112 protein-coding genes, 2 tRNA genes, 1 CRISPR repeat array and 1 riboswitch (2 of these 116 cut by a window edge) are annotated in these 115343 nt (G+C 29.3%); of the genes, 78 read left to right on the forward strand and 36 right to left on the reverse strand.

All coding sequences use genetic code 11. The features are described 5' to 3' along the window. Positions 1-753: the 5' portion of a phosphate ABC transporter substrate-binding protein PstS family protein gene (locus XO11_RS02175; protein WP_175418097.1), read on the reverse strand. The gene continues 78 nt to the left of window position 1, outside the view; 753 of the gene's 831 nt are visible here — the first part of the coding sequence; the start codon lies at positions 751-753; the stop codon falls past the left edge of the window. A gap of 221 nt (positions 754-974) precedes the next feature. Between XO11_RS02175 and XO11_RS02180 the strand changes: the two genes are divergently transcribed. The 4 genes from XO11_RS02180 to XO11_RS02195 all read left to right on the forward strand — a co-directional run bounded on the left by XO11_RS02180 (position 975) and on the right by XO11_RS02195 (position 11199). Continuing rightward, positions 975-3146, forward strand: coding sequence for a sodium-translocating pyrophosphatase (locus XO11_RS02180; RefSeq protein ID WP_014295916.1), 2172 nt, complete (start codon positions 975-977; stop codon positions 3144-3146). 749 nt (positions 3147-3895) lie between these two features. Next, on the forward strand, positions 3896-5359 hold the full coding sequence (locus tag XO11_RS02185; RefSeq protein ID WP_175418098.1) for a DUF2828 family protein: 1464 nt from the start codon (positions 3896-3898) through the stop codon (positions 5357-5359). 478 nt (positions 5360-5837) lie between these two features. Then, a CRISPR array of direct repeats spans positions 5838-9948; the repeat unit is 36 nt; unit sequence ATCCGAATATAACTACTCTCTGAAAGAGATAGAAAC. Positions 9949-10092: 144 nt separating this feature from the next. After that, on the forward strand, positions 10093-10323 hold the full coding sequence (locus XO11_RS02190; protein ID WP_254873289.1) for an AAA family ATPase: 231 nt from the start codon (positions 10093-10095) through the stop codon (positions 10321-10323). Between the two features lie 204 nt (positions 10324-10527). Further along, positions 10528-11199 carry a Crp/Fnr family transcriptional regulator gene (locus tag XO11_RS02195; RefSeq protein ID WP_175418099.1) on the forward strand — a complete coding sequence of 224 codons (672 nt, stop codon included), beginning with the start codon at positions 10528-10530 and terminating at the stop codon, positions 11197-11199. On the opposite strand, the gene XO11_RS02200 is transcribed toward XO11_RS02195, so the two are convergent. Both XO11_RS02200 and XO11_RS02205 read right to left on the reverse strand, forming a co-directional pair. Beyond that, positions 11196-12194, reverse strand: coding sequence for a LacI family DNA-binding transcriptional regulator (locus XO11_RS02200; protein ID WP_075780278.1), 999 nt, complete (start codon positions 12192-12194; stop codon positions 11196-11198). The two genes, XO11_RS02195 and XO11_RS02200, sit on opposite strands and share 4 nt — an antisense overlap. Before the next feature lie 171 nt (positions 12195-12365). After that, positions 12366-13496, reverse strand: coding sequence for a metallophosphoesterase (locus XO11_RS02205; RefSeq protein ID WP_175418100.1), 1131 nt, complete (start codon positions 13494-13496; stop codon positions 12366-12368). A 56-nt stretch (positions 13497-13552) separates the two neighbouring features. Here XO11_RS02205 and XO11_RS02210 point away from each other — a divergent pair, with 56 nt between their 5' ends. The 11 genes from XO11_RS02210 to XO11_RS02260 all read left to right on the forward strand — a co-directional run bounded on the left by XO11_RS02210 (position 13553) and on the right by XO11_RS02260 (position 26417). Further along, positions 13553-15094, forward strand: a complete 1542-nt coding sequence (locus XO11_RS02210) for an iron ABC transporter permease (protein WP_175418101.1) — start codon at positions 13553-13555, stop codon at positions 15092-15094. 68 nt (positions 15095-15162) lie between these two features. Beyond that, entirely contained in the window at positions 15163-16227 is a 1065-nt protein-coding gene (gene prfA / locus XO11_RS02215) for a peptide chain release factor 1 (RefSeq protein WP_175418169.1), read from the forward strand. Positions 16228-16240: 13 nt separating this feature from the next. Beyond that, on the forward strand, positions 16241-17041 hold the full coding sequence (locus tag XO11_RS10400) for a RidA family protein (protein WP_198029627.1): 801 nt from the start codon (positions 16241-16243) through the stop codon (positions 17039-17041). A 36-nt stretch (positions 17042-17077) separates the two neighbouring features. Then, the gene (gene thrS / locus XO11_RS02225) at positions 17078-19000 is read left to right on the forward strand and encodes a threonine--tRNA ligase (protein ID WP_041638749.1); all 1923 of its coding nucleotides are present in this window, start codon (positions 17078-17080) and stop codon (positions 18998-19000) included. A gap of 135 nt (positions 19001-19135) precedes the next feature. Next, positions 19136-20416 (forward strand): Crp/Fnr family transcriptional regulator, encoded by a 1281-nt coding sequence (locus tag XO11_RS02230; RefSeq protein WP_014295946.1) that lies wholly within the window; start codon positions 19136-19138, stop codon positions 20414-20416. 20 nt (positions 20417-20436) lie between these two features. Next, entirely contained in the window at positions 20437-21723 is a 1287-nt protein-coding gene (locus XO11_RS02235) for a cyclic nucleotide-binding domain-containing protein (protein WP_014295947.1), read from the forward strand. 12 nt (positions 21724-21735) lie between these two features. Then, a complete protein-coding gene (locus XO11_RS02240) occupies positions 21736-22761 on the forward strand; it encodes a lysylphosphatidylglycerol synthase transmembrane domain-containing protein (RefSeq protein ID WP_175418102.1) in 1026 nt (341 codons plus the stop codon). A gap of 13 nt (positions 22762-22774) precedes the next feature. Further along, a complete protein-coding gene (locus XO11_RS02245; protein ID WP_175418103.1) occupies positions 22775-23761 on the forward strand; it encodes a glycosyltransferase in 987 nt (328 codons plus the stop codon). A gap of 24 nt (positions 23762-23785) precedes the next feature. Further along, entirely contained in the window at positions 23786-24937 is a 1152-nt protein-coding gene (locus tag XO11_RS02250; protein WP_175418104.1) for a glycosyltransferase, read from the forward strand. Positions 24938-24976: 39 nt separating this feature from the next. Further along, positions 24977-25051: transfer RNA gene (locus tag XO11_RS02255), tRNA-Val, on the forward strand. 196 nt (positions 25052-25247) lie between these two features. Beyond that, complete coding sequence (locus XO11_RS02260) at positions 25248-26417, forward strand: ATP-binding protein (RefSeq protein ID WP_175418105.1); 1170 nt, start codon at positions 25248-25250, stop codon at positions 26415-26417. A gap of 38 nt (positions 26418-26455) precedes the next feature. Here XO11_RS02260 and XO11_RS02265 read toward each other — a convergent pair whose 3' ends face one another. The 8 genes from XO11_RS02265 to rpsF all read right to left on the reverse strand — a co-directional run bounded on the left by XO11_RS02265 (position 26456) and on the right by rpsF (position 30940). Further along, positions 26456-26971, reverse strand: a complete 516-nt coding sequence (locus XO11_RS02265; protein WP_014295952.1) for a hypothetical protein — start codon at positions 26969-26971, stop codon at positions 26456-26458. 18 nt (positions 26972-26989) lie between these two features. Beyond that, positions 26990-27916, reverse strand: a complete 927-nt coding sequence (locus XO11_RS02270) for an SPFH domain-containing protein (RefSeq protein ID WP_014295953.1) — start codon at positions 27914-27916, stop codon at positions 26990-26992. Between the two features lie 16 nt (positions 27917-27932). Further along, the gene (locus XO11_RS02275) at positions 27933-28358 is read right to left on the reverse strand and encodes an NfeD family protein (protein WP_175418106.1); all 426 of its coding nucleotides are present in this window, start codon (positions 28356-28358) and stop codon (positions 27933-27935) included. 27 nt (positions 28359-28385) lie between these two features. Continuing rightward, the gene (locus tag XO11_RS02280) at positions 28386-29216 is read right to left on the reverse strand and encodes an MBL fold metallo-hydrolase (protein ID WP_014295955.1); all 831 of its coding nucleotides are present in this window, start codon (positions 29214-29216) and stop codon (positions 28386-28388) included. Between the two features lie 16 nt (positions 29217-29232). Further along, on the reverse strand, positions 29233-29685 hold the full coding sequence (gene rplI / locus XO11_RS02285) for a 50S ribosomal protein L9 (RefSeq protein ID WP_014295956.1): 453 nt from the start codon (positions 29683-29685) through the stop codon (positions 29233-29235). Between the two features lie 107 nt (positions 29686-29792). Then, the gene (gene rpsR / locus XO11_RS02290; RefSeq protein WP_014295957.1) at positions 29793-30017 is read right to left on the reverse strand and encodes a 30S ribosomal protein S18; all 225 of its coding nucleotides are present in this window, start codon (positions 30015-30017) and stop codon (positions 29793-29795) included. Between the two features lie 12 nt (positions 30018-30029). Further along, positions 30030-30536 (reverse strand): single-stranded DNA-binding protein, encoded by a 507-nt coding sequence (locus tag XO11_RS02295; RefSeq protein WP_014295958.1) that lies wholly within the window; start codon positions 30534-30536, stop codon positions 30030-30032. Between the two features lie 11 nt (positions 30537-30547). Beyond that, a complete protein-coding gene (gene rpsF, locus XO11_RS02300) occupies positions 30548-30940 on the reverse strand; it encodes a 30S ribosomal protein S6 (protein WP_041638447.1) in 393 nt (130 codons plus the stop codon). 182 nt (positions 30941-31122) lie between these two features. Here rpsF and XO11_RS02305 point away from each other — a divergent pair, with 182 nt between their 5' ends. From XO11_RS02305 to XO11_RS02330, 6 genes are all read left to right on the forward strand, one after another. Next, positions 31123-31689, forward strand: a complete 567-nt coding sequence (locus tag XO11_RS02305; protein ID WP_014295960.1) for a PolC-type DNA polymerase III — start codon at positions 31123-31125, stop codon at positions 31687-31689. Positions 31690-31691: 2 nt separating this feature from the next. Then, complete coding sequence (locus XO11_RS02310; protein ID WP_175418107.1) at positions 31692-32975, forward strand: PhoH family protein; 1284 nt, start codon at positions 31692-31694, stop codon at positions 32973-32975. Between the two features lie 69 nt (positions 32976-33044). Further along, complete coding sequence (locus tag XO11_RS02315; RefSeq protein ID WP_041638449.1) at positions 33045-33293, forward strand: DUF4911 domain-containing protein; 249 nt, start codon at positions 33045-33047, stop codon at positions 33291-33293. Continuing rightward, entirely contained in the window at positions 33268-34338 is a 1071-nt protein-coding gene (locus XO11_RS02320; RefSeq protein WP_014295963.1) for a YqeG family HAD IIIA-type phosphatase, read from the forward strand. Before XO11_RS02315 ends, XO11_RS02320 begins: the two co-directional genes overlap by 26 nt. 10 nt (positions 34339-34348) lie before the next feature. After that, complete coding sequence (locus XO11_RS02325; RefSeq protein WP_014295964.1) at positions 34349-34801, forward strand: secondary thiamine-phosphate synthase enzyme YjbQ; 453 nt, start codon at positions 34349-34351, stop codon at positions 34799-34801. Between the two features lie 21 nt (positions 34802-34822). Further along, positions 34823-35950: a family 1 glycosylhydrolase gene (locus XO11_RS02330; RefSeq protein WP_075780285.1), complete on the forward strand. Its 1128-nt coding sequence runs from the start codon at positions 34823-34825 to the stop codon at positions 35948-35950. Between the two features lie 444 nt (positions 35951-36394). Here the strand turns inward: XO11_RS02330 and XO11_RS02335 are convergent, their stop codons facing one another. From XO11_RS02335 to XO11_RS02360, 6 genes are all read right to left on the reverse strand, one after another. Next, positions 36395-36706 carry a helix-turn-helix transcriptional regulator gene (locus XO11_RS02335; protein WP_014295967.1) on the reverse strand — a complete coding sequence of 104 codons (312 nt, stop codon included), beginning with the start codon at positions 36704-36706 and terminating at the stop codon, positions 36395-36397. A gap of 73 nt (positions 36707-36779) precedes the next feature. Further along, complete coding sequence (locus XO11_RS02340; RefSeq protein WP_014295968.1) at positions 36780-38057, reverse strand: NAD(P)/FAD-dependent oxidoreductase; 1278 nt, start codon at positions 38055-38057, stop codon at positions 36780-36782. A 73-nt stretch (positions 38058-38130) separates the two neighbouring features. After that, on the reverse strand, positions 38131-38310 hold the full coding sequence (locus XO11_RS02345; protein ID WP_014295969.1) for an HTH domain-containing protein: 180 nt from the start codon (positions 38308-38310) through the stop codon (positions 38131-38133). A gap of 31 nt (positions 38311-38341) precedes the next feature. After that, positions 38342-39364, reverse strand: a complete 1023-nt coding sequence (locus tag XO11_RS02350) for an Rpn family recombination-promoting nuclease/putative transposase (RefSeq protein WP_175418108.1) — start codon at positions 39362-39364, stop codon at positions 38342-38344. 72 nt (positions 39365-39436) lie between these two features. After that, positions 39437-40396 (reverse strand): SufD family Fe-S cluster assembly protein, encoded by a 960-nt coding sequence (locus XO11_RS02355; RefSeq protein ID WP_014295971.1) that lies wholly within the window; start codon positions 40394-40396, stop codon positions 39437-39439. Continuing rightward, positions 40393-41136, reverse strand: a complete 744-nt coding sequence (locus XO11_RS02360; RefSeq protein WP_175418109.1) for an ATP-binding cassette domain-containing protein — start codon at positions 41134-41136, stop codon at positions 40393-40395. The genes XO11_RS02355 and XO11_RS02360 overlap by 4 nt, the downstream gene beginning before the upstream one ends. Before the next feature lie 153 nt (positions 41137-41289). Here XO11_RS02360 and XO11_RS02365 point away from each other — a divergent pair, with 153 nt between their 5' ends. Together XO11_RS02365 and XO11_RS02370 are read left to right on the forward strand one after the other, a co-directional pair. Next, positions 41290-42003, forward strand: coding sequence for a SprT family zinc-dependent metalloprotease (locus XO11_RS02365; RefSeq protein ID WP_175418110.1), 714 nt, complete (start codon positions 41290-41292; stop codon positions 42001-42003). A gap of 26 nt (positions 42004-42029) precedes the next feature. Then, on the forward strand, positions 42030-43136 hold the full coding sequence (locus XO11_RS02370) for an alanyl-tRNA editing protein (RefSeq protein ID WP_075780287.1): 1107 nt from the start codon (positions 42030-42032) through the stop codon (positions 43134-43136). 30 nt (positions 43137-43166) lie between these two features. On the opposite strand, the gene dnaK is transcribed toward XO11_RS02370, so the two are convergent. After that, positions 43167-44987, reverse strand: a complete 1821-nt coding sequence (dnaK, locus tag XO11_RS02375; protein ID WP_014295975.1) for a molecular chaperone DnaK — start codon at positions 44985-44987, stop codon at positions 43167-43169. Positions 44988-45297: 310 nt separating this feature from the next. Between dnaK and argS the strand changes: the two genes are divergently transcribed. Genes argS through XO11_RS02395 form a run of 4 tightly spaced genes read left to right on the forward strand, consistent with a single transcriptional unit; the run spans position 45298 to position 49375 of the window. Continuing rightward, entirely contained in the window at positions 45298-47004 is a 1707-nt protein-coding gene (gene argS, locus XO11_RS02380) for an arginine--tRNA ligase (protein ID WP_014295976.1), read from the forward strand. Between the two features lie 15 nt (positions 47005-47019). Then, on the forward strand, positions 47020-47466 hold the full coding sequence (locus XO11_RS02385) for a hypothetical protein (RefSeq protein ID WP_014295977.1): 447 nt from the start codon (positions 47020-47022) through the stop codon (positions 47464-47466). Next, positions 47463-48644, forward strand: a complete 1182-nt coding sequence (locus tag XO11_RS02390; protein ID WP_014295978.1) for a TIGR04013 family B12-binding domain/radical SAM domain-containing protein — start codon at positions 47463-47465, stop codon at positions 48642-48644. The genes XO11_RS02385 and XO11_RS02390 overlap by 4 nt, the downstream gene beginning before the upstream one ends. Beyond that, complete coding sequence (locus XO11_RS02395) at positions 48644-49375, forward strand: hypothetical protein (RefSeq protein WP_175418111.1); 732 nt, start codon at positions 48644-48646, stop codon at positions 49373-49375. Before XO11_RS02390 ends, XO11_RS02395 begins: the two co-directional genes overlap by 1 nt. Positions 49376-49430: 55 nt before the next feature. Here XO11_RS02395 and XO11_RS02400 read toward each other — a convergent pair whose 3' ends face one another. Then, positions 49431-50666, reverse strand: a complete 1236-nt coding sequence (locus XO11_RS02400; RefSeq protein ID WP_014295980.1) for an iron-containing alcohol dehydrogenase — start codon at positions 50664-50666, stop codon at positions 49431-49433. 282 nt (positions 50667-50948) lie between these two features. On the opposite strand from XO11_RS02400, the gene XO11_RS02405 reads away from it, so the two are divergent. After that, positions 50949-51722 carry a TIGR00266 family protein gene (locus tag XO11_RS02405; RefSeq protein ID WP_014295981.1) on the forward strand — a complete coding sequence of 258 codons (774 nt, stop codon included), beginning with the start codon at positions 50949-50951 and terminating at the stop codon, positions 51720-51722. A gap of 14 nt (positions 51723-51736) precedes the next feature. After that, positions 51737-52501, forward strand: coding sequence for an exodeoxyribonuclease III (locus tag XO11_RS02410; protein WP_014295982.1), 765 nt, complete (start codon positions 51737-51739; stop codon positions 52499-52501). Positions 52502-52533: 32 nt separating this feature from the next. On the opposite strand, the gene XO11_RS02415 is transcribed toward XO11_RS02410, so the two are convergent. The 5 genes from XO11_RS02415 to XO11_RS02435 are packed head-to-tail and all read right to left on the reverse strand — an operon-like array spanning position 52534 to position 57457. Further along, positions 52534-53409: a DMT family transporter gene (locus XO11_RS02415; RefSeq protein WP_014295983.1), complete on the reverse strand. Its 876-nt coding sequence runs from the start codon at positions 53407-53409 to the stop codon at positions 52534-52536. 18 nt (positions 53410-53427) lie between these two features. Then, the gene (gene queA / locus XO11_RS02420) at positions 53428-54462 is read right to left on the reverse strand and encodes a tRNA preQ1(34) S-adenosylmethionine ribosyltransferase-isomerase QueA (protein WP_014295984.1); all 1035 of its coding nucleotides are present in this window, start codon (positions 54460-54462) and stop codon (positions 53428-53430) included. Positions 54463-54480: 18 nt separating this feature from the next. Further along, positions 54481-55560 carry a redox-regulated ATPase YchF gene (gene ychF, locus XO11_RS02425; protein WP_175418112.1) on the reverse strand — a complete coding sequence of 360 codons (1080 nt, stop codon included), beginning with the start codon at positions 55558-55560 and terminating at the stop codon, positions 54481-54483. After that, positions 55557-55946 carry a tRNA (adenosine(37)-N6)-threonylcarbamoyltransferase complex ATPase subunit type 1 TsaE gene (gene tsaE, locus XO11_RS02430; protein ID WP_050899148.1) on the reverse strand — a complete coding sequence of 130 codons (390 nt, stop codon included), beginning with the start codon at positions 55944-55946 and terminating at the stop codon, positions 55557-55559. The genes ychF and tsaE overlap by 4 nt, the downstream gene beginning before the upstream one ends. A gap of 38 nt (positions 55947-55984) precedes the next feature. Then, on the reverse strand, positions 55985-57457 hold the full coding sequence (locus XO11_RS02435) for a glycerol kinase GlpK (protein ID WP_014295987.1): 1473 nt from the start codon (positions 57455-57457) through the stop codon (positions 55985-55987). A 304-nt stretch (positions 57458-57761) separates the two neighbouring features. Here XO11_RS02435 and XO11_RS02440 point away from each other — a divergent pair, with 304 nt between their 5' ends. From XO11_RS02440 to XO11_RS02500, 13 genes are read left to right on the forward strand one after another with little or no spacing between them, the layout of a single operon-like run. Next, a complete protein-coding gene (locus tag XO11_RS02440) occupies positions 57762-58415 on the forward strand; it encodes a CoA transferase subunit A (RefSeq protein ID WP_014295988.1) in 654 nt (217 codons plus the stop codon). Continuing rightward, positions 58415-59065 carry a 3-oxoacid CoA-transferase subunit B gene (locus tag XO11_RS02445; RefSeq protein ID WP_014295989.1) on the forward strand — a complete coding sequence of 217 codons (651 nt, stop codon included), beginning with the start codon at positions 58415-58417 and terminating at the stop codon, positions 59063-59065. Before XO11_RS02440 ends, XO11_RS02445 begins: the two co-directional genes overlap by 1 nt. Positions 59066-59068: 3 nt before the next feature. Then, positions 59069-59470, forward strand: a complete 402-nt coding sequence (locus XO11_RS02450) for a hotdog domain-containing protein (RefSeq protein ID WP_014295990.1) — start codon at positions 59069-59071, stop codon at positions 59468-59470. Next, on the forward strand, positions 59463-60281 hold the full coding sequence (locus tag XO11_RS02455) for a 3-keto-5-aminohexanoate cleavage protein (protein WP_014295991.1): 819 nt from the start codon (positions 59463-59465) through the stop codon (positions 60279-60281). The genes XO11_RS02450 and XO11_RS02455 overlap by 8 nt, the downstream gene beginning before the upstream one ends. Positions 60282-60294: 13 nt before the next feature. Next, positions 60295-61329 carry a zinc-binding dehydrogenase gene (locus tag XO11_RS02460; protein ID WP_014295992.1) on the forward strand — a complete coding sequence of 345 codons (1035 nt, stop codon included), beginning with the start codon at positions 60295-60297 and terminating at the stop codon, positions 61327-61329. Positions 61330-61364: 35 nt separating this feature from the next. After that, the gene (gene ablA / locus XO11_RS02465; protein WP_014295993.1) at positions 61365-62654 is read left to right on the forward strand and encodes a lysine 2,3-aminomutase; all 1290 of its coding nucleotides are present in this window, start codon (positions 61365-61367) and stop codon (positions 62652-62654) included. Then, positions 62651-63058 (forward strand): MaoC family dehydratase, encoded by a 408-nt coding sequence (locus XO11_RS02470; protein WP_014295994.1) that lies wholly within the window; start codon positions 62651-62653, stop codon positions 63056-63058. The genes ablA and XO11_RS02470 overlap by 4 nt, the downstream gene beginning before the upstream one ends. A gap of 17 nt (positions 63059-63075) precedes the next feature. Beyond that, complete coding sequence (locus XO11_RS02475; RefSeq protein WP_075780301.1) at positions 63076-64053, forward strand: hypothetical protein; 978 nt, start codon at positions 63076-63078, stop codon at positions 64051-64053. After that, the gene (locus XO11_RS02480; protein ID WP_075780302.1) at positions 64041-65393 is read left to right on the forward strand and encodes a DNA mismatch repair protein MutS; all 1353 of its coding nucleotides are present in this window, start codon (positions 64041-64043) and stop codon (positions 65391-65393) included. The genes XO11_RS02475 and XO11_RS02480 overlap by 13 nt, the downstream gene beginning before the upstream one ends. Then, complete coding sequence (locus tag XO11_RS02485; protein ID WP_014295997.1) at positions 65386-66942, forward strand: lysine 5,6-aminomutase subunit alpha; 1557 nt, start codon at positions 65386-65388, stop codon at positions 66940-66942. The genes XO11_RS02480 and XO11_RS02485 overlap by 8 nt, the downstream gene beginning before the upstream one ends. Continuing rightward, complete coding sequence (locus tag XO11_RS02490; RefSeq protein ID WP_075780304.1) at positions 66939-67739, forward strand: OAM dimerization domain-containing protein; 801 nt, start codon at positions 66939-66941, stop codon at positions 67737-67739. Before XO11_RS02485 ends, XO11_RS02490 begins: the two co-directional genes overlap by 4 nt. Before the next feature lie 26 nt (positions 67740-67765). After that, positions 67766-68503 carry a 3-oxoacyl-[acyl-carrier-protein] reductase gene (gene fabG / locus XO11_RS02495; protein ID WP_014295999.1) on the forward strand — a complete coding sequence of 246 codons (738 nt, stop codon included), beginning with the start codon at positions 67766-67768 and terminating at the stop codon, positions 68501-68503. Positions 68504-68538: 35 nt separating this feature from the next. Beyond that, positions 68539-69744, forward strand: coding sequence for an acetyl-CoA C-acetyltransferase (locus XO11_RS02500; protein ID WP_014296000.1), 1206 nt, complete (start codon positions 68539-68541; stop codon positions 69742-69744). 62 nt (positions 69745-69806) lie between these two features. Here the strand turns inward: XO11_RS02500 and XO11_RS02505 are convergent, their stop codons facing one another. Genes XO11_RS02505 through XO11_RS02525 form a run of 5 tightly spaced genes read right to left on the reverse strand, consistent with a single transcriptional unit; the run spans position 69807 to position 74192 of the window. Then, complete coding sequence (locus tag XO11_RS02505; protein ID WP_075780306.1) at positions 69807-70856, reverse strand: ABC transporter permease; 1050 nt, start codon at positions 70854-70856, stop codon at positions 69807-69809. Further along, on the reverse strand, positions 70849-71994 hold the full coding sequence (locus tag XO11_RS02510; protein ID WP_175418113.1) for an ABC transporter permease: 1146 nt from the start codon (positions 71992-71994) through the stop codon (positions 70849-70851). The genes XO11_RS02505 and XO11_RS02510 overlap by 8 nt, the downstream gene beginning before the upstream one ends. Before the next feature lie 11 nt (positions 71995-72005). Continuing rightward, positions 72006-72908: an ABC transporter ATP-binding protein gene (locus XO11_RS02515; protein ID WP_175418114.1), complete on the reverse strand. Its 903-nt coding sequence runs from the start codon at positions 72906-72908 to the stop codon at positions 72006-72008. A gap of 22 nt (positions 72909-72930) precedes the next feature. Then, positions 72931-73782, reverse strand: coding sequence for a hypothetical protein (locus XO11_RS02520; RefSeq protein ID WP_175418115.1), 852 nt, complete (start codon positions 73780-73782; stop codon positions 72931-72933). Then, the gene (locus XO11_RS02525; RefSeq protein WP_014296006.1) at positions 73779-74192 is read right to left on the reverse strand and encodes a PspC domain-containing protein; all 414 of its coding nucleotides are present in this window, start codon (positions 74190-74192) and stop codon (positions 73779-73781) included. The genes XO11_RS02520 and XO11_RS02525 overlap by 4 nt, the downstream gene beginning before the upstream one ends. A gap of 158 nt (positions 74193-74350) precedes the next feature. Between XO11_RS02525 and XO11_RS02530 the strand changes: the two genes are divergently transcribed. From XO11_RS02530 to XO11_RS02655, 26 genes are all read left to right on the forward strand, one after another. Continuing rightward, positions 74351-74887 (forward strand): hypothetical protein, encoded by a 537-nt coding sequence (locus XO11_RS02530; RefSeq protein ID WP_041638453.1) that lies wholly within the window; start codon positions 74351-74353, stop codon positions 74885-74887. Further along, positions 74842-75666, forward strand: a complete 825-nt coding sequence (locus XO11_RS02535; RefSeq protein ID WP_075780309.1) for a hypothetical protein — start codon at positions 74842-74844, stop codon at positions 75664-75666. Before XO11_RS02530 ends, XO11_RS02535 begins: the two co-directional genes overlap by 46 nt. Next, positions 75667-76626, forward strand: a complete 960-nt coding sequence (locus tag XO11_RS02540) for a calcium/sodium antiporter (protein WP_014296008.1) — start codon at positions 75667-75669, stop codon at positions 76624-76626. A gap of 12 nt (positions 76627-76638) precedes the next feature. Beyond that, positions 76639-77322, forward strand: coding sequence for a metal-dependent hydrolase (locus XO11_RS02545; RefSeq protein WP_014296009.1), 684 nt, complete (start codon positions 76639-76641; stop codon positions 77320-77322). A gap of 94 nt (positions 77323-77416) precedes the next feature. Continuing rightward, positions 77417-77692 carry a thioredoxin family protein gene (locus XO11_RS02550; protein WP_014296010.1) on the forward strand — a complete coding sequence of 92 codons (276 nt, stop codon included), beginning with the start codon at positions 77417-77419 and terminating at the stop codon, positions 77690-77692. A gap of 139 nt (positions 77693-77831) precedes the next feature. Continuing rightward, a complete protein-coding gene (locus tag XO11_RS02555) occupies positions 77832-78359 on the forward strand; it encodes a cob(I)yrinic acid a,c-diamide adenosyltransferase (RefSeq protein ID WP_014296011.1) in 528 nt (175 codons plus the stop codon). Positions 78360-78361: 2 nt separating this feature from the next. Continuing rightward, positions 78362-78640, forward strand: a complete 279-nt coding sequence (locus tag XO11_RS02560; RefSeq protein WP_041638455.1) for a DUF503 domain-containing protein — start codon at positions 78362-78364, stop codon at positions 78638-78640. Between the two features lie 9 nt (positions 78641-78649). Then, positions 78650-79225: a bis(5'-nucleosyl)-tetraphosphatase (symmetrical) YqeK gene (yqeK, locus tag XO11_RS02565; RefSeq protein WP_175418116.1), complete on the forward strand. Its 576-nt coding sequence runs from the start codon at positions 78650-78652 to the stop codon at positions 79223-79225. After that, on the forward strand, positions 79226-79951 hold the full coding sequence (locus tag XO11_RS02570; protein ID WP_075780311.1) for a hypothetical protein: 726 nt from the start codon (positions 79226-79228) through the stop codon (positions 79949-79951). Between the two features lie 4 nt (positions 79952-79955). Next, positions 79956-81140 (forward strand): LCP family protein, encoded by a 1185-nt coding sequence (locus tag XO11_RS02575; RefSeq protein WP_014296015.1) that lies wholly within the window; start codon positions 79956-79958, stop codon positions 81138-81140. Then, positions 81137-82210, forward strand: coding sequence for an ABC transporter permease (locus XO11_RS02580; protein WP_014296016.1), 1074 nt, complete (start codon positions 81137-81139; stop codon positions 82208-82210). The genes XO11_RS02575 and XO11_RS02580 overlap by 4 nt, the downstream gene beginning before the upstream one ends. Further along, positions 82200-82835 (forward strand): ABC transporter ATP-binding protein, encoded by a 636-nt coding sequence (locus XO11_RS02585; RefSeq protein WP_014296017.1) that lies wholly within the window; start codon positions 82200-82202, stop codon positions 82833-82835. Before XO11_RS02580 ends, XO11_RS02585 begins: the two co-directional genes overlap by 11 nt. Positions 82836-82837: 2 nt before the next feature. After that, a complete protein-coding gene (gene ndk, locus XO11_RS02590) occupies positions 82838-83284 on the forward strand; it encodes a nucleoside-diphosphate kinase (protein WP_014296018.1) in 447 nt (148 codons plus the stop codon). Continuing rightward, complete coding sequence (locus XO11_RS02595; RefSeq protein WP_014296019.1) at positions 83281-84447, forward strand: class I SAM-dependent rRNA methyltransferase; 1167 nt, start codon at positions 83281-83283, stop codon at positions 84445-84447. The genes ndk and XO11_RS02595 overlap by 4 nt, the downstream gene beginning before the upstream one ends. Before the next feature lie 4 nt (positions 84448-84451). After that, on the forward strand, positions 84452-85099 hold the full coding sequence (locus XO11_RS02600) for a hypothetical protein (RefSeq protein ID WP_014296020.1): 648 nt from the start codon (positions 84452-84454) through the stop codon (positions 85097-85099). A 4-nt stretch (positions 85100-85103) separates the two neighbouring features. Continuing rightward, complete coding sequence (gene glgD, locus XO11_RS02605) at positions 85104-86216, forward strand: glucose-1-phosphate adenylyltransferase subunit GlgD (protein WP_175418118.1); 1113 nt, start codon at positions 85104-85106, stop codon at positions 86214-86216. Positions 86217-86232: 16 nt separating this feature from the next. Then, positions 86233-87477 (forward strand): glucose-1-phosphate adenylyltransferase, encoded by a 1245-nt coding sequence (locus XO11_RS02610; RefSeq protein WP_014296022.1) that lies wholly within the window; start codon positions 86233-86235, stop codon positions 87475-87477. Positions 87478-87488: 11 nt separating this feature from the next. Continuing rightward, positions 87489-88517, forward strand: a complete 1029-nt coding sequence (locus XO11_RS02615; protein WP_014296023.1) for a DUF4899 domain-containing protein — start codon at positions 87489-87491, stop codon at positions 88515-88517. Next, positions 88517-88780, forward strand: coding sequence for a hypothetical protein (locus tag XO11_RS02620; protein WP_175418119.1), 264 nt, complete (start codon positions 88517-88519; stop codon positions 88778-88780). The genes XO11_RS02615 and XO11_RS02620 overlap by 1 nt, the downstream gene beginning before the upstream one ends. 1 nt (position 88781) lies before the next feature. After that, positions 88782-89669 carry a radical SAM protein gene (locus tag XO11_RS02625; RefSeq protein ID WP_075780314.1) on the forward strand — a complete coding sequence of 296 codons (888 nt, stop codon included), beginning with the start codon at positions 88782-88784 and terminating at the stop codon, positions 89667-89669. Between the two features lie 13 nt (positions 89670-89682). Beyond that, entirely contained in the window at positions 89683-91011 is a 1329-nt protein-coding gene (gene rsxC, locus XO11_RS02630) for an electron transport complex subunit RsxC (RefSeq protein ID WP_014296026.1), read from the forward strand. Beyond that, positions 91008-91991, forward strand: coding sequence for an RnfABCDGE type electron transport complex subunit D (locus tag XO11_RS02635; RefSeq protein ID WP_014296027.1), 984 nt, complete (start codon positions 91008-91010; stop codon positions 91989-91991). Before rsxC ends, XO11_RS02635 begins: the two co-directional genes overlap by 4 nt. Further along, positions 91988-92695: an RnfABCDGE type electron transport complex subunit G gene (locus XO11_RS02640; RefSeq protein WP_014296028.1), complete on the forward strand. Its 708-nt coding sequence runs from the start codon at positions 91988-91990 to the stop codon at positions 92693-92695. Before XO11_RS02635 ends, XO11_RS02640 begins: the two co-directional genes overlap by 4 nt. Next, positions 92695-93312, forward strand: coding sequence for an electron transport complex subunit RsxE (rsxE, locus tag XO11_RS02645; RefSeq protein ID WP_014296029.1), 618 nt, complete (start codon positions 92695-92697; stop codon positions 93310-93312). Before XO11_RS02640 ends, rsxE begins: the two co-directional genes overlap by 1 nt. Continuing rightward, a complete protein-coding gene (rsxA, locus tag XO11_RS02650; RefSeq protein ID WP_014296030.1) occupies positions 93309-93884 on the forward strand; it encodes an electron transport complex subunit RsxA in 576 nt (191 codons plus the stop codon). The genes rsxE and rsxA overlap by 4 nt, the downstream gene beginning before the upstream one ends. Before the next feature lie 13 nt (positions 93885-93897). Further along, the gene (locus XO11_RS02655; RefSeq protein WP_014296031.1) at positions 93898-94245 is read left to right on the forward strand and encodes a (Fe-S)-binding protein; all 348 of its coding nucleotides are present in this window, start codon (positions 93898-93900) and stop codon (positions 94243-94245) included. 44 nt (positions 94246-94289) lie between these two features. Here XO11_RS02655 and XO11_RS02660 read toward each other — a convergent pair whose 3' ends face one another. From XO11_RS02660 to XO11_RS02685, 6 genes are all read right to left on the reverse strand, one after another. Beyond that, a complete protein-coding gene (locus tag XO11_RS02660) occupies positions 94290-96020 on the reverse strand; it encodes a HAMP domain-containing histidine kinase (protein ID WP_175418120.1) in 1731 nt (576 codons plus the stop codon). A gap of 218 nt (positions 96021-96238) precedes the next feature. Continuing rightward, on the reverse strand, positions 96239-98602 hold the full coding sequence (locus tag XO11_RS02665) for an RND family transporter (RefSeq protein WP_175418121.1): 2364 nt from the start codon (positions 98600-98602) through the stop codon (positions 96239-96241). 5 nt (positions 98603-98607) lie between these two features. Beyond that, the gene (locus tag XO11_RS02670; protein ID WP_014296034.1) at positions 98608-99033 is read right to left on the reverse strand and encodes a hypothetical protein; all 426 of its coding nucleotides are present in this window, start codon (positions 99031-99033) and stop codon (positions 98608-98610) included. After that, positions 99033-99728, reverse strand: coding sequence for a hypothetical protein (locus XO11_RS02675; RefSeq protein ID WP_014296035.1), 696 nt, complete (start codon positions 99726-99728; stop codon positions 99033-99035). Before XO11_RS02675 ends, XO11_RS02670 begins: the two co-directional genes overlap by 1 nt. Before the next feature lies 1 nt (position 99729). Continuing rightward, complete coding sequence (locus XO11_RS02680; protein ID WP_175418122.1) at positions 99730-100980, reverse strand: S41 family peptidase; 1251 nt, start codon at positions 100978-100980, stop codon at positions 99730-99732. A 36-nt stretch (positions 100981-101016) separates the two neighbouring features. After that, positions 101017-102672 carry a nucleoside kinase gene (locus XO11_RS02685; RefSeq protein WP_014296037.1) on the reverse strand — a complete coding sequence of 552 codons (1656 nt, stop codon included), beginning with the start codon at positions 102670-102672 and terminating at the stop codon, positions 101017-101019. 106 nt (positions 102673-102778) lie between these two features. Between XO11_RS02685 and XO11_RS02690 the strand changes: the two genes are divergently transcribed. Both XO11_RS02690 and XO11_RS02695 read left to right on the forward strand, forming a co-directional pair. After that, positions 102779-102853: transfer RNA gene (locus XO11_RS02690), tRNA-Gln, on the forward strand. A 99-nt stretch (positions 102854-102952) separates the two neighbouring features. Beyond that, positions 102953-103828, forward strand: coding sequence for a LysR family transcriptional regulator (locus XO11_RS02695; RefSeq protein WP_175418123.1), 876 nt, complete (start codon positions 102953-102955; stop codon positions 103826-103828). Positions 103829-103849: 21 nt separating this feature from the next. On the opposite strand, the gene XO11_RS02700 is transcribed toward XO11_RS02695, so the two are convergent. Beyond that, positions 103850-104746, reverse strand: coding sequence for a 3-hydroxyacyl-CoA dehydrogenase (locus XO11_RS02700; protein ID WP_014296039.1), 897 nt, complete (start codon positions 104744-104746; stop codon positions 103850-103852). Positions 104747-104997: 251 nt separating this feature from the next. On the opposite strand from XO11_RS02700, the gene XO11_RS02705 reads away from it, so the two are divergent. The 8 genes from XO11_RS02705 to guaA form a co-directional block, all read left to right on the forward strand. Continuing rightward, positions 104998-105981, forward strand: a complete 984-nt coding sequence (locus XO11_RS02705) for an ABC transporter substrate-binding protein (protein ID WP_075780318.1) — start codon at positions 104998-105000, stop codon at positions 105979-105981. Between the two features lie 46 nt (positions 105982-106027). Next, positions 106028-107719, forward strand: a complete 1692-nt coding sequence (locus XO11_RS02710; RefSeq protein WP_175418124.1) for an iron ABC transporter permease — start codon at positions 106028-106030, stop codon at positions 107717-107719. A gap of 15 nt (positions 107720-107734) precedes the next feature. Further along, positions 107735-108811 carry an ABC transporter ATP-binding protein gene (locus XO11_RS02715; RefSeq protein WP_014296042.1) on the forward strand — a complete coding sequence of 359 codons (1077 nt, stop codon included), beginning with the start codon at positions 107735-107737 and terminating at the stop codon, positions 108809-108811. A 26-nt stretch (positions 108812-108837) separates the two neighbouring features. Then, positions 108838-109827, forward strand: coding sequence for an ABC transporter substrate-binding protein (locus tag XO11_RS02720; protein WP_175418125.1), 990 nt, complete (start codon positions 108838-108840; stop codon positions 109825-109827). A 63-nt stretch (positions 109828-109890) separates the two neighbouring features. Further along, the gene (locus XO11_RS02725) at positions 109891-112095 is read left to right on the forward strand and encodes an iron ABC transporter permease (protein ID WP_175418126.1); all 2205 of its coding nucleotides are present in this window, start codon (positions 109891-109893) and stop codon (positions 112093-112095) included. A 5-nt stretch (positions 112096-112100) separates the two neighbouring features. Beyond that, the gene (locus XO11_RS02730; protein WP_175418127.1) at positions 112101-113192 is read left to right on the forward strand and encodes an ABC transporter ATP-binding protein; all 1092 of its coding nucleotides are present in this window, start codon (positions 112101-112103) and stop codon (positions 113190-113192) included. 82 nt (positions 113193-113274) lie between these two features. Then, positions 113275-114033 (forward strand): TlyA family RNA methyltransferase, encoded by a 759-nt coding sequence (locus XO11_RS02735; protein WP_175418128.1) that lies wholly within the window; start codon positions 113275-113277, stop codon positions 114031-114033. 66 nt (positions 114034-114099) lie between these two features. Continuing rightward, positions 114100-114201, forward strand: a riboswitch (purine riboswitch). A gap of 64 nt (positions 114202-114265) precedes the next feature. Further along, a protein-coding gene (gene guaA, locus XO11_RS02740; protein WP_014296047.1) for a glutamine-hydrolyzing GMP synthase crosses the window boundary here: on the forward strand, positions 114266-115343 show its 5' portion. Its footprint extends 437 nt past the window's final position; 1078 of the gene's 1515 nt are visible here — the first part of the coding sequence; it begins with the start codon at positions 114266-114268; its stop codon lies beyond the right edge, outside the window.

The raw sequence follows: 115343 nt of genomic DNA on the forward strand, positions 1-115343 counted from the left end.
TTCCTTAACAGGTCCAGATTCAGGCCATCCATTTGTTACATCTATAAACATATATAAAGGTCTTGAAATCGGATATTTAGCAGTTAAAATATTTAATTTTGTTGGTTTTACGCCTTCAACAGTTAACACTTTAACCTTTTCAGAAACATATCCAACTCCAACATATGCAATTGCATATGGATTTCTCGCAACCTGGTCAATTTCAAACTGAGTTGATTCAACCATCTTCACAGTAGGAAACATCTTTTCTCCATCTAAAACCTTCTTTTCAAACGTCTCAAATGTTCCAGATGCAGTATTTCTCGAATAAATAACAATCCTTTTTTTAGGTAAATTTGGATCAACCTGATTCCACATTCTAAGTTTTCCAGTATAAATCCCCTTTAAAGTTTTTAAAGTGATATTATTAATCTTCAATCTTGGATTTACAATTATTGCAATTCCGTCATATCCCACAACTATTGGCGCAAAATATAATCCTTCTCTATTCATCTTATCTATCTCTTTCTTCTTTAAAAATCTACTTGCATTTGCAATATCCGTAGTCCCATTAAACAAAGCTGCTATTCCTGTTGATGATCCTGCACCTTCAAGTGTAATTTCAATTTCCGGGTTATTCTTTTTTAATTCCTCAATCCATAATTGAGCAATTGGAAACACCGTATTTGATCCTTTAATAATCAATCTTTCAGCAAAACCTTTACCTAATATAGCTAATACTAAAACAAGAAATAACCCTATACTTTTTTTCATCTTCATTCCCTCCTATTTTTTATTTTTACATCTGTAGTATAGATTAAATTTTTTTAGCATTTTTTTGCTTATATTAAGAAATGTTAAGATGAAAAATCTAAATAACATATTACTTTTATCTATCAAAAAGTGGTATAATTAAAATAGAGAAATTTTATTTAAATAGAATTAGTGCAAAATTTCATTAAGTAATCACAAATTCTATAAAGTGGGGTGGGACAATGTTGCTGTATTTATTAATAACAGTACCTCTTTTAGCCTTATTATTCGCAATGTATAATTATCGTTCTGTATTAAAATTGGATGAAGGTACAGAAAGAATGAGTGAAATAGCCTTAGCAATACGAGAAGGCACCAGAACATTTATTAATCACGAGTACACAACAGTTGGAATATACATTGTATTTATTTCTATTATCCTGGCTATAGTAACAGATATAAATACCGGCATTGCATTTGTTATAGGAGCTATAATGAGTGGTAGTGCTGGTTATGTCGGAATGAAAATGGCCACATATGCAAATGTTCGTGTATCCAACAGCGCAAGAACAACCAAAAATATTGGAAAAACACTAAAAGTTGCTTTTCAAGGCGGAAGCGTAATGGGATTATCAGTAGCAGGATTTGCATTATTGGGACTAATTATAATATATATAATATTTGGAAAATGGCAGGGATTACTCAACATCGAAAATATAAAAGTAATAAGAAATTGGCTGGGGATAAGCTATATTCCATTTGCAATGGTCATCTCTGGTTATGCTTTAGGTTGTTCTGTAATTGCAATGTTTGATAGAGTCGGTGGTGGAATATATACAAAAGCCGCTGATATGGGAGCTGATCTTGTTGGAAAAACAGAATTGGCCTTACCAGAAGATGATCCAAGAAATCCTGCAACAATAGCAGACAATGTCGGAGATAATGTTGGTGACGTTGCCGGATTAGGAGCAGATTTGCTTGAAAGTTATATAGGTGCAATTATCTCTTCAGTAATATTAATACTATATGCCAGCTTTATTCTATCAAAAAACAATTCCATCATATCTTATGAAACCACATATAAATTAATAGTTTATCCTGTTATCTTTGCAATCATGGGATTAATAGGCGCAATGTTGGGAATATTCTATGTAATAAAAAAGAAAAGCACAGACAACCCTCACAAAGAACTAAACACTTCACTTCTATTCTCTGCAACCTTTACAGGAATATTTACTTTAATAGCTGGATATTATTACCTCAAAGACCTTCCTCAAAATGAATTAAAGCTACTTGGATTTAAATATGGCATATTTTCACCATGGCTATCAGCTATGTTAGGAATTATTTCTGGTATTATAATAGGATTATTAGCTGAATATTACACAAGCGACAAATACAAACCTACACAAGAATTAGCCACATTTGCAAAAGGCGGTCCTGCAATAATCATTTCAAAAGGTATGGCTTTAGGAATGAAAAGTGTACTGTATCCTGTCTTCATGCTAATGTTTGGAATTCTTCTTGCAAATTATTTTTCAGGATTATACGGTGTTGCAATGGCTGCAATGGGAATGCTTTCATTTGTAGCCGCAACTGTCTCCGTTGATTCATATGGCCCAATTGCTGACAATGCCGGAGGTATTAGTGAAATGGCAGAACTGGACCCAGAAGTAAGAAAAATCACTGATATGCTTGATTCCGTTGGAAATACAACTGCAGCTATAGGAAAAGGATTTGCAATTGGTTCTGCTGCATTTGCTGCCTTATCCTTATTTGCATCATATGTCTATTCACAAATTAATCCGGATATGGCAGTTGATTTAAAAACACTTTTAAATATCAATTTAATAAGTCCAAGAACAATTGCAGGGGCATTATTTGGAGCAGCATTACCTTTTTATTTTAGTGCATATTTAATTGATGCTGTTGTAAATGCAGCCGAAAAAATGGTGGAAGAAATAAGGAGACAATTTAGAGAAATCCCTGGACTAATGGAAGGAAAAAACAAGCCTGATTATAATAAATGTATAAAAATAAGTAGTGAAGGAGCTTTAAAAGAAATGAAAACACCTGCTTTAATTGCTGTATTAACTCCTATAATTTCAGGATTCATTTTTGGTACTGAATTTGTAGGAGGACTCCTTGCAGGAACTACCTTTAGTGGTGTAATGCTTGCAATTTATACAGCAAATGCAGGTGGTGCATGGGATAATGCAAAAAAATACATTGAAAACAATAATCTTGAAGGTGAAGGAAAAGGAACAGAAGCTCATAAAGCCTCAGTTGTTGGAGATACAGTAGGTGACCCATTGAAAGACACTGTTGGTCCTTCATTGGATATATTAATAAAAATCATGGCTGTAACTTCCTTAATTACAGTTTCAGTATTCAAAATATATCATCTATTTTGATTTAAACCATAACAAAGACTCTCCCGGACATTTTATTATGTTCCGGGAGAGTTGTTATTTAAGTATATAGGTGGCTATTTTTAATTTTTTATTTTAAAAGCTATAAATAGGATTTTGAGATTGCTATAAAATATTTATTTATAACTAACATTCTACATAAATAGTCACAATTTTTCTGACAATTTATTATAATAAATATATTTTTACAAAACAGAAAAGTATTGATAATATAAACGCAATAATCATTGATTATAATATCAATGTAATTTGGAAGGCTCAAAATCCTGAAGAAAGGAGAGTCTTGTTGTAGCATAAGTGTATTATGTTGCGACAAGACTCTTTTTTTTATTATATACAACAAAACCGAAAGGAGATGATATTTTAGAAAATATTATTAAATAAAAAATTTAAATCCGGATTTTAAAGGCTCTAACAGCAAAAGATAGCTTTTTATTTTTTCATCTACAATTTTATGAACGAGCCTTGTTATATTCCCTCCTCCACAAAGGGAATGGAATTCAAAGAGAAAAATCATTAAAATCCAAAGACTTATACTGCAACAAAATATTCTTGAGCTTATTTTTTTCAACATTTCAAATGAATTTTAAAAAAGTCTTGTTTTCAAAAAAACTCAAATATTTTCAAGTCTCGAGCGTTGAGAAGAGACTTTCAACAGCAAATAAAACTACAATGTATTTTTAAATCCGGAAAATTAGCTTAATACTAAAAATTGTGGAGGAGGGAATAGTATGAATAAAAATTTCATGGAAGCATTAAAAGAAGAAGGAAACGTATATTACACAGGAAATGGAGCATTGAGTTTAAAAAATAGCGGAAATAGTTTAGTTGATTTCTTTTACAGATGTGGGATTTTAATGAACCAGCCAAAAAGATTTGAAGAATTATTCCTTAATGCATTTGCAGAAGATAAAGAAAAAGCTATAAAAATATTATTTTACTCAAGGGATGTAAGAGGCGGTCAGGGAGTAAGAAGAACATTTAGACATATATTAAAAAAGTTAGGAAATCTATACCCTGAAATAGCAGTGCAGATAATAAAATATGTACCAGAATATGGCAGATGGGACGATTTATATGCCTTTGTTGGAACAAAGGTAGAAACAGAAGCATTTGAATTTATGTATAAACAAATAATAGAAGATGTAAAAAACTATAAGGATAACAAGCCAATAAGTCTATTGGCAAAATGGTTAAAGTCCGAAAACACAAGTTCTAAACACTCTGTAAAACTTGCCAAAATAACCAGAAAATATTTTAAAATGGACTCAAAAACATATAGAAAAATGTTGTCCGAATTAAGAAAGTATATAAAAATAGTAGAAAGAGATATGAGCGAAAACAAATGGGATAACATTGAATATGAAATAGTCCCATCCCGGGCAATGAAAAAATACCATGGAGCATTTTATAAACATGATGCTGAAAGATATGAAAAATATCTTGAAGAAGTAAAAAATAACAAAAAGAAAATAAACGCAGGGACATTATATCCCCATGACATAGTAAAAATGGTATTAAATAAAGAAAATGAAACTGCAGAAATGCTATGGAAAAATCTACCTGACTATGGACTTGAAGAAGATGCCATAGCAGTAGTGGATACATCGGGATCAATGTACGGATGTGGCGAAAGTTTGATCCCAATAACAGTAGCAGTTTCATTGGGAATATACTTTGCTGAAAGAAATAAAGGGAAATTTAAAAATTACTTTATAACCTTCTCCGAAAAACCTGAATTACAGGAAATAAAAGGAGAAACATTATACGAAAAAGTCCAGACATTATCTCAGGCATATTGGGATGCGAATACAGATATAATAAAAGTATTTGAATTAATATTAGAAACTGCCAAAAAAGGCGGATATACTATAGAAGATATACCTGAAAAAATATACATAATATCCGATATGCAGTTTGATATGGCTGTATCAGACAATAGTAAAATAAACTTTGAAGCAATAAAAGAAATGTACGAAAAAGCAGGATACCCAATGCCACAACTAATATTCTGGAATGTAAGTAGTTACGGAAATGACGTTCCTGTTAAATTTGACGAAAATGGAACTGCATTAATATCAGGATATAATCCAGTAATATTAAAATACATATTGACTGGAAAAGACATAAATCCATTCGAAATAATGGAAAATGTAATAAACTCTGAAAGATATAAAAATATACATATAAACTAAAATTTCCAGCCATCTACTCTTTGTGATGGCTGGTTTTTTATATATAAAATAACTGATTTTTTGATATAAGTTGCAATTACATTTAATAAAAGATTTATAAAAAAACTAAATATAAAAGAAAAACAAAAGAAAGATATTCGCAAAATAGTCAAAATTATAAAATACGCATAAATAAACCAAAACATATCTACGAGGTTCGCAGAGGTTTATGATTTTGTAACACTTTTCAAAAACTACTTGACAAAAGGATTTTAGAATGTTATAATAAAAATAGTTCGTATACGGACCTAAATCCAAAAACACAAAATCTCTGAAAGCAGCTTAAACAAAAAAAAACTGAAAAACAGGTACGAATATAGATGAAAAGTGGATTACAGAGATTTTATTCGAAAAAATGCTGAAAATTTCAAAATTAAAAAACAGGTTCGAAAAATCACCTTCTAAAAAACGCTAATAATAACCACTCTAGAAACCAGCTATCCGAATATAACTACTCTCTGAAAGAGATAGAAACAGGAATAGTATTCCAACCATTCCTCCATTGAGTTAAACCCATCCGAATATAACTACTCTCTGAAAGAGATAGAAACTTCAGCATTTGTTGCATACCTGCACTAAGGTACCAGAGGTCATCCGAATATAACTACTCTCTGAAAGAGATAGAAACGCGTTAAACCCTCTTTTTTCTATTATTGTAAATCACTTTGTATCCGAATATAACTACTCTCTGAAAGAGATAGAAACCAATTTAATTTTTCATATTTTTTCATTAAGGCTTCATCATATCCGAATATAACTACTCTCTGAAAGAGATAGAAACAATGTACTCCGATTAATTCGCTTTCTACAAATCCATAGTTATCCGAATATAACTACTCTCTGAAAGAGATAGAAACAGCTACCTTTATTTACACTTACTTCAATACTTTCATACAATATCCGAATATAACTACTCTCTGAAAGAGATAGAAACCTCTCTGAATTTCCAATTGAGACTTTCCATCCCAGCTTCTTATCCGAATATAACTACTCTCTGAAAGAGATAGAAACAATTCTGGGATTGTTTTAAACTCATTAATATCTTCAATCCTATCCGAATATAACTACTCTCTGAAAGAGATAGAAACTACATCTATTTTTGACATTTTTATCATCCTCCTCTTTCCTCATCCGAATATAACTACTCTCTGAAAGAGATAGAAACAACCTCAGCTTGAGGAAAGCTGAGGTTTGAGAACGCCCTTATCCGAATATAACTACTCTCTGAAAGAGATAGAAACTTCTAAAGCAAATGTCAATTCTTTCCAACTCTTAAAATATACTGTATCCGAATATAACTACTCTCTGAAAGAGATAGAAACTGTATTCCACCGTTAGGATAAGCTACTTTAAATTGTTCTAATCCGAATATAACTGCTCTCTGAAAGAGATAGAAACACTAAGAGCATATATCATCTTTCCATACTCAAATCCTGTATCATCCGAATATAACTGCTCTCTGAAAGAGATAGAAACATTATATAACTTAATTATAGAAAATAAACTATTTAAAAATCCGAATATAACTGCTCTCTGAAAGAGATAGAAACCTTCATGGTGCTGAATAATTTCAGCACCAACTAAAAACTCATCCGAATATAACTGCTCTCTGAAAGAGATAGAAACTATAGATTATAAGTGGTGGTAATAAAAACCTCCACACACTATCCGAATATAACTGCTCTCTGAAAGAGATAGAAACAGCTGCATCTATAAATAGATTAATTAATACATCAAATGGAATATCCGAATATAACTGCTCTCTGAAAGAGATAGAAACTGTTTTTCTCTATTTCTATGAATAATATCATAATCAGGTTTATCCGAATATAACTGCTCTCTGAAAGAGATAGAAACATAAATGCGGTTGTTTTTACATATATAAACTACTTCATAATATCCGAATATAACTGCTCTCTGAAAGAGATAGAAACTTTTATACTATATTTTACTTCTAAAGTTTAATAAGTCTATCATCCGAATATAACTGCTCTCTGAAAGAGATAGAAACTTCAAAAATTGAATGCCCCTCTTTCTGATAATTTTTTCAAATCCGAATATAACTGCTCTCTGAAAGAGATAGAAACTTTTCTAAAATTCTTTTTCACTGTGCTTTCTTTTAATTCTATCCGAATATAACTGCTCTCTGAAAGAGATAGAAACATTTTTGCATAAACACCTATCTCAAATAAGAGTTCAAGCATATCCGAATATAACTGCTCTCTGAAAGAGATAGAAACTTCTTTCTCTTTTGTATTCGTAAGTTACTTGAATACAATCATCCGAATATAACTGCTCTCTGAAAGAGATAGAAACATATTCATTAAAGCATAATCCACAACATCCATTCTCTTTATATCCGAATATAACTACTCTCTGAAAGAGATAGAAACTGTAATACACCCCTATTAATTTGGATTCTGGAAGCCCGTTATCCGAATATAACTACTCTCTGAAAGAGATAGAAACTGATTTACTTATCTCGTCTATTGTTTCATATTCACTATCAATCCGAATATAACTACTCTCTGAAAGAGATAGAAACAATTCACCTGAGACATATCCCTCTTTTAAACTTACAATTTCATCCGAATATAACTACTCTCTGAAAGAGATAGAAACAAAAGAAAGATAAATTAGCTAAATTTTATTGATTTATTAAAATATCCGAATATAACTACTCTCTGAAAGAGATAGAAACTCTCTTGCTCCATTCACATTAATTCTAATCTTTCTTTCTAATCCGAATATAACTACTCTCTGAAAGAGATAGAAACTACGCACTGTTTGGCGAGCCGACCTCACACTGGAGACAGAAATCCGAATATAACTACTCTCTGAAAGAGATAGAAACTACGCACTGTTTGGCGAGCCGACCTCACACTGGAGACAGAAATCCGAATATAACTACTCTCTGAAAGAGATAGAAACCGATATTCTTGTTTAATACCTTTTCTAAACATCTTTTTAACATCCGAATATAACTACTCTCTGAAAGAGATAGAAACAAGAATTACTTGAAGCACCTTCTAATAAATCCATCCAAAATATCCGAATATAACTACTCTCTGAAAGAGATAGAAACTATTAATTTCATTCAATATTTCATTTATTATATCGAATGCATCCGAATATAACTACTCTCTGAAAGAGATAGAAACTCACATGAATTATAAAATCGTCGTTATAAAGGTTAATTCTATCCGAATATAACTACTCTCTGAAAGAGATAGAAACATTCCTCTTCTACTACATATTTAAATTTTTTGATTTCTTTATCCGAATATAACTACTCTCTGAAAGAGATAGAAACAGACCGTTGAAAAGGTCTAAGATTTCCTTCCTCACAGGAAGATCCGAATATAACTACTCTCTGAAAGAGATAGAAACTAATCATCCTCCTTAAGTAATTTTTAATTTTTTTTATTTATATCCGAATATAACTACTCTCTGAAAGAGATAGAAACAATACTACAAACATTTAATTCTCCAATATTGTTTATTATAAAATCCGAATATAACTACTCTCTGAAAGAGATAGAAACTATCAACAACCCATTCTGGAAGTATACATCCAGCGGTTTCATCCGAATATAACTACTCTCTGAAAGAGATAGAAACTAGACACCACCTTTCTAAAATTCTTTCTAACAGTACTTTCTATCCGAATATAACTGCTCTCTGAAAGAGATAGAAACAAATTTTTATTTACTTGTTTCATAATATCCTTGTAAAGCATAATCCGAATATAACTGCTCTCTGAAAGAGATAGAAACATAATCCTCTATTGATTTAAACCCTTCTTTTTTCCATTCTTATCCGAATATAACTGCTCTCTGAAAGAGATAGAAACAATTTTTGTTGCTGTATCAAACAAAAAAGAAAGCTCTTCTGATCCGAATATAACTGCTCTCTGAAAGAGATAGAAACCTTTTAACATTTTGTGTGAAAATGCTGATAGTAATTTCATATCCGAATATAACTGCTCTCTGAAAGAGATAGAAACGTGGAATTTATCTTTATCCACGATGGATACATAAATATAATCATCCGAATATAACTGCTCTCTGAAAGAGATAGAAACTCGTCGAGACAATAACTTGTCTCGACTTCATTGTGAGGTATATCCGAATATAACTGCTCTCTGAAAGAGATAGAAACTTTATTTATACTCGGTTATCCGCCCATTCCGAGTGCTATATATCCGAATATAACTGCTCTCTGAAAGAGATAGAAACAGTTTTAATGTAAAGTTCACCTTCTTTTACTTTAGCTATCGATCCGAATATAACTGCTCTCTGAAAGAGATAGAAACCTTTTTCTGAGTCGAACTCTTTTTCCATTACTACTAATCCTTTTAAATCCGAATATAACTGCTCTCTGAAAGAGATAGAAACCTTTTCATCAAAAGAACCATCATAGAGGCTATCGATTGCTTCATCCGAATATAACTGCTCTCTGAAAGAGATAGAAACCAACCAGAATATTGTGTAACTCTTCTGGTATTTGTATTTATCCGAATATAACTGCTCTCTGAAAGAGATAGAAACGAAACTATGATTGTTTGAAAACATAGTGTTTAAACTTTTCATCATCTAATTTACAACCACTCTCTAAAAGAGACAAAAAACTCCTGCATTGAATAATGCAGGAGTTTTTGTATATGGTATAATAACGCCGTTGGGTTGAAAAAAATGAAGGAATTAAAAAATCTTCCTCTGGGAGAAAGCAACTTTAAAACCATAATAGAAAACAATATGTTTTTCATAAATAAAAGTATGCTTATAAAAGATATTTCGGAAGGTGGAGATGTAATATTAATTACAAGACCAAGAAGATTTGAAAAAACATTAAATATAAGCATGTTAGAACATTTCTTTCCAATGAAAGAAAACAGTGAGAATTTATTTAAAAATCTGGAATGAAAAGGAAATATTAGAAAAGTATTTAAATAAATATCCTGTTATATTTATTAGTTTTCAGGGATCAGGTCGAAATTTGCAATTATCCTCCTAAAATTCGTAAAACTAATTATTTATATTATATTAAATTATCAGTGTCGAGAATAAATTTTATTATGATATAATTCAATTGATAATCTAGAGCGTCTGAAATAAAGGTGGGAAATTATGCAACAAATTTTTGAGCAAATATCGAAAACTCCTATTTTTAAATCATTAAAAATAACTGAAATAGAAGAGTTAATTTCTTCAGAAAAGATGATTATAAAATCTTATAAAAAGGATGAAATTATTAGATTTCGTGGAGAAAAGGTTAATGAAGTAATGATTTTGTTATCAGGACAGGTTAAGGCTGAAATGTCTGATACTCAGGGAAAGATCATAGAAATAGAAGAAATAAAGGCTCCAAACCTTCTTGCTGTTGGAGCCACATTTTCTAAAAATTCTATAATTCCTGTTGATATAATTGCAATTGAGAAATCTACAGTAGCATTTATAAATAAAGATGAAGTTTTAAATTTATGTATGCATAATAAAGACTTTCTGCAGGAATTGATCGAATATCTGGGTACAAAATTTGTTTTTATTTCACAAAGATTATGGTTTATCACTCTTAACAATATTAAAGATAAAATCTTATTTCATATAAAAGGAAAATTAAAAGATTCTTCTGATGATTATGTAATACTCGAATATTCTGTTGAGCAATTATCTCATTTATTTGGCGTTACAAGACCATCTCTTTCAAGAGCGTTTTCTAAACTCGAAGAGGAAGGTATTATAAAAAAGGAAGGAAATAAAATTTATATTTTGAATAAAAATATCTTTAAAGATATTTAATCTCTTTTTTTAGTTGAATTCCTTATTATTAATTCAGTTTTCAGAACTATGCCTTTGAATACCGGTCCATCTGAATTAATTATTTGAATAATAAGATTAGCTGCTGTATATCCCATTTTATATATTGGCTGTCTTACTGTAGTTAAAGAAGGTTTATAATGTCTGCTAAATGGAATGTCATTAAATCCTGTAATGCTAACATCATCAGGTATTTTCACACCTCTTTCATCAAGCGCATCCATTAAACCATAGGCTATAAGATCATTACCACCCATTATAACATCTGGAAGTTTTTTTAAATCTATTTCTTTTCCATACTGATACCCTGCATCATATGAAAAACAGGAATATATATGTTTATATGATTTAATATTATTTTTCTCCATAAATTCAGCAAAAGCTTCGTAACGCACCTGAGCACTAAATGTATTTTCATTGCCATTTACAAAGTGAAAACTTCTATGATTTGTATCGTATAAATATTGGAGCAAATCATGCATTCCCTGTTTATTATCACTTACTACATAAGAAACATCTATCCCTTTTAATATTCTGTCGAGATATACAACTTTTATCCCACGTTCTTTTAAATGCTTTAAATAAGGATTGGTAAGACCACTACCTATAAAAATAACTCCATCTATATGATTTGATTCAAATGTTTCTATGATTTTTGTTTCTTGTTCTAAATCCTGACCGGAATTACTTAATAGCAATGTATAATCTTCTTTTTTTAAATAATCTTCTATGCCTTTAACTATATGCGGAAAATAAGGGTCTGTAATATCTGGAATAACAAGTCCTATTGTTTTCGCTTTCCCTTTTCTAAGACTTCTTGCAACTATACTGGGTTTATATTCTAATTTTTTTATTGCCTCTTCTACTTTTTTTCTCAATTCTTCTTTTACAGGAGCACTTTTGTTTATTACTCTTGAAACTGTTGAGATCGAGACTCCAGCTTCCTTTGCTACATCTTTGATATTTATTCTTTTCATATTGAATCCCTTCCCATTGTTTTATTTGTAGTTTCGAAAACGTTTTCGTAATTATAGGATATCACAAATTTAAAATAAAGTGAAATTCAATATTTCATAATGTTTATAGGATATAATTAAATATGAGCAAAAATTTCTTTTAAGCTATTGTATGCATAATATTAATACTGTTTATTTATCAATTTCAAAAAAATCTAAAACCATATCTAAAGATTTTACATTATTCATCTTATAATTATCCGATTTTCCAACTGCTTTTGTTATGACTGTGATTTTACCAGATTTTACTTTTAAAAGAACATATTCAAGATATCCATAATGTAGTTTTTTAGTATAAGGATTTAAAATTTTTTTATGCCCTGGATCAAACGGTGCGCCGCCGCCACCAGTGGTGATATATGTAATACCATTTAATTCAAATCGTTCATATGCATGAACATGTCCATTAAAAACAAGTTTAACGTTATATTTTTCAAATATTGGACGCCATTTTTTTTCAAGTATTTTATTATCTCTTCTCCATGCATAAATTGAATTGTTCCAAAACGGATAATGGAAAATTACTATATTTATATAGTTCTTATTGTTTTTCAAAGTTTGTTCAAGCCATATTGTTTCCTGTTTAAATAGTTCTGAATTATTGATAATAATTGAGTCAAGAAGAATAAAATTTAAATTCCCATATTTAAATGAATACCATTGTTTGTTTTGAAATCCTCCGCCTTTTGGTAATATAAACGCATCATAATAATAATTTGAATTTTTTTCGTGATTACCAGGAATAGGGAAATATGGAATGTTTAGTCCTTTTATTGTATTGAAAAAATTGGTCCAATAATTGATATTTTCTCCGTTTTCAACCATATCTCCAACATTAATTACAAAATCTGGTTTTTCTTCTATTATTTTATCTACTATCATTCTATGAAGTTTATCATAATATCTGGTGTCTCCATATACAACAAATGTAAAATCCTTTTTTAACGGATTAAATTCGTTGAATGTATTTTTGTATATAACTTTTGAATTTTGTTTTATAATATATTCAAAATTTTCATTAACATAATCAATATTTATTGGCATATGATAAAGTTCATTTTCCTGTAATTTAATAGAATATACTTCGTTTAGATTTTTATCTATAATATGAATGGAAAGTCCTTTAATTATTCCATTTGTTTTGAAATTTAAAAATAAATCTTTACCATTATATGTAATGTATGGTGGCCATAAAAATAGTGATTTTGAAAAGAGATATAAAGCTGAAAATAATAATATGAATAATAGAATATATTTTTTCATTCTTTCACCTCAAATATACAATTATTTGGTTTATAACTTTTTTTCAGGAGGACATTATGAGAAAAATACATTTATATATAATAATATTTGCTATATTGTGGGTTTTTCCAGTATCCATCTTAATGATTAACTACTTTGATTTTCATACTTTTTTAAATGTATTTTTTAGAGCAAGAACATTAAGGATACTAAAAAACACTGTTTATCAAGCCTCATTATCAACTGTATTTTCATTTATTATCTCGATATTACCTGCAATATATGTTGCTAATAATAAAAATACATTAAGTAAAATCCTTGAAAATTCATTTTTTATTCCATTTTTCTTTCCACCAATCTCAACGATAATTTCATTTTCGATTTTATATGGAAATAATGGAATTATAAATAAAATTTTTGGTTTGAATATATTATACACCTTAACAGCTATTATAATAGCTCATTCGTTTTATAATTCTCCAATATTTGTAAAATACATTTCAGACGCATTAAGGAATATACCTAAAAATTATATTGAAAATGCAATAATAGACGGTGCTTCCAAAAAGGATATAATAAGATTTATAAAGGTTCCGCTTATTATCCCTTCTGTTTTAAAAGGTGGATTTCTTGTTTTTATGTATTCATTTGTTAGTTTTGCAATTGTTCTTTCACTTGGTGGAATAAAATATTCCACATTTGAGGTTGCGATTTTCACTACTTTAAGAAGTTCTTTGAATTTTTCAAAAGCTTTGTCTTACGCATTGATTCAATTTTTAATTCTAATTATTCTTAATTTTATAATTTCACTTCCAAAGATCCATGAAATTCCATCAGAAGAGCTATATGTTTCTAAAACTTCTATGATAACCTTTTTTATTTCTATATTTTATGTATTATTTGAATATAGTATTGTATTTGTGGGAATTTTTTCAGGATTTTATGATTTTATAAATAATAGATTTACAATAAAAGGATTATATAATCTGTTTTCTAAAAGTTTGAACAAATATTATCCTGTCATAAAAAGTATTTATAATACAACACTTATCGCGTTAATAGTAGGAATAATTTCTATTTTTTTATCTTATATCATTTTAAGGAATATTAAGAATCATAAAGATATGAGATTTGCAAATATTTTTATTATCTCTTCTCTGGGAGTGTCTTCAACATTTATTGCTATGAGTTTGCTTATTCTAAATATTGAATTTTCAATTCCTTATGCTATTTTATTGATTATTGGATATCTTGTAATTTCAATACCTCTTGGATACACATTTTTACAACAAAGAGTTTTATCCTTTGATAACTCAATTATTGAAGCTGCTAAAATTGACGGAGCAAATAAATTCCAAACATTTCTTTTTATTGAAATGCCTATACTAAAAAATTCCCTGATAAGTTCTTTTTTACAGATATTTGCCATAGTTTTTGGTGAATTTACAATTTCTTATACAATGCAAGTTTCAAATTATTTCCCCATAGTATCCAATATTAATTACACTCTATCAAACGCACGATATTATCTGGAAAGTCAGGCGATGTCCTCAATAACTGTAATAATAATATTTTTAATATTCTATATTTCCACATCTTTATTAAAAGAAGAAGTTTAAAGGTATTCAAGAATATATAAAAATATGATATAATAGCAAAAAAGGGTATAAGGAGTGTGCATATGGAAATATTATCTTTTAAAGAAAAGGTTTTAGAAAAATTAAAAGAGGTTGAAGAGAAACTCGCAGATCCTGAGGTAACCTCTAACCTCGATTTATTACAATCTCTTGGAAAAGAGCATAACAGACTTTCAACATTAAAGGAATTATTTGAAAAATATGAAAGTGTTAATGAGGATATAAAAGCGCTTGAAGAATTAAAACACGCTGAAGAGATAGATGAAGAAGAATATAATTCCATGGTTGAAGAAGCTGAAAAAAACCTCAAAAACTATTATCTTGAAATTTTAAGCCTTTTAATACCTGGAAATGAAATAAATGAAAGAAATATAATTATGGAAATCCGTGCTGGTACAGGCGGAGAAGAAGCTGCATTATTTGCTTCCGATTTAATGAGAATGTATTTAAGATATGCGGAAAATAAGGGTTGGAAACATGAAATAATGGAATTAAGCGATACAGGTATTGGCGGAACAAAAAACGCAGTTATAAAAATAAAAGGTAAAGGTGTTTTTGGTAGATTGAAATATGAAAGTGGTGTTCATAGGGTTCAAAGAGTTCCTGTTACAGAATCAGGAGGAAGAATACATACTTCAACAGCAACTGTTGCAGTATTGCCTGAAGCAACAGATGTTGATGTTAAAATAGAGGATAAAGATTTAAGGATTGATACCTATAGAGCGGGAGGTGCTGGTGGACAACACGTCAATAAAACAGAGTCTGCCGTGAGAATTGTCCACTTACCGACAGGGATTGTTGTTACATGTCAAAATGAAAGATCACAACATCAAAATAAAGAAGCTGCTATGAGTATTTTAAGGGCAAAGTTGTATGAAGAAGCATTAAGAAAACAACATGAAGAATTAACCTCTCAAAGAAGATCGCAAATTGGAACCGGGGAAAGAAGTGAAAAAATTAGAACATATAATTTCCCTCAGAATAGAGTTACAGATCATAGAATAGGTTATACATCATATAGATTAGGATTTATACTCGACGGGGATTTAGATGAAATAATCGATAAATTAATGGAATGGGATTTAACAGAAAAATTGGAAAATCTGGAAATCTAAGGGGGATGAGAGTATGAAGTTTTATATTGATGTCGCTTATAAACTGTCCTGGATTTTGACATTTATAATTGGATTCTCTGGTGTTAGCACATCATCTGGGGTTACAGGATTTTTCTTATTCTTTTTTACTTTAACTACTTTAATATTATTGACAGGAACATATTTATTTTCAAGAACAAAAGATGGATTACATACAATAATACATTATTTTAGTATGATAGTAATTGCTTCTGCGTATATGATTTCTATGTCATTAATAAAATTAAATGTATATACTTTTACTGTATATTATATGCTCTATAATGTTTTATACGCATTTATATTAAATAATTACTTTAAGTATTTTGAGGAAAAAGACCATTTGAAGGATTTATTAAAAACTCTAAATTTAAGCTATTTCGATTATTTTGATGGTCATCAAATGAGATTAAAACTCTTTAATAATAAAAAGAGTGTAACACCAAAGAATTTTTCTGCTGTTGGTCCATACTCTCATGCAATATTAAAAGATGATGAGTTATTTATATCAGGTCAATTGCCTATTAATTATGAAACAAATGAAATGCCTGAAAGTTTTGTTGAACAGACAAAACAAGTTATGGAGAATATTAAAACTATCTTGAAATCTTCCGGTTTTTCATTAAAAGATGTTGTTCAGGTGCAGGTTTTTCTTACTGATATGTCTAAGTTTAATGAATTTAATGTTGTATATGAAAATTACTTTAAAAAAATTTATCCTGCAAGATTTGTTATAGAAGTTTCTAAATTACCAAAAGATGCAATGGTTGAAATTGCATGTATTGCTAAAAAGTAATAAATAATAATAAAGAAGGGGTGATTATATATGGAAATGATAAAGATTGTATTGCCTGATGGTTCAGAAAAGGAATATAAAAAAGGAATTACTGCAGCAGAAATTGCAAAAGGAATTTCTGAAGGATTATACAGACAATCAGTAGGTGCATTGGTAAACGGAGAATTATATGATTTAACAAGACCTATTGAAGTTGATGCAACAGTAAAATTAATTACAGATAAAGATCCTGAAGCACCTGTAATTTTCAGACATACAATGGCTCATATTATGGCACAGGCAGTAATGAGAATATATGGAAAAGATGTAAAACTTGCAATTGGTCCTGTAATAGAAAATGGATTTTATTATGATTTTGATATGGAAGAAAAGATTTCCGAAGAAGACCTCGAAAAAATAGAAGCAGAGATGAAGAAAATAATAAAAGAAGATTTAAAAATCGAAAGATTTGAAATTTCAAAAGAAGAAGCAAAGAAAATGTTTGAAGAAATGAATCAACCATATAAGGTTGAATTGCTTGAAGATATAGAAGATGATACAGTTACATACTATAAACAAGGAGAATTTATTGATCTTTGTAGAGGGCCTCATCTTCCTTCAACAGGGAAAATTAAACAATTTAAATTATTATCTGTATCAGGAGCATATTGGAGAGGCGATGAAAGAAATAAAATGCTTCAAAGAATCTATGGTACAGCATTTGCTAAAAAGGCACAATTAGATGAATATTTAAAAATGCTTGAAGAAGCAAAGAAAAGGGATCATAGAAAATTAGGTCCAAAACTCGAATTATTTATGTTTGATAGCGAATTGGCACCTGCAATGCCTTTCTTCTTACCAAGAGGAGCTAAAGTTATTAATCAGCTTATAGAATTCTCAAGAGAATTACATAAAAAATATGGATATGAAGAAATACTCACACCATTAATGATGAATGTAAAGCTCTGGCATCAGTCAGGTCACTGGGATCATTATAAAGAAAATATGTATTTCACAGAAAAAGATGAGATGGAATATGCAATTAAACCTATGAACTGTCCTGGACATATTTTAATCTATAAATCAAAGGTTGTAAGTTATAGAGACCTTCCAATAAGATATTCTGAATTTGGTAAGGTTCATAGATATGAAAGAAGCGGTGTTGTTCATGGGTTGTTCAGGGTAAGAGCATTCACTCAGGATGATGCACATATTTTCTGTACAAAAGATCAAATTGAAGAAGAAGTAATCAAGGTTATGGACTTTACAAATGAATTATACAACGCTTTTGGTTTTGAATATGAAGCAAATTTAAGTACAATGCCTGAAGACCATATGGGTGATGAAAAAACCTGGGAAATCGCTACAAATGCATTAAAGGCTGCACTTGAAAAATCAGGAATAAATTATAATATTAACGAGGGTGATGGTGCATTTTATGGTCCAAAGATCGACTTCCAAATTAAGGATTCATTAGGAAGAAAATGGCAATGTGCTACAATTCAGCTTGATTTCCAGATGCCAGAAAGATTTGATATTCACTATGTAGACCACAATAATGAACTTCAAAGACCTGTTATGATACACAGGGCAATATATGGTTCTATTGAAAGGTTCTTTGGAATTTTAATTGAAAACTTTGCAGGTGCATTCCCAACATGGCTTGCACCAGAACAGGTTGCAGTAATTCCTGTTTCTGATAAATATGTTGAATTCAGTAAAGAAATTGCAGCAAAATTAGACAAAGAAGGAATAAGAGTAAAACTTGATGATTCAAATGCAACAGTAGGATACAAAATTAGAAATGCACAATTATTAAAGATTCCATATATGATTGTTATTGGTGAAAAAGAGGTTGAATCAAATAAATTTAATGTAAGAACAAGAGAAGGTAATACTGTAGAAGATATTTCTCTTGAAGATATTATTAAAACTATACATGAAGAAGTGAAAAATAGAAGCTTAAAGTTAAGCTATTAAAATTAATTAAGTACAGTTGCGGTTTAAAAAATAAACCGCAACTGTATTTTTATTTTCAAAAAATGGAAATTCCCTTATTTGATTTTTAAATCTATAAAGAGTATAATTATAATGGAGAGTATTGGGGGAATATTTATGATAAAAAAATATAAAAATGACGAAATATTACAATTAGAAAACGAGGACCCAATAGCTTTGGTTGTTTTAAAAAACGGCCATTTGTTAAGTGAATCAAAATTTTGTAATTATAAAAAAGTCTTTATTAAAAAGGGGATTTTTTCTGAAGAATTCCTTTTTAACATAAAGACCATTGAATCGCTGAGAAATGTTAGAAATTCGGAAGTCGAACTAATTACAGATAAAAAAGAAGCGGAAGAATTTTTAAAAAATAATAAAGAATTATTAAGTCTGGCTATAAAAAAGAGAATAAAAATGCTTGTTAATATGAATGATAAAATAGCTACTGATTTTTTTACCAAAAAAAATCAACGAAGACTTGCTGAAGATTTCAAAACTGAAATTGAGGTTGAAGAAGTTAAAAAGATTTTTAAAAAAATATATAAATATAACTGGCATTATTTTTCTGATGATTTTATACAAAAATATATATCAGCAAGAGAATTAATATTATCTGAAGAATATGAAGAAGCTTATGAAAACTTAAAAAATATAGATTTATCAAATATAGAAGATAAATACTTTAAAGCCGAAATAGAAATCTGGAAAATATATTGCCTTTATTTTATGCAAAATAATAACTATGAAAAAATGCTTGAAACGCTTCATTATAAATATGATTTTTTAAATGAACTTATATCTTTCTTTATTTTAAATAAAAGCATAAAGGATAAAAAAATTGACAGCAACTTAAAAACTTATTTTAAAAAAGGGTATTTAATTCCCGCCAAGACCGTTTTGTTCTTCGAAGGAGAAGAAGGTGACTGGTCCTTTTTAAACGTTAGCGGGAGTGTATATATTTCAAAATTTTTAGACAATAAAGAAATATTATTAAATATTCTTACTGAAGGAGAAATTGTAGGGGAAATTGCTGTAATTGAAAATGTTCAAAGAACAGCTACCGTCTTTACAAAAACTCCTTTACAGTTTATTTATATAACATCAGATAATCTGGAAAGTTTGATAAATGAAAGTTATTTATTGGGTAGAAATATTTTAAAAGCCCTTATTAAAAGAGTTGATTTTCAAAAAAAACTAATAGCTAATACAGATTTAATCGATAAGACAAAAGTATTGATTAATAAATACAGCCGTCAAAGATTAAATAAATTTAAGCTAACCCCCCAACAGTTTTTAAATCTATCAGGTTTAACAATGGATATTTCTGAATTTATAACAATATTATCCAAAAATAAAATATCCACAATTAGACCTGATGGAACTCTTTATTTTAAATAATATTTTTGGGATGTGATTATATGAAAGAAAGGTTATATGCTCCGGAAACTATTTTGGTAAATGAGGGAAACGAAGTTGAAAACTTGATAATTTTAAAAGAAGGGATGTTAGAAACAACATCTTCTTTTTGTGCTCATCATTCATATGAAACTAAAGGAATATTTGGTGCTGAATTGCTTATTCCAGGGATAAAATCTTTTGAATCAATAAGGGTTATTGAAAATAGTAGGGTTCTTTTATTGGAAAAAGAACTCGTAGAAAAATTTTTGTTATCAAATTCCAGTCTGGTTATATATCTTATAAAAAAGTATATAGAAAAAATTATTAGTTTAAATAAAAAAATATTCGGAGATATAAAGAAGGAAAATGAGAATAAGAAAAATTCGGAGCATCTTATTGATAAAAACTTAGATGTTGTTGATATTTCGAAAAAATACCTTAAAAGACATAGAAGAAGGGAATATACAAGTATAAAAGATCATAACATACAATTATATGAAAACGGTAGAAAACTTTTTAATGCAGGAAAAATAAAGGAAGCTTTAAATGAATTTAAAAAGATTCAATTTAATAAATTCGATATGTATTTTCAGGCAGAAGTTGAAATCTGGAAAGATTTGTGCATGATATTAATCTCTCCAGATAAAAAATATTATCTTGAAAAAACTCTAAGAGAAAAATATCCGTTTATAAAAGAGTTATTTTCATTTATGGTTTTTGAGTCGGTTATTACAAATAAACCTTTAATAAAACCACTTGTCACTTACTTAAAAAGTGGATATTTGCTTCCATCTCATACTGTATTATTTCATGAGGGGGAAGAAGGAGATTGGGCATTTATGATTCTCTCGGGAAATGTTAGAGTATCAAAATTTTCACCTCACGGTGAAAAATTGTTAGCAATTTTATCAAATGAAGAAATAGTAGGTGAAATTGCTTGTTTTAAAGATGTTGAAAGAACTGCAACTGTATTTACTTCAACACCTTTACAAATGATAAAAATTGAAAAAAATAATTTAGATTCATTGGTTACCAATGATCCTGGTTTTGGATTAAAAATAGTAAAGAAGCTTATTATGAGACTAGAATTCGAAAGATATTGGGCTTCTCCAATGAATTTTGACGAAAAATTAACATATATGATTAAAAAATATGGTAAAAATACATTGAATAAATCTCATTTAAAAATTGAAGAAATATTGAGTTTGTTTAGAATTACTGATAAAAAACCAAATGAAGTTATCGATTACCTTTTTAAATCAAATATTGCGAGATTGAGAACAGATGGGACGTTGAAGTTTATATAGGGAGGTATCTAATTGACAGAAAACAAGATATTTAATAAGAAAATGATCATAAAAAATATTTTATTAGCTATTTTTATTGGATTGGCTGTAAATATTGTATTTATTTTTTATTCTGATTTTGAAAAGATAAAAGAAACTATTTTATATACAAAATTAAGTGATTTTTTTATTCCATTTATTATTTTTATTGCAGTTTATATTATTGAAGCCATAAGATTAGATATAGTTTTAAGATCTTTAGGTCATAAAATTACTTTTAAAGATGCTTTTACTAATTCCGTTATTAATTATCTTTTTACATACATTACACCTCTTGCAATGGGGGGACAACCATTTCAAATATATCATTTAAAAATGTTAGGAATAAAAGCTCGTGAGTCAACAGCCATGATAAGTTCTAAATTTATTGAATATCAATATACTGTTATCTTTTTAATTGTGGTATTTATTTCAAAAATCAAGTTTATTGTTAATCAAGAAGTTTTAAGTTACAAAGTATTATTAGGTGGTTTTACTGTTACAATAATATTTTCAATATTTTTTACTGCTTTATTAGTAGAACCTTTATTAGTAATTAAAATATTAAAAAAATTTCCAAAACTTAAGAAGAAAAGAATATTAAAATTAGAAAGTTGGACTATGGAGTTAAGAGAAAATATAGCCTTCTTATGGAAAAAAAATTTTTTTGTTATGGTTATTGATATAATATTGGGAATTTTAAGTTTAATGATACAGAGTTACACATTGTATGTTGTTTTTAGTTATAAAATTCAAAATTTTAATCTCGATTTTTTCACCTTTTTCCCTTTGTATTTATTAGTATATTTATTGGTTTTTTATTTTCCAACTCCTGGATCAAGCGGTGGATTAGAAGCTGTATATGTTCTAATTTATTCTTCAATTTTCAAAAATTCATCAAATGTATTAATCTCTATATTAATTTGGAGAATAGCAACTTATTATTTTCAAATAGTGTTTGGACTAATAATGTTATTTTTAAATAAGAATCTATTTTTTAATCAAATAAGCGAAAATTAAACCGGAGGGCATTATGAAAAAAGAAAAAGTAGCTGGATTAATTCTCACACATAATAGGAAAGAATTATTAAAAAAAGGAATAAACGCGCTTTTAAATCAAACATATGAACTTGAAAAAATATTAATAGTTAATAATAATTCTACCGATGGTACAAAAGAATACTTAGAAAGTTTAAACAATGACAAAATTGAAGTTTTAAATATCAATGAAAATATCGGTAGTGGTGGAGGATATCATGAAGGTATAAAATACCTGGAAAAAGAGGAAAAATATGATTGGATATGGTTAATGGATGATGATGCTCTACCTGAGAAAAAAGCTTTAGAAAAAATGATAAATGCATATTTATCTTTACCTGAAAACAAAAGAAATAATACAGCTGTTTTACAAAATGATGTAATAACCATAGAAGAAGATTTCTTTAAAAAAACAAATGATAATAATACCAATATCTGGCTAAAAAAAAGAGAATTTACTGTATTTGTTGGATTTATGATAAAAACTTCTGTGGTAAAAGAAGTTGGATATCCTAAAAAAGAGTATTTTGTGGGTTTTGAGGATGTTGAATATGGATTTCGAATAAGAAGACGAGGATATTATATGTATACTGTAAAGGGTGCATATATTTTTCATAAAGCATGGAATTTTGCCGAATCATGGGAAGATACTATTTTATACGATGAAACAAAAAATATAGAACCTGAAAGAATTAAAAAAAGATTTATTTTTAAAAAAGTAAATGTAGATGGATGGAGATTATATTATCATTTTAGAAATGCGTATAATGCTTTTGAAGAAGAACCAAATATTTTTTTAAGATCTTTGGGAAAATTATGGTTATACTATGATAGATTTGTATGGAGTATTGTCGAAAAAGATAAATTGAAGTTTGTTGATTTGGGTTTGGAACATGGTAAAAAAAATATAATGGGAATAACCATGCTTCCTTCAAAATCAAAAGAGCCTATTTTGGTAGACAAAATTAAGCAATATAAATAAAAGTTTTAATATGAGGTGAAAAATATGAATATAGGCATATTTTCAGATGTATATTTCCCACAAAAGAATGGTGTATCTACTGCTGTAAAATTATATAAACAGGAAATGGAAAAATTAGGACATAATGTATATTTATTTGTACCAAGATATTCTCATAATTATAAAAGAAATGAAAAAAACGTTTTTGAATTTCCTGCAATTAAATTCTTATTTGAAAAAGAACAAAGAATTGCCATTCCAATTTCAGGAGATATTTTTAAAATAAAGGATTTAGAATTAGACATAATTCATTCGCAAGATCCTTTTTCAATGGGAATTCTTGCAGAATTTTTAGCAAAATTATTAAAAATAAAACATGTTGGAACCCATCATACAATGTATGAATATTATAGAAAATATTTACCTTTAATTATTAGACCAACTTTAAAACAAACTCAAAAAATGATACGAAATTGGTGTTTGAAATTAGACAAGGTAATTTCACCTACAGAAAATATAAAAGAAGTATTAGTTGATTATGGTGTTCCTGAAGACCATATAGTGGTTATTCCTACTGGAATAGAAACAGAAATTTTTAATAAAGAAATAACCTGGAATCTTAGAGAAGAGTATAATATAATGCCTGATGAAAGAATTTTATTATTTGTAGGAAGGCTTGGGCCAGAAAAAAATATAGATTTCTTAATTAATGTATTTTCAAAAGTTGTAAATAATGAAAAGAATACTAAATTTGTCATTATAGGTGATGGTGTAGAAAGAGAAAAACTAGAGGAAATGGTTGTAAATCTCGGCTTGCAGGAAAAGGTTATTTTTACAGGTGGCCAACCACGTGAAAAGGTATTAGAAGCATATAAACAGGCTGATATTTTTGTATTTGCTTCATATACAGAAACTCAAGGTCTTGTGGTTTTAGAATCTATGGCAGCAGGAACACCTGTTGTAGCACTTGGAAAAATGGGAGTTTACGATCTTTTAAATCACGAAAATGCTGGTGGAATTATGATCAAAGAATTAAATGAAGATGATTTTGTTCACGAAATTTTAAGAGTATTAAAAGACCATGAATTGCATAAACAATTGTCAGAAAATGGAATTAAATTTGTAAAAGAAAATTATTCAATAGAAGTATCGGTTAAAAGAATTATAGAGGTATATAAAGATGTTTTAAATTCTTGACAAAATAATCTCTTTATGGTAGAATTTATACGGTAATTAGGGTGCTTAGCTCAGTGGGAGAGCGCTTCCTTGACGCGGAAGAGGCCGCAGGTTCGATCCCTGCAGCACCCACCAAAAGCCCTTTAAGGGCTTTTTATTTTTATTATATATACTCTTTAAACAGTTCTGGGACAGAACCGTTTTATGCATATTTAGTTCTGAGGCAGAACCAATATATTCTTAAATTATGTATTTTTATGGTATAATATATTTATATAGAACTATTTTATGCATATTTAGTTCTGATTCAGGACTTAAAGAGGTGGTAAGGATGAACAAAGATCTAATAATTGAAAAATTAGAAATTTTTCAGGAAAAACTGCTTTATATTTTACCTGAAAAATTCCGACCTTTTTTTGATACTATTAACAAAGATACAAAAAATTTAATGTTAGTTGGTTCTCGTGGAACTGGAAAAACAACCTTTTTATTAAAAAATTTAAAAGAAAAAAATGCTCTATATATATCAGCAGATAACCCTATTGTTTCAACAATACCATTATTTGATCTTGTAGAAGCCGCATTTTTAAAAGGCTATGAAAGTGTTTTTATTGATGAAGTTCATTTTGCAAATGATTGGAGTATTCATTTAAAAGGAATTTATGATGTCTTTCCTGATAAGAATATATGGGTAAGTGATAGTAGCAGTATAATTTTACAAAAAGGAGTTTCTGATCTTTCAAGACGCTTTCCAATTATCGAAATTCCTTTGCTTTCACTTCGCGAATTTATTTATCTTGTTACTGGAAAACTTTATCCTATAATCGATCCTTTTGATTATGATCCTAAAATCATTAAGAAAATAATTTCCGAAATTAACGTACTCTCATTATATAGAGACTATATAGACCATGGATTTAGACCTATTTTCCTTGAAGATTTACATATGTATGATAATAAACTTTTAAAAATTGTAGAAAAGTCCATACAATCAGATATTCTTTTTTTACTTCCACAATTACGCGAAAATTATTTAAGAATAATAAATGCAATCATTGGATATCTGGCATTAGCCAAAATACCACGACTTATAATAAATTCACTGTGTAAAGAATTTTCAATTGGAAAAGAAAAGCTTTATCAACTTCTAAATGCTCTTGAAGCTATAAAAGTAATAAGAATTATAAGACATGAAAAAGATTATAAACTCAATTCTGTAGGTTCAAAAATATTTTTATATGATCCTGGAATATATAAAATTTTTAATGGTGATTCTGGAAACTTAAGAGAAGCATATGTTGCTGCACTCTTTTCAGAAGCAGGAATGAAGGTATATTCATCTAAAAAGGAAGAATATGGTGACTTTGTAATTGATGGAAAACTTATTGAAGTTGGTGGGAAAAATAAAAAAATTAAAAAGGCTGATTTTGTTTTAAAAGATGACATTGAAATTCCAGTTAAAAATTCCATTCCTCTCTGGCTTATAGGCTTTTTATATTAATCAAAAAAGCTTCCTGAAAATCAGGAAGCTTTTTTGATTTATGTTCTTGAAATTTTTCCATAGTTAGATGATTTAATAAGTCCAGCACCAAATAAAAATAACACAACATACATAAATTCATCAAAATTATTTGAAAAGTTATACCAGAATGGAATTTTATTAATCATTAATATCGCCGCTATTGAAAAGAAAAAGCCTTCAAGTCCTCTAATCAAGATTCTTTTCATAAGAAAACGATAGAAATATGATTCCCTTGTGTATCCAAATGAAAGTATCATTGATCTAAATCTGCTATCAAATTTATCCTTAGCTGTCATAAATGATCTTGTATAAAATAGAATAAGCGAAATAAACAATAATAGATTACTTAACTTATAATATTCCACATTTAGCATTTTTAGAAGCACAACACTTCCTAAAAAGTTATACATGTTAAAGAATTCAATTATAAAGAAAGGTCTTTTGTTTGAAATTATAAAATACTGTGCAAGGAAGAATGCCAGAAATGATGCTACAAAACATTCAAAAATCAAATATATGTAATAAAACGTCATTAAAAAACTCCTTTCTTTTTATTCAGAAGTTTCCTTTTTTTCTTCTTTTTTCTCCTGTGGCAATTTTGATTCAACCATTGCTGCAACAGATCCTAAAACGCCCATTATATCATAAGGTATAAATAATTTTGAAGCCTGACCATTTGCCATTTCCTGTAAAGTTTCTAAGTATTTTACCTTTAATAAATCTTCTGTTGGCTGACCTTCATGTATTGCTTTGAATACGTTAATAATAGCTTTTGCCTGACCTTCTGCTTCAACTTCGTATTTGTATTTCTTAGCTTCAGCAACTCTTTTTACAGATTCAGCTTCACCTTCGGCTTTTAATATAGCAGAACGTTTATCTCCTTCAGCTCTTAAGATAGCTGCCTGTTTATAACCTTCAGCTTCTAATATTGCAGCCCTTTTCATCCTTTCAGCCTTCATTTGTTTACTCATTGCTTCCATTATATCATCTGGTGGATCAATCTTTTTAATTTCTACCCTTGTTACTTTAACACCCCATTTATCCGTGGCGTCATCAAGCACTTCTCTTAATCTGGTATTGATCATTTCCCTTGAGGTTAATGTCTGGTCAAGTTCGAGTTCACCTATTACATTTCTTAAATTTGTCTGTGCAAGTTTTATAGCTGCAAGCTGGAAATTATTTACATTATAGATAACTCTAAATGCTTCTGTTATTTCATAATAGATTACAGCATCAACGGTTACAATAACATTATCTTTTGTAATAACCTCTTGTGGTGGAACATCAATTACACGTTCCCTCATATCAACCTTTATCATTCTATCAAGAAAAGGAATAATAAACTGTAATCCTGGTTGAGCCTCTCTATGAAACTTCCCAAGACGTTCAATTAAACCTTTTTCATATGGCCTTATAATTTTTAAACTTGTAGCTGCTATTAAAATGACAAATACAGCTATAATAGTTAATAAATACATCCTTAATCATCCCCCTTCAAGAAAGTTTTTTTACAACTAATGTATTACCTTCTCTTTTTAAAACTACAATTTTATCCCCTGATTTTATTTCTTCATCCGACATTGCTTTCCATTCTTCACCGAAAATTTTTACTATTCCAGATTTGTTTTTCCCAATATCTGAAATTGCAATTCCTGTTGCATTTTCTAATTCATCAAGACTGAATTTTCTATTTTCAGAACTTTTAAGCCATGGCTTTACAATTTTTCTTGAAAAAATCACAAGTATAAAGGATAGTATTATAAAAAATGTGGTTGTAATTATTTTGTTTGTTGTAAATATTCCTAATATGGCAGTAATAAAACTACTAATTCCAAACCATAAAAAGAAAAATGTTGGCGTAATAATTTCAAGAATAACAAAAATAATCCCCAATATTATCCAGAATTGCCATTCCAGCATTTTAACTCCCCCTTTCCATATGTTTCGCTATATTATGGAAATTTCTTCTGGATGTACAATATGAAACTCTATATCCTTAAATTCACTGGATAATTCTTCTTTTGTTTTTTTAATTAACCTTGTATATCGGCTTGAAATATGATAAAGAATAACCTTTTTTGGCTTAATTTGTGTTAATAATTTTTTTATTTCGTCTAATGATGTATGATTGCGCAATTTTCTATCTTTTTCTCTTATAAAAGTACATTCATGTACCAATATATCACTATCTTCTATAATATCCGGTGATACAGGTAACGAATCTCCGCTAATAGTAACTAATTTTTTTGTATATTTTTCCAATATATTTTCTTTACCCATTTTACTTATTAATTCCTTTATTTCATTTCCAGATAGATTTTGATATTCACTTTTTAAACGTTTTCTGTTTTCAAGAATCTGGAAACCAACAGATTTTTCGCCTGGAGTATGCCTTGTTTTGAAAATCTTTAAATATCTGTTATTTTTTAAAGGGATAATATCACCATGTTCAACGGTAATAAATTCAAGTTTGAATCTTAAATATTTATTCATTCTCTGGATAAAGTTTAGATATTCTTCTATATTTTTAGAACCTTTAGGATAATAAATTGTTAACCCCTTTTCTCGACTTCCCATTGCATTGTTTCTGGTATTTATAAATCCCCACAAACCTGCAATATGATCAACGTGAGAATGTGAAATAAATATCTTTTCTATACTGTATATCTTGTTTCCTAACGCAGCGCTTATTCCTTCGCCTACATCAAATAAAAGCCTATCAGGTTTATAATAAACCCATGTAGTATATAATGCCTTTGAACGAATTATAAATTCCAAAATTTTTCACCATCCATTATTCTTCTAACGGTTCTATTTTAACCTTAATATCTCCTTTTACACCTTCTGGAAGTTTTATTGTTAGTGTATATAACCCTACTTCTTTAATATTAACCTTTTCTGTAAACCATCTTTTATCAAAATCGATATTTGTACTATCTTTTATATGTTTTGCAATATCATTTGCTGTAATTGCTCCAAATAATTTTCCATTTTTTCCACATTTTATTTTTAATTTATAAACTTTTTCCTGGAGTTGTTTAAGTAATTTTTCCATTTTTTCTTTTCTTTTTTGTTTTACTTCTTTTTTTACTTCCTGTATTTTTTGAACGTGTTTTATTTCTCCTTCTTTCGCTTCAATTGCAAGTCCTCTTGGTATTAAATAGTTTCTTCCGTAACCGTCAGAAACTTTTACTATTTCCCCTTTTTTACCAACTTTTGCTACATCTTTCAATAACATTACTTTCATATAACCCCTCCTTGTTTCTTTCTTTATTAAGTATATCACAATTTAGTTAAATTTAATGTGAAAATGGAATAACAAAAATTAAAGGAGGCCTCAGCCTCCTTATATTATTAGTCACTAATGAATGGTAATAATGCCATGTGTCTTGCTCTTTTAATCGCCTTTTTAACCATTCTCTGGTGTTTTGAACAATTTCCGTTTAATCTTTTTGGAATTATTTTACCTTTTTCGTTAATGAAATCTTTTAATAAATCAACGTTTTTATAATCAATATATTCTATTTTTTGAGAACATAATTTACATTTTTTTACTCTTCTTGGTCTTCTAAATGCCATGTTGTTCACCTCCTAAAAATTTGGTGGGGTATCATCCTCGGTTCCCGCATCATCAATTGGGAAAAATTGAGGAAATTCATCATTTGAAAAGTCATCAAAATCATCATTTACTTCGTCGATAGTCGGTTCAATAACTTCTATATTTGAATTATCTTCAAAATTATTTGTTATATATGCATCTCTGCTTGCTTTTGACTCCATAAATTGTATTGTGGAAGCTGAAACCTCTGCTCTTTCCCTATAATTATTGTTTTGATCTCTCCAGGTATTTATTCTTAAAGCACCTTCAACAAGAATCAAAACACCTTTTTTGAGGTAATTTTCAGCAAATTCTGCTTTTTTTCCAAAAACAACAACCCTTATGAAGTCAGTTTTTTGACCGTTGAAATCATTATTCCAATTTGGTCTATCTACAGCAAGTGTAAAATTTGCGACTTTATCTCCTGAAGTTGTCATTCTTACTTCTGGATCTCTTGTAAGTCTTCCAACAAGTATAACCCTGTTGAATGAATAGCTCATAATATCATCCCTTATTCTTCGTCAGCAGCTACTGGTTCTTCAACAATAACTTCCTGTGTTTCTTCAGCTTTTTTTGCTTTGTTTTTTTCAGCTTTTTCTAAGTCTTCTCTTCTGAATACCTGCCATCTGAATGTGTTCTGGCTGTTAATTCTGAAAAGACCGTCTAATTCGTTTACCTTATCTGGTTCTGCTTTGAAAATTCCCCAAGCATAGTCACCTTCTGTATAACCTTGATGGGTTCTGTAAGCTAATTTTCTCATACCCCATCTTTCCCAGTGTTCAATTTCTCCACCAACTTTTTCTTCGATCCATGATTTAACTTTTTCTACTTCTGCGTTTCTTGCTTCTTCAGATAATTCTGGAGAAACAATAAACATAACTTCATAAATCCTTTTCACTACCATACACCTCCTCGGACATTTTTGGCCCTTATTTAAAAGAGCGGAATTTTTGCCATATTATTATATCAAAAAAAGTCTCAAATAAAAAGCTTTTAACATAAAATTATCAAAAAAAATAAATTATAGAAACTCTTCATTGTTTTGCATATCAAATTTGTGTTATACTTATATTAGGAGGTATTCTAATGGAAAGAATAGATACACAGGTTTTTGTTGCTTTTGATCTTGAAACTACCGGGTTAAAACCCTATTTAGGAGATAGAATTATTGAGGTAGCTGCTATTCCTATATTTAATGGGAGAATAAAAAGAAAATATGAATTTCATACATTGGTAAATCCAAATATTAGAATTCCTGGTGAAGTTTCACAGTTCCATAAGCTTAATAATACTGATATAGAAAATGCACCAACTATTTTAGAGGTTTTTCCAAGGTTCAAAGAATATGTCTCAGGTACAATTTTGGTTTCCCATAATGCAAGAATGGATATGAAATTTCTTGATGTTGCTGCAAAAGAAAGCGGTATTTTACCTTTAAACAATTATTATATCGATACTCTGGAATTGTCAAAAGCTTTATTGGAAACAGGCCCATATTCATTGGAACATTTATCAAAACGCTTCAAAATATATGAGGGAAAATCTCATAGAGCATATGACGATGCTTTGATGACTGCAAAATTATTTTTAATTTTTATAAAACGTTTTGGCTTAAAGAGTCTATCTGATTTCATAAAAAGATGGAGGGGATAGTTATGGTAAAAAACTTTGTGCTCGACACAAATGTATTAATTCATGATCCAAAAGCTATTTTTAATTTCCAGGACAACAATGTTATTATTCCATTTCCTGTTTTAGAAGAAATTGACAATTTAAAAACACGCGGTGAAAGAACAGGTGCCGCTGCTAGAGAAGTAAATAGAGTATTAGACGGATTAAGAAAAGACGGTAATTTAAGAAAAGGCGTAAAACTCGAAAATGGAGGTTGTTTAAGAATATTAACCCTTGAAGAAAATGGCTTTAAGATTCCTAAATATTTAGGGAGAAAGATGGATGATTTTATTTTAATGTATGCAATGTATTTAAAGGAACACGATAAAAAACATGAAACTTATCTTGTTTCTAAGGATATTAATATTAGAATAAAAGCAGAAGCCGTTGGAATAGTGGCTCAAGACTACCTTACAGATCGTATTGAATATGAAGATTATTTTGAAGGATTTATGGAGTTAAATATTGAAGAAAAACTTATTGAAAAGGATAAGATAAATATAAACCTCATTGAAAATCACGAAAACATTTCACCTAACACATATTTTGATCTTAATAATGGCAATTATTATAGATATTCTGAAAAAGAAAAAGCCTTGGTTAAACTTGATGTTTCATTATTTACAGAAGTTTTTGGGATTAATCCGAGAAACAGAGAACAGATTTTTGCATTTGATGCTTTACTAAATGATGAAATTCCACTTGTAACTCTTGTTGGAAGCGCTGGAACCGGAAAGACGTTATTGGCATTAGCAGTGGGACTTTTCAAGGTTTTAGATGAGAAAAAATATAAAAAATTACTTGTTTCAAAACCTGTAATTCCTGTTGGAAAAGATATAGGTTTTTTACCTGGTTCAATTCAAGAAAAGATGAAACCATGGTTGCAGCCTATATACGATAATCTTGATTATTTATTCCAGGGAAAAGGGAAAAAACCCGATGAATACCTTGAAAAAAGAGAAATATTAGAAATAGAGGTTCTTTCATATATTAGAGGAAGATCTATTCCGGAACAATATATGATTATTGATGAAGCTCAAAATTTGACTCCTCATGAAATAAAAACTATAATTACAAGAGTAGGAGAAAATACAAAGATAGTATTAACCGGTGATCCATTCCAGATTGATAATCCATATTTAGGTTTTTCATCAAATGGTCTTACATATGTCTCTTCAAAATTTAGAGAATCTCCTTTAGCTGCTCATGTGTATCTTTTGAAAGGAGAAAGGTCTGAACTTGCATCTAAAGCAGCAGAAATTCTGTGATTTGTAAAATATATTTAAGAATAATTCGGTAAAATATAGAAAATCTAAATATGAGAAAGGATGAGAAAAATGAATAATTCTGATGTTTTAGAATATGATGTATACGTTAAAGTAAAAAAAGAGGATATACATCTTGTCACTTATTTACTTGAGTCTGTTGATAATTTAATGAATGTAAGAAATGTTGTTGAAAACAACATGATGAAAATCATATGTCCAAAAGATACTCTTGATGAATCTTTAAAATTAATAAATTCTTTAAAAGAAATGACTGATCTGGAGGTTGTAAAGATTGAACCCAACAACGGGGAAGTCTAATTCCAGAAAAAAAGGGATATATAGAATTATCCCTATACCTTATGAAAATTATCCAAGTATTTTTGAAATTGATTATAACAGATTAAAAAAACTCGGTTTTAAAACTTTACTATTTGATTATGATTTTACTCTTGCTCCTTGGAAACAACAGATTGATGATAAAACTATTGTTTTATTTGAAAAATTATCTAATCTTGGATTTAAGATTGCAATTGTATCAAATGCCCCAGAAAAACGAATAAAACATGTAAAAGAAAAAGCTGGAGAACATATCCATATATATTGGCGTATGCATAAACCGTTATCTATAAAAATTAAAAAAATCTTTGAAGATTTAAAAACAACACCTGCTGAAACTGTGATAATTGGAGATTTATTTTTTACAGATATTTTATTAGGAAACAGATTGGGATTATATACTATTCTGGTTAATCCATATACATACGAAATTGATTCTTTTTTTAAAAAAATTGCCGCTTTTCTTTCTAAAATTTTATATTATACATTTTTTTATACATTGGGGTGGTTGTTTAGAATGCTTGATCATACTATACCAAACGAATTTGTTAACGATGTTTTTGAAATAGACTATAAAAAATTAAAAGATAAAGGTTTTAAACTTTTGATTTTTGATTTTGATAACACATTAACTACCTGGAGAAATGAAAAATTGCCAGATGAGATATTAAATTTATTTGATAATTTATCAAAAGATTTTAAAATTCTAATTGCATCTAATGGCAAAGAGCATAGATTTCATAATATTAGAGAAGAATTAAAAAGATATAATATCGATGTAATGGGATATTCTCTAAAACCTTTTCCTTTTAAGATTAGAAAAAAAATTAAGGAATATAATATTCCTCCATCTCAATGTGTTTTAATTGGTGATCAATTATTTACTGATATAATTGCAGGTAATAAAAATAATTTTTATACAATAAAAGTTAAACCAATTTCAAAGCATGAAAGAGTATTTACCAAAATACTAAGATTTTTCGAAAAGATTGCCATGAAATCAATGAGAGAAAAACCTAAAGTTTAGGAGGGGGAAGATGGCGTTTGATAAAGAAGTCTACGGAAATTCTGTAAAAAGCGTTACTAAATATTTATGGTTCAATACTGAAAAACCCATAGAAATAATTCATATAACAGATGAAGTCAGAGATTTTGTAAAAGAAAGCGGTATTATTGATGGATATGTAATGGTTTCCGCTATGCATCTTACAGCATCAGTTTATATTAATGATTATGAGTCCGGATTAATTGAAGATATTAAAGAATGGTTAGAAAAATTAGCTCCTCAAAATTATCCATATAAACATCATTGGACAGGTGAGGTCAACGGTCATGCTCATTTAAAGAATCTAATTATGCACCATCAAATAATAGTTCCTATAACAGATGGTGATCTTGATTTGGGACCATGGCAGGAGATTTTTTATGCTGAATTTGACGGACAAAGAAGAAAAAGGGTTATATTAAAAGCTTTTGGAATCTCAAAATAAATGAAATAAATGGGGGATTTTATGGAAAAAGTTTATTTTTATGACGGATTTTTATGGGGTGGAGTATTTGATTCTTATCAAATAGAAAAAATGAATGATCGTACAAACTGGGATGAATGGCAGAAAAAAGGAAAAATAAAAGACGGTACTACATTAAAAATCATAGAAAAGTTTCAGAAGAATTTATTTTCTGAAACTTTTGAAATTTCTAAAAATATAGGATTAAATTCCTTAATGTTTTCAATAGAATGGGCAAAAATATATCCTGAAATGGGATATATCAATCGTGCAAAATTAGAAAGTTATAAAAACTTTATCCTATCTCTGAAAAAAGAAGGAATTGAAATATTTTTAATTTTAAACCATTTTACTTTTCCAATCTGGTTTGAAGAAAAAGGTGGTTTTCAGAATGATGAAAATCTTAAATTTTTAATTTCATACACTGAAGAAATAGTAAATGAATTTAAAGATATAGTTGATTACTATATTCCTTTTTATGAACCTTTAAAATATATTGATTATGCGTATAAAAAAGGTTTATATCCTCCGGGGATTAGCGATGAAAAAATTTCTGAAATAGTTAAAGAAAACATAATAAAAGTTTATAAGGAATTATATCTTTTAATACACAAAAATAATATTTATTCCAAGGTCGGAATTATCAAAAATACAAATTATGATAATACTTTTTTTAATGTTTTAAAAAATTATATGGATTTTCTGGGAATTACATTTTACGATGATAAAACATCAGGTTTACCCCGTACAGTTCAAAAAGATGATATTGGAAATAATATTTATCCAGAAAAATTGAATATTGAGATACCAGAATTAAAGAAATATGATAAACCTATTGTAATTTCTTCTATCGGCATTGCTGATGAAAGCGATATTTATCGATCTCAATTTTTGATAAAAACAATTTCCTATATTCATGAGTTATTAAACAATAATATTAAGATTATGGGGTATTTTCACAAAAATATCTTTGATTTATTTGAATGGGAAGAAGGGTTTAGTGCCGAATACGGATTATTTGAATTTGATTCTATAAATAATCGCATAAATCCTCGACATAGCGCTAAAGTTTTTTCCAATATAGTTCAATCGAATAAAATACCACCACATTTAATCAAATATACTCAATAATTGTATTTTGAAAGGTCAGGCTTAACGCCTGACTTTTTTATTTATAATATATACTTTAATTTTTTTAAAGTCACTTATAAAAAAATTGAATTTTCTATAAAAAATTTTATGATATTTTAATATTTGCTATTGACAAATAAAAATTTTTTTGTTATAATAGAGTTGAACTTATAAAAATTAAAGTATATATAAATAAAATTAAAATAACCACGTCTATTAAGATGGAGAGAAATTAAATAATAATATTTTTTAAAAAGGGGGTTTTAATATGTTGAAAAGAAAAAAACATTTTTTAAAAGAAAAAAAGACAAGATCATACTACGAAGGATTTGATTCAATGACTGAATTAAAAGATGTATTATTAGAAATGAAAAGATATCAATTGTAACTTTTATTGCTACTCCTTCCTAAAAAAAGAAGCTCCGAAATTTTCGGAGCTTCTTTTTATTCATTATTTATAATACTATGTGCACTTTTAAGTTCTGAATGAATAATATTTTTTGCATCATCAAAGAGTTCAAAAATATGCGGATATTTTAATTCACAATATACAATATTCCCAACCTTTTCTTTTTTAATTAAACCAACATCTTCAAGAATTTTTATATGTTGAGATATGCTTGACTGCGTAAGCCCTAGCTTTTCAGAAATCTCAAGAATATTACATTCTTTATTATTTAATATTTTTAAAATTCTCAATCTTGTAGGATGAGATAAAGCTTTAAATATATCTGCTAATAAATCACAATTATCCATATTCAACACTCCATCTTTTAGTATTTCTAAGTAAAGTATAAAGTTTTAGTTTTACGATATATTCAAGGAAAAATTAATTTTCTGCTATTTTTCGCGCTTCAAGAATACCGTGTGCTGTAGCATGAACTATACTTCTTGTATGTCCAGAACAATCACCTATAAATTTAAGATTTTCAAATAAATCGTTATTTAATTTTTTACCATAAAATTTTACTTCTACTCCATATAATAAATTTTCTTCATCTGCAATTCCAGGAATTATTTTATCTAAATTATCTATAAATTCTATTAATGATGTAGAGGTCTTACTTGGAAAAACTAAATTAAGATCACCAAGAACATATTCATCATTATTTAAAGTTGGAAATACCTTCCATAATTTTTTTGTTCTTTTTCCTTTTTTAAAATCACCATATGTTTGAAGTATTATTTTATCTCCGCCTGCTAAAATATTGGATAATTTTGCTATATATGAACCATATCCATTTGGATCATTAAAAGGTTTTGTAAACGAATGAGTTACCAAAATTGCAAAATTAGTATTTGTCGATTTTTGATCATGTATTGCGTGACCATTTACAGTAATAAAATCAGAGTATTTTTCTGTAACAACATATCCCGAAGGATTATTACAAAATGTTCTTACCAATTGACCATTTGAAGACTTAAATTTCACTTTAAATTCATATAATGCCTCATTAAGCTCTTTAACAACTATATCCGGCAATTCAAATCTTACTCCTAAATCCACCTTTGTATTCGATAATATTATATCCGGATATTTCTCTGTTAAGGTATCTATTAGCTTAAATCCACTCCTTCCAACTGCAATATACACTTTATCAAACTCTTCCTTTTTTTCTTCACGACTTTTTCTATCGATATATTTAATTAATATTTTTTCATTAACTTCAATATCTTTAACAAAGGAATTAAATTTAAATTCTATTCCTTTTTTAGAAAATTCCTCATGTGCATTTTTTAGAAAAATCTTCAATTTATCTGTTCCAATATGAAAAAATTCTGATTCTACAAGTTTAAAGCCGTTAATAAAAAATTTCTTTTGTAGTTCTTCAAGATTCTCTCTAGATCCAATTTCAGGTTCTGTCTCTGCAAGCTTACAATAATAATCCACAATTTCTTTTTGCAATGTTTTATTATATAAAATTTCCTCTAAATCTCCTCCCATTTCTGAAGAGACAAAGAGCTTCCCATCAGCTCTAATTCCACTAATAGAGGATGAATAAATATCTGCATTCATTTCAAAAACTGTAATTTCATGTTTAGATGTGTCTATTTCCTTCAAAAATCCAACAGCTGCTGCACCAAATCCTATAACTGCTATTTTCATTAAAACCTCTCCTTTCAAATGTATATTTCCCTTACAAAAAAATAGACTGAAACCTTAAAGGTTTCAGTCTAGATTACTTTTTTATAGTATAGTAGCATCTCTTTGGAGATTCAATTTTCTCCTCTTTCTTTAATTTCTTTATTGCCTTATCCACTTCTTTTTTATCAATTCCCGCTTTTTCTGCTATTTCCGCAGATTTTAAAGGTTCTTTTGATTCAGATAATACCTTAACAACTAATTCTATATTATCCATTATATCTTCCTCCTAATAAATCTTTATGTTATTAATTCATTCTTTTATTTAAGTATTTTTTCAATTCATCAAATGAAATTTCGAAAATATTATCTATAATATAATCTAAATCATCTATATCCAGATTTTCAATTTTATTTCTTAATTTTTCTATATCTTTTTCTTTAAATTTTCTTTTTAATAATTTTATCACATCTTCAACTTTTGCGCTATGTAATCCTTGCTGTAATCCCTGCTCTAAACCTTCTTTTCTTCCTTCAATCATTGCTTTTTCTTTACTTTCTTTTATCGCTTCTTCAACTGTTCTTATAAAGTTTTCAAACATTCCCTCCACCTCCTCATTTTCATATATCTCGAGTTCTTTTTTATCGATTCCAGTTTTATTCGTTAATACATTAATTACTATACCTACATATTCTTTAAATTTCGCTTTTTCAGTTTCCGGAAGAGTTTCTAATTCTTTCTTTATCTCTTTTAACGTTTCTATTATCCTTTCTGTTTCCGACTTATTTAAGGTTAATAATAGTCCCAATGCATTTTTTATTCTTAATAACCTTTCTTCCTCTAATTGACTTAGATCTATTATTTCATATTTAAATGATGGTACATATTCTGAAAACATTTCCCAATTTTCTACTTTTTTCATAAACCAATTCTCGGCTGTCCATTTTCTTTTCCCTGTATAGAATACTATGGGGATTATAGGTATAAGCTTGAAACCTTTTGTTCTTGATTCTTTTTTAAAACTTTTTATATATTCTCTCCATATTCTAATCATATATTCTAATATTCTAAATTGCATCAAATAATCAACACTTGACTGATGTTCAATTAACAAAAATAAATACATTTCTCTTTCATCATACTTTATTTTAAACAATAAATCACTTTCCTTATCTCCATAGGCTAAATCAGTGAAACGTGTATTCTCTATTTTTATATTTTCTGGTTTTATGTTATAGGATCTCAATTTTGGTAAAAATATATTTATAAATTCAACAAGCATTTCCTTATCAGATAATATATTTTTAAATAGTTGATCTTCCATCCCCATTTAGATCCCCCCTTAAAAATATATTTATCATGAAATATTATAAAAAAATTTATTTCTTATGTCAAGAATACATTATTTTAAAATTCCTTTTATAATCAATTCCGTGGCTTCATCTTCTGTAAGTCCTTTAGCCATCAACGTTTCTAATTGCTGTGGATTAACTCTTCCAACGGATGCTTCATGAGTCAATTCTGCTAAATCGTTATTAACTCTCAATATTGGAATTGTACTTACATGAACATTTGAACCTTTACTGATTTCTGTACATTCAATGTGCCCCTTTGAATATGGTGCATTACCATAAGCTTCATTTATTACTTCTGCATTTGTTGAATCCTGAGCAAAAACATATGTTTTGGCAATACCTGAAGCCTTTTCGCCATTTAAATTCACTACTTCTTTTATATTAATCTTATCATCTTTTTTACCCCAGACTTTGGATTCAAGCAATGCTTTAGAAGATTCGTCAAGATCCACTGTCATTTCAATTTTTAACTCACCAGCTCTTGATTTCGTTAATCTAAATCTGCTATCAAATACAGAATTTTTTGCAACCTTTGTATAATAATATGTTTCTAAAAATATTCCATCTTTTTCATTATGAAAGTGCTCGTCTTCCATAAATACAATAGAGTTTTCACCAATATACATTTCTGAATCCATTTTATGGTGAATCTTTCCAAACGGGAACGAACAATGAGAAAGGAATTTTACATCACAATTATTTCCTATTGTATATTTAACCTTTATGTATTGTTCTCCTTGATTCCTTAAAAAGCCAACACATAAATGAATAGGTTTATCCATTTTAACTCCATCATCTATAATCATTTCATAATCAACAACACCATCTTCTGCTTTATGAATTATTATATTTATTCCTTCTACAGTATTCTTACCAAGTATTTTATCTCCACTGATAATAATAGAAACTATATCTTTACTTAATAAGTTACTTATATCACCACCAGCCTGTTCATAGGCTTTTTCTATCATTTCAAATTCTTTAGCATAATTTTTTTCTATGTTCATAATTTCACCTCATTACCCATATCTTCAACAGGTACATTTATATGTGCACAATTATCGCATGTGCTTTTATATACTTCAGAAACAATTTTTGGATCTCCCTGTGATTTAATTCTTCCTGAACAGATTAAAAATGCTTCATCGGCTATTTCTGCAATTTCCTCCCTATGAGTAATACTTAAAACACTTCCGCCATTTGAGGTTATCATTTTGAATATTCTTTCAATCATTATATTTGACATCATATCTATTCCGGAATCCGGTTCATCAAAAATAGCAAATTTTGGTTTTAATATAATTAATGATGCTAATTCTATTCTCTTTCTTTCACCACCCGAAAGTGTCTTATCAACCTTTCTATGAAGATAAAAAGGATTAAGACCCACAAGGTTTAATATCTCTATTAATTCCGCATCACTTAAATTTATCCTCTTTCCCAATGTAAGATATTCCTTTACTCCAAGTCCTTCATATCTCACTGGTTCCTGCCATGCCATTGTAATTCCCAATTTAGCTCTTTCAGTTATCGAATAATCTGTAATATCTTCACCATTAAATATTATTCTTCCACCATGATTTCCTTTATATCCGTCAAGTCCCATTATTATTCTTGCCAAGGTCGACTTTCCAACACCATTATTCCCTAAAACGGCATATATTTTCTTTTCTTCAAATTTAAAGGATATATCTTCTATAATCTTTCTTGGTCCTACATTAAAACTTATGTTTTGTAATTCTAACATTATACTTCCTCCCTGATCTTTTAGGATTACTATTATAATTCTATCAAATTATTGTAAAAATTCCTGACATAAAATATCGAAAATATAATAGTTTGTAAAAAGTGTATTAATATGTTATAATTCACACTGAATAAATATTAGAGGTGTGTTACGGTGAAGAAACAGAATATCTTGAAAACGGAATATTTTGATATTGAATATAATATAATAAAATCACCAAAAAGAAAAACAATGTCTATAATAATCTCCGAAGACGGTGAAGTAATTGTTAGAATTCCAAATTGGATTTCAGATTACGAAGCAAAGAAATTTGTATTTAACAAAAGAGAATGGATTGTTTCGAAACTAATGATATTTAAAAAACAAAAAATTCCTGAAAGAAAATATGTTTCAGGAGAGAAGTTTTTGTATCTTGGAAAACCATATACCTTAATGATTATGGAAGGGAATTATGGCGTTGGAATTTTAGATGATTTTTTATACATATCCTTAAAAAAAGACTTTTTCGATAATTATGATTTAAAAAGGAATATGGTTATAAAATGGTATAAAACTCAGGCAAAAAAGATAATAAACGAAAGATTGGAATACTATTCAAAAATAATGAAATTACAATACGGCAAAGTTTTCATCAGAGATCAAAAAACACGTTGGGGCAGTTGTTCAGGCAAAAACAATCTCAGTTTTAACTATAAAATAATCATGGCTCCAAAAAGAAAATTGGATTATATTATTATACATGAATTAGCTCATATTATATATAAACACCATCAAAAAAGTTTCTGGAATTATGTAGAAAAATACTGTGAGGATTATCAGGAAAGCAGAAAATGGTTTAGAGAAAATGGACGATATTTGATATTATAATCTATTATAATCTCAGGAGGTGCAATATGATAAAGATTGAAGAAGTTATAAAAGAAAAAAAGAAAATATATGCAATCTCTTTAGAATCACCATTTTATCCAGACGGAAAAGGCGGACAACTTGGAGATAGAGGAAAAATAGGAGAAGCAACAGTGCTTTTTGTGGAATATAAAAATAACAAATATTATCATCAAATCGATAAAGAAATAGAACCCGGAGAATATGATTATGAAATCGATTTAAAAAGACGTAAGGATATTTCACAACAACACACAGCTCAACATATTTTATCAGCTGCTTTTGAACAAATTGCTGATCTTGATACCGTTGGTTTTAGAATGGCTGAAGAATATACTACAATAGATTTAAACACCGCAAAATTAGATGAAAAAATAGAAAAAGAAGCTGAAAGATTATCCAATGAAATAATACAAAAGTGTTTACCTGTTGAAGAAATTATTACTTCAAAAGAAGAAATAAAAAAATATAATCTCAGAAAAGAGTTAAGCGATAAGGTTCAAGGAGATGTAAGATTAATAAAGATTGGTGATTTTGATATAAATCCATGTGGTGGATTTCATGTAAAAAATACAGGCGAAATTGGATTGGTAAAAATCATTTCAAAGGAAAAGGTAAAAGGGAATCTAACGAGATTATATTTTGTAGCTGGAAACAGGGCCATTGAGGATTATGAAAAAAGAATTAATATTACAAAAGATATTTCACATATTTTAACTGCTAAAATAGAAGAAACACCTATAAGAGTTGAAGAAACATTGAAAAAAATGAAAGAATATAAAAGCGCATACGAAAAATTAAGCGAAAAATATGCTGAAATAATGGCTAAAAAATTCTTAGAAAATGCTAAAACAATAAATAATATAAAATTTATCTATATTGATTCAAACGAAGATTATATAAATTATCTTCCCAAATTCCTTCCGATGAATGAAATTTTATTTGTTACAAAAAAAGAAAACAGATACGAAATATCTTCAGGAATCATTGATTGTAAGGAATTAATAAACAATATTAGAAAAGATTATCCTGAACTTAAAGGTGGCGGTGGTAAAAATAGGGGAAGTATTATAGGAAATATTGACATAGAAGTTATTAAAAATTATATAAAATAAAAAGCCGGATTTTGAAATCCGGCTTTTTTATTAGTTATTTGGATTTTGTGTGTCTTCAGGATTTGGTCCTGCTGCGCCTGCGTCAGCATTAGCTGTTTGCTGTGCCTGTTGATAAATCAACTGACCAAGTTTCATTGATTCGTTCTTTAAGTCTTCCATTACTATCTTTAATTTTGCAATATCATTGTTATTTATAGCATCTCTTACATCGTTAATTAATGTTTCTAATCTTGCTTTCTGATCTTCTGGTACTTTATCTTTATTTTCATTGATTAACTTTTCTACCTGATATGCAAGGTCGTCAGCCTGGTTTTTGAGTTCGATTTCTTCTCTCTTTCTCTTATCCTGCTCTTCATATTCCTGAGCTTCTCGTATCATTCTTTCAATATCTTCTGAAGAAAGTTTATTTCTACCTGTTACAACCATTGACTGCTGTTTTCCTGTTCCTAAATCTTTTGCTGAAACATTTACTATACCGTTAGCATCTATATCAAATGAAACTTCTATTTGTGGCACTCCCCTTGGTGCTGGTGGTATTCCTGTTAATTTAAAGCTTCCAAGGAAGAAGTTATCCTTAGCAATTGGCCTTTCACCCTGGAATACTCCGATTTCAACTTCTGTCTGGAAGTCAGCAGCTGTTGTGAATACCTTACTCTTTCTAATAGGTATCTTACTGTTCTTAGGAATAATAATTTCCATTAATCCACCTTTTACTTCAACACCAAGTGAAAGTGGTGTAACGTCTACAAGTACTAAGTCCTGATCTGTATTTCCTGTCATAATTGCAGCCTGAACAGCAGCACCTATTGCAACAGCTTCGTCAGGGTTAACACCTTTACTTGGTTCTTTGTGGAATATTGATTTTACCAATTCCTGAACTGCTGGAATTCTTGTTGAACCACCAACTAATAATACATCATCAATTTCTTCTGGTGAAAGTCCAGCATCTTTTAATGCTGTTTCAATTGGACCTCTTGTTGATTCAATTAAATCTCTTACCAATTCTTCGAATTTCTTTCTTGTTAATGTTTTCTGTAAGTGTACTGGCTGACCATTAACAACTGTTAAGAATGGTAAGTTAATTTCTGTTTCGAGTTTTGTTGATAATTCAATCTTTGCAGTTTCTGCAGCTTCCTTTAACCTCTGCATTGCCTGTCTGTCATTTGAAATATCTGAACCATGTTCTTTCTTGAATTCTTCAACTAACCAATCGATAATTCTCTGGTCAAAGTCATCTCCACCTAAGTGGTTGTTTCCTGATGTTGATACAACTTCGATTACACCTTCTCCAACATCAAGTATTGATACATCAAATGTACCTCCACCAAGGTCATATACTACTATTTTCTTATCTTCATGTGTTTTGTTTAAACCAAATGCAATTGAAGCTGCTGTTGGTTCGTTGATAATTCTCAACACTTCTAAACCAGCAATTTCACCAGCTTCTTTTGTTGCCTGTCTTTGTGCATCATTAAAGTATGCTGGAACTGTAATAACTGCCTTCTTAATTTTTCCACCAAGATATGCTTCTGCATCTCTTACTAATTTCTGTAATACAAAAGCACTTATCTGTTGTGGTGTAAAGCTTTTACTATCGATACTTACTTTATAATCAGAACCCATTTTTCTTTTTATTGATCTGATTGTTCTATCTGGATGTAATATTACCTGTCTTTTTGCAGGTTCACCTACAATTACAGTTCCATCTTTTGAAAAATGTACTATAGAAGGAGTTGTTCTTTTTCCTTCTGCATTAGGAATAACTTCTACATTTCCATCTGGTTTCATCCATGCTATAGCTGAGTTAGTTGTACCAAGGTCGATACCAACTACGTATTCTTTTTCAGCCATATTATCACCCTCCTTATTTTCATCGTTTTTTGATTTCCGTATATATTATACTTCAAAATCAGCAAAATTGTTCAATTGAAATATTTTTTTAATAATATTTCGTAATAATTATTATTACTATATTTTATTCGTTATAATTTTAATGTTACTAAATTTTATAGCATTCTTAACTTTTATTTGCTTATTAAATACGGTTTTTAATGGTTAAAATTTTGATTATATGCAAAAAATACATCTATGATTTATTATTTTTTTAACAAGTTATGATATAATATGATTATAAAAAATAAAGAAAGAGGAGTGTGATATTATGAAATTAATTGAAAAAATGCTCGAAGAGTTGTTAATGGATTCTATCAAGAATTTATATAATGTTGAATTAAAAGAACCTGTAGTACAAAGAACTGCTAATGATAACTTTGGTGATTTTCAAACAAATTTTGCTATGATAAATGCCAAGGTTTTAAAAAAAGCTCCAAGAATGATAGCACAAGAAATCATTGATAATTTCCCCGAAAATGATATTATAGAAAAAATCGAAATAGCAGGACCAGGATTTATAAATTTCTATGTAAAAGATGTATTTTTAACTGAATACTTGCCAAAAATCGAAAAAGAAAATCCTGATTTTTCATTTATTGATAGAGAAGGCGATGTTATTATCGATTATTCTTCACCAAATATTGCAAAACCTATGCATATTGGTCATTTAAGAAGTACTGTTATTGGGGATGCTATAAAAAGAATTTATAGATATCTTGGTTATAATGTAATTGGAGATAATCACCTTGGTGACTGGGGAACACAATTTGGAAAATTAATTGTAGGTTATAGATTATGGCTTGATAAGGAAAATTATGAAAAAGATCCTATTGGTGAAATGGAAAGAATTTATGTGAAATTCGAAAAAGAATCTGAAAATAATCCTGATCTTTTAGAAGAAGCAAGACAGGAACTCAAAAAATTACAGGATGGAGATCCAGAAAATAGAAAATTATGGCAGGAATTTATTGATTTATCATTAAAAGAATATAATAAAATATATAAAAGAATGGATATAGAATTTGATACATATTATGGAGAATCACATTATCACAATATTATGCCTGAGATTGTAAAAATGCTTCTTGATAAAGGCATTGCAACATATAGTGAAGGTGCTGTTGTTGTATTTTTTGACGAAGAAGAAAATCTACCTCCAGCAATTATTCAGAAAAAGGACGGAGCTTTCTTATATGCAACATCAGACCTTGCATGTATAAAATTTAGAAGAGAAACATATAATCCTAATAGAATATTATATGTAACTGATGAAAGACAACAAACACATTTCAAACAGGTATTTAATATTGCAAGAAAGTTAGGCTGGGATGATAATTATCAGCATATATGGTTTGGATTAATGAGATTTGCTGATGGTGTTTTCTCTACAAGAAAAGGTAATGTGATAAAATTAGAAGAATTACTTGATAAAGCTGTTGAAAAAGCAAAGGAAATCATTGAAGAGAAGAATCCAGGATTGTCTCCAGAAGAAAAAGAAGAAATTGCAGAAGCAATTGGAATCGGTGCTGTAAAATATGCTGACCTCAGTCAAAACAGAATAAGCCATATTATATTTGACTGGGATAAAATGCTCGCCTTTGATGGAAATACAGCTCCTTACTTACTTTATACATATGCAAGGATACAATCATTAAAAAGAAAAGCTGAAGAAAAAGGCTATACATTTGAAAATGCAAATCTAAAAATAACAGAAAAACTCGAAAGAAAATTGGGATTGTTATTAACCCAGTTACCAATTGTTGCAATTAGAGCTGCTGAAGATTATAAACCTAATTTAATTGCTGATTATCTCTTTGAATTAGCACAAACATATAATTCATTCTACAATAATCTTCCTGTATTAAAGGAAGAGGAAGAAACATTAAAATCAAGGTTATTATTATCTCATTTAGCTGGAGAAGTATTAAAAAGAGGTCTTGACTTGCTTGGTATAAGAGTAGTAGATAAAATGTAATGTGAGGTGTGTTAAGTGATTTACTCTATAGTTTTTTCAATTATTTTCCCAGTCTTAGCTGTTGTCTTATTTAAAAGTCCTGTATTGTATATTGTATTGATGAGTATATTTGCATTGACCACAGCGTTTTTTTCATTTCTTTCAAAAAAATACGATAAATTGACTATAGTATTTTTATTCATAGGATTGTTATTAGCTGGTTTTGGATATATAAGAGGCTATGCTATTGATTTATTCATGGTAATTACACTGATTTCTACAACATTTTCATCTCTTTTTTCATTTAAAAACAAAAAACTATATATTGTATTAGCCTGGTTATTTAATGCCATGGCAATTGGAACGTATGTATATTTGAATGTTTCTTTAAGCAGAGCGATCTTAATAGCTGTTCTCGTATTCTTAGCTGGATATAGGGACATTATGCCTCAAAAAAGTACAGAGGAGGAAGAAAATTCTTGAAAAGAATTGTTTTCAGACTTTTAAAATCAAATAGGTATTCTATCACAGCTCTTATTGCAGCAATGGAAAAAGAAAATATAGAAATAGAAACTATACTTGAAAAAAATTTTGAAAAAATACTGGAATATAATCCTGAAGATACATTAATAGCTTATTCATTTATGAGTTTTGATATTTTTCAGGTTGAAAAAGAAATTCCACTATTAAAAGAAAAAGGGTTTAAGGTTATTGCCGGTGGTCCACATCCAAGCGCAATGCCTGAAAAAACAGAAAAAATAGGATTTGACCATATTTTTATTGGTGAAGGTGAAAAAACCTTCACCGATTTTTTAAAGGGCAAAATATCAGAAAAATTCATAGCATCAAAAGAATTTGTTGATTTAAATTATTACCCGCCATTTGCAATTAAAAACAAACATTTTATGCCAATAGAAATTACAAGGGGTTGTCCTTTCGGATGTGGATACTGTCAAACTCCTTATCTCTTTGGTAGAATTGTTCGTCATAGAGAACCGGGAATTATTCATGAATATGCAAAATTAGGCGTTAAACATAACAGAAAAATTGCGAGGTTTATTACACCAAATTCTTTTGGTTATGGCTCAAAAAATGGTGTTACACCTAATATAGAAAAACTCGAAGAATTGCTATCTGGTTTGAGAAAAGTTGGTATAGAAGAAATTTACCTTGGTTCATTTCCTTCAGATGTAAGACCGGAATCTGTAACTGAAGAAGTTTTAAAACTTATAAAAAAATATGTTGATAACAAGATGATAATCATAGGAGCGCAAAGCGGTAGCAATGAAATTCTAAAAAAAATAAATAGAGGACATTCTTTAGAAGAAATAGAAAGGGCTTTATCCCTTGTTTCTGCTCATGGATTTATACCGTATGTAGATTTTATTTTTGGATTCCCTTTTGAAACAGATGAAGATATTAAAAAGACTTTTGACTTTATGGACAAAATTACAGAAAAATATAATGCTGTAATACATTCACATACCTTTATGCCATTGCCAGGAACACCTTTATTTGATGTTGGACCTGGTAAATTAAATAAGAAATATTATAAAAAACTTGGAGATTTATCAAGGAATGAAAAACTTGCCGGATATTGGCATAAACAGGAACAATTGTCTCAAAAAATATTTAATTATTTTCACGGAGGTGAAATTTAATGAAAAAAAGCTTTTTTATAATTTTTCTGATTATTACCAGCATTTTGGTTTTTTCCGATGATTATCAGGTAGTTTATAAAACAAAAATTAATCTTGATTCAGACAAATCACTTGAACATGTAACTTTAAAAGGCAAAAAGGTTAGTGAAATTTATTGGGGAAGCTTTTTATTAACAATTGAAGACGCCGGAACAACTTTTGATATAATGACTGGTATAGATGGATATAACCCTAAAATAGAATATTTTGATTTTAATGGTGATGGAATTAAAGATATTTTATTAACAACAAGAAGTGGTGGAAGTGGAAATTATATAAATTATACTTTATACTTATACACAGGTAAAGATTTAACAGAATATAATATAAAACCCTTTATCAAAGATATTAAAGGATTTTTCATGGATCAATACAAAGTAGTTATTAGCTATAAAGATGCCTTTACATACATTGACCTTTCAGACAGAAAAAAATTATATCAGGAAATTAAAGCCTATGATCAATATGGAAGATTTATAAAAAACTACAATGAACTTATGATAGGTGGTTTTTCTGAATTAGAACCTTTTGATTTTGGAAATGATGGAACATATGAATTAAAAGGGAGCATAGCAATTTCCGGATTATATCATGCTGATAGTATAGGATATCTTCACTTTATTTATTCTGTAAAAAAAGACAAATTATTATGGCTTGAAGTTTCAAAAACTATATATGTTAATGTTCAATAAAAATAGCAGGTGCTGAGCACCTGCATTTTTTATTTTATCCCATCCCCCGCTATTATTATTTATTTAAAGGATATAATGAATCCATATAAATCTGTTTTACAATTTCTTTTGTAGCTTTAACAGGTGCTAAGCTCAATAATAAATCAAGTGAAGGTGTATTAAATGCCAATTCTACTAATTTGTCTATATCGCTTTCTTTAAATCCTTCATCTGTTAATTTTTGTGTAACTCCAATATTAAATAACCATTTTTCAATTCCTTTTGCTGCTTCTTCTGCTTCACCCGGTACTCCTTTTAAACCTGGAACAATTGGACTATATATTTCTGCAAGCACTTCTGCCTGTGCAGGATAAATTGCTTTTACTACTGCTGGTAATAACATTGCTAATCCTAAACCATGTGGTAAATCTGGTCTGATTCCACTTAGTGGATGTTCTAAAGCATGTGTGAAATGTAACAATCCATTATCAAATGAAATACCAGCTATTGTTGAAGCATATAATAAGAAATATCTTGCTGTTAAATCTCCTGGTTTTGCCTGAGCTTGAGGAAGATATTTTGAAACTAATCTTATTGTTTCTTTAGCTAATAAAATTGAATATGGGGATGCTGCTAATGTTGTTGCTGCTTCTGTAACATGGTTTATTGCATCAATAGCTGTGTATGTTGTTTGTGACCATGGTAATGATTTTGTAATTTCTGGATCATCAATAGCAAATATTGGATATATACTATCATAAGCTAAGGCTGGTTTATAACCTTTTTCCTCAATTGTTGCAACTGCAAATCTATCAACTTCAGTACCTGTACCATGAGTTGTATTTATTGCAATTATTGGCAATGCTTCTTCTGGCACAAATTTTAATTCATATAAGTCAGAACCTGTATAATTCTTATATTTTTCATGTAATAATACTGCAACACTCTTTGCTGTGTCAATATGACTTCCGCCACCAATTCCTATAACAGCTTTTGCTCCAAAATCTAATCCCATTTTCTTTGCTTCATCAATCATTTTTACATTTGGATTTGGTTTAATTCCATAATATACAATATATTCAATACCAGCTTCACCTAAAAACTTTTCAACTTTTTCTTTTATTCCTGTCACGTTATATACAACTTCGTCGGTTAAAATTAAAACCTTTTTCATATCCTTTTTGTTTAAAAATTCACAAATATCCTTGAACTTTTCTATAGCACCTACTCCAAAATAAGCTGTTGTTTTACATCTTAACTCAAAAACGTTGTAAATATCTACTTTACTCTCCCATGCACCATTTAATAACATAATTTCACCTCCAAAAAATATAAAATCCCTCTCCCAATAACTAGTGCTTTTTTTCACATTAATTTTAATTAAATTTCTTTTTTTCAAATATAATTATACATATGAAATATTAAATTGCAATCATCAATGTTTCAATGTTATTTTTTTCACGTTAAAAAAATCACATTATAAGAAGTCATCTTTATAACTCTATTCATATGCTTATTATAGAGTTATAATTACTTTTTACAAAATTTATATATTAATGGTATAATTATTATTAGAATTATTGGAGGTGAAATTATGGCTGATGTTATTGATTATAAAATTTATGGTGATGATATGCAGATTGTTGAAATTGAATTGGATCCGGGGGAAGGAGTTCGAGCTGAAGCAGGTGCAATGATGTATATGGAACCTGGTATAGAAATGCAGACAAAGGCAACAGGAGGAATTTTCGGCGGATTAAAAAGAATGTTAGTTGGTGAAAGCTTTTTTATAACCAATTTTTTAAATACCGGACATTCAAAATCTCACGTTGCTTTTGGAGCGCCTTATCCAGGAAAGGTTATTCCTATTGATTTGACAAAATTTGGAGGAGAATTTATATGTCAAAAGGATAGTTATCTTTGTTCTGCAGCAGGAATAGATATTGAAATTACATTTACTAAAAAAATTGGTGCAGGTCTTTTTGGGGGTGAAGGTTTTATTCTCGAAAGGCTTGTAGGCGATGGCCTTGCTTTTGTACATGCTGGTGGAACTATTATAGAAAGGCAATTAATGCCTGGTGAAACCTTAAGAGTTGATACTGGTTGTATTGTTGGATTTTCCAATACTGTAGATTATGATATTCAATTTGTTGGTGGATTTGTCAATGCTTTATTTGGCGGAGAAGGTATTTTCTTAACTCATTTAACTGGACCTGGAACCGTTTATTTACAGAGTTTACCATTCTCGCGATTGGCTGATAGGATTTACTCTGCAGCTAATTTTTCAAATAGAGGCGAAACAAAAGGTATTGATGGAATAGGCGGTAACCTCTTAGGAGGATTATTTGGGGGAGACACCAGATTTTAAAGGAGAGACTAAAGATGAAGATATTATCCTGGAATGTTAATGGAATTAGAGCAGCTATAAAAAAGGGATTTTTAGATTTTCTTGATAAGGAAAATCCTGATATTTTATGCGTTCAGGAAACTAAAGCGCGAGAAGAGCAATTAACAAAAAAGTTTTTAACTTACGGTGATTGGAAAAAATATTTTGTTTCTGCTGAAAAGAAGGGATATAGTGGTGTTGCAACATTTACAAAAATTAAACCTAAAAATGTTTTAAAAGGTTTAGGTAATGAAATGTTTGATTCTGAAGGTAGAACATTAATTACTGAATATGATAATTTTTCCTTATTTAATATCTATTTTCCAAATGGAAAAGCTCGTGAAGAAAGGCTACAATATAAAATGGATTTTTATTATTATCTTTTAGAATTTCTTGAAGATTATAAAAAGAAACAACCAAATATAATTATTTGTGGAGATGTTAATACTGCACATAAAGAAATAGACCTTGCAAGACCAAAAGAAAATGAAAATACTTCGGGATTCTTACCAATTGAAAGAGAATGGATTGATAAACTGCTTGAAAGTGGATTTGTTGATACCTTTAGAATGTTCAATAAAGAACCTGGAAATTACACCTGGTGGGATTATAAAACAAGGGCAAGGGAAAGAAATGTAGGCTGGAGAATAGATTATTTTTTTGTTAGTACTTCTTTAAAAGAAAAGGTTAAAGATGCTTTTATATTATCAGAAATTATGGGTTCTGACCATTGTCCAATAGGTATTGAAATTGATATATAATAATGTTAAATGGTGCAGATTTTCTGCACCATTTAATCTTTTATTTCTGCTATATAATTTCCTGCTAATACAAGAGATGCACCTATTAATGTATAAAAATTTGGATAATTTTTTAATAATACTGCATCGGCAATAACAGTAACTATTGGTATAAAAAATATTCCATTTGTTGTTGTTTTAGCTCCGGCAAGCCTAATGGCTTTATTCCACCATATATATCCAAGGGCTGTACAGAATATACCGAGATACAAGAATGCTGTTATTACTACTGGATCTAACCATAATTCAAATGCTGGACATGTGCCTGCACTTTTTAATTCATAAAGAGAAAATGGTATAAAAAATAACATTCCGTAATAATTCAAATCTCTTGTAATTGCCAGATTATCGTGATGATGCAATTTTTCTATAAATACAGTGTATAAAATCCAGCTAAATGCTGCACCAAACATTAATAAATCTCCAAGTGGATTTAATTTTAAAACAAATCTTCCGTTAAGCACAATTAATGCAACACCAAAAAATGCCAGTAATGTTCCAAAATATCGAATTTTATGTGAAAAGCTTTTTCTTAGTATATCTGAAAATAATAGATATATTACCGGTGTAGCCGAAATAATGAGAGAACCATTTGTTGCTGTGGTATATTGCAAAGCTGAATTTTCAAATAAGAAATATGCTGTAACTCCAAAAAAACCTGATAAAAGCATATAAACATATTCTTTTTTTTCATATTTTATTTTAGTTTTTATAAATAATACAAGTATTAAACTTGAAAGAAAAAATCTCAAAAATGCTGCTGTTATCGGTGGAACGGTATTAACTATTATTTTCGTTGCTACAAAAGAAATCCCCCAGAATATTACAGTGATCCACATATAAATTAAACCCCTGGTTTTATTTTTCAATTTATCACCCTCTGAATATCAATATATGAACATTGAATCACCAAATGAAAAGAATCTATATTTTTCTTCAACAGCCTTTTTATATGCTTCCATTATAAAATCATATCCTCCAAATGCTGCAACAAGCATTAAAAGTGTGGATTTTGGTAAATGAAAATTGGTTATCAATGCATCTATTAATTTAAATTCATATGGCGGATATATAAATATATCCGTAGTCCCCATATAGGATTCCTGTTCTGGAAGTTGTGCTATTGTTTCAAGTGTTCTAACCACAGTAGTTCCTACACTGATTATTCTTCCTTTATTTTGTCTATATTCACGTATTTTTTTCATTGTTTCTGCTGGAACTTCATAATACTCCTCATGCATTTCATGTTCTTCTATATTATCCACTTTTACAGGCCTAAATGTACCAAGACCAACATGAAGAGTTACTTCAGCAAATTCAATTCCTTTTTCTTTTATCTTATTTAATAATTCCTTTGTAAAATGCAACCCTGCTGTTGGTGCCGCAACAGCTCCCTGAATTTTCGCATATTCTGTTTGATACCTTTCACCTGGAACATCAGTGCTTTTTATATATGGTGGCAAAGGCATATTTCCAACTCTTTCAATTTCTTCCCATACATCTTTATCAGATGTAAAATGAATAATTCTTGAACCATCGCTATTATGTTCTATTATTTTAGCATATAGATGGTCAGAAAATTTTATTTCTGCACCTTTTTTTAATTTTGAACCGGGTTTAACAAGTGCTTTCCATGTATTTTCTTCGTGTGTTTTCTCGAGCAATAATACTTCAACCTTTGCACCTGTTGTTTTCCGACCATATAATCTTGCTGGAATTACTTTTGTATTGTTTAATACCATTAAATCTCCAGGTTTTAAGTAATCAATTATATTTCTAAAAATTTTATGTTCTATAGTTCTGATATTTCTATTTAATACCATTAACCTTGAAGAATCTCTTGGTTCTGCTGGTTTTTGAGCTATATATTCCTCAGGCAAATGATAATCAAAATCTTCTACTTTGTATAATGGTTTTCTCATTTCTCCCTCCATAAACACTTAAGCATTTGCTCTTATGGTTAATATTTCTCCATCTTCTACAATTTCTTCTTTACCAGCTAATCTCCATAATCCTGCTTTTTTCACTTCATCTTCGCTTCCTAGTCTTATTAAATCATCGTAGTGCATTACTTCTGCTTTTACAAAACCTTTTTCAAGATCTGAATGTATTTTACCTGCTGCTCTTTTCATTGTAGTTCCTTTATTAATTGTCCATGCTCTTACTTCATCTTCACCAACTGTAAAGAATGTGATTAAACCTAAATGATCATATACTGTTTTAGACAACCTATCGATTCCTGGTCTTTCAATTCCCAATTCTTCCATAAATTCTTTTCTTTCTTCTTCGTCTAATTCTATGAGGTCTGCTTCGGTTTTACCACATATTTCAATATATGCAAAATTTTCTTCCTTACATGTTTTCATTAATTCTTCTTTTCCTGGATAATTCTTTTCCATCAATTGATTTTCATCAACATTTACAACTACGATTATTGGTTTTAATGTAAATAATGCAAGAGAGCTTATTAATTTTTTATCTTCATCTGATAATTCAACCTTTGATGCAAATTTTCCATCTTCAAGTACAGGTTTAATCTCTTCCAATATTTTTACCTGTCTCTCTTCCTCTTTGGTAGGTTTCTTCTTTTTATTTTGTTCTATTAATCTTGACAATCTATTTTCAACTACTTCAAGATCTCTAATTATCATTTCTGTCTTTAATGTATCAAGTTGATCTAAAGGTGTTTCTGAACCTTCTGGAAATGGAACCGCATCATTTTCAAATGCTCTAATAACAAGTATAATAGCATCAACAGTTTGTATCATCTGTAAGATTCTATTTTTTTCTTTTCTGTCGGCTGATGGATTATAACTTGGAATATCTATAAAGTTCAATGTTGCATATACTGTTTTTTTAGGATTATACATTTCTGTAAGTTTTTCAATCCTTTCGTCTCTAACATTAGCAATTCTTTCTTCTGCATCTTGCTTATATGTTCCGTCATATGGTTTATTTGTCAATAACGAGAATATTGTTGTTTTTCCTGTCATAGGTAACCCTAAAATTCCTATCTTCATTGTAATTCCTCCTTTATTTTTTCAAATGTTTTTTCGTATTTTTCTCCAACATATGATATTTCTATATCTCTATATTCTATATTTTCATTGTAATATAATTGTATTTTTAGATATTCGTCAGGCATATAATATTCTAATCTTTCAGGCCATTCTATTAAATATATTCCGTCAGAATCATCGAATAAACCTACATAAGGTATTTCCTCTGGATCAGATAACCTGTATAAATCCGCATGATATATTTTTACAGAATTTTCATATATTCTAACTAACGCAAAAGTGGGTGATGTAACGTTTATCTCTTCATCACCTAAATAACTTCTGATAAATCCTTTGGTAAAAGTAGTTTTTCCTGTACCTAAATCTCCATATAAAAGGATATTCATTCCAGGAAATGTATATTCTGCTATTACTCTTGCTATTTCTAAAAGTTTATGTTCGTTGATTTTATCCAGCCTTTTGATCTTAATACTGCCTCCTTCCAGATATAATAATCCCTTTCTAATTTTTCATTCTCTTCTGGCATTATCTTTATACCTGAAAATTGCAAATTTTTTATTTCATTAATAGAAAGATTTTCTGAACCAATTGCTGCCATAAATGCTGCACCTAATGCTGTTATCTCCTGAAATTCTGGAACAAATATCTCTGCATTTAACAAATCACTTTGTATTTTCATCAATAATTTATTTTTTGTAGCTCCACCATCAACATTCATTTTTTTAATCTTTGTCCATACTGCTTCCTGCATTGAGTCTATAACATCTCTAACACTAAAAGCTACTGATTCCAAAGCAGCCCTGATTATATTTTCTTTTTTAGTACCTCTGGTTAACCCTATTATTAAACCTCTTGCATCTGCATCCCAATATGGTGTTCCAAGACCACTTAATGCTGGAACAATATAAACTCCTCCGTTGTCATTATCAAGAGAATATTTTTCAAGATCAGGATAATCATCTATAATCTCTATATCTTTTAACCATTTAAAGAATGCACCAACGGTAAATATACTTCCTTCAAGAGAATAAATAGTTTCATCTTTAATTTTCCAACCAATTGAAGTTAATAATCCTGGATGTGGTTTGGGTGGGGTATTACCTGAATTCATTAATACAAAAGCACCTGTTCCATAAGTACATTTTGAATCACCAATTTCAAATGCTCTTTGTCCAAATAATGCAGATTGCTGGTCACCAATCATTCCATAAATTTTTGGGCCAAATTTCGTTTCAATTCCACCTTCAATAGCTGTATTAACCAACTGAGGCAGAATATCTTTTTTAATACCAAATGTGTTTAATATTTCATCATCCCAATCTAATGTATGTATATTTAACAATTGCGTTCTGGAAGCATTTGAAAGATCACTAATATGTTTTCCAGAAAGTTTAAATGCCAACCAGGATTCTATTGTTCCCACTTTTAAATTTCCATTTTCATATGCTTCTTTAACTGCTGGAACATTTTCTATCATCCACACTATTTTTGAACCTGAAAAATATGGATCCTTTACCAATCCTGTTTTCCTCTTTACTTCATTCCAGAATGATGCAGAATATCTATTAATTAATTCATCTGTCCTCCTACATTGCCATACTATTGCTCGAGTTAAAGCTTTTCCTGTGTTTTTATCCCAGGCTACAACAGTTTCCCTTTGATTTGTAATTCCAATCCCAATTATTTCATTCCAGGATATATTGTTCTTTTCTAAAACTTCTAACATTGTTTCTTCAGTTTTTTGATACAATTCTTCAGCATCCTGCTCTACCCATCCAGGTTTTGGATAATACATATTTATTTCTTTTTGAGAAAAGTCTATAAGGTTAAATTTTTCATCAAACAATAACGTTCTTGTACTGCTTGTTCCTTCATCAATTGCAAGATAGTAAGCCATTTTTCTCCCCCCTAAAAAATTATGATTTTTATAATTTAATTATAACACAATCTCTTCATATTTTATTTACTTTATGAAAACTCTGCTTCTTTTTTCACAATGTTCTAAAAAAATTTTTTATTTAGCTATAGTTCTATGTAACAATTTGTGAAAGTGAGAAAAGATTCATTTCACATAATTAAGAATGATTTAAGACTATTAATAATGATTATTTAGTTGAAACTATATTTTTATCTGTTTGTAAAAACTGATATAATATGAATGAAATATTTTTCATCGAAATTTAAAAAAAGAGGTGATTCAGTTGAAAGTTGTTAAGGCGGAAGAGGCCATTAAAGTTATTAATGATGGCGATTCAATTATGATTGGAGGATTCTTAACAATTGGAACTCCAGAAACGCTTATAGACGAAATTATTAAGCAAAAGAAAAAAGATTTAACAATTATCTGTAATGACACATCCTTTGAAACAAAAGGAATCGGAAGACTTATATACAACAAACTTGCTAAAAAGGTTGTAACTTCACACATTGGAACAAATAAAGAAACACAGAGACAGATGATTGAAAAAGAACTTGAAGTTGAACTTGTTCCTCAGGGAACATTAATAGAACAGATAAGAGCAGGTGGAGTTGGTCTTGGCGGCATTCTTACCCCTACAGGTATTGGAACTATTGTTGAAGAAGGAAAGCAAATAATAGAAATTGATGGAAAAAAATATATTCTTGAAAAGGCAATAAGAGCAAAGGTTGCACTTGTTAAAGCCAAAAAAGCTGATCATCTTGGAAACCTTACATTTTCATTTACTGCAAGTAATTTTAACCCTATAATTGCAATGGCAGCAGATACTGTAATTGTTGAAGTAGATGAATTGGTTCCAGTAGGTACAATTACACCTGAAGAAGTGCAATTCCCTGGAGCACTTGTTGATTATGTTGTAATAAGGGGGAGAGAATAATGAATGCAAAAGAAAGAATTGCTAAAAGAGTAGCAAAAGAATTTAAACCAGGAAATATAGTAAATCTTGGAATTGGATTACCAACATTAGTTGCTAATTACGTTCCAAAAGATATGAATATATTCTTTCATGGAGAAAACGGTGTATTAGGAATTGGATCTGAAGTACCAGAAGAAATTGCAAATCCTGATTTGACAAATGCTGGCGCAAAATATATTGATACCTTACCAGGTGCAATGGTGTTTGATACAGCATTTTCATTTGCCTTAATTAGAGGAGGTCATCTCGATTTCACTGTTTTAGGAGGGTTACAGGTTGATGAAGAAGGTCATTTAGCAAACTGGATGGTTCCAGGAAAATTAATTCCAGGTATGGGTGGAGCGATGGATCTTGTTACTGGAGCTAAAAAGGTTATAGTAGCTATGACTCATACAGCAAAAGGAAAACCTAAAATAGTAAAAAAATGCGATCTCCCTCTTACTTCAGTTAGAAGAGTAAATTTAATAGTTACTGAATATGCTGTAATAGAGCCTGTTGATAATGGTTTATTATTAAAAGAAATTGCTCCAGATATTACATTAGAAGAATTAAAAGAAATAACTGATGCTGAACTTATAATTCCAGAAGATTTAAAAACGATGGAGGTTTAAAATATGGGTGAAAAAGTAATGATAAGAGTAAGAATGAGTTTACATGATGCACATTATGGTGGAAATCTTGTTGATGGCGCGAGAATTTTACAACTCTTTGGAGATGTGGCAACAGAACTTTTAATAAGACACGATGGAGATGAAGGATTATTTAAAGCATATGACAATATAGAATTTATAGCTCCTGTATATGCAGGTGATTATATAGAAGCAGTTGGAGAAATAGTAAAGGTTGGAAATACATCAAGAAAAATGGTGTTTGAAGCAAGAAAGGTAATTGCTCCAAGACCAGATATCTCTGATTCAGCTGCAGATTATCTTGAAGAGCCTATAGTTGTTTGTAGAGCAAGTGGTACATGTGTAGTACCAAAAGACAAACAAAGGAAGGGAAAAGAAAATGGATAAATTGATAATCACAGTTGCTTTAACAGGTGCAGAGGTTACAAAAGAACAACAGCCAAATCTCCCTGTTACACCTAATGAAATTGCAGAAGCTGCTTATGAATGTTATCTTGCAGGAGCATCAATTGCCCACGTTCATGCAAGAGATGAAGATGGAAAACCCACACAATCCTATGAAGTATATAAAGAAATAAAAGAAAAAATAGAAGCAAAATGCAATATGATTTTTCAACCATCTACTGGGGGAGCGGTATATCATACTTTCGAACAAAGAAAACAACCACTTGAATTAAATCCAGAAATGGCAACCCTTTCTGCTGGAACAACAAATTTTGGTGAAGATGTATTTATGAATACGCAGGAATACATGGAAAAATTTGCAGCAGAAATGAAGGAAAGAGGAATAAAACCGGAAATAGAAGTGTTCGAAAGAGGTCATATTGCAAATGCGTTGAGATTGGTAAAAAAGGGTCTGCTAGATATGCCTATCCATTTTGATTTTGTTATGGGGGTTCCTGGAGCTATACCTGGAGATATTGAGGATTTGGTATATCTTGTTAGCCGAATCCCGCAGGGAAGCACATGGACAGTTGCTGGAATAGGGAGATACGAACTTCCACTTGCTGTTCATGCAATATTAATGGGGGGACATGTAAGAGTTGGATTTGAAGATAATATCTACTATAAAAAAGGAGAATTGGCAAAATCCAATGCTCAATTAGTAGAAAGAATTGTAAGATTGGCAAAAGAATTGGGGAGAGAAGTAGCAACACCAGATGAAGCAAGAGAAATTTTAAATATAAAAAGAAAATAATGGAGGGAAAATAATGAAAAAAGGTTGTCCATTTGGTACACACAGAGTTATAGAACCAAAAGGATTATTACCACAAGCAGCTAAAAAAATTGATAACACAATGGAAATTTATTCTAATGAAATATTGATTGATGTAATTACATTAAATATCGATTCAGCAAGCTTTACTCAAATCAAAGAAGCATGTGATCATGATGTAGAAAAAATGGAAAAGATGATTCTTGACATAGTAAATGAAAGAGGAAAAATGCAAAATCCAGTTACAGGTTCTGGTGGAATGTTAATTGGTATAGTTAAAGAAATTGGACCTGATTTTCCAGACAAAAAATTAAAGGTTGGAGACAAAATCGCTACACTTGTATCTTTATCCTTAACACCATTAAAGATTGAAAAAATCAAAAAGATTAACATAGAAAATGACCAGGTTGATATTGAAGGACAGGCAATATTATTTGAAACTGGATTATATGCAGTATTGCCAGAAGATATACCAGAAAAATTAGCTCTTGCAGCATTAGATGTTGCTGGAGCACCAGCACAGGTAAACAAGCTCGTAAATGAAGGAGATACTGTTTGTATTATCGGTGGTGGAGGAAAATCAGGGGTATTGTGTTCATATCAGGCTATGAAAAATGCTGGTAATACTGGAAAAGTTATAGTTGTAGAATATTCAGAAGAGAATGCCAAAAGAATTAAAGATATGAACCTTGCACATGAAGTAATTGTTGCAGATGCTACAAAACCTGTAGACATATATGAAAAAGTATTAGATGTAACAGGAGGAAAATATTGTGATATCACAATAAATAACGTAAATGTACCAAATACCGAAATGTCATCAATATTAATAACAAAAGATGAAGGTACAGTTTATTTCTTCTCTATGGCAACATCATTTACAAAAGCCGCACTTGGTGCTGAAGGTGTTGGAAAAGATATAACAATGATTATAGGAAACGGATATACAAAAGGACATGCTGAATTAACCCTTGATATTTTAAGGGAATCAAAGGAAATTAGAGAACTGTTTGAAAAATTATATATTTAAATATCAAAAAAGAAGAAAAGAAAGGAGACGTTAAAATGGCTAAAAGGCGACATTATACAGAAATACCATTATGGAAAGATGTAACGGAAGAGGAATGGAATGATTGGCACTGGCAAATGAGAAACAGAATAACAGACGTTGATACATTAAAACAGGTAATAAACCTAACTCCCGATGAAGAAGAAGGAATAAGAAATGCATTAAAAACATTAAGAATGGCAATTACACCATATTATGCGTCATTAATGGACCCAGATGATCCAAAATGTCCAATAAGAAGACAGGCAGTACCAACATCTAAAGAATTGGTAAAAAGCATGTGGGATATGGTTGATCCTCTTCATGAAGATGAAGATTCACCTGCACCTGGATTGACACATAGATATCCTGATAGAGTACTTTTCTTAATTACAGATATGTGTTCAATGTATTGTAGACACTGTACAAGAAGAAGATTTGCTGGACAAACAGATGCACATAAAAGTATGGATGATATTAACGCAGCAATTGAATATATAAGAAATACACCACAGGTAAGAGATGTATTATTATCTGGTGGAGATGCTTTAATGGTTGGGGTACCAATGCTTGAATACATCATTAGTGAACTTAGAAAGATACCTCATGTCGAAATTATAAGAATTGGGTCAAGAACACCTGTTGTATTCCCACAGATAATTACAGATGAATTGGTAAATATGTTAAAGAAATACCATCCAATATGGTTAAACACACATTTCAATCATCCAAAAGAAATTACACCAGAATCAACTGAAGCAGTTAGAAAACTTGTAGATGCAGGTATTCCTGTTGGAAATCAGACAGTATTATTAAGAGGTGTAAACGATAGCAGATATATCATGATGGCATTAATGCATGAATTGGTAAAAATAAGAGTAAGACCTTACTACATCTATCAATGTGACCTTTCACAGGGAATAGAACACTTCAGAACATCTGTTGCCAAAGGTCTTGAAATAATGGAATCATTAATAGGACATACTTCTGGATTCGCAGTTCCATCATTTGTTGTTGACGCACCAGGTGGCGGAGGTAAGATTAGATTAATGCCAAACTATCTTATTTCTCAAACAGATCATACAGTTATCCTGAGAAATTATGAAGGCGTAATTACAACATATCATGAACCAGAAGATACTTCAACAGATGTAGATGATTCAGAATATAGAGAAAAATATAAATGGTACGGTGTAGCGGGATTATTTGATAATAAAGAAAGAATCAGTCTTGAACCAAGCCATCTTGAAAGACATGAAAGAGCTAAATTGAGGGAAAAATATGAACATTTGGGTGATAAAAAATGAAGTATGATGAAATAAAATTAGGTCAGATATATGAAGTAAAAAGGAAAATAACAGCACATATGGTTGAAACCTTTGCCGAGATCACAGGGGATAAAAACCCTGTGCATCTCGATGAAGAATATGCAAGCAAAACAATATTTAAAAAGAGAATCGCACATGGAATTTTAAGTGTAGGTTTAATTTCAGCTGTTTTGGGAATGGAATTTCCAGGCCCTGGAACAATATATATGAAGCAGGATACAAAATTTTTAAAACCTATATATATCGATGAAGAAATCACAATAAAAATAACAGTAAAAGAAAAAATAGAAGCAAAATCAAGGCTATTGCTTACAACTCAAATTTTCAATGAAAATGGTGATATTGCTGTAGATGGAGAAGCACTTGTATTATTTAAAAATTAATAAGGGAGATTTGCAAATTGGAATATAAAAGCGTCTCTGTAGTTGGTCTCGAAAAAAATACGGGAAAGACCGAAACATTAAATTACATTATAAAACATATAAATAAAAAACTCGGATTAACCTCAATAGGTATAGATGGTGAATCCATAGATCAGGTAACCTCTACACCTAAACCAGAAATTGAAATAATAGAAGGAACAATATTTGCTACTGCCGAGAAATTCTACAGACAAAAAAGATTCCTTGCTGAAATATTAAGCATTGAAGATATACGTACATCTATTGGAAGAATAGTAATTGCAAAAGCTAAAGAAAGAGGAAAGATTATATTAGCAGGTCCTCAAAACACAAAAAATATAAAGAAAGTGATTAATAAAATGCTTGAGCTTGGGGCTGAACAGGTTTTGGTAGATGGGGCGCTATCAAGGCTCAGCCCCGCTTCTCCCACTATAACTGACGCAATGATTCTTGCAACAGGAGCAGCATTAACAATAAATATAAACGAATTAGTAAAAAAAACAAAGCATGTGGTAGAAATGATACAACTTGAAAAATATAACGGTAAAATTCCAGAAGTAGAAGATGGAGTATATGTTATAGATAATAATAAAATAACAAAATTGCCCATAAAATCATTACTATCCTTTAAATCGCTCGACAAACATATATTGGAATATGGTAAAAAGATATATATAACAGGTGCATTAACCGATAAATTCCTTGATTATCTTACAAAACAAAAGGGATTAAACGAAACTGAAATAATAGTAAATGATTTCACAAAGATATTCATAACCCCTGAAACATACAGAAGATTTATAAAAAAAGGGGGAAAGATATCGGTATTGCAAAAAACAAATTTAATTGCAATAACAATAAACCCATATTCACCACGAGGCTATATGCTTGATTCAAAAGTAATAAAAGAAAGATTAAAAGAGCATATAAACCTTCCAATAATAAATGTAAGGGAAGATAAATTATGGTTGAATTAGAATATCTTTTTAAAAAACTGGAAATAATAACCCCTCTGGGACAAAAATTTTTAAGAAATATAGAATTTCTTAAATCAAAAGATGAAATAAACAATGAAATTATCAAGCTTGAAAAAGCTATAAAAGCTTATGAGAATAAAAAAGATACAATAGAAAATATAAAACTAAAATTAATGAATATAAAGGATATCTCTGGAACAACTGAAAGATTAAAATCCGGTTATATACTTGACGATATTGAATTATTTGAATTAAAATCATTTGCTCTTACATATGAAGAAATTAAAAAAATAAATCCTTTGGATTTTCTTTCATTTCCAACTCTAAATGAAGTAATAAATATCCTCGATCCAGATGGAAATAGATTATCAACATTCTATATCTATGATTCATACTCACATGAATTATCAGAAATAAGAAAAAAAAGAAAAAAGACTGATAATGAAGAAGAACGAGAACAACTATATGAATTAGAAATGCAAATTGAAGATGAGATAAGAGAAGAACTTTCTAAGAAATTAAGAACGTATGCTTCTGATATAGAACAGGGATTGAGAGATATAGCGGAATTGGATTTTACAATTGCTAAAGCTTATTTTACCAAAAAGTTTAATCTTACAAAACCGGAAATATCAGAAACATATGAAATAAAAGGGATGTTTAATCCTGTTATAAAAGAAAAACTGGAAGAAGAACATAAAGAGTATCAGCCCGTTGATATAACCTTAAAACCCGGAGTTACATTAATTACCGGAGCCAATATGACAGGAAAAACAGTAATATTAAAAACCATAGCTTTATTGCAAAATTTGTTTCAATATGGATTTTATATACCAGCAAAAAGCGCAAAGCTATATCCTGTCAATAAAATCTTTCTTATTTCCGGTGATTATCAATCATTATTCTCAGGTCTTTCATCATATGCAGCAGAAATGCTAAAAATTAACGAAATACTAAAATATATCAAAACTGATGAAAATGCTCTTATACTCCTTGATGAACTTGCAAGAAACACGAATCCACATGAAGGCAAATTAATAGTAAAGGGCGTCATAGAAATATTAAACAATAAAAAATCCATATCTCTTATCACTACACACTTTAATAACGTTGCAGATAAAGGGATTAGAAAACTAAGAATAAAAGGAATAAAAAAGGAAAAACTAACAGAAAATATAAATCCTGAAAATATAACCGAAATAATCGATTATTCATTAATCGAGGAAAACGAAGAAATAGTTCCTGAAGAAGCAATAACAATAGCCAGACTTTTGAATATTGACAAAGAGTTACTCGATACTATTGAAAGAATAAAAAAGGAGGAAACATTCCATGAGTAAATTAGGACTTGATTTTAAAAAGGTTGAATATGCAAGAAGTCTTGCAAGGAAAATAGCTGAAGATGTTCAAAATTTCGTAGATAAACGTTCCACAGTTTCAGTAGAAAGAACTGTATGTAGATTATTGGGAATAGATGGAGTAGATGAAAATGAAGTTCCATTACCAAACGTAGTTGTAGACCATATAAAAGAAAAAGGATTATTAAAAGAAGGTGCTGCTTATTTAATTGGAAATGCAATAATAGAAACAGGCTATACACCACAGGAAATAGCTGAAAAAATAGCAAAGGAAGAACTTGACCTTTCAAAATTAAAAATAAATTCTGATGACAAAATTAGAGAAGCTATTGAACCTTATGTGAACTCAATGATAGAACTTATACAAAATAATAGAAAAAAGAGAAATGAATATATAGAAAAACTCGGAGAAGGTCCTCAGCCATATTTATATGTAATTGTTGCAACAGGAAATATATATGAAGATGTTGTTCAGGCCCAGGCTGCAGCAAGACAGGGTGCAGATATAATTGCTGTTATTAGAACTACTGGTCAGAGTTTGCTTGATTTTGTTCCATATGGCCCTACTACAGAAGGATTTGGTGGAACAATGGCAACACAGGAAAACTTCAGAATAATGAGAAAAGCTCTTGATGAAGTTGGAGAAGAGGTTGGAAGATATATAAGACTCGTTAATTATGCATCAGGATTATGTATGCCAGAAATTTCAGCTATGGGAGCTATTGAAAGATTAGACGTAATGCTTAATGATGCATTATATGGAATATTATTTAGAGATATAAATATGCAAAGAACAATAATTGACCAATACTTCTCAAGGGTAATAAATGGTTTTTCCGGCATTATAATAAATACTGGCGAAGATAATTATCTTACAACAGCTGATGCCTATGAAGAAGCACATACTGTATTAACTTCAGATTTAATAAATGAGCAACTCGCTTTAATGGCAGGAATACCGGAAGAACAAATGGGATTAGGACATGCATTTGAAATGAATCCTGACCTTACAAATGGATTTTTATACGAATTGGCACAGGCACAGATGCTAAGAGAAATATTCCCTAAAGCACCTTTAAAATATATGCCACCAACAAAATATATGACAGGAAATATTTTCAGAGGTCATGTTCAGGATGCATTATTCAATGTTATATCAATCTGGACACATCAGGGAATTCAATTGCTTGGTATGTTAACAGAAGCAATACACACACCATTTATGTCAGACAGATATCTTTCAATTGAAAATGCAAGATATATCTTCAATAACCTAAAAAATATCGGTGATGAAATAGAATTCAAAAAAGATGGAATTATCCAGAAAAGAGCACAAAAAGTACTCGATGAATCAATAGAATTACTTGAAAAAATGGTAAAAGATGGATTGTTTGTTTCTCTTTCAAAAGGCACATTTGCAAATATCAAGAGACCTATAGACGGCGGTAAAGGTTTAGACGGTGTATTTGAAAAAGGAACACATTACTTTAATCCATTTATCAAAAAGATGTTGGAGGCGGAAAGACCATGAGTGGAGGATTATATTCAACAGAAAAAAAGAATTTTGATAAAACATTAAACTTAAAGGCAATAAAACCATATGGAGATACTATGAACGATGGTAAAGTACAATTGAGCTTTACTTTGCCAGTTCCAGATGGTGATGAAGCTGTAGAAGCTGCAAAACAGCTTATGAAAAAAATGGGGCTCGAAGATCCAATGGTTGTATATCATAAAGAACTTACAAAAGACTTTACATTTATAATTGCTTACGGAAGCTGTACGCATACAGTAGATTACACAGCAATCCATGTTCCAAAGGTTGAATCAACAACATGGTCAATGGAAGAAACAGATGAATTTATAAGAAAAAATATCGGAAGAAAAATAAGAGTAATTGGTGCAAGTACTGGAACAGATGCACATACAGTTGGAATAGATGCAATTATGAACATGAAAGGATATGCAGGGCATTATGGCCTTGAAAGATATGAAATGTTTGAAGCTTTAAATCTCGGCAGTCAGGTTCCAAATGAAGAATTTGTTGCAAAGGCTATAGAGTTCAATGCAGATGCATTACTTGTATCCCAGACAGTAACACAAAAGGATATTCATATAAAGAATCTTACAGAACTTGTGGAAATATTGGAAGCTGAAGGAATAAGGGATAAAGTAATTCTTATAGCCGGTGGTCCAAGAATTACACATGAACTTGTAAAGGAAATAGGTTATGACGCAGGATTTGGTCCAAATACATATGCTGATGATGTTGCTTCATATATTGCACAGGAATTATACAGAAGAATACAGGAAGGAAAAAATAAATAATTCAACATAAATGGGAGGTTGAAAAAATGAGAATGGAAGGAAAAGTATGTATAGTAACAGGTGGAGCAAGAGGTCTCGGAAAAGCAATGGTTGAAAAATTTGCAAAAGAAGGCGCAAAAGTAGTATATGCTTGTGATTTAAATGAAGAAGCATTAAAAGATTTAGAAAAAGAATATTCAAATGTAAAGGGTTATGTATTAAATGTAACCGATAGAAAAGCAATAGAGGAGTTTAAAAATAAAGTAATGGAAGAAGAAGGACATGTTGACGTACTTGTAAATAATGCTGGTATAACAAGAGATGCATTAATTCAAAAAATGTCAGAAGAAGATTGGGATATTGTAATTGATGTAAACTTAAAAGGTGTGTTCAATATGACACAATTCTTTGCACCTGAAATGATGAAAGCCGGAAAAGGCGCTATTGTAAATATTTCTTCCGTAGTTGGTATTTATGGAAATGTTGGTCAAACAAATTACGCAGCAACAAAAGGTGGTGTAATTGCAATGACAAAAACATGGGCAAAAGAATTTGCAAGAAAGGGTGCTCAGGTAAGGGTTAACGCAGTTGCACCAGGATTTATAAAAACTCCTATGACAGAAGTGGTACCTCAAAAGGTTATAGACTATGTTGTAAGCAAAACACCTCTTGGAAAAATGGGGGATCCTGAAGATATAGCAAATGCCGTATGTTTCCTTGCAAGTGATGAAGCTAAATTTATAACAGGTCAAGTACTTGGTGTAGATGGAGGACTTATACTTTAAAAATAAATAAAAGTAAAAAAAGGGGGAAATAAATAATGAGTAAAGTATATATTGTAGGTGCAAAAAGAACAGCAATTGGAAGTTTTCTTGGAACATTAAAAGACAAAAAAGCAGCTGAATTAGGTGCTGTCGCAATAAAAGGTGCTTTAGAGCAGGCTGGATTAAAACCTGAAGATGTTGATCAAACAATAGTTGGTAATGTATTAATGGCCGGTCAGGGTATGGGACCAGGAAGACAGGCTGCAATATACGCAGGAATTCCTGTAGACAGACCTGCATATACAGTTCATATGGTATGTGGAAGCGGTATGAAAGCAATTATGCTTGGCGCAAATGAAATAAAACTAGGTAATTCAGATATTGTTGTAACAGCTGGTATGGAAAGTATGTCAAATGCTCCAATGTTATTACCAGCAAAAGCAAGAGCCGGATTAAAATTTGGAAACATTGAAATGATTGACCATATGGTATACGACGGATTAACAGATGTATTTAATCAATATCATATGGGAATTACAGCAGAAAACCTTGTTGAAAAATACAATCTTACAAGAGAAGAACAGGATGAATTTGCTGCAACAAGTCAGCAAAGAGCTGAAAAAGCAATCAAGGAAGGAAAATTCAAAGATGAAATTGTTCCTGTAGAAGTAAAAACAAGAAAAGAAACAATAATATTTGATACTGACGAATATCCGAGATTTGGAACTACAAAGGAAACACTTGCAAAACTTAGGCCAGCATTTAAAAAAGATGGTTCAGTAACAGCAGGTAATTCTTCAGGAATCAACGATGGTGCAAGTGCAATAATCCTTGCTTCAGAAGAAGCCGTAAAGAAATACGGTTTAACTCCATTAGCAGAAATAGTTGCATATGAGCAAGGTGGCGTTGATCCAAGTATAATGGGAATTGGTCCTGTTGCAGCTATAACAAACCTTGTTGAAAAGAAAGGCATAAAGTTAGAAGCAATGGAATTATTGGAATTAAATGAAGCATTTGCAGCACAATCATTAGCAGTAATAAAAGAACTCGGAGAAAAATATGGCCTTTCAAAAGACTGGTTTATGGAAAGAACAAATGTAAATGGTGGAGCTATTGCTTTAGGACATCCAATAGGAGCCTCTGGAAACAGAATCACCGTTACATTGCTTTATGAAATGAAAAAGAGAAATCTCGAATATGGTCTTGCTTCATTATGTATAGGCGGCGGAATGGGAACTGCTATGGTAATTAAGAATTTATAATAAACATAAAAAAGAGAGGGGAGATAATTCCCTCTCTTTTTATTTTTTTTGCTATTTTTATCTCACTTTTCCGGCATTAAGAATTTTTTTGATGCAATTATGAGAAGAAAAATTCCTGTTATTAACAAGACGATATTTAAAAAAACAAGATATTGAATTTTCATATTGTCAATTCCAAATGTATAACGAATTCCATCTATAACATATTTTGTTGGAAGTATATAGGATAATGGTTGAAAATATTTGGGTAAAAATTCTATAGGGAAATATACTCCGGAAAAGAACATCATTAATGTAAAGAATGCAGAAGCAGCATTCTGTGCTGTCTCAGTATTTTTAAAAAAGAATAAAAACAATAAGCCAAGCCCCATCATTCCAAATGTAGCATTTAAAGCTAATATAATATACGCATTCCAATTAACTGTTATTGTAGAAGAAAATATTATTTTTCCGGCATATATAAGTATTATTGAGGAAATAAATGTCATAAAAATTCTTGATATTGAAAATCCAATCACAAATTCAATTGGATTCATTGGAATTAGTATAAAACGTTTTAATATATTCTGTTTTTTATATTTCCCAAACAATGTAATAACAGAAAACATTCCATTTGAAAGTAAGGAAATCCCAATTAAACCAGCTAAAAGAAAGTCTATATATTCATGCTCTTTTTCAGTTGTTAATACTTTATTTTCTCTGACAACTATATAATCATTTTTAATATTAGAACGATTTTTTATAAGTAATTTTTTTAAGGTTAACTCGAGAAAATTTATATCCTGAGAATTTTTTATATCTGAAGAATTATAGAAAATAATTGCATTATATTCCGAAATATATATTCCAATATTTGCTTTTCCTTTTTTTACTGAATCTTTTACATCGTTTTCAGACTTTTCCGGAATTACATTGTATATTTTATCTAATTCATTTTTATAATAGTTACTATCAGCATATAATGCAACAATAGACTTAGAATTTTGCTGTTCAAAAACAAAACCAAAAATAATAAGTAATATTACAGGAAAAAATATAACAAAGAACATATCCCCTTTATTTTTTATTATATCTCTGGTGATGTATTTGCTTAAAATATAAATCTTATTCATATCCCATCACCTTCCTATATTTTATTGAAAACGCCATAAAAGACATAATAATCCATAGCATCGGAACTATTATTAGCCAGGCATTTGAAATAGGAGATATATTCATTCCTATTGTTCTTCTCATACCTTCTACAAGATATGTAATAGGGTTTATATATACTATCCATTTTATTGCCCAGGGAATATTAAATACAGGAAAATATAATCCCCCTAAAAACATAAATATTTGAAAAAGAATATTTAAAATTGACATAGTTGAACTAATATTTTTCGAAAATGCTGTTATTAACAATCCAAAAGAAAAAATAGTAATTATAGAAAAAAGGTATAAGAGAAAAAATCTTACAGAGAAAAATTCTGAAGAAACATGCATTATAATTCCAGCTAAAAATAAAAATATGCTAGATAACATTACTATAATTAAATCACTTAAAAGTATACTCAAGAAATATGTAAAACCATTTACCGGTGTGGTTAGCATTTTCTTGTTAATGTCAGAATCCCTCGAAAATAATATGTCATATGGAATTGAAAAGAATCCTATAGACATTATGGACATAATCAATATTCCCGGAAATAAAAAATCCCTATATCTAAAAACATCTTTTGAATCTATAGCAATTTTTTTTATTTCAGGCTCTTTTATTTTTTTTACATTTTTTATTATCTCTATATTTGAGTATTCAAAAAAGATTTTTGATATTTCCTTTAATATTTCTGAGTTATTTCTGCCTTCTACATAATATATATCCACATTTGCTTCTTTTTGTTTTATTCCAAACAATGAAGAATTAAGATTTAAAGAAAAATCATCTGGAAAGTAAATTATAATATCCAATTTTTTATTTTTCAATTCATTTAATGCTTCATCTAAAGTATTTATATTTTCTGTTTTGAAATTTGTATGTTTAAGCATTTGAGAGATAATGGTTTTCCCAAATCCTGTAAGTTTTTTTTCATATACAATTCCTGCTTTTAATGAATTAAAAGAAAGGTCTTCACTATAATTAATATTATCAAAAATCATTACAAAGATAACAAAAAGAACCACAGGAAAGATAAATGCCCAAAAGTAACTATCAAACGATCTAATATTGTTTTTTAACATTGATTTAGTCAATATGATTAATTTAGACATAGTCATTCACCTCAATCCCTTAATGAACGACCGGTAAGATGTAGAAAAACATCTTCAAGATTTGGTTTTCTTATAGTTAAGTTATCAACAGTAATTTCTGATTTTTTTGTTAAATTCAATATTTCAAATAATACTTTTTCAACTTCATTTGTTTCTATTTCCACTTTTTCATTCGTAACATTTATTTCTCTAAACTTATCTAAAAAAAGATCAGGTGTTTTTGTTTCAAATGTAATAATTGATTTTTTATTTAGAGATTTAATTAATTCATTAACACTGCCATTTGCAATTATTTTTCCATGATCTATTATGTAAACTCTATCTGAAAGATATTCAGCTTCTTCCATATAATGTGTGGTTAAAACTATGGTTTTACCAGCTTTTTTAAGGTTTAAAACAATTTCCCATATATTTCTTCTTGACTGTGGGTCAAGTCCTGTAGTTGGTTCATCGAGAAACAGTATATCAGGATCATTGATTAAAGCAATGCCTATAGCAAGACGTTGCTTTTGACCACCGGACAATTTCTTTACTTTTGAATTTTTCTTTTCATTTAATGACATAATTTCAAGTATTTCATCCGCTTCTCTGGTTTTGGGATATAAACCTTCAAACATTTTTAATGTTTCATATACTGTAAGGTTATCAAAAAAAGCACTGTTTTGTAATTGAACACCTATTCTTTGTTTTATGTAATTATCCGAAGGGTCAGTATATTTATCAAAATATATTATTTCTCCGGAATCCTTTTTTCTAAGTCCTTCTATAATTTCAAGTGTAGTGGTTTTTCCTGCACCATTTGGCCCCAAAAAAGCAAACACTTCACCTTCGTATACATCAAAGGAAATGTCATCTACAGCCTTAACATTTTTATAATACTTTTTTAAGTGCTTAATCTCAATTATTTTTTTCATATCAAATGCCCCCAGAATTTATTTACTCTTCTATCACTTTCAATGCGATACTTGAAACTCCACTATCAGAAATAATTCTTATATCTGGATTAATATCTGTTTTTATCAATCCAGAATCAATATGAGTATTTTTCACCAAACCATCAAGAGAATAAAAATATGTGCTGTTTTCTGGTATTTTCAAAGATAATTTCAAAGCTCCGCTATCTGTATTTATTACAAGCGGAATGTTAAATCCTTCTCTTATTTCTCCTTTTATATTAGCGGCACCAGCGTCTATTGAAATTTTTTCTATATTATTATATTGTTCTTTTAATTCAAAGTTAGCGGCACCTGCATTAATATCAAAATTATATGTATATTTTGAAGGAAGATCCAAAATAATTTTATATCCGTTTTTTAAAAAAGTATCAGAATTAATCTTTATTACATTACCATTATTCCTTATTTCAAGAGGCTCAGGACCATAATATGTTCCTTCTATTTTATCTATATCATCTCTAATATTTACTTTTACAGTTACTGCAGAAAAATCCATTTTAAAGGTTTTATTCTCATACTCATCTGGCAATATTTCAAAATAATTTTTTTCATATTTCTCTTCATTATAATCAAATGAAAAAGATGTATCAAAGGTATTTTTATTCCAGAATAATAAGAGTAAAATAAATATAATTCCAACTACAGTATTAAGATGCTTCATCCATTTTAGCTTTTTGGTTGAAGATAATATGGAAATTCCTATCATAATAAAAATAAACGGCCAGAATCTTGTGAAATTGAAAACTATTCTTGTAAATAAATCAATGTCAAAACCATTTAAAATAAGAAAAATACCCATTAATACGAAAAATATCCCCATTACATATTTCATCTTTTTTCACCCCATTCATTGTAGATTAAATATATACCCAAAAATACAAGTATTATACCTGCTATTAGAGCTGAAGAAAAATGAACAATTTCAGGAAAAAAATTATAAAGTATTTGAAGTATTCCAATTATAATAAACGCTGAGCCTATAAATATGCTTTCCATCTCTCTATTTCTCTTTTTATAGTTTTTTCCTTCAATAGTTTCAGTTTCAAACTTGTTATTTAAAGGTTCCGTAGGGATTATTAACCACGCAATAATATATACCCATATTCCAATACCATTACTTAAAAATAAAGCTATACATATTAATCTTACTATAATAGAACTTATATCAAAATATTCAGCAATGCCACCACAAACTCCTGCAACTACACGATCCTTTCTCGAACGATAAAGTTGTTTTCTCACAATCTCCACCCCTTTTAAAATTAATTAACAATTATATTTTACACCTAAATATTATTTTTTTTATAAGTTTTCCGACATAACGTTCATTTTTTTATTTGAAATGTCATATTTTTGTTTTATAATATAATTATAGAAAGAAAAACTTTCGGAGGTGAATTATGAACTTGAATTTTCTTGTTTTGCAGTTTAACCCTTTAAATTCCCTTGAAGAAAATATAGAGTTTATTGAAGGAATGGTAGATTTTGTTTATCATAAAAATCCTTCTTTTATGTTTATAAACGGAAATGCTTTTAAAAATGGTTCTATAAACGATGATGAATTAGAACAAATATCTGATTTCCTATCAGCAATTGCAGACTATAATAATTTAACAATTATTACAGGGCAATTTTATCAAAAGAAATATCAATTACTTATTCAAAAACCTTTTGAAGAATTGGAAATAAAAAAAGATTTTGAATTAAAATTGAATAGCGGCAAAATAATTGCTGTAAATTCAAATATTGAAGATAATAATAAAAAATTAAATGTAATTATAAATCCTAATTTTGAAATTGAAAATATCGATAATATAAAGGCTTTTGAAAATTATGTATATTTAACTCAACCGCATCTTGGAAAAACACATATAAAAATAGGTGATAAAAAATGGGTTGGTGGAAATCTCGAAGGATTTATCTCTTTCTCCTGGTAATTTTTCTATTTCTCTTTAACTTTATAATTTTTAAAAAGGATAGCATTACCATAATTAATTTAAATCCCTTTGAAACTATAGAGTTTTTCAATGGGAAAGATTTTACTGAATATAATTTTGGAATAAAAAGAATAAAAATAGATGAAATTATGCTTATTAATTTTCAGAAAAACTATACTATACATATACCAATTAAAATAAACACTGATTTTGAAGTAAGATATACAAATAAGTTATATATTGCATATTCAATTCCTGAAAATAAAATTCTTTTAGATAATACTAAAATATATTATGAAGATAATTTCGATGTTTCTTATATAACAGAGGGAATTATTTTCCTAAAATCAGTAAATATTGAACTTCCAGAAGAGTTATATATATTTAATAATGAATATGCACAATCCTTTTTTCTTTATCCGAACTATATATTTCTAAGAAATATCGATTTCAAAAACGGTATTTTTGTGCACGAACTCTCGCACTATGTTTTTGGATATAAAATACAAAAAAAGAAAAAAAACGATATATGGCCTGAATTAATTGCTGAAGCAATAAGGTTAAACTATTTAAAATCAACAAACCGAAATTTGTATAAAAAAGTTATTGAAGATAAAGCTAAAAATGCGGATATATATAGTAAAGTTTTAGATTATCCTATATTGGTGAATAATATATATCAATTTATATCTACTTTTAAAGAACAATATTATAATAAAAAGATGTCTGATGATGAGTTTTTTAGTCTTTTGGATAAATACAGAAAGGAGATGGAATAATTGTTATTGGATTTTGTCCTTGTAGTGATTGGAATGATTTTACTAATAAAAGGTGCAGATTATCTTATTAGCGGTGCTGTTGGCTTTTCAAGAAAAATGGGAGTTTCAGAATTATTTACAGGACTAACATTAGTTGCTTTTGGCACAAGTGCTCCAGAATTATTTGTTAGTATAAGTGCTGCTTTTAAAGGTTCAGCAGGTATTGCTTTAGGAAATGTAATAGGAAGTAATATCGCAAATATTGCTTTAATTCTTGGGCTTTCATCGATGGTTAGAAAGAGCATAATAAAAAAAAGCACTTTATTATATGAAATACCGTTTGTTATTCTTATTTCTATGACATTGTTATTTATGTTGCTTGATGGAAATAGTTCTCTCTCAAATTACGATGGTTTTATGCTACTTACATACTTAATTATATTTATAGCTTATATGTATAATATGGCAAAAATGGATAAAACCTTTCAGGAACAATTTTCTGAAGAATTAAATGAAGTAGAAACTAAAGATATGTCCTGGGGTAAAATTACATTCTTATCATTGCTTGGTATTGTAATGTTGGCTATTGGTGGAGACGTAACTGTTAATGGAGCATCAGGACTGGCTATAGCGATGGGATTGTCCGAAACACTTATTGGTGTAACTATTATAGCTTTAGGAACTTCTTTACCAGAACTTGTTACAAGTATTATCGCAGCAAAAAAAGGAACAAACGATATTCTTGTTGGCAATTTAATAGGTTCTAATGCTTTTAATATCTTAGTTGTTCTTGGAATTTCTGCAAGTATTCATCCAATTGTACCTGATAGAAATGTAATATTCGATGCTTATTATATGGTTGGAATAATAATATTAACAGAATTATTTATGTTTAGAAAAAGAGAAATGGGATTTTTTAAGGGGTTAATTTTGTTGTTGTTATATTGTATATACATTGGAATCAGTATTAACATCGGCTAAGGAGGGGATACTATGAAAGTAACTTTTATCGGGCATGCTACAGTATTAATAGAAGGAAGCAAAAAGTTTATTATTGACCCTTTTCTCAATGACAATCCACAATCAACACTAAAAGTTGACGATGTAAAAGAATTAGATTATATTCTTGTAACGCATGGTCATTTAGATCATCTTGGAAATACAGTAGAGCTTGCGAAAAAAACTGGAGCAGTTGTAATATCAAACTTTGAAATTTGTGAATATCTTGGTTCAAAAGGAGTAAAAAATATACACCCAATGCATATAGGAGGAAGAAAACAATTTGATTTTGGTTCATTAAAAATGACCCCTGCTTTACATGGTTCTGGAATTATAGAAGGAGATAAAATAATATATGGTGGTAATCCTGGAGGATTTATTGTAGAAATAGATGGAAAAAAGATTTATCATGCTGGTGATACAGGATTAACTAAAGATATGGAATTATTGGAACTTGAAAATATTGATATTGCATTCTTACCTATTGGCGGAAATTTCGTAATGGATGTTGAAGATGCAGTAATTGCAACAAAGATGATAAAACCAAAAGTAGTAGTTCCATTCCATTATAATACATGGGATATTATCAGTGCTGATCCACAGGCATTTAAAACAAAAGTAGAAAGTCTCGGAGTAAATTGTGAAATTTTAAAACCAGGAGAATATATTGAATTTTAAATTTCAAGCACTGTTAACAAAATTTCTTTAATATTTAAAGTCTATTTGTTAAAATCCCCCTGAAAGAAAAAATAAAAAGTAAGGGGGTTATGAAATGATAAAAGCTATGTACTTTGCAAACAAAACATGCAGAACATGTAAGGCATTATGGCCAAAGGTCGAAGCTTTAATGGCAGAAAACAATATTGAAGTAGAATATGTGGATATTGATGAAAAAATGGAAGTCGCAGGTCAAATGCTTGTTTTCTCTGTACCAACACTTGTATTTGTTGATGAGGATAATAAAGAAATTACACGTTTCTATAGAAACTTTGGTATGCATGAAGTTCAGGCATTTGTGGACAGATATATGGAAATAATAAACTCATAATTTTATAAAAATACCGCCAGTTGAAAAATCTTCTGGCGGTATTTTTTATTTTCTCAAAAACTTTTTGAATTTTAATTTCTGTTTTTGTAACTTAAAATGGTATAATATATGTGAAAAAGATTCTGGAAGGAGGAAGATAATGTCAATTAGCACTGGCGGTGGAGATAAAGGTCAAACAAGTTTATGGTCTGGCGAAAGAGTAGACAAAGATGATGCCAGGGTTGAAGCATACGGAACTATTGATGAATTATCATCTTTTTTAGGAGAAGCAAAACATTATGTAAAATCCTATAAAGTAAAAGATATTATCCACAAAGTTCAAGATAACCTTTTCAGGGTTGCAGGAGAACTTGCATCTGAAAGCAAACTTTTTGTTCAACCAATAACAAAAGAAGATGTAGATGAAATCACAAAACTTGTCCATTATTTTGAAGATGCAGTGCAATTAAAAGGCTTTGTTATACCTGGAACAACTATACAATCAGCAAAACTTGACATTTGTAGAACTATAGCAAGGCGTGCAGAAAGAAGAATAATAACTCTTTCTAAAAAAAATAAAGTAAATGAATACCTTATAAAATACGTAAATAGATTATCTGATCTTTTATTTATTATGGCAAGATTTGAAGAATACATCGAAGATAAAATCGAATATAAAAAGTGGTGAATATGAGAGTTTTATTGGCATATTATCAAATTAGATTATTTGATGTACATTCATTAAAAGAAAAAAGAAGCATTGTAAAACGACTTATAAATAAACTGAGAAAAAAATTTAATCTTGCAATAACTGAAAGCGATTTCCATGACAATAAACAATTGCTTGAAATATCTATAGTTACGCTTTCCAAAGATAAAGATTTCCTTATATCCTTTTTTGAAACCATAGAAGAAGAAATAGAAACAGAAGGTTTTACACTTTATTCTTCAGAATTTGAAATTTTATGAGGTGATATATTGGAAACAATAAAAGAAGAAATAAAAGAACTATTAAATAAACTCGTAAGCCCTTATAGATTAAAACATATTATGGGTGTAGCATATATGTCAAAAATACTCGCAAACCTATATGGTGTATCTGAATTAAAAGCTGAAATAGCCGCCTTTGGGCATGACCTTTTTAGGGATGTGAAACCTTATCGTTTCTTAAATATGGCAAAAAGTTATGGATTGGAACTCTCCAAGGCAGAAGTCAAAAATCCAATATTATTGCATGGAAAAATAGCCGCTGAATTCTTGAAAAAAAAATATAATATTTGTAATGATATTTATGAGGCTATATATTTTCATACAAGTGGCTGTAAATGCTTTAATACAAATATAATTGGAAAGATATTATTTATTTCAGATTCAATTGAACCTACAAGGAATTATGAAAATGTTGAGTATTTGAGAGAATTAGCAAAAAGAGATATTGAAAAAGCTTATATAGAAATATTAAAAAATAAAATAATTTATGCTATTGAAAAAAAACATTTATTGCTGTATGAAACTGTTGAAGCATGGAATTATAATATTATGGAGGTGGAGTAAGTGGCAACAAGATTACAGGTTGGAAATACAAGAAGAGGTTCATCAGGAAGTCTTATATGGATAATTTTATTAATTATAATAATTGCAGGTATTGGTGGAGTATATTATTTTTACAATAATTTAAAAAACAGCACAGAATTAAAGGCCGACTCAATTAGTTATCTCATTTCATATGAAGATGGAAAGAATACGGAAATTTATTTTGTTAGAATAAAAAATAATTCAAGAAAAATATTTATTGTAAAGAGTCCTGATAATGTTTATTATTCAGAAAAAAACCTTTATATTGATTCTTTAAAACCGGAGGAAGCTCTAACAAATTTTGAAGAAATTTTTGAAATCAATCCATCAACAATAAAATACTACTTTTCAGTAAAAAAAGATACAGTTCCTTCATTAGTTGCAAAGTTAAAGGGAAGTGGAACAACCATCGATAATTTCTTTGATACATTAAAAACTCGAAAATCAGGACTCATGGATATGTTTACAATTAATAAGTTAATAGACATAATCAGAAAAGATGGTAGCACAAATATCTCTTATAATGGAATGTTTGCATTATTACAGGCTTTTTCAAAATATTCAATTACTGGTTATGATAAATTGGAAATAAAAACACTTTTATCTCAGCCAATAGAGATTAACTTACCAGACTTAAAAAAAGATGTAAAAAGGAATTATATAGATAAAACTAATATTGAATCATTGAAGACTATTATGGAGTGATTAAATGAAATATTTTATGTATTTTCTGGGAATTATTTTCTCAATCATGGTTATCATTTCCATGATATATCCTTTTGTAAAAACATATGCAAATATAGAAAAACTTCCTGAAACATATTATTTTTTAGTTCTTGGGATGGATACAACAGATGTTAATGAAAAGGTTTCAAGGACAGATTCTATATTGTTAGTTGGAGTAAATACAAAAAAAGAAAAAATACTGGTTTTACCAATTCCCAGAGATTTACTTGTTACTATAAATAACAACACTTTAAGAGTAAATGCAATATATGTAAAATACGGCGCTAAAGAATTAATAAATTTATTAGAAAATATGTTTAAGGTGAAAATATCTGATTATCTTGTTTTTGACTATGGATTATTTAAAGAAGTCGGAAATCTTTTTGCACCTGTAAGAATATACGTTCCAAAAGATATGTATTATGAGGATTATCATCAAAATTTGCATATAGACTTTAAGCAGGGATATAACTATTTAAATGGAGAAGAGCTTTTATATTACGCTCGTTTTAGACATGATGCAATGGGTGATTTAGGGAGAATTCAAAGACAAAAGGACGTATTATTCGCCTTAATGAACGCAGCAAAAAGCTCAGGAATGTCAAAAATAATTAAATCCATTGATATAGTTTTAAAAAACACAGTAAATTCATTTGATTTTAAAAAATTATTCTCTCTGTTTCTGGTTTCAAAAAATGCAGAAATTAATTTTTTGAATTTGCCTGTTGAAATCGTTAATGATTACGTAAAGCTTTCTTCCAAAAATGCAGAATATATGCATCAATACCTTGTAAAATTTGAAGAACCAAAAGAAAATAAGAAAATATGGGTAACATTAATAAACAACATGGAAAGTTTTGGTTTAAGTTTTTATACTGTAACCAGAAACAGATGGACAAATGCGCGTGGATATTTAATTGAAATAGTAGATATACTTCCAAATGTCGATGGAATAAAACATAATAAATCATACATATTTATAAAAACTCCGGAATACAAGGAAAAGATATTAGAAGAAATACGCAAAAGATATAAAAATGAAACCTTTGAAATTGTTGATATAAAAGGAAATGAGATGGTGTATTTTTCTCTGATAAAATTTTTAAGCAATAATTACTATAACACTTTAAAATCAGATGCTATTATATTAGTGGGGAGTAATTTATGAAAGAAATAGTTATACTTATTAAAGGATTTTTGAAAAAAAACAGGAAACATTTCTTGTTTCCTTTTTTATCCATTTTGATAGGTGTTTGGGGAATGATTGTTGTTATATCTGTAATAAAAGGTTTTGATGTTTTGTTAATAAGGTCTATTACCTCTTTTAATCCACACATCACCATTTTTCAACAATATAACAAAAAAATTCCTGAAGAAATTTCAAGAATAAAATTTTCCACATATCAGGGTTTTTTTAATATTTACGGTAAAAAAATCGGCGCAAGTTTAATGGAAGTAGATGATATAACAATATTTAAAAAGTTATTGGTAAAAGGTTCCTTTGAAAAAGCAGTAATAGGAAATGCTTTAGCTCAAAATTTAAATATAGATATTGGGGACAATTTAAATCTTATATATACAGATGACTCTGGAAATATTAAGATGAAAATACTAAAAGTTTCTGGAATATTCAAATCAGGAATATACATTGTAGATTCTGCTTTCATTTTACAAGAATCAACTAAAAAATCTTATAATTATATAGGTATCTACTTAAAAAATCCAGAAAAAGCTCAGGAAATTAAAAGTAAATATTTAAATGGAATCTTATCTACAACCTGGGAAGAGCAAAATGAAAATTTTGCCAAAGCCGTTGAAATGGATTCATATTTTGCAATGTTAATTACCTTTTTTGTAGTTTTTATGAGCGGATTTAGCATTTCAAATTCTGTTATGTACTCTATTTTTGTTAGAAAAAGAGAAATTGGAATTTTAAAATCGCTTGGTATGGGAAAACAAAAAATAGCTATGGTTTTTATTGGAGAAAGTATGATAATTGCTCTTGTAGGATTTGTTTTTGGAAGCATCTTATCAATAATTACAGTAAAAATACTTGAAAATGTTAATATTCCTATACCACAAAATATCTTCTATATCGATAAAATCCCATTTTATTTATCCTCAACAGATATAATATTAGCCTTTATATTTATCACATTATTATCTTTTACTTTTTCTTTTATTTCATCTCGAAAGCTTCTTTCTTTTGATATTGTAGAGGTGCTTCATGGTGAATAATATTATTGAGATAAAAAATATTTCATATTCATATGATGGAAATCATAATGTTTTAGAAAATATAAATTTTTCAATTCCGGAAAATTCATATTTCGGCATTTATGGTCATTCTGGAAGCGGGAAAAGCACTTTATTATTTTTAATTGGAAACTTATTAAAAATTCAAACTGGAACAATTGAATATAATTTTGAATTTCATAAGAAAAAAATTGGTTTTGTTTTTCAATTTTTCAATTTAATAAACGAGCTCACTATTTTTGAAAATGCCAGATTAGCTCAATTAATACGCGTAAAAAAAGAAAATAAAAATGAAATTATGGATTATGCTAATTTATTAGGAATAGAATCAATTATAAATAAATATCCTCATGAAATATCTGGTGGTGAACAACAAAGAGCCAGTATTTTAAGAGCCATTGTTGGTGATACAAAAATAATTTTAGCAGATGAACCAACAGGAAGTTTAGACCTAAAAAACAAAGAAATTGTTTTTAACCTTTTTAAAGAGTTAAAAAATATCGGCAAAACAATTGTTGTTGTTTCTCACGAATCAAAACTTCTTCAATACTGTGATTATTCAATAAAATTAGAAAATGGTAAAATCAAGGAGACAGGGGGGATTTAAGTATGGTAGAAAGAGAATTTATTTTTTTGAAACCCAACACTATAAGAAGAGGATTAACAGGAGAAGTTATCAGTAGATTGGAAAGAAGAGGAATAAAGATTATTGCCTTAAAAATGATACAGTTTACAAGAGAACAGGCTGAAAAACTATATGAAGAACACAAAGATAAACCTTTTTATAATGAGTTAATTGATTTTGTATTATCTGGTCCTTCTGTTGTTATGGTAGTAGAAGGACCAAGAGTTATAGAAATGGTAAGACACATAATAGGTGCAACAGATCCATTAAAAGCTTCTCCAGGAAGTATAAGAGGAGAATTTGGAATGAGTGTTACAAAAAATATTGTTCATGCTTCAGACTCACCAGAAAAAGCAGAAAGAGAAATGAAAATCTTCTTCAGTGAAGAGGAAATTTTAAACTATAGATTGGATGTGCAGGGCGATTTATGATAGTAGTGACTTTAAAAAAAGGAAAAGAAAAAAAGATTAAAAATGGATATTTATGGATTTTTAAAGATGAAATTTCCGAAATCACCGGTGAAAAAAAAGACGGTGAATTGTGCAATGTTTTTTCAAAAGATTTTGAATATATAGGAAAAGGATTTTTTTCAAATAGCTCAAATATTGCTGTAAAAATCTTAACCTTAAAAGATGAAAATATAGATAAAAATTTCTTCTTAAATAAATTCAAAACCGCATTATTAATAAGAAAAGGATATGGAGATTCATATCGTTTTTTCCATGCAGAAGCTGATGGAATTCCTGGAATAATAATAGATAAATATGAAAAATTTCTTGTAATTCAGTTTAGAAATAAAGGTGTAGAAAATTTCAAAAATGAAATTATAGATGCATTGATTGACTTATTTGGAAATGAAATTAAAGGAATATATGAAAGAAGTGATTTTGAAACATCTTCAAAAGAAAATCTTGAAAGAAATGTGGGTCTTTTATATGGAGAAAATCCACCAGATAGATTTACTATTGAAGAAGAAGGTATAAAATATATTGTCGATATAAAAAATGGCCAAAAAACTGGTTTTTTCTTCGATCAAAGAAAAAATAGAATATATATAAGACAATATTCAAAAGATGCTACAGGATTTGACGGATATTCATATACAGGTGGTTTTGCATTAAACATGGCTGTTTTTGGCGCAAAACGCGTTGTTGCTGTTGATAAAGATGAATACGCTATTGAATTATTAAAGGAAAATGCAAAATTGAATGGTGTAGAAGATAAAATCGAAGCAATATATGGAGATGTAGAAAAATATCTTGAAAATACAGATTATAAATTTAATCTTATGATGTTAGACCCACCATCTTTAATAAAAAAGAAAACTGAAAGGCATAAAGGCGTTCAAATATTCAAACGAATATCTCGATCCGGTATTCTAAAACTCGAAGATAATGGCATATTAAGCGTATGTAGCTGCGCCTATCAGGCAGATATAGATTTGTTGGTAGAATCTTTAAGAAGAAGTGTTGAATTTGAAGGAATTAGATTAAATGCAATAGATATCATTACTCAATCTAACGATCATCCATGGATACTTCAAATACCTGAAAGCTTATATTTGAAATGTATGTGGATAAGAATTTTGAGGTGAATTTATGCCAAGTATGCTTGCACATATTATATACGCAATGAAAAAACACAATAATTGGAACACGGAACTATACCTTGGAGCTCAAGGGCCAGATGTATTCTTTTACGCAAATGAAAAAAAATATAAAGAAATTGGAGATATATTGCATAAAATATCATCTAATGAATTTAAAGAAATAATGAAAGGGTTCCCGAATGATTTTTATAAAGGTTTCATATTGCATATGGAACTTGATGAAAAATTACATGGTATCATTAATTCATATTATTCAGAACCAATTTCTCATACGCATTTTGAATATAATTTTGACGAATTATTATCTTTAAAAATATATGGAATGCATTTTATTGAACAAAAATGGTGGAAAATTCTACAGATTGAAAATATAGAAATTATTGACAGAAAATTCAATGATGTATTAAAAAAAGAATTTGGAATAACAGGTATAAGTTATGGTTATGCGTACAAAAAAATGCTTAAAAATTTAAAATTATTATTTCAATATCCAATATTCAAAAAAAATCTTTTAATGCCTGTTATAAAATTAATTGGCCTGGATTATTCATATTTATATCCAGATATCAAAGACAAGGATATTGAAAAATTAAAACATCTTGAAAGGGAATTTTTCGACTTATTTGAGGGGGAATGATAGAATGAAAGTTCTCGGTTTAATTCTGGCAGGTTCATCAAAAAGCGGTATTGAACAATTAACAATGAAAAGAGCCAGTGCAGCAGTTCCGGTATTTGGAAAGTATAGAGCTATAGATTTTACAATTAGTAATTTTGTAAATTCAAAAATTAAAAAAGTTGGTGTGCTGACACAATATTATCCACGAAGTTTAATGGATCATCTCGGAAGCGGTAAAGAATGGGATCTCGACAGAAAAACAGGCGGTTTATTTATTTTACAACCTTTTTTTAGAAAAAAAGACGAAATCCCTGTTTATAAAGGTACTGCTGATGCCATATTTCAGAATATGACGTTATTAAGGCGTGGTGACGAAGATTTCGTTTTAATTGGTTCTGGTGATCATATATATAATTTTGACTTTTCAGAATTATATAGATTTCATCTTTCAAATGCTGCTGATATATCCATATTAACAAAAGAAATTGATAATGAAAAGGAATTGTCTCAATATGGCCAGGTAATTACAGAAAATGATGGAAGAATTACAGAATTCTACGAAAAACCTGAAGAAATAAAATCAAAAAGAATTTCACTTGGAGTTTATTTTATAAATAAAGCACTTTTAATAGAATTACTTTACACCAGTATTCCTAATGGCGGTAAAGACCTTGTAAAAGATATTATAATTCCGAATCTAAAAAAATTAAGAGTATATGCCTATGATTTCAAAGGATACTGGTCAAATATAAAAAAATCCATAGAAACTTATTATAATACAAATATGGATATATTGAAAAAGGAAATACGACAGGAATTATTCTATCAAAATAAAATATATACCAAATTAAAAGATTATGCGCCACCTAAAATTAACATTAATGCCAGCGTTAAAAATTCATTTATTGCCGATGGAACAATAATAAATGGAATGGTTAAAAATTCCATTATTTCACGAGGTGTTCGAATAAAAGCAGGTGCGGTAGTGGAAAATTCCATTATATTACAGGACACAATAATTTCTGAAGGAAGCGTTATAAGAAATGCCATTATTGATAAAGACTGTGAAATACGTGAAGGCAGGGAAATTATTGGTGAAAATGACATTAAAGTAATTGAGAAAGGTACTATTATATAGTATTGGGGGGAGAAAGATGAATGTTGTTGCTTTAATACTTGCTGGTGGTCAGGGGACAAGACTTGGCGCTATTACCGAATACCTTGCAAAGCCAGCAGTTCCATATGGAGGAAAATATAGAATTATAGATTTTGCTTTAAGTAATTGTGTAAATTCTGGAATACATAATGTAGGAGTTTTAACTCAATATAGACCCCATATTTTAAATAAACACCTTGGAATAGGTCGTCCATGGGATCTTGATATAAAAACCGGAGGATTAACTATACTTCCACCTTACGTAAGCAATACCGATCAATCGTGGTATCGAGGAACAGCAGATGCCATATACCAGAATATAGAATATATTGATAGCCATAACCCTGATTTTGTAGTAATTCTTTCAGGTGATCACATATATAAAATGGATTACAATGAAATGATTGATTACCACATTGAAAAAGGTGCTGATATAACAATTGCCTGTATGGAAGTACCTATTTCAGAAGCACATAGATTTGGGATAATGGTTACAAATTCTTTTGGAAAAATTGTTGAATTTCAGGAAAAACCAGCAGAACCTAAAGGAAACCTTGCTTCTCTAGGAATATACGTATTTTCGTGGGAAATTTTAAGAAAATTATTAATAGAAGATGCTGAAGACGTAAATTCAGATCATGATTTTGGTAAAAATATAATACCAAAAATGCTTGAAAACAAAAATGAATTATATGCTTTTAATTATGAAGGCTATTGGAGAGATGTTGGAACTCTTCAATCATACTGGGAATCTAATCTTGAATTATTAGGACCTATGCCATTATTAAATCTACATGAAATTAACTGGAAAATATATACACAATCTGAAGAATTACCCCCAGCATATATTTCAGAAAAAGCCCATTTAATTGGTTCACTTGTAAGTGAAGGAAGTGAAGTGTATGGCTCTGTTGAAAATTCTGTAATTTTCCAGGGTGTAATAATCGAAGAGGGTGCTGTGGTAAAAGATTCTGTTATAATGAACAGCTGTGTAATAAAAAAAGGTGCTTATATTGAAAAAGCTATAATATGTGAAAGAGCTGAAATAGGTGAAAATTCTAAAATAGGTATAGGTGAATATGCAGAAAACTCTTATAATTCAAAAGTTTATAATTCTGAAATAACTTTAATAGGGTTCGATGTAAAAATCCCTTCAGGAATTGAAATTGGGAAAAATGTTTTAATTGGAAATGGTGTGAAGGAAATTGAAAACAATATTCCTTCAGGAGGGTATATTCTTTAGGAGGGGAAATTATGGATTTTTATGCAGTTAAGTTCTTTGCAACATCATCGTTAACAGCCGAAGTAATAGTTGGGTATATGTTTGGTAAACAAAAGGGTGCCCCTGAATATAAAATGTTATCAATACCAAAATCCAAACTTCCGAAGTTTGAAATACCGGATATTAATCTCTCATATATTGAGTATAAATCTAAAATTGAAGAACTTTATTACAATGCTATCAAGGATTCAACAGTTCTTGACTTAAATAAGCAATTTTTAGCTTTTGTTCAATCAACAATAAAAAAATATGGTCCTGAAATTATCAATGCTAAAATGTTTTTAGGAGTGCGAGATTCAGACATTATTATTGTAAAAGCTATACTTTCTGAAATCCTGGAAGAATGGGAAGGAGAAGTAAACATAAAAGTTGTTGCTGAAAAACTTACATATCAGGATTTAGTATGGTTAATGACACAAAATAGAAGTTTTACTGATAAAGAAAAATCATATTTAAATAGAATTGATGTTCAAAACTCACCTGAAGTTTTACCTTTATCTGATCCATTAACCGGATTAACCATTAACAATCTCGATGTTGGAGACCCTATTTATTCATTGGTTATTGATCCAATAGATCCTGCAAATGTAAACAAATTAAAGGAACTTTATCCAGATAAATTTGATGATAGCGGAAAAAATATAATGCCTATTGAATCTCAGCTTGTAGCTAAAGAATTGATTCCTGAAACAGACTATTTCTTCATTAAGGTCGATCTGGGAAGTGGGCTTATTGGAAAAGCTGTAATATCAAAAAATCTAAAAATGATGGTCGATGCAAAAAAAATTGAAGAAATGCATAAAAAAAGAGAAGAATATTTTAATCCACCAGAAGATAAAATAATAGGCGATGTTATAAAAGATTCAATTGCAGGTTTAAAAAAAGAAGCAAATTTACCAGAAAATAAGGTTAGAACATCTGATATTCTTATAATATTAGGACTTTCATTAGGATTAATTGTAGGAGCGTTGCTCCTTGGAATCTGGATGGGGGTCTTTTAGTGAAAATTTACTCTTTATTCTTAATAATTTCTTTAATAATTATAGGTATTGTATTTAATTTATATATGGTAAATTATATATATAGAAATGCTGTATATAGGAATAAAGAATTTGAAAATGGATTAAAAAAAATAAATGAAACAGAAAAAATGTTTTCAAATGGCGATTATAAAACGCTTATAATATATTCTTCAAAAGAGGCTACATTAATAAAATTAATTTTCGACAATGTGGTGGAGGGGATAAAAATTCAGGAGGAATAAAATGAAAATAAAATTATCCTATGCAACAGCTGCAATTTTGGGATTAAAAAAAGGAAAAATCAACTTTGAAATGCCTACTGCATATTTAATGCTTGGTGAAAAATGTCAATATAATTGTAGTTTTTGTGCTCAGGCAAAAGATGCAAAATCAGATGTTGATTATTTATCAAGAATAAAATGGCCAGAATATGATGTTGAAATATTTTTAAACAAATTAGAAGAACTTAATCCATTTAAAAGATTATGTATTCAAGTAGTAAATTCTATTGGATATTTTGAAGAATTAAAAAGTTTTTTGGAGAAAATTAAAGATTTTAATGTATTAAAAGCAGTTTCATTAAGGCCAAAAGATTTTGACGAAATAGATGAAATATTTTCATATGGAATAGATAATCTGGGTATTTCCATTGATGTTGCTAATAAAGATTTGTATTCTGAAATTAGAGGAGGAAGTTTTGACTTCCTCTTTGGTATGTTGACAGATGCATCAAAGAAATATCCTAATAAGATTACAACACATATAATTGTTGGTCTTGGTGAAAGTGATAAAGATTTAGTTGAACTAATGCTAGAAATGAAAAAAATAAATGTACTGGTTTCTTTATTTTCATTCACTCCAATAAAAGGCACTAAATTGGAAAATCTTGAGCCTCCTTCTATTGAAAGATATAGAATTATACAATATGCTCGTGAAATAATAGAAAAAAACGATGTTTCAATAGAAGATTTTGTATTTGATGAAAATCAAAAATTAGTAAGATTACCTCACATAGATTTTGATGTAGAAGAAGCAATAAAAACCAGTGGATGTAGTTATTGTACACGACCATATTATAACGAAAAGCCAAATAAGGTATTATATAATATTCCAGAAAGTAGGAAGTTCTGAAAGGAGGCTGGCGATGGGATTTTTAACCTTTAAAGGTGGGGTTCATCCACCAGAAAAAAAAGAATTAGCAGAACATGTTCCAATTAAGGTATTACCTTTACCAGAAAAGGTATATGTTTATACTACAAATCATATTGGAGCACCTGCTAAGATTATTGTTGAGGTTGGTCAGAAGGTTAAAACAGGTCAGAAGATTGGTGAAGCTAACGGATTTATTTCAGCAAACATTCATTCTCCTGTTACCGGTGAAGTAGTGGAAATTACAAAAATGACAAACGCTGCTACTGGTACAAAGAATGACGTTATCGTTATTCAAAGAACTGGAGAAGATGAATGGGAATTAATTCCAAACCACGGTGATTACACAAAGAAATCACCTCAGGAAATTGTTGAGATTGTAAAAGAAGCTGGTATTGTTGGGCTTGGTGGAGCTATGTTCCCTTCACATGTAAAAATGTCAATTCCAGAAGGGAAAAAAGCAGAGTTTTTAATTATCAACGCTGCAGAGTGTGAGCCATATATAACAATAGACCACAGAATGATGCTCGAAAGATCAAAAGACATCATCAAAGGTATTAAAATTATTATGAAAGCTATTGGCGTTGATAAAGCATATGTTGGAATTGAAAGCAACAAACCTGATGCAATTGAAGAAATGAAAAAAGCTGCTTCAGGTGAACCTATTGAGATTAAAGTTCTTCAAACCAAATATCCACAGGGTGCTGAAAAACAATTAATTTATGCAATAACCAATAGAGAAGTTCCTTCAGGGGGATTACCTCTTGATGTTGGAGCTGTCGTTTTTAACGTTTCAACAGCATATGCTATTTACGAAGCTGTTGAAAAAGGAAAACCGCTTGTTGAAAGAGGAATTACATTAACAGGAGAAGGCGTTAAAAAACCAGGTAATTTCATATATAGAATAGGTACATTAGCAAAAGACTTATTGGATCATGTAGGTCTTGTTGAAGAAGATAAAATCGATAGAATATTATATGGTGGTCCAATGATGGGAATCCCACTTCCTAACATTGAATTACCAACATTTAAAGGAAACAATGCATTAACTGTAATGACCAAAGATGTAGTTCCAAATAGAGAAACATATCCATGTATAAGATGTTCAAAGTGTGTTCAGGCATGTCCAATTAATCTCTTACCTTATTTGCTTAAAATGCAAATTGATAAGAGAGAATATGATAAAGCTATGGAATATGGTCTTATGGATTGTATAGAATGTGGTTCTTGTTCATATGGATGTCCTGCAAATATTGATCTTGTAAAAACATTTAAAACAGGTAAAAAAGTTGCAAGAGCTTTAAAAGGGAGGGCCAAAAAATGAAGTTAAATATGGCAGCTGGTCCACATCTAAGGACAGATGATAGTGTAAGAAAGGTAATGGTTGATGTATTAATAGCCCTCATCCCATCATTCCTCGTATCAGCTTGGGTATTTGGATTCAGGGCTGTATGGATTATGTTATTCTCAATGGTTGCAGCAGAAGCTCTTGAATTTTATATAATGAGAGTTTTAAGAAAGAAAAAAGACTTTAAACCTGATTTTAGTGCATCAGTCACAGGTTTATTATTGGCAATGAATTTAAGTTTAGCAGTAACCTGGTGGCAAATATTAATAGGTGTATTTGTTTCTATTGTTTTAGGAAAACATGTATATGGAGGTCTTGGAAGAAATATCTTTAACCCTGCATTAGTTGGAAGGGTGTTTATGCTTATTTCTTTCCCTGTTGCAATGACCACATGGTATAGACCATTTTATTACAAATATGACACTATTACAACAGCAACACCACTTGCTATATTAAAAGAAAAAGGTTTAGACTCATTAAACAACTGGGCAGACTATACAATAAATTTAAAAACATTATTTATTGGTACAATTCCTGGTTCAATTGGTGAAGTTAGTGCAGCAGCATTATTATTAGGATTTGCATATCTTGTATATAAAAAGAGAATAAAGATTTTGATTCCTGTTTCATATATAACAACTGTATTCGTAATTTCTGGTATATTCTATTTAATTGATCCAACAAAATACGCAAGTCCATTATTCCACATTTTAAGTGGAGGTATAATGTTAGGTGCATTATTTATGGCTACAGATATGGTAACAAGTCCTATGACACCAAAAGGACATATTATATTTGGTATAGGTTTAGGTATTATTACAATGGTTATTAGACTTTTTGGAGCTTATCCAGAAGGAGTTTCATTCTCAATATTAATCATGAATGCTCTAGTTCCTCTTATTGATATATATGCTAAGCCACGTATTTTTGGCACAACAAGAGGTGGTAAAAAATGAAGGAATATATGAAAACAGGTTTTATATTAATGTTATTTATAGTCATTTCTGGATTTATTGTTGCAACAGTTTATGTATCTACAAAACCTGCAATTGACAATGCAGAATTAAATGCAAAATTAAAAGCTATAAAAAAGGTTTTAATTGATTCAAGAAACGGTGGATTATTGCTTTCTGAAGATAAAATCCCAACTTCTTTACAACAATTACAAAGTGCTGAATGGGATTCATCAGATACAGGCATATTATACGAAGGAAAAAGTACAAAGGTTTATTCACCTGTATATAAATATACCAATAAAGATGGTAAAGATATATATGTATTAACAGTTTCAGGTATAGGATTCGGTGGTGAAGTTATCTCTGTAATTTCTTTTGTAAAAGATGGTAAAGAATTATATTTCAATAATCTTGAAGTAATTTCATACTCACAGGAAACTCCTGGCTTAGGTGCCAATATAGCTTTAGATAAGGTAAAAAAGAGATTTTATCCTATAAGTTATGAAGGATTATTAAACGGTGTAAAGGTTAATAAAGATGCTGGAGTAATTCTTTCTACACCAGAACAAATGAAAGAAGGAAAAGAAAAAGGTATTGTTCAAACAAGTGATATTATGACAGGTGCTACTATTACACCAAGAGCAGTAGCAGATTCAATAAATGCTGGATTTGAGTACCTCAAATCTAAAGGGGTGATTCAATAATGGCTGATATTAAAAATTTTAAAGCTGGTTTAGTACAGCAAAACCCTGTATTTGTTCAGGTTTTGGGCATGTGTCCAACACTTGCAACTACAACAAATGCAGAAAATGCTTTAGGTATGGGACTTGCTACATTATCAGTTTTAACATTATCAAATATTGTTATTTCTATAATTAAAAAATGGGTACCTAAAAACATAAGAATTCCTATTTATATTGTAGTTATCGCATCATTTGTTACTATGGTTGACTTATTAATGCATGGCTATACATATGATTTATGGAAAACTTTAGGTTTATTTATTCCTCTTATTGTTGTTAACTGTATAATCCTCGGTAGAGCTGAATCATTTGCTTCAAAAAACTCTATCCTCGATTCTATATACGATGCTTTAGGTATGGGTTTAGGTTTTACAGGAGCGTTAGTATTACTTGGTTCAGTAAGAGAATTACTCGGTAATGGAACTATTTTCGGTTTCCCAATTTGGGGAGATGCTATGAAGTTATATGTTATGATATTACCACCAGGAGCCTTCTTAGTTTTAGGTATGTTACTTGCAATGTTTAATGCTATTGCAATTAATAACAGAAAAAAGGCAAAGGCTGGTGATAAGAAATGAAGCTTTTCTTTATATTTTTATCAGCAATTTTAGTAAATAATTTTGTATTATCTAAATTCCTTGGTATATGTCCGTTCCTTGGAGTTTCTAAAAAAATTAGTTCAGCTTCAGGTATGTCAATGGCTGTTATTTTCGTTATGGTTGTTGCAAGTACTATAACATGGTTCTTGAATTTATTGCTTGTAAAACTTGGCCTTGAATTCTTAACAACAATTGTATTTATACTTGTTATTGCCACATTAGTTCAATTTATAGAATTTTACATAAAAAAGGTATCTCCAAATCTCTATGAAGCATTGGGTATTTACCTTCCTTTGATTACAACAAACTGTGCTATCTTAGGTCTTGCATTAATTAACGTAATGAATGGATATACACTTGTTGAAACAATTATAAATGCTTTAGGTGCAGGATTTGGTTTTGGTATGGCATTAATAATTTTTGCTGCTATGAGAGAAAGATTGGATTATTATGATATTCCTGAACCATTTAAAGGAACAGCAATTGCATTAATTACAGCTGGATTGTTATCAATGGCATTTATGGGATTCTCCGGTCTCATAAAAATATAAGGGAGGAGTTATAATGTCTATAATCATAAATGCAGTAATCTTGCTTGCTATATTGGGGTTTTTAGCAGGAACATTTCTTGCTTTTGCTGAAAAGAAATTTGAAGTTAAAGAAGATCTTAGAGTAATATTCGCAGAAAATTTATTACCCGGTATTAACTGTGGTGCTTGTGGATATCCTGGATGTCCTGGTTTCGCAAAAGGATTTGTAAATGGCGATGTAAAAGCTGATGGATGTTTACCTGGAAAAAGACAGGGAGTGCCTGAAAAACTTCAAAAACTTGCAAAAATGTCTGATGAAGAATTAGAAAAAATCTGGGAAGAAATTGGTGAAGATCCAGATAAAATAAAAGAAAAATTTTAATGTTAAAAGAGGCTTGAATCGATGATTCAAGCCTCTTTTATTTTTTAAGAAAGTTTTTCTAATAATATTTTTTTAAAAAATAAAACATCTTTATCTTCTGGATTTTGTTCTATATAATTCAACCAATTGTACAATTCAGTAAATTCATAATTATTTAGATAATCTTTTAATCTCCCTACTTCTTTTGAATTATTAATATTCGTTTCTTTTAATATTTCTATGTATAATTCCAATATTTCATTTATTAATTCTTCAGCCTGCAAAACTGTGTATTTCTTCTCAACAAGATATTCAATATACCTTGATTTTAAATTTTCAAAATCAAATTTATCAAAAAATTCTTTATAATTAATCGGTATCCTAAATAATATAGATGTATTTTCAGAAGTTTGATTTATATAATATGTAGCTCGCAATATTTTTAAATATTCCTTTATTATCAATACTCCATAAACTTCGAAATTTATTATCTTAGTTATATTTTTATTATTAAACAGCAACAAGAAATCATTTAATAATGTATCTGTTGTAGTTATTTTTATCTCTAAATTATTTTTTAGCATTATATATTCAATAGTAATATCACAATTATCTGAATTTTGAAGTAACATCGAAAGCAATTCATACATTATTCTAAAAATTGCATTTTTATTTGAAAAAACATATTCCTTTTCAGTTTTTATTTCTGAAATAATTTTTATGTTTTTATTATTTAAAATTGGCGATATTGAATATATTAGTTCATTATGCAATCCATTTAATTTAAAAAAGATAAATAATGTATTATCGTTCTCAAGATATACAAATTTTGAAATATCCTGAAATTTTCGAACAATATTTCTAATTTCTATAATGTTATTGTTAATTATTTTTATACTTTTTTCATCACCGCCATTTAAAAATATATAATCTAAAATATTCTGGAGTGGATTATTAATCATATGGGAAAAATCATTAATAAAACTTTTGTATGATACATATAATGTCTCCATTTGTTCTCTTAACTCTTCTATTCCTTCCAAACTATTTTTCAATTCAGTTTGAGTTTTTATTATTTTATTTTTTAATTTTAATGCTTCATCTAATTTTGGTTCTACTTCCTCTAATTTATCAAAGTTTTCATTTAAAAATTTTAAATCAATAGTAGTATATTCTTTTGTATATTTAATAAGAAAATATAGCATTAATAACTCAAAGAAAAGCAACAGCACATAAATCAATATTATATGTGGTTCAAATATATCAAGAAATTGCACTTTTTTTAGAAAATAGAAATCAATATTATTAAAGGTTAAGATTTTTATTAAATCACTGTCAAAAAAGATCTCATTAATTTCACCACTTTTATTTATATATATTCCTTTTTTAACTGCTATTATTGGAAGAGGTGTAAATGCATTTAAAAAATCTATTAAATCTGAAACTCTATATGCATAAAAATACTTTTTATTTTTAATAATAAGAGATTTTATTATAAAAAGTTTTTTATTGATTTCATTTATAGAGTTTATATAAAAATCATTATACACAATATGTTTATTTTCATCCCAGATAATAATATCAAGAATTTTAAATGTAAAATTCTTATTTTTTAAATAAGAAGATATTCCACTTTCTATTTTATTGTTAAGCTTTAAAAATTCATTTTTTATCGCTGTTTGATGTTGATCTGCTACAAAAATATTCAACTCATTTTTTATATATATAGAAAATGAAAATAACGTAATGACAATTAATAAAAAAATTGAATAAAAAAATATTTTGAAATTTTTCATATTTTTTCCTCCAAAAAATATAATACACATTTATTATATCACAAATAAAAAAAACGGATCCAACGGATCCGCTAAATGTCTATCCATCTATTTCAGGGGGGGATAGGGGGATTTTCTTTTTACATCTATAGTATACAAAATCAAATGTTACTTTTCAATACCTTTATATTAATTGTGAATTTTCTAAGTAACAAAAAAATCAGTAATGTAAATTAAAATTATCTCTTTATTTTTAAAGCTGGAATATAAATAACTGTCATAAGCCACACAATAAAAACGCCTAAAACCATAGTTAAACTAAACTGTTTTAGCAGTTCACCACGAGATAATTGAAATGTTATAAATGAAGACATGGTTGTTAAGAACGAAAGAGTTGTAGCTTTTAAAGTGTGCCAATAATGCACTTTGTCTTCATCTATTGCATGGAAAAGATGTATGTAACCATCTACACCTATACCAAATATTAATGGAAATGAAATTACTGTTAAGAAGGTTGCCTTAATATTATAAAAGTAAATAATACCAAATGTAGCTAAAATCGAGAATAACAATCCAAATATTGCAATAAAGGTTTCATTAAGTGATTTTCTGGACATATATGTCAATATTCCTATTAAAATAATTGATACAACTATAACATACGGGAACTTTTTTTCTATTAATTTCATTATATAATATAAAGCTTTTCTTTCTCCTAAAAACCTCTCTCGATACTTTCCAACTGAATCAAAAAAATATTTTAATCCGTTATCTCTTGCAAGGGAAATTTTAGGTGTAACATAGATAATAAAATATTCCTGATTATTTTTTGTTATCATAATACTTCGCTTTAACTCTTCTGGTATAAGTGATGTAATTCCAAGAATAAAATCCTTTTGATTTTTTGATTTTGATGCAAGATCTATAATTTTAAGGGTATCAGAATATATATTGTATTTTTTCAATACAGAAACAGAAAATGGATCATTTACCAATTTTGAAATTTCCTGTGTCTTTAATTTTAATTTGTTAAAATCTCCAATTTGCTTTTTTAAAACATCAAGATAACTTTCCACTTTCTCAATATAAGGCGATTTTTTTAACTCCTTAATAATTTTGTCAGAATCTTCATCTATTTTAACAATAAACTTTAAATCATTAAACAATGATGCACCAAAATGTTCTGCAAGTTCATTGAAAACCCTTATACTTTCTGAATTAGTAGGAGCCAATCCTGGTGGTGTATATGAAAAATTTGAGAAATTAATTATTCCAAATATTGAAAAGAAAATTATTACTGATGGCAAAAGCGTAAGAATAAACCTTCTTTTTTTAGGTATATAAACTCCAAGTTTCTGAAACCATAAATTTATTTTATTTTCCTTATATGATTTTAAAATCATATTTCTAAATGGATAAAATAAAACAGGTACAATAAAAATCATATTTATAAAAAACACAATAAGTCCTATGCTACTTATGATCGCCATCTGGGTAAATCCCGGCAAATTCATTAAAATTAAAGAAAGAAAAACAAGAATTGTAGTTGCCACGCCATAAAACAAAGGAATTAATACAGTTTCATAAGTTATAGACAATGCTTCAATATAATTTTTTCTCTCTTTATATTCAGAAATAAGACGGCTTGTAATGTGGATTCCATAATCAATACCCAGACCTAATGTAATAGCCGCAACAAATGATGTAATAATATTTAATTCTTTAAATATTAATGTAGAAATACCTAAAGAAATTCCTGTCGATAAAATTAAAGAAATAAAAACAATTATTGTAGAAGGTAAATTGGCAAAAGTAATATAAAAAATTAAAATTATCAAAAACATTGAAAGATATGTTGTAATTGAAAAATCAAAATTTACAGTTTCGTTCGCTTCATAATCATATATATAAGAACCTGTTAAACCAGATCTTATATTATATTTTTGAGAAATATTCTGAGATATCTTTTTTACCCTGGGAATTATCGATTTAACAAAGTTAAGATCTGAAGTTGGTTTTAAAAAGGTTAATCCCATAACCATAACCTTTTTATCAGGAGACAAAGTATAATAACCTAATAAAGGATCATTTTCATTTGAAGCCTTAAAATTCGTATCTACTTGATTTAAAAGCGAAAGAGTTGTGTTTATATATTCAAATGATTTAAAATCATAGGGATTTAACTTAGAAAAAGAATCAAATGTATTTTCAAGGTTTTTCACAAGATCATCTATTAATTTTGAATTTGAAACGTTTAAAAAACCATATGAAAGCAAAAGTGAAAGATCTGTCTTTGCCAACCCATTAAAATCCGGAAGTTCTTTCAAATTATTATAATAGTCCAACGCAACTTTTTTATAATCTGTATTTTCATCAATAAAAAATGCTGTTATCAATACTGAGGAATTGCTCTTGGTTTTCTCTTCCTCTTTTAAAGAAAGAACTATAGGATCATCTTCCGGAAGTATTGTCAATAAATCAGAATTTATTTTCAAATTCTTTAAATTTAAAATAGAAAGAACTGAAAATATTAAAAATAATAATAATATAATCTTGTAGTGATCTGTCAAAAATTTTGATAGTTTCAAATACTTTTTCTGCATACCTTTCAACTCCAGATTATATAATATAGTAAAATATCAATCACAATTCCTACTATCAATGCATAAAATCGTTTTTCATTAATGTCCTTAACTCCTTTTAATATTTCATACCATATAAATGGATAATAATAAAAATTATTATAAAACGAAAAAAATCCCATCATTAAAAATACAGCAGAGGTTAATATATAATAAGGAAAAATTTTTCTAAATTCTTCAATAGGATAAAGAAATGCTCTTATTGCATTATTTACAAATAAAAACAAAAACAGGAAAAAGATTTTTTTTAATGATATATAATATGAAAAATTACGTATTAAAAGAAAATACGATAAAAAAATAAATGTAATTATTCCCACAAATATATTTTCATATTTCACATTTTTTATTCTATGAGGAGTAAAAATAATTTTAAAAATATTTTCAAGCATCAGTGTAAACCTCCGGTATAAACTTTCATATCATAGACCACAGAAAAACCCAGATTTTCAAAAACATCAAGTAATGGTTTAATTCCCGGATAATCAAGTATTTCTTTATCTATAATAACCCCATTTTCATTCTTCAAAGCTTCAAGAACTTTGGTTTTAAATGAATAAGATTTATAACTTTTTTTATCCATAACATAATATTTTAATTTTAAAAATGTCAATTCTTCATTTGTTAGATTATTTAAATCAATAATGGCTATTGTGGGATAATTTAATAAAGTAAAATTCTTTGAATAAACAATACTTTTTTTTAGTTTTAAGCCATAATAAAAAACATTTTTTTGAATTTCTTTTATGTTTGAATCAAAGGATTTTAAAGATGTCTTTAATTCCTGAAACATTTCATCATTAATAACTGCTATAGTAATATGATTATTAAGATAATCTATTTTAATTTTCCCTATAAACACACCAAGATCCTCAATAATAAATAACATAGTAGATAAATTTTTGGAATTAATAGTAATATTAACAAGGGAATCTTTTATTCCCTGATGAAAAGTATTTATTGTATATACTGGCATTGGTTCTCTAACAACATTTTCAACGTCAATATTTGCAAAAAGGAAATATACAATAGAGCTCAACAAAAGAATGGTAATAGAAAAAACTATTACCATTCCATATATTCTCAATTTATTTTCCCCCCATTATTAAAACTTCTATGGCTTTTTTAAGTTGTACATCATTTTCTGGATCAATAACAGCTTCATATGTAGTTGTATTTTTAGCTTCTAATTTTTCAACATTCTTAAGTTCTTTTTTGGGATTTTCAATTTTAATGTCTGGCTCAATGCCTTTTAAATGTATATCATTTCCATTTGGTGTGAAATAATGTCCTATTGGCAACCAAACTTCTCCACCATTTTCAAGAGGAATTGGTCTTTGAACAGCGGCTTTACCATATGTTGTGGTTCCAATTACTGTAGCAATTTTATTATCTTTCAAAGCACCTGTCATAATTTCAGAGGCTGATGCTGAGGATTTATTTACCAATAATACTATTGGTAATTTATCAAGAAAATCAAAATGCTCAAATGTTTTTGGCTTAACCACTTCTTCAGAACCATCAAAATAACGCACTGTAACTATTGTTTTATCTTTAATAAACATACTTGCTATATCTATTGCAACATTTAAATATCCACCTGGATTATTTCTCAAATCAAAAATTATTCCATCTACATGCTCCCTTTCAATAGCCTTTAATGCCTTTCTCATTTCAGACGCACTTTTTTCACCAAAATTAGTCAATTTTATATATCCTATTTTAAATTCATCACTTTCAAAAACTTTATACTTAGCTGTAATAGTTTCAATTTTAGCCCTAACAAGAGTTATTTTTTTAGCTTCTTCCCAACCTTCTCTAAACACTTCAATTTCAACTGTTGTTCCTGGTGTTCCACGCATTTTATTAATTGCTCCCATATATCCAATTTCAGAAACTGGTGATCCATCAACACTTATAATTAAATCATCAGCCTGTAATCCTGCTTCATATGCAGGTGTTCCAACCATTGGACTGACTATTCTGATTGCCTCTAATTTTGAATCATAACTTACCAATATCCCAAGGCCGCCATATTCACCAGATTCTTCAATATCACTTTCTTTAACCTGCTGAGCATCAAGATACCATGCAAAAGGATCATTTAAACCATCAACTAACCCTTTTAATGTTGAATCTAAAACTTTATCATAATCAACTTTATCTCTTTCATAGTACATATGTTCAATATAATATAAAAGACTATATATAGGATTCTGAAATTTTTCAAGATATATTTTTTCTATATCTCTTGTATCAGTTTTTGTGTTAGCTAATAACAAAACAAAAGAGGAAATAATTAGAACGACTGTGATAATACTTTTCATTTTTTTACTCAAAGAAAATCTCTCCTTTCAACCTCATAAATTAATTTATTAATATTTAAATGTACTTCTTCCAATAAATTCTCTTAAAATAGACTTTCTTGGTATTTCTTCCAATACAGTAATTGGCAAGAAATAATCAAGAAATTTTAATAATCTTTTTGCTTCTGAATATTCTGGATTTGAATTATCTACCATTAATAATAATGGTTCTGCAAATATCTTTAAAACAGATAATTCATAAATAAGATTTGAATTAAACATAATATCCGCTTCTTCCTGGAATGGGAAAATATTTCTATCTTCACCCCTTCTAACACTTGGCCACATTTTCAGTGTTGCTAAAGCGGAATGTCCTCTAAAATTAAAGTCTCTAACAATTCTTCGAATAAGCCTTGTATCAGTTGTGGTAATTCTATTCATTGAATCAAGATTCATTTGCGTTAACGCACTTACATAAATTTTATATTTAAATTCTCTTGGAATACTTTCTGTTAATAGCTCATTTAACCCATGAATTCCTTCTATAATCAAAACCTGATCTTCTTCCATTTTAATCTTATTTCCACTCCAAACTCTTTTTCCATGAACAAAATCAAACTTTGGCAATTCTATTTCTTCACCTTTTAATAATTTTGAAAGGTGAGTATTAAACAAATCTAAATCAAGTGCATATATAGATTCGAAATCATAATTTCCATTTTCATCACGAGGTGTTTTTTCCCTATCAACAAAATAATCATCCAATGATATTGGAATAGGTTTTAATCCATTTACTTTTAGTTGCAAAGCAAGTCTTTTAGCACTTGTTGTTTTACCTGATGAAGAAGGTCCTGCAATTAAAACAACCTTTATATTTTTTCTTTTAATAATTTCATCTGCAATTTGCGCATATTTTTTTTCATGCAAAGCTTCAGAAACCCTAATTAATTCAGTTGCCTCTTCTGGTCCCTTAGCAATTAAACTGTTTAATTCGCCAACAGTACTTACTTCTAATATTTTCAACCATTCTTTATATTCGTTAAAGGTATAAGATAATTTTGGATAATGTTTATACTCAGGAACTTTATCAGGAGATTTTGGTGTTGGATGCAATACTACAAATCCATCATCTATAGATTTTAAATCAAATAAATCAACATATCCCGTAGATGGTGGCATATAACCATAGAAATAATTGAAATATTTATCGCATATATAAATATTAACCTTATCTTTCTTTCTATATTTAAATAATTTAGATTTATCTACTAAATCAACATTTTCAAACATCTTTATAGCTCTAAATTTAGAAATTGTTTTCTTTTCAAAAGGGAGATCTTCCTTTACATATTCTAACATTTTTTCTTTTAACATTTCAAGTTTTTTCTGTGAAGGTTTTCCACTTCTTAATTCACAGTATAAGCCGCTTCCTATACTATGATGAACATATAATTTATCTTCTGGATAAAGATCCTTTAATGCCATATACAATAAAAATAATACACCTCTTTGGTAAATTCTAAATCCATCAAGCGTAGAAGTATCCAAAAGTACTATTTCTCCAGAATCCTCTATTTCTTTAAGCAACTCTTTTATATTATTATTATGTTTTACTGCAAGAATTTTAAAAGGATGTTCCTTTTGAATCTTTCTAATAATTTCTATATACTTTGTTCCTTTCTCTGCATATAAAATTTTATCTTTTATCTTCAATTCGTATCTCATAAAAATACCTCCTCCATTTTTTATTTTTTCGTAATAATCTTATTTAAATCCAGAAACATATTGGTGTTGACAAAATCAAAAATTATGATATAATAAGTATTGTGATTGGGGCGTGGCCAAGCGGTAAGGCGGCGGATTTTGGCTCCGTTATTCGGTGGTTCGAATCCATCCGCCCCAGCCAGAGCCGGCGAAAGCCGGCTTTTTTTATATCTAAACTCCAAAATTTGACGATATTAATTATATCATAAATTTTAAAAATTTGATAATTGGAGATGAGGAAATGGACCTCTTACAATTAAAATATTTCAGGGAATTGGCATACTCCCAGCACATGACTGAATTATCAGAAAAACTACATATCTCTCAGCCATCTTTAAGTATTACTATTTCAAAACTCGAAGAAGAATTGGGAGTAAAATTATTTGATAGAATTGGTAGAAGAATTGTTTTAAATGAATATGGGAAAATTTTCTTAAAACACGTTGATACTATATTTAATGAACTGGAATATGCCAGAGAAGAAATTAAAGAAGCAAAAAAAGCCTGTCATAAAAAGGTAATTTTAGCAACCACCGGAACCATATTTTTATCAAATTTCATTATTGAGTTTTTAGAAAAAAATAAGGATATTAACTTAAAACAATTTATTTCAAATAATGAAGAGGCTATTGAGCTGTTAGAAAAAGGGGAAATAGATTTTGCAATTACTTATCCCCCACTGAAATCCGAAAACATAGAAACTGTTATATTATTTGAAGATGAAATAATGCTTGTAATTCCAGAAAATCATCATTTTTCTAAAAATAGGGAAATAAGTCTATATGAATTAAAAGATGAAAAATTTATAAATCTTGTAGATCATTATGACTTTAGAAAAGTAACAGATGAAATATATAAAAATGCGGGATTTACACCTAATATCGTTTTTGAAGGTGAATTATCACTATTGGAAAAATTGATGAAAGCTGGAACTGGCGTTGCTCTCGTACCAAAATCTATAGTTGAATTATATTCAGACTTCCCTGCAAAAACATTAAAACTAAAAGAACCAAAATTTAAATGGACAATAGGATTTTCATGGTTAAAAAATAAATATATGGTTGAGACTTTAAAAAGGTTTAAAGATTGCGTATTTAAATATTATAATATAAAATAAGGCTGTCCCATACGGACAGCCTTATTTTAAAAACTCTGGATCTAAATATTCTGGATTTGGATATTTATAGAACCCTTCGCCTGTACTTACTCCTAATTTATTCTTATCAATAAACATTTCCTTTATTTTTTCTGCACGTTTTAAAATTTTTTCATCCTGTAATTTTTCACCACGCATTTTTATTATATTATAAAGTGTGTTCATTCCTATTAAATCAATAATTCCAAATGGTCCAAACTTAGAGCCGGTACTTATCATCCAGGTTTTATCTATACTTTTATAATCCGCTACTCCATCAAAATACAATGTTTCAGCTGCATGTAATAAAGGTACAAGAAGCGAATTTAAAACATATCCACTTTGTTCTTTTTTCAATGGAATTGGGACCATTCCAATGGCTTTAGCAAATTCAACTACCGTATCAAAAACTTCTTTTGATGTTTTTTCATGACCCATAACCTCTCCAATATTTGCTTCCCAAACCGGATTGGCAAAATGTAAAGCAAGAAATTTTTCTGGCCTTCCTGTAAAGTTCACTAATTGTGAAGGCAACATAGTTGAAGAGTTGGTTGTAAAAATAGTCTTTTCTGGTGCAACAGCAGCAAGTTTTTGATAAATATCCTTTTTTATTTCATATACTTCTGGAACAGATTCACTAATAAGATCAGCTTCTTTTACTGCTTCATTAAGATCTGTAGTATATTTTAACCTTGAAAAAGTTGCTTCAATTTCTTCTGAAGTTGCCCCTTTATTTTTTAGAAAATATTGTGCATATCCTTTATGAAAATTTTTTGATTTCTCTAAAGCATCTTCATTAATATCATAAACAATTACATCAAATCCCTTATATGCTACCTGCCAAGCTATTTGGGAACCTAAAACACCTCCACCAATAATAGTTACATTTTTTATATCCATAATTATCTTCCCCCTTACTTTAGAATTTTAAATATTTCTAATATTCTCATATTCTTAATTATATTACACAAATGCAAAGAAATCTAATACAAAAATATATATATGTATATAAATATTAATTTATATATTCAAAATTCATCACATAAAATTTTGTTACATTTTTAATACAATTTTGTGGATATTTTGATGATTTTTTTATTTAATATAATAGTAGAATGTTATTTCATATTCTACATAAGGGGGTATTACTGATGAAAAGATTGATGTTAGTATTATTTTTGATTTTCGCTTTAACTGTTTCATTTGCTGAACTGATTATTTATAGTAGTGTTGATGAGGCAAATGCAAGAAAAATCTTAAACGCATTTTCTAGAGAAACAGGCATTACAGTAAAATATATATTCCTTTCTTCTGGACCTGCATTAGCAAGACTTGAAGCAGAAAAAAAGAATCCACAGGCAGACGTATGGTTTGGAGCTCCAATGCCAAATCATATTATTGCAAAAGAAAGAGGGCTTACAGAAGCTTATAAAACAACCAGCATTTATGGAATAGCTCCAAATTTCTATGATATCGAAGGTTATTATCACGCATTCTATATGAATCCTCTTGGTATTGGAATTAATTTAAAGGTTTTGGAACAGATAAAGGCAGATATGCCAAAAAGCTGGCAGGATTTATTAAAGCCAGAATATAGAAATATGATTCAATATCCAAGTCCTCAGACTTCAGGTACTGCATATGCATTTATCACAGGACTTATTGAAATTTATGGAGAAGATGGCATGATTGATTATTTAAAGAAATTAGCAAAGAACGTTCAGTCATATACACAAAGTGGAACAGGTCCTTCAAAATCAGTAGGTGTAGGTCAGGCAGGATTGGGAATTCAATTTACACCTGCATTCTTCCAGTTTAAAGAACAGGGGTATCCTATAGAAGTTGTATTCCCTGTTGAAGGCGTTCCATATGAGGCAGCATGTGTATCAATTGTAAAAGGTGCAAAACACAAATATGAAGCAAAGGTACTTGTTGACTGGTTACTTTCAAAGAAAGGACAACAAACAATTGTTGATACAAAAACATTTTTCTATCCTGTAAGACCAGACGTTGATTTTGGAGCATTACAACCATTATCAACTATAAAATTAATCAGTGTTGATGAAAACTGGGCTGCACAGAATAAAAAGAGAATTGTAGATAGATGGATAAAAGAGGTATTACCTGTAAAGTAATTTAATAAAAAGGGGGAAATCTCCCCCTTTTTTTGGAGGGATTTTAATGAATATCGCTAATCAAGAGTTTTCAAATAAATTCAAAAATATGCTGAAGAACCCTTCATTAATTATATTGCTTATTCTAATATTTATATCGCTATTTATATTTATAATTTTTCCATTATTGAAGGTCTTTATAATAAGCTTTACAGATAATGAAAACAATTTTTCATTGCAGACATATAAGGATATGTTATCCAATGATTATATGAAACAGGGATTTAGAAACAGTATTCTTGTAGCCTCTTTAACAGCTATTTTAGGAACATTAATAGGATATTTATATGCATATACAATAAACAGGGCAGATATACCTTTTAAACGGTTTTTCAGAACAATTGCAGTAATTCCAATGGTTTTCCCACCATTTATAGGGGCATTGTCAATAATAATGCTTTTTGGTTTTAATGGTTTAATTACTGCAAAAATCTTTGGTATAAGAACCTTCCCTGTTTATGGATTATGGGGATTATTAATAGCACAAATAATTACTTTTTTCCCTGTAGCCTTTATAACCTTAGATGGTGTAATCTCAACAATCTCACCAACACTGGAAGATGCTGCTTTTAATTTAAAAGCAACAAGATTACAGGCATTCCTTAAGGTTGTTCTTCCATTATCTATTCCGGGAATAGCCAGTACAATGCTTGTATTATTTATAGAATCGCTTGCAGACTTTGGTAATCCTTTAATATTAGCTGGTTCAAGATTTCCTATTCTTTCTGTTCAGGCATATCTTCAAATAACCGGCATGTTCGATTTGAGAAGCGGTGCAGCTCTTGCTGTATGGTTATTATTACCTTCTTTAATAGCCTTTATCATACAAAAATACTGGATAGGAAAGAAAAAATATATTACTGTTACCGGAAAACCAAATACATCTCAATTAAAAAGCGTTAGCAAAGGTGCAAAATGGGTATTATTTTCCCTGTGCATGATAGTCTCATTATTCATATTATTAATCTATGTAACCATTTTCTGGGGTGCATTTACAAAAATATGGGGTATGAATAATGAATTTACATTGGAGAACTTTAAATATGTATTTGACGTTGGAAGAGAAGCTATTAAAGATACGCTTACAATTGCTTTAACTTCCACTCCTATTTCTGCATTACTTGGAATGATTATTGCATTCTTAATTGTACGAAAAACATTTCCCGGTAAAAGAACCTTGGAGTTTGTCTCGTTATTAAACTTTGCAGTTCCGGGAACTGTAGTTGGTATTGGATATATATTAGCATTTAATTCAAAGCCATTGTTATTAACAGGGACTTTTGCGATACTTGTATTGAATTTTATATTTAGATATGTGCCAGTAGGTATTCAATCTGGAATTTCACTTTTAAATCAGGTAGATCCGGCAATAGAAGAGGCTGCATATACACTTGGAGCTAATGATAGACAGGTATTTTCAAAGATTACTTTACCTCTCATTGTTCCTGCATTTTTTTCAGCTCTTGTATATTCATTTGTGAGGGCAATGACGGCAATTAGTGCTGCTATATTCCTTGTTTCTGCGGATTGGAATTTAATGACTGTTCAAATATTAAGCCAAACGGATTCAGGAAGATTATCAGAAGCATGTGCATTTTCTGTAATTTTAATAATGATAATTATAATATTTATTTCCCTATTAAAGGTATTCTTAAAAAATAAAGTTTCTCTGATGAATGAAAATTTTGCTTCAGAATAGGCAGGTGTATAACCCATGAGTTTAGAATTAAAGAATATTTATAAAATATTTAAAAGCGAAGGGACAGAAACAGTTGCTGTAAATGATTTTAATCTAAAAGTAGAAGAAGGGCAATTGGTAACCTTTTTAGGGCCTTCAGGTTGTGGAAAAACCACTACATTAAGGATGATTGCAGGATTTGAAATTCCTACCAATGGAAGGATATTTCTCAATGGAGAGGATATTACCAATATGCCACCAAACAAGAGAGATATCTCTATGATGTTTCAAAGCTATGCGTTATTTCCTCATATGACTATAAAAGAAAATATAGAATTTGGTTTAAAATTAAAAAAATTATCAAGAAATGAAATAACTGAAAAAGTGAAAAGAATAATAGAATTAACCAATCTTGAAGGCATGGAAAACAGAAGACCTGACCAAATTTCCGGTGGTCAACAACAGCGTGTTGCACTTGCAAGAAGTCTTGTTATGGAACCAAAGGTATTGTTATTTGATGAACCACTTTCAAATCTTGATGCCAAACTTCGTGAAAGTATGCGTTCTGAAATTAGAAGAATACAAAAGGAACTCAATATTACCAGTATATACGTAACTCATGATCAAATAGAAGCAATGAGCATTTCAGATGTTATTGTTGTAATGAATCAGGGAAAGATTATGCAGGTTGGGAATCCTCTTGAAATATATTCAAAACCCAAAAACAAGTTTGTTGCAGATTTTATTGGAAAGGTTAATTTTATAGAGGGCAAGGTTATAGAAAAAAAAGATGATGAATATGTCATATTCAATGAATCGCTTAATCAAAGTTTTACAGGAATTGGTGGTGAAGAATTCAGTATAAATGATTCCGTATTAATTGCCTTACGACCTGAAGCTATAAATACAGAGCCTAAGGAAAACAATATAACCGGAATTATAAAAAAGTTGGTATTTCTTGGTGCGCATGTAGAGTATCAAGTGGAATTAAAAGATGGTCAAACAATAGATATAGTACTCTTTAATCCTATTGAAAATGAAATCCCACCAATTGGTAAAGAAATAAAATTATATTTCAGCAAAAAAGCTGCATGGATAATAAAAAATAATTAAACCATCACATCACAGGGGGTGTTCTTATGAAAAAGAGTATTTTTTTGGTAGTTTTGTTAATCGTTGGCATTATGGCATTTTCAGCAAATGTGGTAAAGGCTTATACAACACTTGAAGAACCGCTTGCCAAGGAATTATTTGACAGATTTGAAGAAGAAACAGGGATAAAAGTAGAATGGGTAAGATTATCCACAGGTGAAACAGTAGCAAGACTTGAAGCTGAGAGAGAAAATCCACAAGCATCAATTTGGGTAGGAGGAGTAGGTCTTGGACACGTTGAAGCAAAACAAAAGGGTTTAACCACACCTTACAAATCACCTCTTGCACAATATACACCTGCACAGTTTAGAGATCCAGAAAATTATTGGATTGGTTTATATATAGGTGTACTTGCATTTGCTACAAATGAAGAAAGAGCAAAGGAATTAGGTTTAGAAGCACCAAAAGGATGGTTTGATATTATTGATTCAAAGTACAAAGGACTTGTAAGGGTTGCAAATCCTAATACCTCAGGAACAGCATATAATGTTATTACAACAATTTATCATTTATTCCATGAAGACGAAGAATTAACATTTATGTTCTTACATCATCTTGATAGAAGTATAGACCAATATACAAAATCAGGTTCAGCTGGTGGAAAACAGGCTGCTATAGGTGAAATTCCATTTGCAATAGGTTATGCACATGATTTATTTAAATTAATCGCAAACGGTGCTCCATTAAAGGTTACAGTACCAGAAGAAGGAACAGGTTTTGAACTTGCTTCAATGTCATTAATTAAAAACGGACCAAATCCAGTAAATGCAAAGAAATTATATAACTGGATGCTTCAAAAAGAAGCACAGGCTATGATAGCAAAATGGTTTGTAATTCCTGTATCAAAACTTGCTCCAAAGGATAAGGCTCCTTTAAACATTGACGATTTAAGAATTGTAAATCAGAATTTTGTATGGGATGCTGCAAACAGAGAAAGATTAGTAGAAAGATGGAATAAAGAAATTGGTGCAAAGTAAAAATTAAACCTACCAGACGGCTAAATAGCCGTCTGGTTAAAATAATATTCAGGAGTTGAAAATATGTTCACAAAAAAGAAGATAATATACTTTCTATTATTTTTACTTATTGTTGCTTCTGCAGATATATGGATATTCTCCAGCATAAAGGATTCATATACAAAAATAATAAATGATAATATTCTTGAAACTGGGAAGATAATATTTTCTTCTGTTTCTGATAAAACAGAGGATATTGATTCATGGATTTCTAACGTCGAAAATAATTATGAAAATATACGAATTATATATATAAAAGGGCTTCCTCAATTTGAGGAAACTACAGAGTTTTATAAAGATAAAGAATTTTATGAATTTTATAAATCCAAACTTTCCGATCCTATTTTTGAAAAAGGATTAGAAAGTGCTGTATATAGCGAATACTTTTTAACGGATAATATGTATTCGTTAGATAATTCGCAGTATAAGATAGTTTTTGCCCCAATATTAACTTCTGAGTATGATATAGTGGGAATAGGAATAATGTTTTTTAATATGGAAGGATATTTAAAATTCTATAGACTATTAAATATTTTTGCTGTTTCAATAATTGTGGCATTTGTTTTGGTATATGGGATTATTCTCTTTTCAAGAGATCCTGTAATGAATTTTATTATATTAGGATTATTTGTTATTGTAGGTATATTCACTGCATATCCTCTTTTCGAAGCAGTAAGGCTTACATTTATAAAAAACGGTGAGTTTTCCATGGAAATATGGAAAAAAATACTCACCACTGATCAATATTTAAAGGCTTTCTGGGGAAGTATTAAACTTGGTATTTCAACTGCCACACTTTCAACATTAATAGGCTTTCTATTTGCATTTACCTTAACAAGAACATCTATAAAAGGAAAGAAATTTTTCAGCACAATAGCTACATTACCTGTTATTTCTCCACCATTTTCTTTAACATTATCCATATTATTGCTATTTGGAAACAATGGACTTATTACAAAAAAAATATTGCATTTGCAAAATTTTAGTATATACGGTTTAACGGGATTAACCCTTGTTCAAACAATGGGAATGTTCCCAATAGCCTATTTAACCATGGCAGGAATACTTCATGCAATAGATTCCACATTGGAAGATGCTGCACTTGATTTAAACGCATCAAAATTAAAAACATTCTTAACGGTTACATTACCGTTGTCAGTACCTGGAATATTAAGCGCATGGCTTCTTGTATTTACCAATTCACTTGCTGATTTTGCAAACCCATTGATATTATCTGGAAATTATAGAGTACTTTCTGTTGAGGCTTATCTTGAAGTTACTGGTATGAATAGATTGGGAAATGGTGCAGCATTATCATTGTTGTTATTAATGCCAACCATTACTGCTTTTCTTGTCCAGAGATTCTGGGTATCAAAAAAATCATTTGTTACCGTAACAGGAAAACCTTCACCACGTATTACTGAATTGGTATCAAAACCTGTTAAAGTAACTTTGGTAACCTTAATGGTATTAATAGTGGTATTTTTGATTTCATTATACGGTACAATTGTAGCTGGATGTTTCGTGAAAAATTGGGGTATTGATTATACATTTACACTCGAAAACATCAAAGAGGCTCTTCAAAGAGGTAAAGATGCAATTACAGACACTGTAACGCTTGCAACAATTGCAACACCTCTTGCTGGAATTCTTGCAATGCTCACAGCATTAATTCTTGTTAGAAAAAACTTTAAAGGAAAGAGAATATTTGAAATACTTATAATGGCTCCATTTGCTATTCCTGGAACATTAATAGGTATCAGTTATATTCTTGCATTTAATAAACCACCATTAATATTAGTAGGAACAGGAGCTATCATAGTTATAAATTATATTATCAGGGAATTGCCAGTTGGCGTTGAAGGCGGAGTTGCAGCATTAAGACAAATAGATCCATCAATAGAAGAGGCTGCTCAGGATCTTGGTGCCGATGTACCAACGGTATTTAAAACCATAGTACTGCCATTATTAAGGCCTGCATTTATTTCAAGTTTATCCTACACATTTGTCAGGTCAATGACAGCTGTTAGTGCTGTAATATTCTTAATATCAGCAAAATGGTATCACATTACTGTTTTGATATATAATTTCTCAGAAAATCTGAGATTTGGTTTAGCCAGCGTTCTTGCAACAACATTAATCATTATAGTGCTTATAGCCTTTGGATTAATGCGATTAATAGTAAGACAAAGTGAAACACTTGAAAAAACCGTTTCCGGTGAGAGGTGAAAATTATGAAGAAAAAACAGGTATCCTTAAGATTGGAAAATGTAACTAAAATATTCAAGGACAGGAAAAATAATACAGAGGTAATAGCAGTAAACAATTCTACCTTTGAAATAAAACCAGGAGAACTCATTACATTGCTTGGACCTTCTGGTTGCGGAAAAACTACTACATTGCGTATGGTTGCCGGATTTGAATTACCAACGAAAGGAAAAATATATATAGGAAATGAAGACGTAACTTTCCTACCTCCTAATAAAAGAGATACTGCAACTGTTTTCCAGAGTTATGGATTGTTTCCACATATGACAGTATTTGACAATGTAGCATATGGTTTGAAATTAAGAAAATTATCCAGGGAAGAAATAGAAAAACGTGTTTTTGAAGCGCTTGAAATGGTTGGATTAAAGGATTTAGCATCAAGGGCACCATCAAGACTATCAGGAGGACAACAACAAAGGGTTGCGCTGACACGTTCAATTATAGTAGAACCGGCTATATTGCTCCTTGATGAACCACTCTCCAATTTAGATGCTTTACTCAGGGAACAAATGAGAATTGAAATTAAAAAAATACAGAGAAAATTAGGAATTACAGCTATATATGTTACGCATGATCGTGTTGAAGCAATGAGTTTGTCTGACAGAATAATAGTAATGAAAGATGGAAAAATTATGCAAATTGGAACACCTGTTGAAATATATGAAGATCCAATCTCTAAATTTGTAGCCGGATTTATAGGGAAGGTTGCCTTTTTTACAGTTGATGTAATAGGAAAAGAAAATGACAATATAGTAATTGATTTTAAAGGAAGAAAATTAATTATGAAAAAGTATGATAAAGAGTTAAATAGCGGAGATAAAGGTGTTTTAATGGCAAGACCAGAGTCTCTAATTTTAAAAGAAGAAAAAGAAGGGTTAATAGAAGGAAGGATAAAAATAAATGTATATCTCGGAAATACTGTAGAATCATTTATTGATACAGAATACGGTGAAATAATGGTTCAAATTGATAATCCTGGACAAAAAAAGATTTTCCCGGAAGGTGCTGCAGTTTCTATAGACATTGTCCCTGAATTGTGTAAGGTATTTAAGGAATAATAAAATTATTGCAAATGAGGCTTTGAATAAAAAGCCTCATTTCATTTTAAGAACGGTATGATATAATTTAATAAAAGGCTTATTGAAAAATCTTGAATTTTATAGAAAGGGTGATGGAAAAATTAGATTGGATATATTTTTAGTTAATAATAAATACGTTGATTCACGTGAAAAAGCACAAAGGCTCATAAAAGAAGGAAAGGTTTATGTAAATAATCAAAAAATTACAAAACCATCTAAAAAAGTAGATGAAAATGCTACAATAAAAATTACAGAAACAGAAAAATACGTAAGCAGAGCTGCATATAAATTATTAAAGGCTATTAAAGAATTTCAACCTAAAATAAATAACAAAATATGTGCAGACATTGGTTCCTCTACAGGAGGATTTACTCAGGTATTACTGGAAAATGGTGCAAAAAAAGTTTACTGTATAGATTCAGGAACAAATCAGCTTCATGAAAGCTTAAGAAATAATGAAAAAATAGTTTTAATGGAAAACACAAATGCTCGATACCTTAGAAAAGAAGATTTTGAATCTGTAGAATTTTTTACCAGTGATGTTTCTTTTATTTCAATTACAAAAATTATTCCATCAATAAAAGAAATTACTGCTAATAATGCAGAGGGAATAATACTCATAAAACCTCAATTTGAATTGGAACCATCAAAATTATCAAAAGGTATAGTTAAAAAGGAAGAATATAGAGAAGAAGCTATAAAAAAGGTTTTTAATTCATTAATTGAAAATGGATTTGAAATAAAAGGAATGGTAGAATCACCAATTAGAGGTAAAGACGGTAATATTGAATATCTGGTCTATATAAAGAAAATCAATTAACAGAGTATTAATTATAAAGCAAAAAAAATAACGTTTTTATCTGTTAAAATACAGAAAAAATTAAATATTCTGGAATTTTTCTTTTCCTATATAATTCCGGTAATATGGTCCGGAAGTCTCTACCAGATGGCCGTAAACCATCTGACTATAGGAAAAGGGGAGCTTAATATATATAATAATATATAATGCACCTCTTTTCCTAAGAGGTGCATTATTTTTATAGGAGGTGCCTATGAAAAAAGTATTGATTATTGATTATGGTTCGCAATATACACAACTATTAGCAAGACGTATTAGAGAAATGGAAATCTACTCTGAAGTTGCTCCACATGACGCTGAAATCACCAATTTAGAAGATATAACAGCTATTATACTATCTGGAGGTCCAAAAAGCGTTAATGATAAGGATGCGTTAGAAATTCCTGATTGGATATTCAAGTTAGATGTTCCAATATTGGGAATCTGTTATGGAATGCAGGCATTGGCAAAAAAACTTGGGGGCAAAGTTGAGAAAACAGAAGTTTCTGAATATGGAAAAACAATAATAAAAGTAAGCAATAACGTATTATTCTCAGAAATACCGGAAAAGATTATAACCTGGATGAGCCATGGCGATTCTGTTGTTGCACTTCCAGAAGGAAGCGAAATTATTGCTACTACTTATAATGGTATAAATGCTGCTGTAAAGTTTTCTGAAAAAATTTACGGGATTCAATTTCATCCAGAAGTAAAACACACAGAATTTGGATTTGAAATACTTGAAAATTTCCTCATTAAAATTGCAAAACTGGAAAAAAACTGGTCTCTTGAAAATCTCATCGAAAATAAAATAAAAGAAATAAAAGAAACAGTTGGTAATTCAAAAGCCATCATTGCACTTTCTGGCGGAGTAGATTCTTCTGTTGCTGCAGTATTGGTACACAAAGCCATAGGGGAACAATTGAAAGCAGTGTTCGTAAACCACGGATTAATGAGATTAAATGAAGAAATTGAAGTAAAAAAGATATTCAATGAATTATTAGGTATAAATCTTACAGTTGTAGATGCACAAAAAAGATTTTTATCTAAATTAAGCGGTGTTACTGATCCTGAAAAGAAAAGAAAAATAATAGGAGAAGAGTTTATACGCGTATTTGAAAACGAAGCAACTAATGAATATGAATTTCTCGTTCAGGGAACTATATATTCTGACGTAATTGAAAGTGCCGCATCAGGAAAAAATACGGCAAAAATAAAGAGCCACCACAATGTAGGCGGATTGCCGGAAGATATGAAATTTAAAATAATAGAACCTTTAAGGAATCTTTTCA

It is taken from the genome of Marinitoga sp. 1138, from assembly GCF_013363265.1.
In the GTDB taxonomy this organism is placed as follows: domain Bacteria; phylum Thermotogota; class Thermotogae; order Petrotogales; family Petrotogaceae; genus Marinitoga; species Marinitoga piezophila.

Bases quoted from the DNA above. Each gene is read 5' to 3' on its own strand.
- XO11_RS02180 (WP_014295916.1), top strand. From the start codon at position 975: ATGTTGCTGTATTTATTAATAACAGTACCTCTTTTAGCCTTATTATTC.
- XO11_RS02185 (WP_175418098.1), top strand. From the start codon at position 3,896: ATGAATAAAAATTTCATGGAAGCATTAAAAGAAGAAGGAAACGTATAT.
- XO11_RS02190 (WP_254873289.1), top strand. From the start codon at position 10,093: ATGAAGGAATTAAAAAATCTTCCTCTGGGAGAAAGCAACTTTAAAACC.
- XO11_RS02195 (WP_175418099.1), top strand. From the start codon at position 10,528: ATGCAACAAATTTTTGAGCAAATATCGAAAACTCCTATTTTTAAATCA.
- XO11_RS02200 (WP_075780278.1), bottom strand. From the start codon at position 12,194: ATGAAAAGAATAAATATCAAAGATGTAGCAAAGGAAGCTGGAGTCTCG.
- XO11_RS02205 (WP_175418100.1), bottom strand. From the start codon at position 13,496: ATGAAAAAATATATTCTATTATTCATATTATTATTTTCAGCTTTATAT.
- XO11_RS02210 (WP_175418101.1), top strand. From the start codon at position 13,553: ATGAGAAAAATACATTTATATATAATAATATTTGCTATATTGTGGGTT.
- XO11_RS10400 (WP_198029627.1), top strand. From the start codon at position 16,241: ATGAAGTTTTATATTGATGTCGCTTATAAACTGTCCTGGATTTTGACA.
- thrS (WP_041638749.1), top strand. From the start codon at position 17,078: ATGATAAAGATTGTATTGCCTGATGGTTCAGAAAAGGAATATAAAAAA.
- XO11_RS02230 (WP_014295946.1), top strand. From the start codon at position 19,136: ATGATAAAAAAATATAAAAATGACGAAATATTACAATTAGAAAACGAG.
- XO11_RS02235 (WP_014295947.1), top strand. From the start codon at position 20,437: ATGAAAGAAAGGTTATATGCTCCGGAAACTATTTTGGTAAATGAGGGA.
- XO11_RS02245 (WP_175418103.1), top strand. From the start codon at position 22,775: ATGAAAAAAGAAAAAGTAGCTGGATTAATTCTCACACATAATAGGAAA.
- XO11_RS02250 (WP_175418104.1), top strand. From the start codon at position 23,786: ATGAATATAGGCATATTTTCAGATGTATATTTCCCACAAAAGAATGGT.
- XO11_RS02260 (WP_175418105.1), top strand. From the start codon at position 25,248: ATGAACAAAGATCTAATAATTGAAAAATTAGAAATTTTTCAGGAAAAA.
- XO11_RS02265 (WP_014295952.1), bottom strand. From the start codon at position 26,971: ATGACGTTTTATTACATATATTTGATTTTTGAATGTTTTGTAGCATCA.
- XO11_RS02270 (WP_014295953.1), bottom strand. From the start codon at position 27,916: ATGTATTTATTAACTATTATAGCTGTATTTGTCATTTTAATAGCAGCT.
- XO11_RS02275 (WP_175418106.1), bottom strand. From the start codon at position 28,358: ATGCTGGAATGGCAATTCTGGATAATATTGGGGATTATTTTTGTTATT.
- rplI (WP_014295956.1), bottom strand. From the start codon at position 29,685: ATGAAAGTAATGTTATTGAAAGATGTAGCAAAAGTTGGTAAAAAAGGG.
- rpsR (WP_014295957.1), bottom strand. From the start codon at position 30,017: ATGGCATTTAGAAGACCAAGAAGAGTAAAAAAATGTAAATTATGTTCT.
- XO11_RS02295 (WP_014295958.1), bottom strand. From the start codon at position 30,536: ATGAGCTATTCATTCAACAGGGTTATACTTGTTGGAAGACTTACAAGA.
- rpsF (WP_041638447.1), bottom strand. From the start codon at position 30,940: ATGGTAGTGAAAAGGATTTATGAAGTTATGTTTATTGTTTCTCCAGAA.
- XO11_RS02305 (WP_014295960.1), top strand. From the start codon at position 31,123: ATGGAAAGAATAGATACACAGGTTTTTGTTGCTTTTGATCTTGAAACT.
- XO11_RS02310 (WP_175418107.1), top strand. From the start codon at position 31,692: ATGGTAAAAAACTTTGTGCTCGACACAAATGTATTAATTCATGATCCA.
- XO11_RS02315 (WP_041638449.1), top strand. From the start codon at position 33,045: ATGAATAATTCTGATGTTTTAGAATATGATGTATACGTTAAAGTAAAA.
- XO11_RS02325 (WP_014295964.1), top strand. From the start codon at position 34,349: ATGGCGTTTGATAAAGAAGTCTACGGAAATTCTGTAAAAAGCGTTACT.
- XO11_RS02330 (WP_075780285.1), top strand. From the start codon at position 34,823: ATGGAAAAAGTTTATTTTTATGACGGATTTTTATGGGGTGGAGTATTT.
- XO11_RS02335 (WP_014295967.1), bottom strand. From the start codon at position 36,706: ATGGATAATTGTGATTTATTAGCAGATATATTTAAAGCTTTATCTCAT.
- XO11_RS02340 (WP_014295968.1), bottom strand. From the start codon at position 38,057: ATGAAAATAGCAGTTATAGGATTTGGTGCAGCAGCTGTTGGATTTTTG.
- XO11_RS02345 (WP_014295969.1), bottom strand. From the start codon at position 38,310: ATGGATAATATAGAATTAGTTGTTAAGGTATTATCTGAATCAAAAGAA.
- XO11_RS02350 (WP_175418108.1), bottom strand. From the start codon at position 39,364: ATGGGGATGGAAGATCAACTATTTAAAAATATATTATCTGATAAGGAA.
- XO11_RS02355 (WP_014295971.1), bottom strand. From the start codon at position 40,396: ATGAACATAGAAAAAAATTATGCTAAAGAATTTGAAATGATAGAAAAA.
- XO11_RS02360 (WP_175418109.1), bottom strand. From the start codon at position 41,136: ATGTTAGAATTACAAAACATAAGTTTTAATGTAGGACCAAGAAAGATT.
- XO11_RS02370 (WP_075780287.1), top strand. From the start codon at position 42,030: ATGATAAAGATTGAAGAAGTTATAAAAGAAAAAAAGAAAATATATGCA.
- dnaK (WP_014295975.1), bottom strand. From the start codon at position 44,987: ATGGCTGAAAAAGAATACGTAGTTGGTATCGACCTTGGTACAACTAAC.
- argS (WP_014295976.1), top strand. From the start codon at position 45,298: ATGAAATTAATTGAAAAAATGCTCGAAGAGTTGTTAATGGATTCTATC.
- XO11_RS02395 (WP_175418111.1), top strand. From the start codon at position 48,644: ATGAAAAAAAGCTTTTTTATAATTTTTCTGATTATTACCAGCATTTTG.
- XO11_RS02400 (WP_014295980.1), bottom strand. From the start codon at position 50,666: ATGTTATTAAATGGTGCATGGGAGAGTAAAGTAGATATTTACAACGTT.
- XO11_RS02405 (WP_014295981.1), top strand. From the start codon at position 50,949: ATGGCTGATGTTATTGATTATAAAATTTATGGTGATGATATGCAGATT.
- XO11_RS02410 (WP_014295982.1), top strand. From the start codon at position 51,737: ATGAAGATATTATCCTGGAATGTTAATGGAATTAGAGCAGCTATAAAA.
- queA (WP_014295984.1), bottom strand. From the start codon at position 54,462: ATGAGAAAACCATTATACAAAGTAGAAGATTTTGATTATCATTTGCCT.
- ychF (WP_175418112.1), bottom strand. From the start codon at position 55,560: ATGAAGATAGGAATTTTAGGGTTACCTATGACAGGAAAAACAACAATA.
- tsaE (WP_050899148.1), bottom strand. From the start codon at position 55,946: ATGAATATCCTTTTATATGGAGATTTAGGTACAGGAAAAACTACTTTT.
- XO11_RS02435 (WP_014295987.1), bottom strand. From the start codon at position 57,457: ATGGCTTACTATCTTGCAATTGATGAAGGAACAAGCAGTACAAGAACG.
- XO11_RS02445 (WP_014295989.1), top strand. From the start codon at position 58,415: ATGAATGCAAAAGAAAGAATTGCTAAAAGAGTAGCAAAAGAATTTAAA.
- XO11_RS02450 (WP_014295990.1), top strand. From the start codon at position 59,069: ATGGGTGAAAAAGTAATGATAAGAGTAAGAATGAGTTTACATGATGCA.
- XO11_RS02455 (WP_014295991.1), top strand. From the start codon at position 59,463: ATGGATAAATTGATAATCACAGTTGCTTTAACAGGTGCAGAGGTTACA.
- XO11_RS02460 (WP_014295992.1), top strand. From the start codon at position 60,295: ATGAAAAAAGGTTGTCCATTTGGTACACACAGAGTTATAGAACCAAAA.
- ablA (WP_014295993.1), top strand. From the start codon at position 61,365: ATGGCTAAAAGGCGACATTATACAGAAATACCATTATGGAAAGATGTA.
- XO11_RS02470 (WP_014295994.1), top strand. From the start codon at position 62,651: ATGAAGTATGATGAAATAAAATTAGGTCAGATATATGAAGTAAAAAGG.
- XO11_RS02480 (WP_075780302.1), top strand. From the start codon at position 64,041: ATGGTTGAATTAGAATATCTTTTTAAAAAACTGGAAATAATAACCCCT.
- XO11_RS02485 (WP_014295997.1), top strand. From the start codon at position 65,386: ATGAGTAAATTAGGACTTGATTTTAAAAAGGTTGAATATGCAAGAAGT.
- XO11_RS02490 (WP_075780304.1), top strand. From the start codon at position 66,939: ATGAGTGGAGGATTATATTCAACAGAAAAAAAGAATTTTGATAAAACA.
- fabG (WP_014295999.1), top strand. From the start codon at position 67,766: ATGAGAATGGAAGGAAAAGTATGTATAGTAACAGGTGGAGCAAGAGGT.
- XO11_RS02500 (WP_014296000.1), top strand. From the start codon at position 68,539: ATGAGTAAAGTATATATTGTAGGTGCAAAAAGAACAGCAATTGGAAGT.
- XO11_RS02505 (WP_075780306.1), bottom strand. From the start codon at position 70,856: ATGAATAAGATTTATATTTTAAGCAAATACATCACCAGAGATATAATA.
- XO11_RS02510 (WP_175418113.1), bottom strand. From the start codon at position 71,994: ATGTCTAAATTAATCATATTGACTAAATCAATGTTAAAAAACAATATT.
- XO11_RS02515 (WP_175418114.1), bottom strand. From the start codon at position 72,908: ATGAAAAAAATAATTGAGATTAAGCACTTAAAAAAGTATTATAAAAAT.
- XO11_RS02520 (WP_175418115.1), bottom strand. From the start codon at position 73,782: ATGAAATATGTAATGGGGATATTTTTCGTATTAATGGGTATTTTTCTT.
- XO11_RS02530 (WP_041638453.1), top strand. From the start codon at position 74,351: ATGAACTTGAATTTTCTTGTTTTGCAGTTTAACCCTTTAAATTCCCTT.
- XO11_RS02535 (WP_075780309.1), top strand. From the start codon at position 74,842: ATGGGTTGGTGGAAATCTCGAAGGATTTATCTCTTTCTCCTGGTAATT.
- XO11_RS02545 (WP_014296009.1), top strand. From the start codon at position 76,639: ATGAAAGTAACTTTTATCGGGCATGCTACAGTATTAATAGAAGGAAGC.
- XO11_RS02550 (WP_014296010.1), top strand. From the start codon at position 77,417: ATGATAAAAGCTATGTACTTTGCAAACAAAACATGCAGAACATGTAAG.
- XO11_RS02555 (WP_014296011.1), top strand. From the start codon at position 77,832: ATGTCAATTAGCACTGGCGGTGGAGATAAAGGTCAAACAAGTTTATGG.
- XO11_RS02560 (WP_041638455.1), top strand. From the start codon at position 78,362: ATGAGAGTTTTATTGGCATATTATCAAATTAGATTATTTGATGTACAT.
- XO11_RS02575 (WP_014296015.1), top strand. From the start codon at position 79,956: ATGAAATATTTTATGTATTTTCTGGGAATTATTTTCTCAATCATGGTT.
- XO11_RS02580 (WP_014296016.1), top strand. From the start codon at position 81,137: ATGAAAGAAATAGTTATACTTATTAAAGGATTTTTGAAAAAAAACAGG.
- XO11_RS02585 (WP_014296017.1), top strand. From the start codon at position 82,200: ATGGTGAATAATATTATTGAGATAAAAAATATTTCATATTCATATGAT.
- ndk (WP_014296018.1), top strand. From the start codon at position 82,838: ATGGTAGAAAGAGAATTTATTTTTTTGAAACCCAACACTATAAGAAGA.
- XO11_RS02595 (WP_014296019.1), top strand. From the start codon at position 83,281: ATGATAGTAGTGACTTTAAAAAAAGGAAAAGAAAAAAAGATTAAAAAT.
- XO11_RS02600 (WP_014296020.1), top strand. From the start codon at position 84,452: ATGCCAAGTATGCTTGCACATATTATATACGCAATGAAAAAACACAAT.
- glgD (WP_175418118.1), top strand. From the start codon at position 85,104: ATGAAAGTTCTCGGTTTAATTCTGGCAGGTTCATCAAAAAGCGGTATT.
- XO11_RS02610 (WP_014296022.1), top strand. From the start codon at position 86,233: ATGAATGTTGTTGCTTTAATACTTGCTGGTGGTCAGGGGACAAGACTT.
- XO11_RS02615 (WP_014296023.1), top strand. From the start codon at position 87,489: ATGGATTTTTATGCAGTTAAGTTCTTTGCAACATCATCGTTAACAGCC.
- XO11_RS02625 (WP_075780314.1), top strand. From the start codon at position 88,782: ATGAAAATAAAATTATCCTATGCAACAGCTGCAATTTTGGGATTAAAA.
- rsxC (WP_014296026.1), top strand. From the start codon at position 89,683: ATGGGATTTTTAACCTTTAAAGGTGGGGTTCATCCACCAGAAAAAAAA.
- XO11_RS02635 (WP_014296027.1), top strand. From the start codon at position 91,008: ATGAAGTTAAATATGGCAGCTGGTCCACATCTAAGGACAGATGATAGT.
- XO11_RS02640 (WP_014296028.1), top strand. From the start codon at position 91,988: ATGAAGGAATATATGAAAACAGGTTTTATATTAATGTTATTTATAGTC.
- rsxE (WP_014296029.1), top strand. From the start codon at position 92,695: ATGGCTGATATTAAAAATTTTAAAGCTGGTTTAGTACAGCAAAACCCT.
- rsxA (WP_014296030.1), top strand. From the start codon at position 93,309: ATGAAGCTTTTCTTTATATTTTTATCAGCAATTTTAGTAAATAATTTT.
- XO11_RS02655 (WP_014296031.1), top strand. From the start codon at position 93,898: ATGTCTATAATCATAAATGCAGTAATCTTGCTTGCTATATTGGGGTTT.
- XO11_RS02660 (WP_175418120.1), bottom strand. From the start codon at position 96,020: ATGAAAAATTTCAAAATATTTTTTTATTCAATTTTTTTATTAATTGTC.
- XO11_RS02665 (WP_175418121.1), bottom strand. From the start codon at position 98,602: ATGCAGAAAAAGTATTTGAAACTATCAAAATTTTTGACAGATCACTAC.
- XO11_RS02670 (WP_014296034.1), bottom strand. From the start codon at position 99,033: ATGCTTGAAAATATTTTTAAAATTATTTTTACTCCTCATAGAATAAAA.
- XO11_RS02685 (WP_014296037.1), bottom strand. From the start codon at position 102,672: ATGAGATACGAATTGAAGATAAAAGATAAAATTTTATATGCAGAGAAA.
- XO11_RS02695 (WP_175418123.1), top strand. From the start codon at position 102,953: ATGGACCTCTTACAATTAAAATATTTCAGGGAATTGGCATACTCCCAG.
- XO11_RS02700 (WP_014296039.1), bottom strand. From the start codon at position 104,746: ATGGATATAAAAAATGTAACTATTATTGGTGGAGGTGTTTTAGGTTCC.
- XO11_RS02705 (WP_075780318.1), top strand. From the start codon at position 104,998: ATGAAAAGATTGATGTTAGTATTATTTTTGATTTTCGCTTTAACTGTT.
- XO11_RS02710 (WP_175418124.1), top strand. From the start codon at position 106,028: ATGAATATCGCTAATCAAGAGTTTTCAAATAAATTCAAAAATATGCTG.
- XO11_RS02715 (WP_014296042.1), top strand. From the start codon at position 107,735: ATGAGTTTAGAATTAAAGAATATTTATAAAATATTTAAAAGCGAAGGG.
- XO11_RS02720 (WP_175418125.1), top strand. From the start codon at position 108,838: ATGAAAAAGAGTATTTTTTTGGTAGTTTTGTTAATCGTTGGCATTATG.
- XO11_RS02725 (WP_175418126.1), top strand. From the start codon at position 109,891: ATGTTCACAAAAAAGAAGATAATATACTTTCTATTATTTTTACTTATT.
- XO11_RS02730 (WP_175418127.1), top strand. From the start codon at position 112,101: ATGAAGAAAAAACAGGTATCCTTAAGATTGGAAAATGTAACTAAAATA.